Below are 115,343 nucleotides of genomic sequence, written 5' to 3' on the forward strand. Positions count from 1 at the left end.
CAAACCTGCTGTCGATAACACGGGTGAAATGGTCAATTACAAAGATCAAATTACCGACAAAATCAAGATGGCGGCAGGCGCCAATGTTTTCTTGGACCGCTCTGCACATACCCCTGCACAGAAAGTGGCCCATACTAGTTTAAAAACCAAAGTTGAGCTGATTGCTATTGGCGCATCTACGGGAGGGACCGAAGCGGTAAGAAATGTGCTGTCAGCCCTTCCTTCTGGTTTACCCCCGATTGTTATTACCCAACATATCACGGCGATGTTTAGTGCGTCTTTTGCTCAGCGCCTCAACGATCACAGCGACATTCAGGTACAAGAACTGTCGGCCAACACCGCGCCTTTAGTCAATGGATGTGCGTATGTTGCTCCGGGCGACAAGCATCTGGTGGTGGTAAAGCGTGGGGCGCACTTGTATTGCCAGCTTGATGATCGGCCCGCGGTTAATCGTCACAAACCGTCAGTGGATGTGATGTTTGATACGGTGGCAGAAACGGTTGGACAAAACGCGCTTGGCATTATTTTAACTGGTATGGGACAAGATGGTGCTCGCGGTATGCTCAAAATGCGTCAAGTGGGTGCAATGACCATTGCTCAGGATAAGGCCTCTTCCGTTGTCTGGGGGATGCCAAGAGTGGCGGTAGAGATGAACGCGGCTCAAAAGGTATTGAGCCTGAAACAGATACCTCAACAGATATGTGATTGCTTAAAAAATGAGACCTAGAAAGGGCATGACGTCAGGGATGTACTATGAATAAGAAAACTATGACCGCAAAAACTCGCTATAGCTTAGCAATAGGAACGCAGATTGTGTTGTTATCCATAGGCATGACTTTGTCTTCATCTATAGCCCATGTCGCCGTGATGGTGTTAGCCGCAGCGGTTCCTTGGCTTGTTTTTCCACGTACGGCTTCAGTGTCTAAATCGCTTGAGAAAGAAAAACAAACATTGACCCAACACAAAAAGGTTGCGACGCATGGTGTCGGTGAAATACTACACAAGATTTCTTCACAGCTCAATGAACCGCTAGATCATCAACATGGTGTGGTGAGTGAATCTGCCGAAACGTTGAATGAGAGTTTTTTTGAATTGCAGAGTCTAGCAGAAAGCCAAAATGCGATTGCTGAACAATTAGTGACAAGCATGATGGGAAATAAAGACAGTGCATACGATATCACTCAGGTTTTACCAAAGACCGAAGGCATTATTCGCCAGTTTGTCGATACATTGATTAACGTGTCGGAAAGGAGTATCTCTGCGGTCCATAGCATTCATGATATGTCGGACAAATTGGATACGGTATTTAAATTACTCGCTCAGGTTCGTGGCTTGTCTGAGCAGACCAACCTCTTGGCGCTGAATGCGGCCATTGAAGCCGCTCGGGCTGGTGAAGCGGGGAGAGGGTTTGCGGTCGTGGCGCAAGAGGTGAGAAACCTGTCAGTAAAGGCCGAGGAGCTGAATAGCGAAATCGAGAAAGAAATTAATATTGCACAAAATACGGTCAAAGAGGCCAACAAAACGGTTGGTGAAATGGCCTCGATTGATATGACTGAAGCGATTGAGTCAAAAGAAAAAGTGGATGATATGCTTCAGGGAGTCCAACAAGCTAACGTCGCGGTTGAACAAGAAGTTCAAAAAATTAAATCGATTGGCGCCACGCTACATGCGCGTGTCGGGGACGGTATTCGAGCATTGCAATTCACAGACATCATTGTCCAGCAAGGGGATTATGCCAAACACAGTGTGGTGTTTTTAGAGCAGATAACAGACTACCTGACGGCTTATGAAAATGGCACCATTGACGAGAAAACATTTAGTCAAGCAGTCGCAGAGTTGAAATCCAGTATCGAGCATCGAGGCGCTCCAGCCGCTTCTCAGGAAAATATTGAAGAAGGAGAAGTGGAGCTGTTTTGATGCCCAAACATAACCCATTGGTCGTGGAGGCGTGCTCGCCTTCGTTGTTGAAAAGGAGACATCATGTCGATAGAAACCCAAATTGATTCGCAATCTAAGCAAGTGACCATCTCAATTGAAGGGGCTTTTGGCTTCAATTTAGTTCAAGAATTTCGTCGTTGTTACTCTGACAAGAAGGACTTTCGCTTTACGATAGATTTGCGCAAAGTCGATTATATTGACAGTGCTGGGTTGGGAATGTTGCTCAATATGCACAACTACCTAGAGCAGGAGGATGGAATGATCCGTATAACTAATACGTTGCCACAGGTGCGTAAAATACTGACCATTTCTCGTTTTGATAAGAAGTTTCTGATCGAATAGCGGTCAAGGAGGGTCGTATGCATGTCATGATAGTTGACGACCACGCTACGAATCGAGAGCTTTGTCGTTTTATGCTTGGGGAGATGGCGGAGGAAATCACGGCATTTGAAAATGGTGAAGGCGTGGTTGACGCCATGTCCCAAATGTCCTCTTTACCAGATGTGATCTTACTTGATGTAATGATGCCTGTTAAAGACGGGTTTACTACGGCGAAGGAGATCCGTGAGGCATTTCCTAAATTGCACATCCCAATCATCTTCCTGACCGTTTTAGATGATCACGATTCTTTTGAGCGATGCCTGACTTTGGGTGAAGACTTTATACCTAAACCTGTCGAGAGAAGTGTCCTTGTTGCAAAGGTACAAGCGCATTATCGAACTTTGAAAATGCACAATGAGGTAAAAATTCAACGAGATGAGTTGAGTAAATTTCACGAACAAGTTCGCTATGATTATGCAATTGCTGAGTCAATTTTCTCCAATCTGATGGATGAAATGAGTTCTCAAGTAAAAAGCATTTATGGCATCAACTATATTTCTACCCCATCTACCGTTTTCAACGGCGATTTAATCGTTGTGGCAAATCGGCCGCACGGGGGAGTATACGTGATGATCGCTGATGCGACAGGGCATGGACTACCGGCTGCAATTTCAGCTATTCCTGCGACCCGAGCGTTTTTCTCTATGGCGTCGAAAGGTCTGTCTCTAGGAGAGATTGTCCGTGAACTCAATGATGTGCTGGTGCGCTTCCTTCCAATGGGCATGATGCTGGCTGCCAGTGTCTTTGAAATCCGAGCAAATGGTTTCGAAGTTTCTTGGTGGGGCGGTGGCCTACCAGATGGTTATCTGCTCGACAGAGATGGCTCAATTAACAGAAAGCTCGTCTCTACACATATGCCTCTAGGCGTGCTAAAGGCACATGAATTTGAAGCTGATCTGGTTCACTTCAAGATGGAGCCCGACCAAAAGATAGTCTGTTATACCGATGGGGTTATTGAAGCGGAAAATAGCCTCGGAGAACAATACGGCCAAGAACGTCTTGAACAAGCCTTAACGACTGGTCGTGCACTGATTCCAACCTTATTTGAATCAGTGCGGAAGTTTGCGAGTCGCAATGTTGGCGATGACTTATCAATCTTGGCGATGGAGTTTCCCATCTCTAACAGCAATGACAAAGTTGTCCAGCAAAGCAGTTACTATATGAGCAAAACGCCCGCTCAATCGAAAATGCACTTTCCAGCTGGTGTGCTTAAATCGGTCACGATCATGAATGAAGTTAGGCAGTTTCTGACAGGGGTGATAACGGGGCCGCATTTAGATCTGGTTTGTTCCGTTCTGTCTGAGCTTTTTGCCAATGCGATTGAACATGGACTATTGCACTTAGACTCGACAATCAAGGAAGAACCTGATGGCTTCTTTACCTTTTATCAATTGCGTGAAGAGAAACTGAAAGAACTTTCTGAGGAGTTTTGGGTGACTCTGCTGATTGATTTCAAACCAGAACAAAAACAGCTTGTCTTGGAGCTAGAACATAATGGTGTAGGGTTCGACTACCGTAAGTTGCAGCACAATATTGATAAGTCTTTAACGCATGGACGGGGGATTGTATTGGCTTCAGAACTCTGTGATTCGTTAAATTATTCGAAACAAGGAAAGCGTGTTAAGGCAGTGTACAGTTTAGATGCGAAACACCATTTCCCAAGCTCAGCTTAGGTCTATTTACAGTGTAAAAGCGCCTGAGAAGTGACCTACGCCGTACTTTGTCACAAATTTAATACTGTATTTTGCGAGGATTATATAAACTAAAGTTATAGAGACGGGATTAAGTAGGCTGTAAATGTGGGACAAGTTAGTCAGCTTATCTGATGATAATCAACAGGTTATTGCTAAACTACGACCAGATATGAATATCGATGGTCGTTTTGATAGTAAAGGTGTTGAAGAAGCGATAGCAGGCTTAGGTGCGACCGGTTTTTGCGTATTGAGCGATGAAATCACTCGATTCATTAACTGTGCCAAAGAAGGAAAAAGCGAAGCTTTGGTGGGTTTCGCTATCGCTGAAATTAGAGATGCTGTGGTTGAAGTGGTATTATCGGAGCATGATATGCTAGCCAGTATGGTGGTCACTGGGGCTTATCGTGGCTCGCCGCTTAAAGGCCCGCAAATTGTACATGCATTAGCTCAAGCACACGTAACCAAGGGCATAAATAAACTCGCACTGAAAAAAGTGTTGATGATGAGCCATCAATTAAAGCCAGGGGATACCTTTACCCAGCCTGTCGCTAAAGGCAAAAACCCTATTCAAGGACAAGACGCCAAATTCATTCCCTTAGTTAAAGATATCACCAAACAAGTGCTTGCTCCGTCTCAAGATGAAGATGGTAAAGTGGATATGCTCGATCTTGGCGAGACGGTCACTGTCGAAGCAAATTCACGCCTCATGAAGCGTATTCCTGCGACGAAAGGATCACCAGGAATGACGGTTCAGGGTAAGCCTATCCCACCAAAGCCCGGCAATGATGCCATGCTTAAAGCGTCTAAAGGCTCAGAAATATCACCCGATGATCCGAACTTGCTTATTGCTGCGGTTTCAGGGATGCCAATGATTAAAGAACGTACTGTAGAAGTTGAAGATGCTCTATGCCTACCAACTATTGGGGTCGCGACAGGGCATGTCAAATTTAAAGGCAACGTGATAGTTACTGGTAATATCGAGTCCGACATGATGGTTCGTGCTACTGGGAATTTGACGGTTGGTGGCTTTATTGAATCTGCAGATGTTCAGGCTCAAGGGGATATTGACGTAGCTAAAGGTATCATCGGTCACAATGTGTCAGAAGACGAAGAAAAAAGCTGCCACGTAAAAGCGGGAGGGTCAATAACCGCGAATTATGCTCAGTTTTCAGAACTTCAAGCCGCAGAGAATATCAACTTGGCTGTACATTGTATGAATAATGAGATTCGTTGTGGTAAAGATCTAACCGTATCTGACGCTGCTGAAAAGCAAGGTACTTTAAGCGGTGGTAGCGCTAAAGTTGGTGGCAAAGTGACCTGTGTAAACCTTGGTGTTGAGGGGGATACAGCAACTTATATCAATCCATTTGCCCGCTATCAAAACTTCAAAGATCGTCAGCAGAAATACAAAGAGCAATATAAGCTCGCTCAAGAGGCGACGATGGACGTTGTTCGTAAGGAACTGGAGTATAAGAAAACCCCTAAATCTGAGCGGAGTGAAGAGGAGGGGGCCAGTATCGAGCAACTTAAAGTGGAATCCAACGCACGTCTAGAGAAAGTGAAAATGGCACGAGACAGGCACGAGCTAGAGCTTGAACAAGCTTTGGCAGAAAGTGTTGTTGAAGTGAAAAACAAGGTTTATACACACGTGACGGTTCAATACGGGGACGAAAAAGTCATTACTAAACGAGTGCATGGCACCAGTACGTTTTCTTTTAACCAGTATGAAATTCGATGTGCCTCGGCAATGGATGAGGAAGCGCTTGAGCAAGAGTAATCTAACCGCCTACTGAATATAGATAAAAGCAGCCAATATTTTGCGGCTGCTTTTTTTACCTAATGGCTGGTCCAATGGTACTGGTTGTACGATTTTACGGTGTAGGATACTAAAGCTATCATAGAGCAGCCTAACAAAACTGTACCCAGCTGCTGAACCTGTCCCGCGACAACCAGACCTATGCCGATCTGCATATAATAGATCAGGCCTAATATGGCTCCGCTAGAGCCTGTGGAATGCTTGTAATCTTTAAGCGCTGCACTGATGACATTTGGAATAGCAATGCCAAATGCCATCACCACCAGCATCATCATGATGACAAAGTAAATACTGTTCTGGGTGAGATAAACCCCTAGGCTTCCAAGGCCAAGAAGTGTAACTGCTAGCCCAACCAGTGTTGACGATGGAGTATGTTTGCTCAACAAATACTTGTTTAAATAGCTACCAATTAAGGTACCGACCCCTAGAACAATACCACTATAACCAAACTGGGCAGAGTTGAAGCCAAGCTTAGTAAAGATGAAAGCCCCCAGTTGATAGTAGGAAAACAAGGCGATATTGAAGACGGCAATCATGATCGTTGAGTACCAGATATGACCGTCCTTAAGCATCGATGTACCCAACTGGCAAAGGTTAAGCGGTTTTTTTTCGCGCTGAGTTTCTGGGAGCTTCCACAAGTTGTAAACGACCAGAATGACAGCCATGGCCAGTAAGGTTGAAAAAACATAATTATGTCCTCCTGCTTGTACCAGCTGACCACCTATAGACATACCAATAACGGGGCTGATAGCGATCCCCATACTCATTAAACTGAACACTTTCCCCAGAGCTTCTCCATCAAAGACATCTCTTAACATGGTTTGACTCACCACTGAGCCAACTGCAATTCCAAATGCGCTGGCAGCACGAGCAGTGATCAACCACTCAAATTGTGTGCTGAGCAAAGCAATCAATGTTGATAGGCCGTAAACCGTTATTCCTCCTATCATGGCAGGCCGTCTACCCCATTGATCAGCAGCAACCCCCCAAAACACGACGCCTAATGCAAAAGCGATAAAATAGACAGATAAGGTCTGTGAAGCTTGAGCGTTGGTGACGGAAAAAGAGTGAGCGATAGAGTGTAATGCCGGACTATAGATGGTTTCGACAACCTGCGGAAACATCAACATAGTGAACATCAGCCAGAGTGAAGGTTTAGGCTGCATAGTTAATCCTCAATAAAATTGAATTGGCATCAAGTATAAAGAGCGCTAAAATTTTCCATTAACGACAATAACACCAAAAACATCAAAATTAGGACAGGCGGGCGTGCTGATCGAAGAACATACTATGTTTGATCCCGATAAAATTGATTCGAAAGTGGTAGGAATTGCGGCTGATCTTGGCAGACACGATTCTGGTATGCACAAGCACCAAAAAGGTCAATTGTTGTACGCGCCAAGAGGGTGCATGAACTTCGCGCTGTCGAACTCTGTGTGTATCCTTCCACCGACTAAAGCGGTTTGGATTCCGCCAGATACTGTGCATCGTGCTTTTATGACCAATGTAGTGGCGTACCGTTCGCTGTATTTTGATTGTAATGCTTTTCGTTGCCCAGACAGCATCACCATTATTGAAGTCAGCGAGTTGCTGAAAGCGCTGATCAACAAAATGGCTTTCTGGCCAGTAGACAAACCCGAAATAGAAATGAACAACTACACTGCTCTGTTCTGGGAAGAGTTTGATCATAGCAAGACCTACTCTTACGAGTTGCCATTGCCAACCGACCGAAGGTTGAATAGCTTTCGTCTTCGGGTATCAGATGAGGCATTTTTGGCTCCAGATTTGGTGACGTTAGCCAATTCAGCTGGAGCTAGCACTAAAACGGTCACTCGAATTTTTAAAGCCGAAACGGGCATGTCTTATCAGGAATGGAGGCAGCAATGGAGAACGCTTAAGGCGATAGAGCTATTGTGCCGAGAAAGGCAAGTGAGCGACGTTGCGCATTGGCTAGAGTTTTCCTCAGACAGTGCATTTATCGCATTCTTCAAGAAGCAAATGGGCCAAACACCGCTGAGTTTTATGAAACATAACGCGTCTTATTAGGTTAGCTCCATTTTTAGTACCGCAACCGTTTGTTTTGAAACTAAGTTTAATCAGATATAGGCTGTTTTACTGAAAGCAAAGTCAATGGTTATGACGACTTACACCTGCGGTCAACCCACCTCTTGGTTAGCGAGGCGGCATAAAACCAACCATTTGAAGACGCTGGCCTAGTAATCTAGCGTACCACGGATAGGGTAGTGGTTATCGGGATTGCGAATCCAAGCTAAACCGCGTGTCAGTGCCCCTAACTCTGGTCGTACAAATGGGTTATTGGATAGGTCAACCACGTGTAAATGGCCGTGTTCATTCACGACAAATAGCCCGGGCTCGGCAAAGTTATGGTCGGTTTCGGCTTCAGAGCGTGGTAGGGAAATATAAAGCCCTAGCGTCTTCATTTGTTGATCACTTAAACCATAGGCGATTGGGAAACTGACATCGAGCTTATCCAAGTGTTGCTCTAATTGTTGTTTTGAATCAGCGGAGACAGCTAGAACATCGACGTTTGCATCACTAAAGGCCTGTCTATAGGTCTCTATTTCATTGAGATATTTGGTACAAAGTGGGCAATGTTTACCACGATAGACAAATATGGCTTGCCACGATGCGTTTCCTTGAGGGTGTCCTAGCCTGACTTTGGTCCCATCTAACGTTGTTGCCTCTATTGTAGGGAAAATGTCACCTGCTTTTAGTCTCTGTGAATATGTCATCTCGGCTCCTTGAATTGAACGCACAACTGAGTAGAAAAAGATAAGACACAAAAAAACAAGTTGCAACTCATGGACGTGTTGTCTCCTAGTGCTGAAATTAACCACTCGATAGCGAGGTGGTGGAAACTTGTGTTATCGCATGTTGACTCTACTCTGAATCGTTTAACAGCGGCATTACGAAACACATGATGGGGTTGGTTTCGACTCAAACTACACATCATTCAGCCAATGCTACCGGGATAATCAATCTACCGAGTACCTCAACAATGTCATTATCTACCTGAATTAACAAAATTAATGTTCTCGTCACTTTCGTCAAAATATGATTTTTTCGATTTAAATTCTCGTTAAAAATAAAAATAACACCTAAATATAGGTATATCATCATAACATATCAGTTAATTTAACTGTCACTTCTATCATCAAAAAGTCATTAAATTTCGGCTGACAACAAATATCTATATCTATTTTTATAAATAGAATTGAAGTTATCATAACAAATCTAAAAAACGGCTATTAAGTGTTCGGTTATTCTTAAGTTTGCTAAAAGTATCATTTTCAAGTTGCTGATTTTAAATGGAATAAAAATTCAATCATGGTTTAAATGCCATTCTAATCCCCTTTTTGCAAACCCGATAAAACCTCCGTTAATCTGAGCTGAAGATTTAATGGTAAGGAGGTTAATAGTCTCTAATTAATTTAGAGATAAAATCTAAAGCAAAAATAATAATTAAATTAATAGATAGAAATTAGCAATGATTACACTTATAAATCATAAGGGATTAATAATGAGCAAGTTAAAAAAGAATATATTCGTCATACTACCGTTAACTTTACTTTCTGCATCAACGTTTGCCGCCATTAATGGTAGTTATGAGGTTTCATCGATCATGCTAAGTGCGGATCATAATGAAAGCCTTGGCGCTCCGATGCCTTTCTACGCCAATGGTAAAATGCAATCTAAGCTCAATGTCACGGTGGCCTTTTCTGATCGTTACGGTTCACCTGTGACGGTAAGCAATGATGAAGTAAAGAATGCAATTTCGTTTTATCTGAAAAGCAATGACGTCCAATTAGGCCAGGACAAAGACTGTAGCTATGGGCGAGATTGTTGGGGTTATACCTACAACGAGAATGACTACGCCCACCAAATCAGTGGCGCTTATCAGAGTATTAAAAGTCTTCCTAACTCACGCATTCTCTCAACAGCATCAAACAAGCTAACGGTTTGGGTATATGGCAACGAAACGGCTCAATATCGCCAAGTTTGTGCGCAAATCAAGTTTGATAACGGCAGCGTCTACGATAGCTGCGCTTACCCATATGATGAAAGTGCTCTGTACCAAGGTGTGCAACCTAAAGAATACAGCGCTTCTGAGTTTGCTGACATTGGCACAGGCGAAACCGTTTGGAAAGATGAAGGTGACGGTTTCTATTTCGACAAAGCTGAAGTCCGTAATTTCTACATCACACCGACGGACACCTCTATCACTATGACCAAAGTTGCCATGGATAATTGGGAAGAATCGAACAGCGACAAAGTATTCCTGAGAGACGAATGGCTTGGCTGCTACAGCGATTGTCCAAACGGATTCCGCTCGGTGAAAGGCTATATCTTTGAACCCGGTCGAGAGCGCACGGTTTCAGATGAATACGTTTGGAATAGTGCTGCGGGTGAGGGCCGTACAGCTACATGGCGTGTTAACCAAAAACTACGCTCGGTGACATTGAGTCAGCTTCTTTTTTCAGGCAACACATCAATCAACGATTCTCAGAAAGAGTATCGTTTCACCGCTTATGACCAGTACGGAAACAAAGCACGTCTAAAACTGACTTACCCTGAGAGCCAGTTTAGCGGTGGCGGTCAGGAATGGGACTACACCCAATGGAACCTAGTTAACCAATAATATCTCGCCTGAGAAAACCGTTAGCCCACATACGTTGGGCTAACTTTCGCCTTAAAGGAGGCACTATGTCTAATTGGACTTCAAATGCATTTAATTTTGATAGTTATTGTTCAGGGGGCGTAGACCAAAGAACAAGAAGCTACTCCTATCAAATTCTTTTAGGATCCTTAGTCGGCAATTGGCTAAAAGGCCCTAACCTTGATATCGCTCTGCAGTTTTCACCCTACTCGCGGGATAACCTAGGTTTCGGTATAGGTTGGCAGTTAAACATTCCAAGATACGATCTTAAAAATAAACAACTGCATCTTGCGAATGGACAGTCTTACCGAGCTGAATTGGGCGCGAACTACAAACTTGATCTTCGCTATAAGAAATTGCTCGACTTCTCAGTGAAAGGTGACGCTAGTGGCTATGAGATTACCTATCGAAATGGTCGCAAAGACATCTTAGATGATCACGGTAATCTGATTAAAGTCATCCAAAGTGATGGCCATGCTCTGCATTTTTCCTGGTTAAACATCGGTCAAGAAAAACGTCTGAATAAAGTCTGGGATGATCGCACATCAGAAAGCCAACCACTTTTGCTTATCGTTCACGTTGATCCGAGCAGAGTGAATGTTTTTACGAATATCGGCAGTGCTCACGAAGCATATTTCAGACTTGTCCTAAACAATAACAATCTCGTTCAATGCCAATTATCTGAAGATGCGGGTAGTTATGACTTTGGTTACAAAACGTTAGGGTCCTATAACCTAATTCAGAGTGTTACCCACCCTTGTGGAATGCTTGAGCAACTGGCTTATGACGCCAATGGAATAAGAGTAAACACCAACACTTACCTCCCAGCGGTCACTTCTCATCGTGTTTTAACGAGAAACTCCCCCATTATTGAGACTCACTATGGCAGCGTGAATTCCGATAGCCGAAACTTTATGGGCTACAACGTGCCTGGCGGTAGTTTAGGTGAAGGGGTTGATAACTTACTTGAACGTGGAATCGAATACTCATACCGAGTACAAAAAGTGGAAAGCGGTACGATCAAGACCATTCAAACGTATAACCAATTCCACTTGTTGGTTGAAGAAGCTCGCCTGATAAACGACAAAATTGTCCACCTCAAGAAGCTTGGCTATCCAGCTCGTGACAACGAGGATTTTGCCAATCAGCCTGCTCAATACGCGCTAATCAATCAAGAAGAGCAAACTTGGTCATCGGGTGAAGATAGTCATCTACAAACTCGCCATTGGCAATACGATCAGTACGGTAACATGCTGTCTTTTATCGATGAAAACAACATTGCTGAGTATTATGAGTACTATTCATCACAAGGTGAGCCAGGCTGTCCAGCCTCTCCTTCTGGCATGGTGAACTTTGTCAAATCTCGTACTCTGAGCAATGGTTCTGAACAACGTAAGATTTCTTATGAGTACGGAGAGGTTGCAGGTCTCAACAATCAAAAGGATGTCGTGCTGCGCTTGGAAAATGCTCATGATCGCTACCAAAGCCATTACCGCTACCACGAGAATAACAGTGAGACATTTTCTTTGGGTCGACTAGCTTCCATCCAAAACGATTTCATTCATGCAGATGGTACCTATGCCAAGACTTCAAGCTATCACTATGTTTTGGAGGGTGACACGGTTGAAGAACATGAGGAACTGGTATGTCACGACAATACAAAAATTAATGTGGTTGTTAGCCACTATCTCGATATCGGCGAAATTGCTCATCATGTAGACGCGGATGGTGTTCGTTGTAGTTTTGAATATGACTCGTTACGTCGGACAAAAAGCGAACGCATTGATGGTAGTGCTGCACGTTCATACCAATATCTAGTGGATACCACCCAAGCTAGGCAAACCATGGTGCTCACAGACTGCAAGGGCAATTTGTGCGAACAGAGTTGGGATGGGCAAGGCAGAGAGTTAGAAGCGAAGCTCGGCACTACAACCACTTGGAAAAAAGAGTATGACGAATTCGGACGCTTAGCCAGCAAGAGCACTTTTGACGATCTGCCCGATAAAAAGGCGCGTACGATTTCTGTCACTCAGACAGAAACATATGAATACGATGATTGGGGGCAGATTAAAGCAACCACGCTTCCGAATGGTAATCGTCATATCGCGTTTAACAATCTAGCTAGCCGCCAAAAAACACAAGGTATTGAGGGGTTAGCGCTAACAGTCAGTGATCTGAACAACTGGGGGTTAGAAGATAGAAAGCAACAAGGTGATCGCGTTTGGCATTATGAATACGATGCTTGGGGCCGACTTAAGAAAGAAACTGATCCTGCTAGTCAATCGAAAAGCTATCAATACGACAAGTTTGATCGTGCTGTTCATATTACTCAAGCTAACCATGTGACTCAGCAAATTACCTACGCGGTACATACCGATCAAACGCAAGTCACTCAGTTAAAAATAGGTTCACAGATAGTTGGGCAGCGTGATCTTGATGGTTTGGGGCGACCTCTTGAACTTCGTCGGGGTGCCAGTAGCCAAGCCTCTTTAGCTTGGACCTATACCGATAGCAGTAATATTCCGCAGACAGAAACCAGCTTATCCGCTCCAACAAGACGTTTTAGTCGCGATGCACAGTTAGGTGTTCTCAACGAGAAACAGTCTGGAGACCAGTCAACAACATACCAATATGATCCCGTCTCCGGCCTACCAACAGGCAGTGAAGATAGCAACGGGAGTCGAAGCTCGATTACATATTCTGTGACGGGTTTACCAGAGTTTGAGCAGCATGACGGCAACATCCGCCAGTACATTTACTCAAAAGGTGGTGTGCTTACCTCGATTCAAAGCACGCGAGACAGACGTCAGTTTGGTTATGATGAGCTTGGCCGATTAGTCAAATTAAGTACAGATAACGCTACTGTTGAATACGAATATGATCAATTTGATCGTATCACTTTAGAGCAATTGACATCGGGTAGTCACACTCAAATTACCGAGATTGAATGGGACGAATACAGTCGAGAAGTGAACCGTGCTGTCGCACTCAACGACGTTTACATCTTTGAGCAGTCTCAAGACTACAACGAACTTGGTTTACTTCGTTGCCGAGAAAAAGAGTGTGCGACCTTGGGCAATGTAACAGAGACGTACACCTATGATTCACTCTCACAACTTAAGCGCGTTGAGTTTTTAGGTACTGGCCCACTCAGCGATTGGGGTGAACCAATCTTATTCCTTGAATGGGATTACGATGACCTCGGTAATATGCTGACTCAGCGTTGTGTCACCAACGATTCTCAAGACCTCGCAGATTACTACTACGAAGCAGATGATCCAACACAGTTAACACGCATCACCCACACGCACCCTCAGCTTCCGAGCCAAACCGTACTCAAGTATGACCAGAATGGCAACATGATTGAGGATGCAGAAGGGCGAGCGCTAAGTTACGACCACTTCGACAAACTTACCAGCGTGCTGTCTGATAACACGGAATGGATGTACACCTACGACAGCAATGATCGTCTAATTGGGCAGTACTCTGATACCGAGAGTCGCCAGTTTGAGTATTTGTGGAGTGACATCGCGTCTATTGAAGACAATGGCCGCGTAACCCACTACATCTACGATGATGGTGTGCCGAAATGGTCAGAACAAGACTCTGTTGTCTCTATGATAGCCACCGATCAAAACGGTTCTGTCATTGCTTCTAACACCGCGGGTCAAACGGATGCAATGTACCGCTACTCTCCATATGGTCAACGCGAACAGGTGGTAAATAACAATGAGCAATAAAGATTCAGTATTCATTACTCCGCTTAATCGTCGTGAGTTTCTGATTAAAATTGGCCAAACCAGTGCGGTGGCTGGTGGCATTTCACTACTGCCAACCTCTGTGCGTCTTGCAATGGCGCAATCTATGACGGTCTCGCCATCGCACTTAGGCTTTAACGGCGAATGGCTGGACCCGGTACTCGAAGGTTACCACTTAGGCCAAGGCTATCGAGTCTACCAACCTAAGTTAATGCGTTTTAACGCCCCGGACAGTTTAGCGCCATTTAGTGAGGGCGTTCACAATGCTTATGTCTACTGTCATAACGATCCACTCAACTTTACGGACCCAAGTGGTCATTTGAATATCAGTAAGATTTTGTTTGGTGCGTTCGGCGTTATAGCGGGTATTGTGGGGATTGCACTGGCTGCTCCGACCGGAGGCTCAAGTTTGGTTCTTGCTGCTGGCATCATTGGCGGTATTGCGGGAATGACCAGTGGTGCGCTCCAGATTGCATCAGGCATCATTGATGATGGCGACATCTCTCGTAAACTTGATATCGCTACTATTCCATTTGACATTATTGGCGTGGTCAGTGGTGGCTACTCAGCTTTCAAGTCAGTACAAAACTTACGTTGGGTAAGAGCTGGCGGTGCTTTGGAAGATGTCACTCAGCCAGGGCTAGGCTCTCGGCTGTGGAACAAGATTAGCCCGTCAGCTGAGTACAACCTTGACTGGGCGCGTAAAACCAATCCTGCGATGAGAATTGGCAGTTCAGAAGGTCAAGTTATTGTCACCAAAATGGTACAAGGCGGCAAAACCATGACTTATACGCCCCCCCCGATTCACGGTGGTTTTACTAAGATTCTGCTCGGTCAAGTCAAAGTAGGCGCTCGTGGTTACACCATTTATCAAGGCATTATGACAGCTCGCTCTATTGGCAGTATTGGCTGGTCGACGGTCAAAACTATCCCCGGAAGACTAGACAGCGAGAAATCATCGAACGAGAGTATGGTGACAGAGGGCAGAAGTTCAAACCCTGAAGCGAGAAAGACTCAGCTATATTCTCTGGAAGAAACCCGCCAGCGCATAAAATATGGCAGTGATGTGCAAAGAATGATACGCCAATTGCCTCTATCCTAATCGACAAGATGCAAAAGGCAATGTCGTTCACTAAATCAACAAGCGTTAGTTTAGCTGTAACATAAAATGACGAAGCCATCCGCAAGGATGGCTTTTTTGATTTTTTACTCGCTGTATTAGTTTGGAATTGGCACAACCAGAATGTCGACAGGAGATTTGTTGATCAGGTGTCTCGAATAAGAAATGATCTTACTCCAGAAGTCCTGATGGTGGCCACATATCAGCAAGTCGACACGGTTTTCCTCAATGGTGTCATTGAGCTTATCGCCCAGATCGCCAGTCCCGACTAAAAAATGCTTCACAGGAAAATCTAGCTTGGCTTGGAATGCGCGCAACCATTCCATCGAGTGTTCGTTGAGTGGTCTGACGCTGGTGTCAGCCTGAATGTCGACCAGCTCCGGATAGATTTCTCCATGGGTGCCATCAATGTGGATGAGCGATATCTCCGCGTCATGCTGCTTAGCCATAAATACCGCTCTTTCAAGCAACACATTGCTCTCTTCCGACAGCTCCAGCGCGACCAGAATATGTCGATATTTCATTACCATGTCCTCTTATTGAACTGACTCATTTCATCATAGAGCGAATCGCTGAAAAATTTTGTCTAAGAGATCGCGGAAATGCTACAAATTGCATTGGTTGAACATAAGGATATTGTTCTAATTAGTTAGAGGCGGGTTTCTTGACCGCTAAAACAGAAAAGGTATGCCAATGCTTGATTCGTCCCAGTGCTGTCTTTCCTGATTCATCGCGCTCTTGGAACTGGATAATATCGAAATCTTTGAACAAAGCTTCCACCTGTGGTTTCGTCAGTGGTGTAGTTGCTATACGGAATCCATGAGCCCAAGAGTCTTTTTCACCCATGAAATCACCGCTAAATACGCCGCCAATTTTTAGGCTGTTACTGATGGATTGCCACGTGTCAGGAAACGCCTCCGGTTCAGCAAAGAACAGGCTGTTGTGTGCCAGAACCACTCCAGCTTGTGGGTAACGGAACGTTTCAAATGTGGAGAGTGAGATATTAATCGAAGGCTGGTCTGCGAATCGATCGCGGCAGAGGCCAATAGCGTCTTCATTATTATCAAAACCATACACCTGATAGCCTTGCTGCGCTAGGTAGGCGATGTCGCTGCCCGTACCACAGCCACAGTCAATCGCAACTTTACAGCCAGAACGGTTGATTTGGTGTGCGTTCTCAGTTTTTGATGAGTGCTTTTTGGTCAGTACCTTTTGGTAGTATTGGTGCCAAGTTTCGCTGTTCTTATCCATTGTTCACTGCTATCGGAGGGAAGGGTTGTAGTGTGCGTGAACGGAAAAAACTAGGAAATAACTATCTCACACCTCAGCCTCATTTTGTTCCTAAAATGTGAGTTACACTCAGTTCAGACTCGAAGTGAGAGAGAATATGATGACAACTTTTCCTAAGCATTTTCTGTGGGGTGGCGCGATTGCGGCCAATCAGGTGGAAGGCAGTTTTGATCTTGATGGTAAAGGGCTGTCGACGTCCGACATGTTGCCCAATGGGATTCTCAGTCCGCACCAGACGCGCCAACAACGCACCGAAGGTATTAAAGATCTGGCGATAGATTTTTACCAGCGTTATCCAGAAGATATTGCTCTATTCAATGAAATGGGGTTCAACTGTCTGAGGTTGTCCATTGCTTGGACGCGTATATTCCCGAATGGCGATGAATCTGAACCCAATGAAGAAGGCTTGGCGTATTATGATCGTATCTTCGACGAATTAGCGAAACATGATATTACGCCTTTTGTCACCTTGTCTCATTATGAGATGCCTTACGCGTTGGTAGAAAACTATGGCGGTTGGGCAAGCCGTGAACTGATTAGCTTCTTTGAGCGCTATGCTCGTACCGTGTTTGAACGCTATCAGAACAAGGTCAAACTGTGGCTGACGTTCAATGAAATCAACATGTCTCTTCACGCGCCGTTTACCGGTGTGGGCTTGGCTGAAGAGGCTAGTGAGCAGGCCATTTATCAGGCAATCCATCATCAGCTTGTCGCTAATGCAAAAGCGGTGAAACTATGTCATGAGATTATTCCAGATGCCAAGATAGGTAACATGTTGCTTGGTGCGCTTAATTATCCGTATACCTGTAATCCCGATGATGTCATCGCGGCGATGCAGGAAAATAACAAATGGCTGTTTTTTGGTGATGTCCAGACTCGCGGTCGTTACCCAGGTTACATGCTTCGTTATTTCCGTGAAAAAGGGATTGATATTGACATGCAGCCGGGTGATATAGAGGAATTGGCGAGCGCCAGCGTTGACTTCATTTCATTCAGTTATTATGCGAGTGGCTGTGCCAGTGCGGATCCCAAGCAGAAAGAGGTCGGTAACATTGTCGACAGCGTGCCCAATCCGTATTTAGAGAAAAGTCAGTGGGGTTGGTTGATTGATCCGAAAGGGCTACGCATCTTGCTTAACTTTCTTTATGACCGCTATCAGAAGCCGCTATTCATAGTTGAAAATGGACTTGGGGCGCGCGATGAAATCAACGCTGATGGTGAGATAGAAGATGATTATCGCATTGCCTATCTCAATGACCACTTGGTTCAGGCCAGAGAAGCCATATTGGATGGAGTGGAGCTGATGGGTTTCACCAGTTGGGGCCCTATCGATCTGGTTGCCAATTCCACTGCGGAAATGAGTAAGCGCTACGGCTACATTTATGTTGATCGTCATGATGATGGCAGTGGCACATTAGAGCGTAAGCGCAAGAAAAGCTTTTTCTGGTATCAGGATGTTATCCGCACTCATGGAGCATCGCTAAAATCTTGAAGTCAACGAGCCATCTGGCTCCTTGATTGCTGGCGTCTTGCGATAGGCTCATACTCGGCGCAAGTCGCTTTATGTGAATTAGTCTGAATACAATCTATCGGTTTCGTTTCCTTGAGGTGATTAGAATTGCTGGTTGGCCTAGATCGGCTCTGTTCCATTCAGAACCAGAGATGGCCATCCCTTGAAGTCTTCTTGGTGTGTGTCCTGAATTTCTATGAATTTCTAGTTTCTATTTCTCAAATAGTCAAAATTTGAGACCGACCTTGCCTCATATTGATGCTTCTTATGCATTTAAAAAGCCCCTTACGTCGATTGACATAAAGGGCCAAAGCGTAAACAGGGATACCCGTTAGAAAATGAACTTATAGCCTAATGAGATCATCAACAGGCTCAGAGAGATGGATATCGTTCGTTGAATGAGTTTTGGACCATACTTCATTGCCGAAGCGCTACCAACGTGGTTACCAAACAAGTTCATGACCACTAATGGGACGGCCAATGCGTACATAACACTCCCCGCTAACATGAAGGCGATCAGTGCGCCTATATTCGAAGCAAAATTAAATAACTTTGACGTCGCTGAAGCGGAAACCAAATCGAACTTGAGCAAGTAATGCAGTGCAAGGATCAGAAAGCTTCCAGTTCCCGGCCCGAAGAAACCATCGTAAAATCCAATCACAAATACGGCAGCAGGGACACCAAACAAGATGACGTATCGATTGATGGGCGCACTCGTATCGTGTTCTTTGCTCTTTTTGGGAATGAAAGATAACACAATACCAAACGGAAGCATGGCGAGTATGATCTTGCCGATCGTATCAGGATCGAAATAAAGTATTGCTTCCGCACCCGCATAGGCCCCCACTAAACCCGCAGGTATACCCGTTGCTACCGCTGTCCAGATCACGCATTTATTTCTGACGAAATTACGGATCGCCGCAATGGTACCAATGGTGCTGACAATCTTCTCTTGTCCCAGCGCAATGTGTGGCGGTAGGCCGGCAAGAATGAAAGAAGGAACCAAAATCAGACCGCCTCCACCGGCAACCGAATCAATAAACCCTGCAGCAAATGCAGACACCATCAGTGCAACCAGAATCCAAAATGTAATATCGCTTCCTAGAAATTCCACGCTGTGTTGCTCCTTTTATGATGACTCTTGATAGGTTTTGATGAGTACAGAGGTGTCCATACGACCGTATCCGTGGTTCTGTAGCTCACGATATTCACTATCTACTTTGATCGTGAGTGGCAAATCTATCCCTAACCTTTGGCTTTCGTCGATACAAATGCCTAAATCTTTGCGCATCCAATCAATCGCGAACCCAAAATCAAATTCATCTCTAGACATCGTTGAGGAACGATTCTCCATCTGCCAAGAACCTGCCGCCCCATGCTTCAAGACATCCACAAGGTCATCGATATCTAAGCCAGCATGTTTTGCCAACGTCAGCCCTTCACTCAAGCCTTTCAAAACGCCAGCAATACAGATCTGATTGACCATTTTTGAACGTTGACCTTGGCCGTTTCCTCCCATCAACTTGGATTGTTTTCCATAAACGCTCATCACAGGCGCTGCCTGCTCATACATTTCATTTTGACCACCACACATGATAGTCAGAGCACCATTTTCAGCCCCCGCTTGCCCACCAGACACAGGGGCATCAATGAATGCGATCCCTTTTTGTTTGCAGGCCACACCGAGTTCAATCGCCAATTCGGCGGATGTGGTGGTATGGTCGACCAAGATACTTCCAGGTTTCATATTGTCGATAAGACCCGTCTCACCGTAAACCACGCTGCGAACGTCATCATCATTTCCTACACAAACAAATACCAAATCACAATCTTGAGCCGCGGCCCCAGGCGATGAACAAACCTCACCGTGATAGTCTTTCGCCCAGTCATGAGCCTTTTTCGTTGTGCGATTGTAAACTTTGGTTGGGTAGCCATGACTAGAAAGGTGTCCTGCCATTGGGTAGCCCATGACACCTAATCCAATAAAGGCAACATTGTTTTTCATAGCGTTCTCCTTAGTCCTTTGCTATTTGCTTTCAATTTCCGTACGGCAATATTTGAACAAGCGAACTTATTACAAATTCACTCACCAACGATCAGTGCTATTTTGATGTGGATACCCCCTCTCTCTGCTGTAGCCCACGCGTTAATAGACCAAATGGCGTTTAAGGTCTCCACGGTTCTCACTTTGATCAGATAATATTTCAATGCCCTTAGATTGAAATATGTCAATTTTGTATCATTGACTAATGGCGATTTCTGCAATCATCCCGTGGGCACGAGGTGTTTAACCGTACTTATCTACCAACCTTTCATATTCAATTATGAAAAGTCTTCATCTAAGGTTCATTGATGGTATTTTATGGTCAGATTCATAGGGCATAGGCCTCTTCGTTACACGGGGTAATGAGTGAATCTGAGCTTCCTCATTGAGCATTGTTTTTAGTGTTATGTAATCTTCTTATCACTTTGATGCATGTTATTTGTTGGATTGACATATGTCAATTTAAAAATGACATCATTAACTGCTCAATTCCATAGCGAATAGACATAGTTATGCTTTATAATCGAAGAGGATAATTAAGGAGAAGTCGATTGAATAACAACAAATTCGTACGTATTGCTGACGCTATTGAAGAAAAGATTAATAGTGGCGAATACACGGCCAACACTAAGCTACCGACCCATCGACAGTTAGCTGATGAGCTTAAAACGACTCCAGCGACGGTCGCTAAAGCCTATAAGTTGCTTAGTGACAAAGGTCGGCTTGAATCGTTTGTTGGTAAAGGTACGTTTGTTGCTGCTCACTCTGATCTGAATGAAGCTATTCAAGTGGTCCATGAAGACACCAATTACAATTTCTCTCTGCTACAGCCGTGCTTACACAAGAACATTCCTGCGATTAAGAGCGCCTATCGACAAGCGTCTGATCATCTCACTGAAACTTTGATTGGATATTGTGAGGATTCGGGACATGAAAAACACCGACAAGCGGCCGTCAAGTGGGCTCAACAGTATGGTCTGGAAGGCGGTAGTATCGATAACACTGTATTGACCAATGGGGCTCAACATGCTCTCTCTTTATTAGTAGAAACGCTAACTGAGCCTGGTGACACCATTTTGGTTGAATCCCTCACTTATCCAGGAATATTGGCCATTGCCAATTTATCTAACCGCAACGTTGTCGGCGTTGACTTAGACGAACATGGCCTATCTCCATCATCACTGGATAGTGCGATTCAACAATATTCACCCTCTCTCGTGATTGTCATTCCATGCCATCAGAACCCCACAGGTGTGTCGATGCCTGAAGTGAGAAAAAAAGAAATCGCTCAGATCATCAATGAGCATCAAGTTTGGTTGGTAGAAGATGACATCTATTGCTTCTTAGATGAACACCCCATCCCCCCTATTGCCAACTTTGCACCAGATTACACATTTCATGTCACCGCTTTGTCTAAAGCGATTAGCCCTGCAATGCGGTGCGGGTTTATTAAAGCACCGGCTAGTCAGATCGCACGGCTCAATGCCCACATACGAGCCAATATCTGGTTGTCATCGCCTATCAACTACATTGCCGCGACACTGCTTATCGAGTCGGGTGAAGCTTTCACTCTCGCCTCGAACCAAAGAGACATGGCGTCGAGCCGACAAAAAATCGCTCGTGAGATTTTTTCATTGAATGGCGTGCAATCTACTGGCTACCATATGTGGTTATCTTTACCCGAGCATTGGCAGCAAGATAGGTTTACCATGGAAGCCAAGAATCGCGGATTAATTGTCACCAGTGGCAGCTATTTCAGTGTGGATGGCTCAAGCACTCAACATATCAGGCTTTCACTTACCTCAATCAGTCAAGAGAGAAAATTGATTGAAGGGCTCAAACAAATTCGTGATCTTCTGAATGCCAGTCCAAATGCCTTTATGCCTTTCTGATCAGTTGTAGTCCATCAGAATCCACGCTTTCTAGGTTACGGAGTGTGAGAGGCGTAGCGATCACCTCACAAAAGCGCCTGTAGCTCTTTTGGTGTGTTCTAACTTACTGTAAGCCATTTGGCCATAAAAGGAGATTGATGTTCGGATTGTTCAAGAAAAAGGGCAGCAGGCCAGAACCTGAGCCCGAATATATCGTGGCCACGATAAATGCTCGAATACAACCAATGCACAGAGCTGAAATATACGAAGATCCTCTTGATGAAATTTTGTCGAAAAACTCAATCGGTGAAGTTTCTGGCGGTGGCACACTTCAATCTCAGTCTGGGGAAATCGAGCATTGTGATGTAGTAATTCAGGTTAACAACTCAAGTAGAGAAACGGTTGAAGTCATCAGGTCTTCGCTCGAAAATATAGGAATACCCAAAGGCTCTAAATTAAAGATTGAAACCACTAACTCGGAGCGTGAGTTCGGTACTTTAGAAGGTTTAGCAATTTACTTAAATGGTACAGACCTAGATCCCGAAGTATATGCAAACAGCGACTCTAACTACGTCTACAGCGAGTTGGATCGTTTAACTTATGGTCATGGTAAAGTCTATAGTTACTGGCAAGGGCCAAAGGAAACTGCTTTCTACTTGTATGGTACTTCCTTTGCTCAAATGAAATTGCAGATTTCAGAATTGGTTACTAGTTACCCTCTGTGCCAAAAGTGCAGAATTGAGCAGATTGCATAAAGGTGGCTAATCGGGGGCGTGTAATAGTCAACAAATCCCCAAAATACACCCGTAAAGAGAAAGATTATCGATTTACCGAGTGTGATTAATTTGTTGTCTAAGAACTATGTTTCTGTTGGAAAATCACTGTTGACTTGCTCCTTTAACCAATCAATAAACAATGTCACTTTGGGTCTTTTCAAGTTCTTTTCAGGTAAACATATAAAATATGAGAAAGATAGCTCGGTAAAACTCTCTCCAATTCTAACTAAAGTTTTATTTTTGATATATCTATTAACTAGGCTGTGTTTTATTAATCCTATTCCTTGCATTGCTAGGGCACTTTCTACCACAAATTGAGAACCATCAAATAAAATCGAAGGATTAATGGGTTTTTTGTCATTTAATTCCAGCCAAGTCTTCCAACTCATATCTGTATAAATATCTTCTATTAGCACACCATTATTCAAATCATCGATGCTGTATATGCCATACTTTTCTTGATAATAAGGGTGGCATACAGGATATATAATGTCTTTCATCAACCATTCACAATGCATTCCAGTATATTGACCAGAACCGAAACGTACGCATAAATCGATACTATTGTCAGTGGGTTGAGAGAGACGGTTGGTTGGTTCAACTAGAATATTGATATCAGGGTGCCGCTCTCTGAATCCTTGTAATCTTGGAATTAGCCAATGATGAGCAAAAGAGCTAGGTGTTGATATCGCGAGCTTGTTTGGGTATGGGTCATCAACCAGTTCATCCAGACCAGATTCTAGGTGGTTAAATCCTTTCTTGACCTGTTTGTAAAGACTTTCCCCATAAGGGGTGAGTTCAATTTTCCTGTGATGACGGTGGAACAGGCAAGTGTCTACGCTAGCTTCGAGTTGTCTTATTTGCTGACTTACTGCAGCTGGAGAAACGAAGAGTTCTTTTGCTGCTAATTTGAAGCTCCCTAAAGCTGCCGCTCGATAAAAATAATGTAAACCTTGGAGAGGAAGATTCTGTCTTTTCAATTAAGAAGGCCTTAACTAACGGCAATAAAGAATTGCTTGTCAGGTTAACATAAATTTACAAATATATAAAAGTATCATTGAAATATGTTTTTTTTATCAATTAGGCTCGCATAACAAGGAATAGTTTTGAATAAGTATACAAATATAAAAAAATCAATAGATATAAGCGAAGGTTTTTGGGATACAACCAGCAATAATGGCCTTGCTAATATTATCAGTAAGAATATGGGAAATGGTGAGCACTTGACAGTTCCCGGAGGCGAGCAGTTTGTAAATATGTCCTCGTACTCTTATCTTGGTTTGGATAGCCATCCTGCAATTATACAAGGTGCAATTGACGGTATTCAGTCGACAGGGGCATTAAATTCTTCGACTTCACGCATTCGTGTTCAATACGAAATACTTAACCAAGCAGAGTGCCAATTAGGTGAACTAACAAGTAGTGACGTGTTCACACTGCCTTCTTGCGCAGCGGCCGCCGCCGCAGTATTACCATTACTCTCATCTGGTGCCCTTACCAATAATACCCCCCCGGTCATGGTTTTTGATAAGCATGCGCACTTTTGTCTGAATTACATGAAACCCATTTGTGCTGATGAAACAAAAGTCATCACGATTGAGCATAACGACATGTGTGCATTGGAGGATATTTGTAAGCAGCACCAACAAGTCGCGTTTGTCGCTGATTCTATATACAGCACAGGTGGAGCGGCACCGATAAAGAGGTTACTAGAACTGCAAAGTCAATACGGGCTATTTCTGCTGATTGACGAAGCTCACGGCCTTTCTACCACTGGTCATAATGGAGTAGGCATGGTTTTGAGTGAAGTCGATGAACTTAATGATCAGACGTTGCTCATCGCATCTCTAAATAAAGGCTTTGGTGCATCGGGTGGTGCCGTGTTCTTTCGTCAACACAAGGACAATAAAGTCAGGAACCTTTTAGCCAGATATGGTGGGCCGATCACTTGGTCACAGCGAATTAATACGGCGGGCCTTGGCGCTATTATTGCTTCGACTGAGTTGCATCAGGATGGAACAATTAATCGATTACAAACGACGCTAATGCGTAAAGTTGAATTGTTTGACGAGTTGGTAACGACCCGAGCCAAAGGTGATGGATTGCCTATCCGATTTGTTTCTTTGGGAGACGAGCAAGCGACCATCAATATAGCCAGAGAGCTATTTAGTTCGGGCTTTTACACTTCAGCGATATTCTTCCCAGTCATCGCGAGAGGTAAGGCGGGTCTAAGAATCATGTTGCGCTCAAATATGCAAGATAAAGATATTCAAGAGTTCGCCATTAGATTGAATCAACTCAAGCAAAAGCATGGAGTGCATGATGCGTAGAGCAGGTAATCGTCTCGTACTGGTTTTAGCTTGTACGTTAGTGCTGATGGCACAGATGTCGACCACTTTGTATTTGCCAGCTTTGCCTGAGGTCGCAAGCGAACTTTCCATAAGTCGCCATTATGCTGAATTATCCATTTCACTTTTTGTGATTGGAGCGGCTTTACCCGTTATTTACTGGGGGCATGCTGCAGAAAAATATGGGCGAGATAGATCCTTGGTGATGGCTTTAAGTGTGTTTATTGGAGCGAGTTTATATCTCTATTTTGCACAAACAATCGAGAGCTTACTGGTCGCGAGAGTAATCCAAGGGATGGGAGCGGGTGGTGCTGCAATCATTGCCAGGATCTTGGTAAGAGATAACTGGAGCGGAGATGAGTTGACGCAGAAACTCTCGCTGCTTTCGATGGCCTTCATTGCTGCGTTAGGTATCGGGCAGTTTATCGGTTCGATATTAACTGAGTATAGCGATTGGCGGTTTGGCTTCATATTATTGTCGGTGATAGCTGTCGGAGCATTGGTCGTGATTATGTTCATTCCTTTTCAATCGACTGAACAAAAGCCTCAAGCTTCACCAACATCGCGAGCAAGTTATATTCAAATTGCAAATGACCGAAGTTTTCTGATCCCTTGCGTTCAAGGAGGGCTTGGGTTTGCCACGATAGTGACGCTGCAAGAAGTGAGTCCATTTGTATTTTCACATGACTTACAGCTATCTAGCCAAATGTTTGGTTTCTTTGGCCTTAGTATTGGTGTTGCGTATTTCTTAGGTTCTCTTTGTGTCAAACATTTTGTAACCAAGGTTGGCAGTCAGAAGTTAATGAACCTGGGGGCCTATCTGATGATGTTAGGCTCAATAATCATGCTGGGGGTTTGGTTGTTCAGCAGTGCAATTCCAATGCAAATCCTTATTGCTGCTTATCTTAGTTTGTATCTACTCATTATTTTTGGACAAGCTATCGTTTTTCCAAACAGCATGTCCATTGCTGCAAGCCAATCTTCGCACAATGGCGCGCATAGCATTGCTTTGTGTGGATTCCTACAGCAATCAATGGCCGGAATAGCAGCGGCATTAGCGGTTGGTGCGGGACAAAGTCATAGCTGGGTGTACTGGGTTGCTATTATGGGAGTAGTGATTCTTGGTCTTAGTTTTACGAATAAAGAGCAAAAAGCATGTCTGAATTAGTTTCAATATTAGATCCGAAAACTGAAGAGGCCAAAGTTAACTTTGATGGTTATCAAGCTATTCTAGAAAAGTTTAATCAAGCCCAATCTGAGTCACTCGCTTTAGAGTTGCCAAGTCGTGAAAAGCAAAGCTCTAGAGGTAAGCTTTCTCCCCGGGAACGGATATCAAAAGTAATTGATGTTGGAACCTCCTTCTTTGAAATCGGGCAAATAGCAGGATACAAAGTCTATGAGCAACCTCTCCCGAGCGCAGCAATAGTGACAGGTGTTGGTGTAATAAACGGCCGTAAATGTGCCATTTTTGCCAACGATTCTGCTGTAAAAGGCGGAACCTATTATCCAGTTACCTTGAAGAAACACCTTAGAATGCAAAGTATTGCGCGCAAACACAAATTGCCCTGTATTTACTTGGTCGATTCTGGTGGTGTATTTCTTCCACTTCAAGATGATTTATTCCCGAGTGAGCATCACTTTGGCAAAATATTCAAGAACATCGCGGAAATGTCCAGTTTAGGTATCGCCCAAATTTCAGCGGTTCTTGGGTCTTGTACTGCGGGTGGCGCCTATATTCCAGCAATGTGTGATGAAACCATTATTACCAAAGGGAATGGCACCATTTTCCTCGGGGGCCCACAACTGGTGAAAGCAGCAACGGGAGTTGAAGTTGACGCTCAATCTCTCGGTGGTGCCACACTACACACTGAGGTGAGTGGAGTCGCTGACCACTATGCAGAAAATGAAGATCATGCGCTCCAGATAGTGAGAGATCTTGTCAGTCGTTCTCATCAAGATGAGCCAGAATGCGCCCCTGATATCGCTCCTAGGGACAGCCTCTACTCGTTAGAAGAGATACCGTACCTGTTAAGTAAGGACCCCAAAAAGCCCATCATCGCGAGAGAAATACTGGCTAGGTTGTTGGATGACAGCAAATTAGTTGAATACAAAGCTAACTATGGAAAAAGCATCGTGTGTGGGACAGGCCACATAGGAGGCTATGCGGCTGGAATCATTATTAATGACGGAGTGCTCTTTTCAGAAAGTGCGATAAAGGCGACGAATTTTATGGCTATTTGTGCCAAACGCAAACTGCCGATTGTTTTTATTCACAACATCAATGGTTTTATGGTTGGCAAAGAGTACGAAGCTGAGGGCATTGCTAAGCATGGCGCTAAAATGGTCAACGCTATCTCTTGCTTAAGGGTGCCAACGATCAGCCTCATTGTTGGTGGAAGCTACGGAGCTGGGAACCTGGCTATGTGCGGCAGAACCATGGAACCGGATTTTATGGCGATGTGGCCAAACGCTAAAACTTCGGTCGTTGGGGGAGTGCAAGCCGCTAAGGTAATGTTGATGATGGAGCAAGAAAAGCGTCAGCGGAATGGTGAGAGCATGACCGAACTCGAACAAGAGCAATTCATGCAGCCGATCATCGATACATATGAAAAACAAGGTTCTGCAATGTATGTTGGGGCTCGAATGAACGCAGATGCCATTATCCCTCCGGTCCAGACTCGTGACTGGCTTGCCACCTGTTTGTCTCTCTGTAGACATCAGGATATGGAAGAGACCAACTTTGGAATATTCAGGATGTAAACATGCTTAAAAGAATTTTAATTGCAAATAGAGGTGAGATTGCACAGAGAGTTGCGAGAACTTGCCTTGACTTAGGTATTGAATACGTCGGAATACATTCTGATGAGGATGGCGATAGTGAGTATCTGCTCGACGCCATTCAGTGTGTTCATCTTGAGGGAAGCTCGGCGCTAGAAACCTACTTAAACATAGACAAAGTGGTGCAAGCAGCGCTCGATAGCGATTGCGACGCTGTGCACCCAGGATATGGTTTTCTATCTGAGAATGCAGACTTTGCTTTAGCACTTGAAAGTAAAGGCATTAAACTGATTGGACCTACTTCAGAAATGATTGGTTTAATGGGAAATAAGTCCACGGCGAAAGAGGTGATGGCTCGTGCTGGATTGCCCGTTTTACCTGGTTCTGTTACAGGGACATCAGACAAAGCTCAGTTGATTTCTGATGCTGAGACTATTGGCTATCCGTTAATTCTGAAGCCCGTACTTGGCGGTGGCGGTAAAGGTATGGCCATCGTCTATGACCGCCACACATTAGAGCCTGCCATTGAAGAGGCTTGTCGGGTGGCGAAAGCGGCTTTTGGTGATGAGCGTTTACTTATCGAAAGGTACATAGAGTCACCGAGGCATATCGAGGTCCAAGTGGCATGTGACCATTTTGGAAATGTTATTCATTTATTTGATAGAGAGTGTTCTATTCAGAGGCGTCATCAAAAGATCATTGAAGAGGCCCCTGTTTCTTACCTTAGCGAGGAGGTTCGTCAGGAATACCTTTCCGCCGCAGTAGAAGCAATGGAAAACATCAGGTATACCAGTATAGGCACGATTGAGTTTATCTTTGATGGCAAACAATTCTATTTCATGGAGATGAACACTCGCTTACAGGTTGAGCATACGGTAACAGAAGAGGTTACTGGAATTGATTTAGTCGAGTTGCAAATTCGTATCGCAGCGAATCAGCCGCTGTCTTACCACCAAGCTCAAATACGCACCGATGGGCACTCCATACAGGCGAGGTTGTATGCAGAGAATCCATATAAAGAGTTTCAGCCAGAACCGGGGACGGTTAAGTATGTTCGTTGGCCATCCAAAGTGAGAGTTGAACGGGCATTTTCTCAATCAGGGAATATCTCTGGTTATTATGACCCCATGTTTGGCAAAGTAATCAGTCATGCTGCTACGAGAGACAAAGCAAGGAAAGAGCTTATCACTGCGCTCGAAGAAACGAGTATTATTGGTGTGACCACCAACATTGTGTTTCTTAAACACCTATTAGAGGCCTCAAGTTTTGTGAGCAATGATGTCAGCACAGACCTTGTCGATCAGCATGTGATCCCCGTCTTTTTGAAACAAGGGTGTAAAAGGGACAGGCTTGATGCAGCGCTTGCTATCGCCGCTAACCTTTATCTCAGTGAATCGTTGAAGGATATTAGAAACACGCCTTGGGTAAAGAGCGCTGGTTCTACTCTTTCGCGTGGTTTGGGAGAGCAGCATATTGGCCGCGTAGAGTTAGAAACCGACGATGGACAGTTTGAAGTACTTATTCAATCGATAGATCTTCGTTCAACACGTGTCGCGGTCGAGGGGCAAGTCTTTAACGTATCTCTGTCAGGTACATCTGCACAAGAGGTCAAAACGGGTAATATTGGCGCGTTGAAATGGCATGCTATAGAGAGTCAAAGTCGATACTTTGTTGAGGTTGGAGGAGAGTCATACTCTATTCAGCGCAAACAACATGAATTCGGTGCTCAGAAAAACCAGTCTGACATCACTAAGTCAGAGATATCAGGCGTGATTGTCTCCGTGTTAGTTGAAGAAGGTCAGCATGTGGAAGCTGGCAAACCTCTCATCATCGTAGAAGCCATGAAAATGGAAACGACGATTTTTGCTCAAAAACAGGGCGTCGTATCTAACATGCACTGTTGTGTAGGAGATATAGTAAACAAAGGTGACACCATTCTTAAAATCGCGGATGGTTTGCAGGAATCGATGTAAAGTCAGTTAAGAGCATCGCCACTTTCAAATCAACATTCGGAATCTTCGCCTAGTATGCAGCTAGGCGATTTTTTCTACCTAAATCCCTTCTCTGCCTTAAATAATCGAACCCGTTTTTGTGACGGCCTTTTTTAACCCCCATTCTTTACTCGACACATCAATGATAGGTGTGTGTCCTGAATTTACTCGTGAATTTAAATGATAGGTGTGTGTCCTGAATTTATGTCTGAATTTATGTGAATTTACGACCTGAACTTACTAACTTCTTTATGTCGTAAATTGCTAGCGAGCTAATGAGAATGGGGTGATAAATAATGTTAAATCATAATAATAATGGTTGTGTAGCCTGAAACCGAATTGAACGATATTTATACAATTTAGCTCCATTTCTTATGTGAGCGAACTTATAAATGCGTTATAAATCTTTTCCAGATGAGCCAGAAGAAAGGCAAGAAACCACCCGAGAAAGAGCACAACGTCACCGTAAAGAGCGTAGAGCAGAATTAACCTATACCGCGAAAGATCGGCAGCGGTGGGCTGAAAATAGAGAGCGCGTTCTTGCCGAGCGCGAGGCAAATGGTACGAAAGACAGTTTAGATAAGCTTCATTTGCAGTTTTTCGCCAAGAACAGACAAACAACACAAACAATGATGTTGAAATCTTCAATATTGAAAGAGTCAAAACCTCTTAATCAGTTGGCGGAAGGCAATTTTCATGCTGTTAAACAAGGCGTTAGTGATACCGAAGAAATAAAGAAAATCCAACAGGCCTTGATGGCATTGGGTTTTGACTTGGGGAAATCTGGCGCTGATGGCGATTTTGGCCGCGCGACAGAAGGTGCAGTTAAACAGTTTCAAACCCACTATAAACCGACTCATACCACGCATAAAAGCTACCTATTCGGCGGCGTTGATGGGATTGTCGACAAAAATACCATTCTTGCTTTAGATGAGGCCGTTGTTGAAGAGTGGAAGTATTCGTTTAGGTTTACACTTGAGATGCTACAAGCAGTGTACCCAAGGGTAATCAGTAGCAAGCAAAATCTGTTGCAAGGTATCGTGGATGAGCTCAATGACCATATTGAGTTTTATAAGCTTGATACCCCTTTGCGTAGGACTCATTTCTTTGCGCAGATAATGCAAGAAACTGGGCCCACGTTGAATATGGCAGAATATACCAATTACCGGACTACTGTATTAGACACCTCTCAGTTCAAGACAGCTAGAAAGAAATACTATCCAGCAGATCATAAACTTCATCCCGGCAAACGATATATTGATGTTCTAGGTATTGATAGAAAGGAAAATGGAGTTTTTGTAAAAAAAGATGGCACAAGACCATCTGAAGATGATAAACGCATGCTGTTTAACGTTATGTACGGAAGTAGGGGAGATTTAAAGAATGGTGATTACTTAACAACGGATGACGGTTGGAACTTTAGAGGTCGAGGGTTAAAGCAGTTAACTGGTCGTGGCAATTATACCGCTTTTAATGAATGGCATGCCGCTAACCAAGCGCGCTGGCCTGATGATATTATCGATGCGGTTAATCATCCGGAGATATTGTTGGAGGTTAAGTATGCCACACGCTCGGCAGCGAATTTTTGGTTGGTCAACAAAGTCTATTTGAAAGCCGATGCTGGAGCAGAGGATTCCGCTATTAACTCGGTGACGGAAATTGTTAATCGTGGTACTGATAGTTATGGTTTGCGTAGGAATAATTTTAACAAGCTATGGGAAGCTAAGGTGTTTGAATGAAGTTGAGAAGGTTATTATTGGCTCTAATTGTTAACGTTGTATTTGTATCCACAGTTTATGCTCATCCATTGATCATTAAAGAAGATGACCGTTTGAATCGGACACTCTGTCAAGATGATGAAGATATCTATTTTAATGCTCAACTAGAAAATGGAAAAGTAGCGTCTTTGTGCGCTTATCAACATTACAGCCCTGATATTGGCTACGTTAAATACCGCTATGGAGATGTGGGGAGTGTCGAGTTAGAGTTCCCAAGTGATAAAAAGCCACCAAGAGGGCGTTTTTTGACCTACCACGTCCGTTTAGGGCCTAACGTGCAAGGGCATTGGGTCTACTTTTATATCAATGATTATCAATATTTACTCTCTTCGGTTAATAACGGATGTCTTGTTAGTGTGTATGATATGTCTTCAATCAAAGGCGAGAAATTATTTCTAGGGTACTGTGAAAAACAATCTGAATTGAAAGGAAAGGTGCTTACTTCTGGGTTGCTTCTTGATAAAGCTGAAGTTTATGAGAAGTTCCCAGAACAATCTCAAGACCCTACAGAGCCAGAGTTTCATCGCCCTGAATTTAATCGTATTTATGGTGAACGGCAACGCCCATAAATGCCATATTTTATTTAACTTCAATGCTTTAGTGCGCAGTGGATTGTTTCGGTAGAACAATGATTCACTAAACGTCGCGATAGTGGCCATTTCTGCACCTGATAGTCAGAAAAATGAGTGGGAATAGACGATGAAAATGGGAAATAGAGACGCTATCAATAATTCTGGCTAACTTTGGGTTTACATATATTTAGTGAGTCAGTCTTCGAGCATAAGAAAGAGTCGAACCCAATAAATTTGAAGCGTGGGATTAGTTGTCTGCGTCAAAATATTTGGATACACACCAGTAAAAAGAAAGATAGGTTAGGTTTACCAAATAACCTTGAGGTTTTTTCTTGTGAATCGCTATAACTATGGGTTTGCGTAGGAATAATTTTAACAAGCTATGGGACGCTGAGGTGTTTGAATGAAGTTGAGAAGGTTATTATCGGCTCTAATTGTTAACGTTGTATTTGTATCCACAGTTTATGCTCATCCATTGATCATTAAAGAAGATGACACTTTGAATCGGACACTCTGTCAAGATGATGAAGATATCTATTTTAATGCCCAACTAGAAAATGGAAAACTAGCGTCTTTGTGCGCTTATCAGCATTACAGCCCTGATACTGGCTACGTTAAATACCGTTATGGAGATGTGGGGAATGTAGAGTTAGAGTTCCCAAGTGATAAAAAACCACCAAGAGGGCGTTTTTTAACTTATCACTCCCGTTTGTCGCCTAGCTTGCAAGGGCATTGGGTCTATTTTTATATCAATGATTACCGATATTTGCTCTCTTCATTTAATCGTGGATGTAGCGTTAGTGTGGATGATGTCTCTTCAATTAAAAGCGTGAGATTATTTCTAGAGCGCTGTGAAAAACAATCTGAATTGAAAGTAGATAGACGCAGAACGGGGCTGCTTCTTGATGAAGCTGAAGTGTATGAAAAATTCCCAGAACAATCTCAAGACCCTACAGAGCCACAGTTTCATCGCCCTGAATTTAATCGTATTTATGGTGAAAGGCAACGCCCATAAATGCCATATTTTATTTAACTTCAATGGTTTAGTGCGCAGTGGATTGTTTCGGTAGAACAATGATTCACTAAAGCTCGTGATAGCGGCCATTTCTGCACCTGATAGTAAGAAAAATGAGTGGGAATAGACGATGAAAATGGGAAATAGAGACGCTATCAATAATTCTGGCTAACTTTGGGGTTACATATATTTAGTGAGTCAGTCTTCGAGCATCATTATTGGTGTATGCCCTGAATTTACGCTCTCAGCAGGAATAAGCCATACATCCTAGCGGACGGGAGTATGGCTTTATTAAACGACTTTTTATGAAAGATCGTGGAGATCTTTACCAAGCGGTTGGCTTAGGCGGAACTGACTGAATGCAACTTGCAGCCCTTCACGTTCCGGTGTACAACACATGGCGCCGACAAAACGCTTTTGAGCCAGAGGAATAGTACAGAGGCGGAGCAGGGGCCAGGTAATACCATCTCCTGAGTATTGCAGCCTTAGTACGTCCCCCTCGACGGTTGCTCGCATCCAGAACTTTTTGGTATCGCCATGGAAGGGGCCTGTCGCCCAGTCGGACTTGCCATTAGTCAGTACACTACTCATCAGAGCCTGCTCATCAGCAAACTCGATTCCTGCTTTACACCAGACTTCCTCGCCCTGCTCGATCATCAGCCCTGCCTGATCGTACAGTTCGCTGAACTCGCCCTCAATACATAGCTCAAAGGTGAAATCACCTTCCACCTCACAGCCAAATATATGTCCGTTATGACGGATAAAACCGTAATGTGTTTCGCGCCAGAAATCGGTCTTAAGGTCCGTTTTTACGATGATTTTATCATTATTTTGAGTCCAGGATGCTGGTGGGTTTATCCAGTTAAAATGAGAGATGTCCATGTTTATCCTTGTTGGTAATTCTAGTCATTAGCTGAAAAAATGAAGCGGGCGCAAATCAGCAGGCTTAGCGAAAGAACGGCAACGACACCGAAGGCAAAGCCCAGAGTGGTGGCGTTGGCGACAAACCCAATCAATGCCGGACCAAGTAAGATCCCTGAGTAACCGATTGTAGAGACTGACGCGACTGCTAGGGTGCTGGGCATCACTTTTTGCTGCCCAGACGCAGTGAACAGGATGGGGACAATGTTTGACAGGCCTGCGCCTATCAGGAAGAAGCCGAAGTTCATGGTTTCTAGGCTGTTCCCAAGAACGATGACACCGAATCCTAGCGACGCGATGAGCGCACTGATCACAAAAACGCGCAGACGGCCAAAAGCAGCGATTATTCGGTCACCCAGCAGGCGTCCGGCGGTCATTGCGCACGCAAATACCGTGTAACCCAGACCGGCATGGTCAACGGTGATCAGATTATTGCTGGTGAGAAGAATACCACTCCAGTCCAGCATAGAGCCTTCCATGATATAGGCCACGAAGCAGAGGACGCCCAGCAGGATCACGATACCTTTGGGAACCACAAACAGCGGAGATTCGTCTGACTCGCTGTAGGTGAGCATGCCTGAATAGGCGAATAGCAGCATGATCACAACCGCCGCTATAATCAGCGCAATGACGGTTAGGGGAGCCAGCCCCTGCATCAGCAACAGGCTTACCAGCCCAGCTCCAGCGATACCACCGATGCTGAATAGGGCATGGAATCCTGACATCACAGGCTTGTCTACCTGTTTTTCAACCAATACGGCGTGAATATTAACCACCACATCCATCGCGCCGATCCCTGCACCGAACAAAAACAGGGCTATAGCAAGGGTCAGGGGAGTATTCATTGTGACCAGAGCCGGCATCATAGCAAGCGTCAGTATTGTCGCGGTGAAGAACACAACTCGGCAGCCGAAGCGCGATGCAAGAATGCCGGACAGCGGCATCATCAGAAATGATCCGATACCAAATGACAGCAGTACCATCCCCATGGTGCCGTGATCGGCCATCAGCCTCTCTTTGGCAAGGGGGATAAGTGGTGCCCAAGCAGCCAGGCTCAACCCGGCAACAAAAAAGGCAATGCGGGTGGCATTGACGGAGCGGGGAATCGCTGGTGAAGGTGTGGAATCCAGTAGTTCCATGTTTTTTCCTGTAAATTCGATGTGGCCCCTGAGTTATATGGGAGCCACTATGATTTTTTATTTCAGTGTCAGCAGGGCTTAGAGTGATGAAAAACAAGCCCTGATAAGACGTTCGATCTGTTTAAATACTCTCGGTTAACTCAATCGCATACCAGCAATTGCCTGAACTCTTCCACCTCACTCAGAGTCCCGATAACCTTTGAAGCCTGATGGTAGGTTTCGTTGCTGGACAGGGCGTGGGGCCAGCCGTATACCCTAGGGATCCCCGCCTGAACGGCAGCCTGGATACCTAGATCTGTGTCCTCGATAACGATAGCCTGACTCGCTTTGGCGTTAAGGATCTCCAGCATGGCCAGATACGGATCTGGATGGGGCTTGGTCTTCGCCACTTCATCTCCTGAAATCAGAGGAACAGAAGACTCAGCCGGTAATCCAAGCGCTGAGAGGTTGGCAAGGCATACATCACGAGGTGCGGTTGAAACAAAACCCACCGGGATGCGGTTCTCAAGCAGTGCATGAATGATAGGCTTTGCCTCCTTGCGCAGGTAGGCAGGGCCTATTTCCATCTTGTAGGTCTGGACAATGGTCTTTATCAGGGTGGGCTGCTGCTCGCGCCCGACGCCTAGTTGTTCCAGTGTTTCAGTCAGGCTCAGGCCAATAAGGTCCTCCGCTTTCACGCCTTCTGTTTGATGGGGTAAAAGATTTTTTAGCAAATCAAAGTGCAACTGCTCGCTGTCGACGATCACACCATCAATATCGAATATTATTACGGAGTGATTCATGCGCGGACTTCCTCTTTACGGGAAGGGATGCGCAGCAGTACCTTACAGTTTGGTTCCTGAATAGGTTCAAGCTGCTTCTTGCCGATATTGCAGCCCACCATGGCAAATGCCTGCTCAAATTCCTCGAACTCGAAGCGGTGGCTGATGAGCTGTTCTGCCGGGATCAAGCCGTCACGAATGATTTGGTAGGCCCGCTCAAAACTGTTGTTGAGTGAATCGATGGAGCCGATGACTGATAGGCTTTTATCGGCGATTTTCAGAACATCGAGCTGGGCACTGGATTCCTTGAGCGCCACATTCATGATTTTGCCGCCAGGAGCAAGGCGAGAGAAGACGGTTTCAGTAAGGTAACCGGTAGTATCAACACAAAGATCCAGTGTCTCTTGGTCATTTCCATACTCTTCACGCATGGCCTGTGTAAAGTCTTGGTATATCCGCACAGACGGCGGCAGTACGTCGAGCGCAAACTGATAACGATGTTCATTTTTTTCAACGAGGAACGGGCTTACGCCGCGCAAGTGCAGAGACCACAGATAGAGCATTCCCATGGTGCCTGCACCAATGACACAGGCGCGAATGTTCGGATGGGTAATATTCAGTTTGTCGACACCAGTCAGTGTGCAGCTTAGAGGCTCAGTCAGTGCGCCGGCCTCGAAGCTGACATGGTCGTCGAGATGCAGAAGAGAACTGGCTTTGGCCAAGTACTGTTCGGCAAAAGTTCCGTCATAGGATACCCCTGCTTCCGTACCAGCTTTACGCTCACAGTGGTTCTCATTTCCGGTCTGGCACATACGACATTTGCCACAGGAATAGGTTGGGTTGATCACTACACGATCACCAGGCTTGAATGCTGAAACCTCTTCACCGACACGGAGCACCGTTCCTGTTGATTCGTGGCCAAGGGTTGTACCCGGAACCGCAACAGGGTAATCACCGGAGATGATACCGACATCTGTGCCACACAGGCCGCAGACCTCAACAGCGACAACCACGTCATCCCCTTCTTTACACTGTAAAGGCTCTACCTGAGTGTTGATGACATCCCACACGGTATTGAATTTTAATGCTTTCATGCGGTCACCTCGTCCATCATTTCGAGTTCACAGGCCACCTGGGCGAAAGTTACATCCAGTTTGCGGATAACTTCAGTTAGGTGCTCCCGGGTGCAAATCAATGGAGGCCTGACCTTAATCGCCCGTCCTTTGCCATAGCGCGAACCGCGGATAACCAGCCCATTCGAATAAGCGATATCGATGACCATCCGTGCGATCTCTGGCGAAGGTACATCGAACCCAAACATGTACCCCACGCCCCGGACCCCGCTGATTGAGGCATATTTTTTCTGCAAGCCGAGTAACCCTTCTTTCAGGTAGTGTTCGTTTTGCTGAACCTGCAGCAGCAGGTGCTCGTCTTCAATGATCTCAATGGTCTCGTGCAAAGCAACCAGAGACAGAGGATTGGCGCCTGAGGTGCTTGAGTGCTCGTAGGGTTCTAGCACATCCAAAGCCTGCTTCATCAGAATGCCACCAATTGGAATACCTATGCCGCCTGCTCCTTTGGCAAATACGATAATGTCTGGATCTAACTCTTTGGCGTAGCCTGTACTTGCAAAGAAACTTCCTGTGCGGCCAAAGCCTGTCTGAACCTCATCGGCGATAACAACAATGCCGTATTGGTTACATATTTTTCTAACCTGTCTGTAAAATTCGGCAGGTAAGACAATATTTCCGCCATTGCCCAGAATAGGTTCTATGATCATGCAGGCAATATTTCCACTGGAGCCAAAATTAATGAAGTCCTCCAGTTGACTGAAATAGTTAATTTCTGCGCTTTGTGTTTTCGACTCCTCCACCAGATCGCTCTGAGGAACGGGAATTTTGAAAGAACCATCAATGTTGGCGGTAAATTCCTCCAAGCGGAACGCATTACCGGATATTCTGGCCGTAGCCAGAGATTGTCCATGATGCGATTTAAATAGCGAAATAACCCCAGAACGTTTTGTTTTTTTCTGGGCCATACGAATAGCCCCTTCAACCGCACCGGAACCAGAAACATCACGCAGCCACATACGATCAACGCCAGCAGGCAAGTGTTTGCGTAACTTTAATAATATTTGCTCAGAGAGAGGTTTGGTAAATGCAGAGCTTAAATGTGTACAACGGTCGATTTGTTGTTTTAGTTTTTCAGCTAAACGTTTATTAGTGTAGCCTAGAGGAAGATTAAATGTTCCTGAGGCTGCATCAATAAGGGTTTTATCATTAATGTGTAAATATGGCCCATTACCTCTGAATCTGGCAATGTCTTCGTTAAATCCAGTCATTTTAAATTTCCAGCAAGAGAATATAAACGGATATCCCTATCTTTTGTTGTCCTTTTAGCCGGGTCTAAGAAAGTGAATCTTTCACTATTTTATACTCAGGCAATATCATGAATGTTTTAAGAGTTATCCGGGTTGAATAAGGCTCAAGTAATGATGAAAAATCACCCATCATAAAAACATTTAGATAGTAATAATTAGGTAATAGACTTCATGTTAAACGTGCACCTAATTATGCATTTGATTTTATAATGTGAAACCATATGCACATCATCCTAACTTATACTGTGGTGAGGATGAGGAGCAAAATATTGAGGGGGATGGCTGGGGCGTAGGTGGTGTTTGAATGAGGTGATTCGCCGTCTGAAAAATATGGGATGGAACACACGCCAGTGAAGAGAAAGATAGGTTGTCTCAATCACATTGAGGGTAAGTCCTTTCGGTGTGTGTCCTGAATGCTTCTCTGAATGCTTGCTCTGAATGCTCTGTTTTAAACAATAGCAGCCGTTTTCTGTGACGGCCTTGTCTAAACCTCATCCTTTACTCGACACACGGTTAACACACCTCTTTACAAGGTATTGATTTTTGAACAGTTAATCGGCCTACGCGCTGAAAGCGTTGACTCTTCTATACCCCAGCGATATCCTGCAAAAGCACTGGCAAAATCCAGTGCCGGGATTGGAACCCCGCACCTTACACATGGCGCATAGATGCCGGCTGAACCTTAGCCTTCATCATGTGCGGCCTAGGCACATCTGTAGAAATCTAAATCGCATGACTTAATGCGCATTTTGATTCGGTATTACGGTGGGCTGGGCGAGGCAGCTCAGGCTGGCCGTTTCCATGTGTGCGGTAGTTCCAACCTTGTTCAGTTCACCACCCTTTGTTATGGGGTCTCTGTGTGGTGATGGAAATGTTTTCCTGTTGGAGGTTACCATGCCAAAGCTCACAGATGATCACGTTCTGAAGGTTCTCAACTCTATTTGCTATCGCATTCACACCGAGCCTGAATCGATTCGCTCCCATATGGGTGATTTATCGACGCTGCTCAATGGGCCCGACCCTAAACAAACGTCCAAATACAGCTGGCTCGAAGCGATTATTAGACAAGCGCAGCTCAATCGCTTTACTGAGCATTGCTCCCCATCTCGTGACACTACCGATCTTTGTTTAGTTAAGATGCGGAATCAAAATGCCTATAACTTGTGTTTGCCCAAGACGTTGACCAATGTATTTGTCGTTTGCAGTCTTTGTGCGCACAGCCGATTGAGTTGGTGGCATACGGGAAGGCGAAACTCAGCCCAGATGCATTGCTTGAGGTCCTATCTGAACCGCAGATCCAGAACAACCGTTGGTTTCCGCTGAGCGATAGTCAGCGAGATGGCATCGTTAAAACGCTTAAAGCAGAGCAAACTCTCACCTCGCGTTGATTGGTTATCAACGAGCCAGTGTGGCCTCAACGAGGTTTGGAGTGGTTTAAGTGTCTCAGCAAGTGGCTATTCCCCCACTTGCTGTTGCCAGAGTTTCGCGTATAAGCCTTGCTGGGCAATCAATTCATCGTGTGTGCCGCTTTCGGTCACTTGGCCTTTATCGAGCACAAGAATGTTATCGGCATGGCGAATGGTGTTTAGTCGATGGGCAATGCTGATCACGGTTCGCCCGCGGCAAATGTCATCCATATTGCTCATGATGGCGGCTTCAGAGTGATAGTCGAGTGCAGACGTCGCTTCGTCGAGCAATAAGATCCTCGGGTCCACCAATAGGGCTCTTGCTAAAGCAATGCGCTGCCGTTGGCCACCAGACAGGGAGGCACCTTTCTCGCCCACAGGCTGGTTAAAACCGTGAGGCAGCCCTTCAATAAACTCTAACGCCCCCGCTAGTTGTGCGGCATGGCGAACCTCTTCGTCGCTGGCTTGCGGTTGACACAAACGAATGTTGTCCGCCACGCTGCCGGAAAAGAGGATGCTTTCTTGCAATACTACGCTCATGTTGCGGCGCAGAGAAACCGGGTCGGCAATCGCTAGATCCATCCCATCGACCAATACTTGTCCATGTTGAGGAACGTATAAGCGCTGCAGCAAACGCGTAAGCGTGCTTTTTCCTGAACCTGAAGGGCCTGTAACGCCAATAAATTGCCCAGGCTTAATCTTGAGGGACAAATTGGCTAGCACTTCTGGTGCATCCTCGTGATAACGAAAACGAATGTTACTAAATTCAATGCCGCCCTCAAGCTCGGGCACTGAGGCTAAACCTTGTTTACTGTTCTCTCTGGGTTCATCGAGAATATCGCCCACGCGTCTTAACGCGATGAGCGTATGCTGAAAATCTTGCCAAATTTGCGCCAGTCTCAAGACCGGCTGCGTGACATGGCCAGCGAGCATGTTGAATGCCACTAATTGACCGGGTGTAATTTCCCCCTTGAGCACTGCGTTCACGCCCCACCAAAGCAGTAGTGCCGAGGTTAGCTTCTGCACCAGAGCGATCGCTTGCCCTGCAACCAGTCCGGATTTTTGCGCGTCAAAGCTTCGGTTTAATTGTTGGCTAAGAATACGTTTCCACTGGTCGAGAAAGCGGTGTTCTGTCGCTGTGGTCTTGATGGTTTCAATGCCAGAGATGGCCTCGGTCAAAAATGTGGTGGTATTGGCGTCGGACTCATATTCAGATTCGACTTTTTTGCGGATCAGCGGCCCCGCGATTAGCCACAGCACAAAGTAAACCACCAATGAGCCAATCACCAACCAAGTGAGCGTGCTGGCGTAGTGAAACATCACGGCGAGGAATACGGTGACAAAAATCAGATCGAGTAACAGCATCAATGTCGACCCTGTCAGAAACTGGCGGATTTGTGCCATTTCACGTACTCGAGCAATGATCTGTCCGGTTTGACGTTGCTTGAAATAGGTCAATGGCAAACCGACTAAGTGACGATACAGCCGGCCTGAAAGCTCCGCGTTGACTTGGCTAGCAAGGTGGCCAAACACTGTATTTCGTAAATAACTGTATACTGGTTCGGCAATGGCCAAGGCCAACATGGCAAGGGCCAGCACGTGCAAGCTGGATAAGCTGCGTCCAACCAGCACTTTGTCAATGACATTCTCAAACAACATTGGGCTAACGAGGGCAAACACCTGTAATGCGATGGCGTAAAAAAACACATCACGCAGTTGGCTCTTTTGCCGAAGAATCGATGGGGCAAACCAGTTTAAGCCAAACTTTACCTCTTTGCTGCTTAACTGCTCATCGGCGAGCAGCATGACTTTATGTTCACCCTGAGAGGGGGTTGTCGCAATAGGTTGCGTTTGCAACTGTTGTGTTTGAGGGTCATAAAGCGTGCATGCCCCCTCGCTGATCTGAGTCATGACCCTCCAGCCATGGTCATCTTCGATAAGCGCAGGAAGAGGGAGTGTGTCGAGCGCGGGTGGGCGCAGTGTTGTGATTTGGCTTTTTAGGCCCAGATAGTCGGCAGCTTCTCTCATCTCCATGTCACTGAGGTGGGCATGATTTAAGCCTAACGCATGCTTAAGCTGTGAGCTGGAGTATTGCTTGTGGAATTGCTGGCCTGCATAAACTACCGCCTCAACACCCCAGTTATTAGCTGGGTTTGCTTGCGGTCGATCGTGCTCTGTGGCGATGCTATTGTCGTGGGCAGATAAAGTGACGGTCATCGCTATCGCTCCCTCAGCGCTTCAGCTTGATATTCTCTAATGGGGCTGAGTAGGTAGTCGATCACACGTCGCTTATCGGTTTTTATCTCAGCAACCACAGACATGCCTGGGGTGAGCTCAACGGTTTGCCCATCAACAACAATATTGTTTTTCTTGAGTTGTACTTGAGCCGGAAAAACCAGCCCCTGTTGTTCGTCGGTAGTGGAATCTCGAGAGATGCTCAGTAGTTCCGCCTCTATGGTGCCGTAGCGGGTATAGGGAAAGGCGTCCACTTTGACGGTGACGGATTGACCTGGATAGACAAACCCCACGTCTTTGTTGAGAATCTGTACTTCTGCAATCTGCACGCTGTTTTCCGGCACTATAATCATCAAATTTTGCGCAGGTTGTAGCACTGCCCCAAGGGTATAGACGCTGAGTTGTTGCACTGTGCCATCGACGGGAGAGCGAATGAGTTCCAACTGCTCGCGCTCACGCACTTTAGACAGTTCTTGATTTAACGAAGCCAGTTGCAATTTAGCTTGGCGGCGTTTTTCAAGCCACTCACGTTGTTTCTGCGCTTTGAAGCTGGTTTGGCGCTCTTCTAGGCTCTCATACTGAGATTGTAGTATTTGCAGTTGTGCTTGTTGCTGAGCGACTTGACGCTGTACTTCCAGCAGCTCTTTTTCTTGCTCCAGATACTCGACATGGCCAATCACTTTGACTTGATTGAGTCTTTTACGCGCCTCAAGACGCTGACTGATGTTGTCGGTAAGCTGAATGAGCGCATTGATATCGCTTTGTCGCGCGGCTTGAGAGGTACGGTTGACCTTCATTTCTGCGTGAATGCTGGCCAAAGTGGCCTCAAATTCTCGTTTCTCGCTGAGATAGTTTTCTCTGATCAGTGCTTGTTGTTGTGCTGGCAAGGCTCTGAACGTCGGAGCCTCAATGAGAGGTTGCTCGTTGATCAAAGTGCGGTAACGAATCAGTTCATTGGTTTGAAATTCCGATTGAGTGAGCAAACGCATGATGTCTTGATTCACCCCAAGCGTATCTAAGGTCAAGAGTGGCGACCCTTTTTCAACGCGCTGACCATCTCTGACATGGATGTTCATGACGCGGCTTTGTTCATAAGCTTGGATAACCTGAGAGCGCCCCGAGACAACAAACCGACCTGTGGCGGTGGCTTGTACATCCAATTTACCCCAATAGGCCCAAAGCAAGGTAGCGAGTACACCGAGGCTTAATGTGATGGCCGTTAGCCGTGCAAAGGGTGACGGTGGCTTTTGCGCTAAAGCCAGATGCGCAGGCAAAAACTCATAATGGTGTCCGAGAATTTGACGAGGCTGACCTATTGCCAAGAAACGCTTGATGATATGGGTCATGCCGTGGTGTCCTCTTGTTTGAGTTCTTGCTGAAGCTGCCATAACTGTTTGTATTGTTTGCCGTGGGTTAGCAGTTGTTGATGCGAGCCTTGCTCTACAATCGCGCCTTGGTGAAGCACAATGATGCGATCACAATCCCGAACGGTCGATAAGCGATGAGCGATGGTGATAACGGTGCGTCCTTGGGCGATGTTGGCCATGTTGGACTGAATTAACGCCTGTGATTCATCGTCTAAAGCGCTGGTGGCTTCATCCAGAATCAAGACCGTTGGATCTGACAACAGTGTTCGTGCAATGGCAAGTCGTTGTCTTTGGCCTCCAGATAGCGATTGTCCGCCTTCGGCTAGAATGGTGTCGTAGCCCAAGGGTAATCTGAGGATAAATTCATGTGCGCCAGAGAGCTTTGCCGCTTCAATAATGTCTTCTAAACGGGCATCGGGTTTAGATTGGGCTATGTTGTCACTCACGCTTTTGTTGAATAAGAAATTGTCCTGCAGTACCACCCCCACTTGCTGTCTCAAGTGTTGAATGTGGAGGTGATTGAGTGGGATGCCATCAATCGTGATGGTGCCTTGTTCTGGGCTATAAAGTCGCAACAATAAGCGCGCTAAAGTACTTTTCCCTGAACCAGAGGTGCCGACGACGCCTAAGGTTTCCCCTGCTCGAATGTCCAGCGACAAGTTGTTGATGGTGGGGGGAATATCTGGCTGGTAGCGAAAGGTGATATTGTTAAAAGAGACCGCGCCTTGCAGTGTAACCTGGTCACTGCCAGTGTGTTGTTCTACTGGCAGGTTGAGCATATCCGCCAGTTTTTCTACGGCGACACGAGTTTGAATAAATTGCCCCCACAAGTCGACCAGGCGCGCTAGAGGTTGTGCGATGTGATTGGTCATCATATTGAAAGCGATCAATTGACCAATCGTCATTTCAAGAGAGAGAACTTCGGTCGCTCCCAGCCATAAAATGGCGACACTCGTGACTTTTTGCAGTAACTGAACAGCGTGATTGGAGCGGTTATTGAGTTGTTTAACATCGTAACCCGTTGAAACCATTTTTTCGGTTTGTTCATCCCAGCGGCGTATAAATCGCGGTTCAACCGCCAAACTTTTCAACGTTTCACTACCGGCGACGGTTTCGGTCAGAAAGGATGTATTAGCGGCGGCATGTGAAAACTGTTTTTCAACCGCGGCCTGCATTCGCGGTGTTAGCCACCAAGCAAGAAGGGCGTAACAGGGTATGGTGGCGATGAAAAGCCAAGTGAGGGGCCCGGAAAGTACGCTCATGACAAATAGGAAGACGAACATAAACAGCACTTCGACCGTAAGTGTAAACATGGAGCCAGTCAAAAACTCCCGTACGGTGTCGAGCTCCCGTACGCGTGTCACAATGGCGCCAACTTGGCGAGATTTGAAAAACATCAATGGTAGGCCAAACAGATGCTTCACCAACTTTAGCCCGAGCTGTATATCAATCCGATTGGCGGTGTGGGCATATTGATATTCACGTAAACCGCGAAGGACCACTTCGAGCACCCCGGTAACGACGAGGCCAAATACCAGCACATCTAGCGTTGACCATGCTTGGTGAACCAATACTTTGTCCATCACCACTTGGAAAAAAAGAGGGGAAATCAGGGCGAGGATCTGCAGGACAAAAGAGAACAACAGGATCTCACTCAAGACTCGTTTATGCTGCAGAAATTCGGGAATGAACCAAGTGATGTCAAATCGTGATTGCGCTTGTTTTATTTCGAGAGACTTTTTGTTCCAAGCTGCATTCAGTTCTTGATATGAAACTATATCTGGATTTTCTTTATTAGGCCTTTGTATTAAACATTTATCTTTATTAGATTTTGCTAAAATAAATGGTGTGTCTTGTGAATCAAATAAAATAGCAGGGGTTTTAATTTTGTCTATGCTTTTAAATGGTGAATGTTTTTTAGTTATTCTTACGTCGTTTTCTTTTTGTATTTTTTTTAGTTCTTCTTTGTAATTTTTAGCATTTATTAAATTAGAATTTTCTTTTAATCGTTCTCTATTGCCGCTGATGATACTTAAATAAAATTGGATGCATATCAGCGTCAACCCTTCATTATTTGACATAATTAAATTACTTAGCCGATGTTATTTTCAGCGCCTAGAAATGAGCTGAATCCTATCACTGCTTGTTAACACGATCAATCACCATTTGTGGGTGCTTTACCCGACAATAGGCTGATTTTGGTTATTTATTGTACTAATTCAATTTGTAATGATGATGGGTGTCTCATTATTGAGTAACTGGTGTGATTGTTACATTGATATGGTATTGAGTGAGTAATAGACAAAAAATAAAAGATTTTTTACTCTAATTTAGTTTATTTAAGTCTATTGATGGTCCATGTTTTCCGATGTAATATTTCGGCACAAAATAACATTACAATAATTATCTATGGCTGAATTTTTATATTTTGCCTTTTAATTTATCTTTCAGACTGAAAGCCATTTCATTTAAGGATGAGGGGCTTTTACTGTGTCTATTAAAATAAATCGGGGAAATTTATGACTGAGAAGTTTGTTCAAACAGTATCTAGTGTTAACTACAATAAAGGTGTTTTTTCTCTTTATTTCGTAGGTCAGGATCAAAACAATATGGCGAATGGCGTAATGGCTGAAAGCGATAATGATCTTGAACTTAAGCAAGTTGTCCATATGCCTGCCTCTGGATTTATGTACATGGTCTCGATGATTAAGAACATGTTAGAAGATCCAAGAATGGAAGCTGAATTTGACAAGCTAGTGGCAGCCGGTTTTCTGCCAGCAGGTGATGCTGAGGTAAACCAGGCGGAAGAATCACCAGCGGAACCTCTCGTGGAAGAGAAAGCCGCTCCGAAAAAACGCACTTCCCGAGCAAAGAAATAACAGCATATCGGTTGATATAGGGCAGATGTCTATTAAACATCAACCAGCAAATCTCACATTAGCTCAAATCCAACAGATGATAGGTGGTGTCATGCTGCTGAGTCAGCACTCGCCCCTTCATCGACGATATGTGGTTGCAGAGTGGCAACAGCGTATTATGCCTGCATTTGAGCTAAACCAGTTTTGCTACTACGAAGATGAGCATCGACGCCCAATTGCATTTTGTAATTGGGCGTTTGTCTCTGAGCAGATCCGAGATGAGCTGTTATCTGGAGTGCGCGAAATATCTCCATCCGACTGGCGTTCTGGCCAGCATATCTACATTCCAGAGATGATTGCTCCATTCGGGCATGGTCGTGAAGTCGTCAACGATCTTCGTCGCCGTGTATTTTTACCGTGGAAGGGGCAGAAAGTCTGCACTGTCCGCGGCAAAGTGGATGCTCAAAATGACCGCTGTATCAGAAATGTACAGTGGTTTTCTATTTAACTCCTAAACAAGAGTTTGGCTTATGGGAAAACCATTTTGGAGAAGTGTTGAATACTTCTTCACAGGGAACTATTCCGCCGATAATGGTAACAACGATATTGTTGCTATTGGGTTTGGTGGAGAAATCCATGCCTACGGTGGTGATGATCACGTCACCGTCGGATCGATTGGTGCAACGGTTCATACCGGCAGCGGCAACGATACAGTCGTAGGCGGTTCGGCATATCTAAGAGTGGAGGACTCCACTGGGCACCTTTCTGTAAAAGGCGCTGCAGGATATGCAGATATTAACAAAAGTGGCGATGGTAATGTTTCATTCGCTGGAGCTGCTGGCGGTGTATCGATTGACCATTTGGGTCATCACGGTGATGTCAGTTATGGCGGTGCCGCGGCTTATAATGGCATTAAACGTAAAGGCCTGAGCGGCAACGTCACCTTTAAAGGCGCTGGTGGCTACAATAGCCTTTGGCATGAAACCAACCAAGGTAACCTCTCTTTTGCTGGTGCAGGGGCGGGCAATAAATTGGACCGTACTTGGTTTAACCAATATCAGGGTTCTCGAGGGGATGTGTCCTTTGATGGCGCTGGCGCTGCAAACAGCATTAGTTCTCGCGTTGAAACCGGAAACATCACTTTCCGTGGTGCAGGGGCTGATAACCATTTAGTCCGTAAAGGCAAAGTAGGTGACATTACTTTGCAAGGTGCGGGCGCATCAAACCGCATTGAGCGTACACGCCAAGCGGAAGATGTCTATCAACAAACACACGGTAACATTCGCTTTGAAGGTGTCGGTGGCTACAACAGTCTTTATTCCGATGTTGCCCATGGTGATATCCGTTTCTCCGGTGGCGGCGCTTACAACACCATTACACGTAAAGGCAGTAGCAGTAGCTTTGATGCTCAAGGTATGGAATTTGCCAAAGCGGAAGACATCGTTCTTACTACGGCGCAAATGCATGGTTTATCGATTGATAATGGCAACAAGTTCCATGCGGTGACCGCTGTAAAATCAGAGCGAGAGCCAAATACTTATCTTTTTGCTATCGCAGATGGTGTCTACACCAAAATTAACAAAGTTCGTCTCTACAACGATTCAGAAACGGGTCAACTCAAATACTACTCTGAAGCTTGGTTTAAGCGTGGCAATCATTTAGCAGAGTTGGCTCGTGCCGATGTTTCTTCTGCTGGTGATTTTGAAGTTAATCCAATCAACGGTGGTTACACGCTTTCCAATATAGAACTTCAACACCAACAATCGGTGACGGTTCATGCGGTTGAGCAAGACATTACTGAGTATGAGTGGATAACCTACGCCAATGGTGCACTGATTGATGCGCAAAACGTGGTCTTATCAGATGCGAAAATGGGCGGTCACGCCATTTCGACCGATGGCACTACCGTCGATGTTCAAGCCGTGAAGTCAAATCGACAACCCAATACTTACGTTTATGCGAAAGTCCTTGGGCCTTATACCAAAATTGTGGTGGTTGAACTGGCCAACGACGCCGAGACAGGTGTGCTTAAGTATCAAGCCCGCTCTTGGTACAAAGAAGGTGATCATACCGCAAACTTAGCGAACGAAGATATTTCGTCTGCAAACGGATACCACTCAATGGGTAAAGGCGGTTATTCACTCAGTGCTCTGAATTACAGCGTTAACGCGATAAGAAGCATGAGTGAAACTGTTGCAGATATCGACGAATACACCGATCAAACCTTGTTTAGGCCAGCGACCGACAGCGGTGAAAGCTCTGGTGATGTGCATTTCAATGGTGCGGGTGGCGGTAACGTCATCAAGTCCAATGTGACGCGCGGCAATGTTTACTTTAATGGTGGTGGTATTGCTAACGTCATCTTACACAGTTCGCAGTTCGGCAATACCGAATTCAACGGTGGTGGTGCGGCAAACGTGATCGTCAAAAGTGGCGAGGAAGGGGATCTCACCTTCCGAGGTGCGGGATTGGCGAACGTATTGGTGCATCAAAGCAAGCAAGGCAAGATGGATGTTTATGCAGGTGGTGCGGTCAACGTATTGGTTCGTATCGGCGATGGTCAATACCTTGCGCATTTGCTGGCGTACGGCAATATCTCTGTGCACAAAGGCAATGGCAACAGTCGAGTCGCGATGCTGGGTGGTTACAATACCCATACCCAAATCGGTTCTGGCCACGGTTTGTGGTTAGCGGCGGGCGGCTTCAATGTAATGACGCAAGTCGGTAACGGTGAGGTAACATCCGTGCTTGCGGGTGGGGCGAACGTACTAACCAAAGTGGGTGACGGTGAACTCACCGCAGGCATGTTGGGCGGTGCGAACGTGATGACTCACATTAGTGGGGATGAACAAGCCTCAAACACCACCGCGGTAGCCCTAGGCGGTGCCAACATTCTGACCAAAAAAGGTAAAGGGGATGCCCTTGCTGTGATGGGTGGTGGCGCAAACGTGCTGACTCATGTCGGTGATGGTTCAACAACCGGTGTGATGGTGGGTGGTGCGAACATCCTCACCAAGGTGGGTAATGGCGACACGACAGGTATTATGCTTGGGGTTGGCAACGTTCTGACCCACGTTGGTGATGGTCAAACTCTTGGTGTGATGGGGGCGGCAGGCAACATTTTCACCAAAGTGGGCGATGGAACGTCTATTGCGGCTATGATTGGTGCGGGCAATATTTTCACCCATGTGGGCGAGGGGAATGCTTGGGCACTGATGGGTGGCCTAGGTAACGTCTTTACCAAAGTAGGCAACGGTGATGCGTTGGCCTTAATGGTGGCAGAAGCTAACGTCTTCACGCACATTGGTGATGGCATGTCAGTGGCGCTGATGCTTGCCAAAGGCAACGTTGCGACCAAAGTGGGCAACGGCACCACACTCGCTGCAATGGTTGGGAACGCCAATATCTTTACTCACATTGGCAATGGCAGCACGTTTGCTGCGATGATTGGTCAAGCCAACGTCATGACCAAAGTCGGTAATGATCTGACAGCGGCGCTGATGGTCGGTAAAGCGAACATCTACACGCATGTCGGCGATGGAACCAGTTTAGGATTGTTCGCCGGTGAAATGAACGTGATGACGAAAGTCGGTAACGGTACAACCTTGGCGGCGATGTTTGGCAAAGCCAACATCATGACGCATGTTGGCGATGGTCTCACGGGCGTGTTAGCACTGGGCGAAGCCAATATTGTCACCAAAGTGGGTGATGATTTCATGGGCGTGGTGGCAGCAGCAAAAGCGAACGTCGTGACTCATGTTGGTGATGCAACAACCGCAGCGGTATTGGCTGGCAAAGGTAATATCCTCACCAAAGTGGGCGAAGGCACCACAGTGGGTTTGTTGATATCTGATATCGGCAACGTGATGACCCATGTCGGAGATGGCACGACCATAGGTATTGCCAAAGGCAAGGCCAATATCGTGACCAAGGTCGGCGATGGTTTGGGCATCAATGTCGCTTGGGGGCAAGCTAACGTGTTTACCCAAGTGGGCGACGGTGATCGCTACAACTTTGCCAAAGGTGAAGCCAACATCATCACCAAAGTGGGAGATGGCCAAGAAGTCTCCGTGGTGCAAGGTAAAGCCAACATCATTACTCATGTGGGTAATGGCGACGACTACACCGGAGCTTGGGGTAAAGCAAACGTCATTACTAAAGTGGGCGATGGCCGCAACGTGGTACTGGCAAAAGGTGAGGCCAACATTGTTACCCAAGTGGGCGATGGTGATAGCTTCAACGCCCTTTGGAGCAAAGGCAACGTCGTGACCAAAGTGGGTGATGGTATGCAGGTGACTGCTGCGAAAGGCAAAGCCAATATCACCACCACGGTCGGTGATGGTTTGAGTGTGACGGCTGCCTACGGTGACGCCAACATCAACACCAAGGTGGGCAATGGTGTTTCTGTTAACGTGGCTTGGGGCAAATACAATATCAACACGAAAGTGGGGGATGGCCTCAATGTCGCAGTCATGAAAGGCAAAGCCAACGCTAATATTCACATCGGTGACGGTCTCAACATCAATGCCTCTTACGCAAGAAATAACGTGGCAATTAAAGTCGGTAACGGCGACTTTTACAGCTTAGCGGTTGCATCGAGTAACACCAGCAGCAACAAGCTCTCGGCATTGTTTGATAACATCAAACAAACACTATTGGGTGTCGGTGGCAGCCAGGCTATTAACTACTTGGTTCAAGGTGATGAAGCTTCGACATCCGGCACGCAAAAAGGTCGTGGTGCGATTGCAACACCTGAAATCACCAAGCTGGATGGTTTCCAAATGGATGCCATTGAAGAAGTGAGCTCGGACTTGGGTGATAGCCTAACAGGCAGTGTCACTGAGGTGGATACCCCAGACCTCAACGAGATGGACAATGATCTCAACATTGACGGCGCTCCTGATAACGCTCCGAATCTGATTGTGAATGGTGATTTTGAACAAGGTGATCGTGGTTGGCAATCGACACACGGTGTTGAAGCGTCTTACTCGGGTAGCGTGTATGGCGTGAATGGAGAAGGCCATGGCACACGCGTCACTGAGCTGGATACCCACACCAATACCAGTCTTTATCAAGATTTGACCGATCTTACAGAAGGTGAAGTTATTGCAGTGAGCTTTGATTTTGCAAAACGTGCAGGTCTATCGAATAACGAAGGCATTGAATTGCTTTGGAACGGTGAAGTCGTCTTCTCATCGTCTGGTGATGCCTCTGCTTGGCAGCAAAAAACCTTAAAACTGACCGCACATGCTGGCAGTAACCGAATCGAATTCAAAGGCACAGGCCACAATGATGGGCTGGGCTATATCTTAGATAATGTCGTGGCGAAATCGGAATCTTCGCCACAAGCCAACGCAGTGAGTGGGCACGCGACACAAAATCAAGCGTCGCAGAATGCCCTATCAGACAAAGAGCGCGCAGAAGCGGATCGTCAGCGCCTTGAACAAGAAAAGCAGAAACAGCTTGATGCTGTCGCGGGTTCACAAAGTCAATTGGAGTCGACCGACCAACAAGCCATAGAAAATAACGGTCAGGCTCAACGTGATGCAGTAAAAGAAGAATCGGAAGCTGTGACCGCTGAGTTGACAACATTGGCGCAAGGTCTCGATGTGCTTGATGGCCAAGCCACGCATACTGGCAAGTCAGGCGAACAATGGCGCAACGATTTTGCCGGCGGTTTGCTCGATGGCGTTCAAAGCCAGATCGACGATGCCAAGCAGCTAGCTAGTGACAAGATGGCGGCGGCGAAGCAGACGCTATCTGACAATAACAGCAAAGTTAAAGATTCTATTGCCAAGTCTGAAGCGGGTGTCGCCAAAGGTGAGCAAAATCGAGCAGGTGCAGAGCAAGACATCGCAGAAGCTAAAGCCGATGCAGAAACACGCAAAGCCGATGCTGTGGCGAAAAGCCACGACGCGAAACAGGCCGAATCTGACGCACACAGCGCTGCAAACGACGCACAATCGCGTGGTGATCGCGATGCAATGAATGCCGAAAATAAAGCCAACCAAGCACAGAATGATGCGCAAGGGGCGAAGCAAAACGAAGACGATCGTCCAGACCGGCAAGGCGTGGCTGGCAGCGGCCTTTCGGGTAACGCTCATCGCGTGGAAGGGGCTGGTGAAACGGGCAGTCATGTTAACACCGATAGTCAAACAAACGCTGATGGTCGATTCAGTGATGGCTTGACCGAGCAAGAGCTGGAAGCGCTAGAAGGGGCGACAAACGCCGTGAATCGTCTGCAAATTAACGCAGGTATTCGCAGTAAGAACAGTGGTAGCACCATCACTTCCATGTTCACTGAATCGAACGCTGACAGCATTGTGGTAGACACTACTGTGTCTCAGGATGTGGTTCGAAAAGAGGTTCGCATTTCTGGGGTGAATTTAGTAGGGCTTGGTGAAGCTTCGCATGATGGATCTGAGGTCGGAACGGCAGTCAATACTATGTTGCGTGAATCTCTGCCCTTTTACTCACTTCGTACCGAGCGTAATCTCTTGGTGCAAGAAGGCGATGAAGGTTTCGAAGTCCGCTCATGGCCGGGTTCCGATGATAAGAGCAAGACCATCCTTCTGGATAATCCTGAAGATGCCGCTCAACAAAAAGCCATTGAGCGCTTCATTCTAGCAAACTTCGACGATTTCGAGCAGATGCCAGATGAGCTCTTCTTAGTGGACAACAAGGTGCTCTCGCATCACGATGGCCGCACGCGAATTTTGGCTCAGAAAGAAGACGGTGCTTGGACGTACAACACCAACTCAGAGTTGATGTCGGTAACTGAACTACTTGATGCTGCTCATGTAAGCGGTAAAGTGCGTGGTGAAAGCTACCAACAAGTGATCGATGCTTTGGCTGAGTATCATGCGAGTACAGCTGAACACGCAGACTATGAACTTGAGTCAGTGGAGCAGCTGGTCAACTTACGTAAAAAGATTGAAGGTTATGCTCTGGGCCATCCAGATTCTGGTCGTCTTGAAGCGATGAACTCACTGTTAAATCAGGTTAATTCACGTTTAGAAGAAGTCTCTGTTCTGGCGGTCTCTGAACAAAGCATCAAAGCGCACGATAGTTTTAGCCGTCTATATGATCAGCTTGACAATGCCAACTTAAAACAGAGTAAACATCTGTATCTGGATGGAAATGGCGATTTCGTCACTAAGGGTAAAGGCAATCTTGCCAAGATCGATCAGCTAGGTGGTAGCGATGCTGTACTTGAAAAAGTAAAAGCATCCGTAAGTTATGAATATGGTCAAGCCATCGCTGATACGATCTTCGCTGGGCTTTCTGCCAATGAACTTGCCAAAGATGGCAAAGGCATTGATATCACTGGGTTAAACAGAGTACACCAAGCGCTTGAACAGCATATGTCACCAGTGAGCGCAACCATGTACATTTGGAAGCCGAGTGATCACAGCGCGTTAGGTCACGCCGCATTGCAAATTGGCCAAGGGCGCACGCAGATCGACGCTCAAGCCGCGGCCGACTTCAACAAACAAAATTACGTCAGTTGGTGGCCACTCGGTAGCAAGTCATCCAATATCCGCAATATCTTCAACGTGGCGACAGAATATCAGCCAGATCTCAAACTACGCTGGAGCGACTTCAGTCAACCGGCGCATCAAAATGATACACTTGAGCATGATATGGCATCGGAAGAAAACGATGGCTTTGGCTTGAACGATGGCGAAACTAAGCTGAAACGCTTTATCGAAAAGCTCAACGCCGCGAAAGGTATTGACGCAGCCTACAAAGATGCCTCTGAAGGTTATGCGAGTGTGCTACTGGGCAATCCGGATATGCTTGTATCGACAGGCATTCCAGCGCATGTTTTCCAGCCATTCGTCGATCAATGGAATGACACCAGCTACGACATGATGGACGTAGCAAACCGTTTTGCTCAAGAGCTACAGAAACAAGCTCAAGCTAGTGGTGATCCAGCCCTTGTGGCAAAACGCATCGACAACGTGGTTCGTCTGTTTGCTGAGAGAGCGCTGGAAGAAATCGAAGCCTTTAAAGCTAGCCAAGCTGATGAAGGTCGAGTGTTCCGCATCAACCTAGAAGGCTTGGATGTGGCGGCGATGCAAACAGAGTGGAATCGTTTAAGTCACGATCCAGATGCTCGCTATCAGTTGTTGACCAAAAACTGCTCAAGTACAGTCGCAAAAGTGTTAAAAGCGGGTGGGGCTGACAAACTTATCGGTCACACATGGCGACCTAAGTTTGGTGTTTGGACGCCGACAGAGCTTTTCAACTTTGGTCAGGCATTGCAGGAAGCTCAGCTTGAGATTGCCGTGAAGAAGCAAAGTCATCAAGTGAATGATGACCTTGATGCCTTGTCAGGCAGTGAGAAGCACAAAGACAAGGTGGCGATTGAAAATGATGGTACGCCGCCGCGCGATAAAGTATCTCTTAGCCCGCTGACTCGATTCCTCAACAATGAGTTATACGGTGAGAGAGATGCGCGTCGCAAGATTGGCGACATCACGCAAACCCTACTTGATCATGCGGTAGAAAAGGGTGAATCGCAGAAAGTCACCCTGAAAGGGGAAGCGGGCCGTCTAACGGGGTATTACCATCAGGGAACGGCCTCAAGCGACGGTGAAACGAGCACGACAAGCGGTAAAGTTGCGCTGTTCCTGCATGGTTCTGGCTCGTCTGCTGAAGAGCAAGCGAGTGCGATTCGCAGCCACTACCAGAAACAAGGTATCGACATGCTCGCAGTCAACCTGCGTGGCTATGGTGAAAGCGATGGCGGACCAAGCGAAAAAGGTTTGTACCAAGACGCTCGCACCATGTTCAACTACCTAGTGAATGACAAGGGTATTGACCCAAGTAACATCATACTGCACGGCTACTCAATGGGCGGTCCAATTGCCGCTGATTTAGCACGTTATGCTGCGAAAAATGGCCAAGCGGTGTCGGGCTTATTGCTTGATCGACCTATGCCAAGTATGACCAAAGCCATCACCGCTCATGAAGTGGCGAACCCTGCTGGTATTGTGGGTACGATTGCGAAAGCAGTTAACGGCCAATTCTCGGTGGAGAAGAACCTAAAAGGTTTGCCTCAAGAGACACCAATTCTGCTACTCACGGATAACGAAGGCTTGGGTGAAGAAGGCGAGAAACTGCGTACCAAACTGGCCGTTTCTGGCTACCAGGTGTCGGGCGAACAAACCTTCTATGGCCATGAAGCAAGCAATCGTTTAATGAGCCAATATACGGGAAAAATTGTGTCTGATTTGTTTGATACACAACACATCAAACACAATGAAGCAAAGTTAAACCAAGAATCACACGGCAAGAACTACGAGTCCCGAGATCTTATCCTAAAACCAATTTCGCAGCCTGAAAAGGTTGAGCTTGGCATGCCAGAGGCGGATCAAACAGTACTAGCAGATATTGCAGAGCGTGAAAATGTGATTATTGGTGTGCGTCCCGTTGATGAGAAATCTAAATCTCTGATTGCCTCTAAGATGTACAGCAGCAAAGGTCTCTTCGTTAAAGCCAAAAGTTCTGATTGGGGACCAATGTCAGGTTTTATCCCAGTAGATCAATCATTTGCAAAAGCATCAGCAAGAAGAGATCTTGAAACGTTTAACCGTCATGCAGAGCAATCTATTCAATCTGGTAATGCGGTAAGTGCCGACTTGTACCTCAATCAAGTTAGGGTAGAAGAGCTGGTCTCCAAATATCACTCACTCACCCCTCTGGAGCTGGATGACCAGAGCGGTATGTATAAAACAACGGCGACCAATGGTGACCAAAGCGTTCCTTTCTTCCTAAATAAGGTGACGGTAGACGGCAATGAGCTATGGCAGGTTCATTACATCACAAATGGGGAATTGGCGCCGTTTAAAGTCATTGGTGATCCGGTCTCAAAGCAGCCGATGACGGCAGATTATGATTTGCTTACTGTGATGTATTCCTATGGAGACCTCGGTCCACAGGATAAGATAAAACAGCCATTAACATGGCAGCAGTGGAAAGACTCTGTTACGTATGAAGACTTAACGCCTAAATACAAAGAGCTCTATAGCAATGAAGATCTCTACAACAAGAAAGATGGAGCAAGCCTTGGTAATTTGAGCGGCCGCTTAAAAGAGCTTAAGGATCGGATTAATGTTGATTTAGGTCGAACTAATGGTCTCGAGATGGTTCATCACGGTGCAGATGACGCAAATCCTTATGCCGTTATGGCGGATAACTTCCCTGCTACTTTCTTCGTTCCGAAAAGCTTTTTCGCCGAAGATGGCTTAGGGAAAGGCAAGGGCTCGATCCAAACCTATTTCAATGTCAATGAACAGGGTGCAGTGGTAATCCGAAATCCACAGGAGTTTTCTGATTTCCAGCAGGTGACGATCAATGCAAGTTTTCGCGCTTCATTTAATGATAAGTGGAATCATGGCTTAGATGAGCCCTTATTTACGCCCAAGCGTAAACTGTCTCATGAATTTCTAAACAAGAGAGATCAATTACTTAAAAAGTTATCGGGCGGTCGTCTCGACGAACAGGATGAGACACTGGTGGCGCTTGGTAATCCAGATGATGTGTCAGGTAACAAGGCCAAAGTAGCGGTCGATGTATCGCAGATCTTTACTAGGCAAGAACTCAAAGAGAGAGCAAACGTCTTCGCTAAGCCGATTGGTGCATCCTATCAAGGTATTCTCGATCAACTTGATCTTGTTCATCAGACGGTAAGCCGTGATCAAATCGTCGCGAGCTTTGAGCTGAATAAGAAGGTCAATGCCTACATAGCTGAACACCCAACGTCGGGGCGTAATCAAGCGCTAACGCAGTTGAAAGAGCAGGTCACCAGTGCCTTGTTTATCGGTAAGATGCAAGTTGCCCAAGCGGGTATTGACGCAATCGCACAAACAAGACCGGAGCTTGCAGCGCGTATCTTTATGGTCGCGATTGAAGAGGCCAACGGTGAACATCTAGGTTTGACGGATATGATGGTTCGTTGGGCCAATGAAGACCCATACTTGGCACCGAAGCAAGGCTACAAAGGCGAAACACCAAATGACCTCGGCTTTGATGCCAAATACCACGTAGATCTCGGTGATCATTACACTGACTTCAAACAGTGGCTAGAAACGTCTCAGTCTAACGGGTTGTTGAGTAAAGCTGTGTTGGATGAATCCACTAAAACGGTTCATCTTGGCTATAGCTATCAAGAACTTCAGGATTTGACGGGTGTAGAATCGGTGCAAATGGCATTCTACTTCTTGAAAGAAGCGGCAAAGAAAGCGGATCCGATTTCTGGTGATTCAGCTGAAATGATATTGCTGAAGAAGTTCGCTGATAATAGCTACCTAGCGCAACTTGATTCTGACCGTATGGATCAAATTGAAGGGATCTACCGTAGTAGCCATGAGACGGACGTTGATGCTTGGGATCGTCATTACTCTGGTGCAGCTTATGATCAGTTGACGACTAAACTTGCTGGTGCCGCGGGTGTTGACGAGCAGCTTTCGGTTCTTCTCGATGACCGTAAAGGGCTCTTGATTGGTGAAGTGCATGGCAGTGATGTCAATGGCTTGCGCTTTGTTAATCAACAGATGGATGCGCTGAAAAAGCAGGGTGTCACCGTGATTGGCCTTGAGCATTTGCGCTCAGACCTCGCGCAGCCACTAATTGATCGCTACTTAGCTACAGGTGTAATGTCGAGTGAATTAAGTGCAATGCTTAAAACCAAGCATCTCGATGCTACTTTGTTTGAAAACGCACGTGCGAAAGGTATGCGTATTGTGGCGCTGGATGCCAATAGCACCGCGCGTCCAAACGTTCAGGGAACTGAACATGGTCTAATGTACCGTGCTGGTGCAGCAAACAACATTGCGGTGGAAGTACTACAAAGCCTGCCTGATGACGAAAAGTTTGTTGCCATCTATGGCAAAGCGCACTTGCAGTCGCACAAAGGGATTGAAGGGTTCGTTCCAGGTATCACGCACCGCCTTGACCTTCCTGCGCTAAGAGTCAGTGACTCGAACCAGTTCAGGGTTGAACAAGACGATATGACTTTACGTGTTGTCTACGATGATGTTGCCAACAAACCGGAGATCACGTTTAAGGACAGCCTGAGTGGCGCAAATACAGCTATTCACAACCAAAATGTCAATGACTGGGAACGTGTTGCTGTGACACCAACAGCGGACGGTGGTGAAACCCGTTTTGACGGTCAAATCATCGTCCAAATGGAGAACGACTCTGTTGTTGCAAATGCCGCCGCTAACCTCGCGGGTAAGCACCCTGAAAGCAGTGTAGTAGTGCAGCTGGATTCAGACGGCAACTACCGTATTGTGTATGGCGACCCGGTAACACTGGATGGAAAGCTACGTTGGCAGTTGGTGGGTCATGGTCGTGATGATTCAGGCAGCAACAACACACATTTGAGTGGTTACAGCGCCGAAGATCTGGCAGAGAAATTAGCCAATTTCCAGCAGTCGTTTAGCCAAGCGGAAAACATCAACAACACGCCTGATCATATTAGTATTGTTGGTTGTTCATTGGTGAGTGATGACAAACAAAAAGGCTTTGGTCATCAGTTTATCAATGCGATGGATGTCAATGGTCTTCGCGTCGATGTGTCTGCACGCAGTTCAGAATTGGCAGTTGATGCGACGGGTCGCAAGCATACTAAGGACGAAAATGGCGATTGGATTCAAAAAGCCGAAACCAATAAAGTGTCGCTAAGCTGGAATGAGCAAGGCGAAGTGATTGCCAAGGAAGAACGTATTCGCAATGGCATTGCCGAAGGCGATATCGACCTATCTCGTGTTGGTGTCAGCGACGTTGGTGAGATTGCACGTGGTGCGATTGGTGACAACAATGATGTGTTTGATGCGCCAGAAAAACGCAAAGTGGCAACGGAAACATCATCTTCCGCTGCAAACAATAAACTCAGCTACTCCGGCAACATTCAAGTCAACGTGGGTGATGGTGAGTTTACAGCTGTAAACTGGGGCACATCCAATGTGGGCATTAAAGTCGGCAGCGGTGGCTTTAAGTCGCTGGCCTTTGGTGACAATAACGTCATGGTTCACATTGGTAATGGTGAGAGCAAACACAGCGTCGATATGGGTGGCTATCAGGCACTAGAAGGTGCACAAATGTTCATCGGTAATCGCAATGTGAGCTTCAACTTAGGTCAGAGTAATGATCTGCTTGTGATGATGGACAAGTCTATTCCTACTCCACCATTGGTGAATCCGTTCGACGGTGCCGCTCGTATTTCGGGTGTGCTACAGAGCATTGCTACCTCGGGTGAGGGCCAAGATTGGCTTGCGGCTCAAGAGCAGCAATGGACATTGTCGGGGGCGAAGAAGTTCGTCAAAGATATGTCTGGCTTGGATCAGAGTAGCAGCGTTGATTACACCAGTTTGGTTGAACTGGATTCGCACCATGAGCGCAGGAGTCGTGGCCTGAAACACGATACGGAAGCGGCGTTAAACAAGCAGTATAACCAATGGTTAAGTGGCAATAGCGACTCTAGTGCCGGCAAACTCAGCCGTGCAGATAAGCTTCGTCAAGCCAATGAAAAGCTGGCGTTTAACTTCGCCGTGGGTGGTCAGGGTGCGGATATCCAAGTAACGACAGGCAACTGGAACTTTATGTTTGGTGACAACATCCAGTCAATTTTGGATACCAACCTAGGTTCACTGTTTGGCCTCATGACACAGCAGTTCTCTGCCACAGGTCAGGCAAAAACCACCTTCACCTATACGCCAGAAGACTTGCCTCGTCAGCTAAAGAATAAGCTGCTAGGTCAAATAGCTGGAGTCGGTGCTGAGACCACGCTGGCGGATATTTTTGGTGTGGATTACACCACTTCGGGCCAAATTGTGTCGCGCAATGGTGAGGCCGTCGATGGTGTGGCGATCCTCACAGAGATGTTGGAGGTCATTGGTGAGTTCAGTGGTGATCAAATGCAGTCCTTTGTTGACCCTGCTAAGTTGTTGGATGGCTTGAAGTCGGGTATCGACATGGGGGCAGATGGCATTCAGTCTTTTGCTGAAACTCATGGACTGAAAGACAAGGCACCAGAAGAGGAAGAAAATAAGTCTTCGGTTTCTATTAATGGTACGAGTGTGAATAGTAGTCAAGGAGCGACTGATTCTGATGGCAATACCGAAACAGCAGAAACGCAAGATCGTGCTTTTGGCTTTAACTCGCTTAACCTGCCTAATTTGTTCGCGACTATCTTCAGTCAAGACAAGCAGAAAGAGATGAAATCGCTGGTGGAAAATCTCAAAGAGAACCTCACCGCTGATCTACTGAACATGAAGGAAAAAACGTTTGATTTCCTTCGCAACAGTGGTCACCTCCAAGGTGATGGCGATATCAACCTCTCCCTAGGAAACTACAACTTCAATTGGGGTGGTGATGGTAAAGATCTTGGTGCGTATCTAGGAGACAATAACAACTTCTGGGGAGGACGAGGCGATGACGTATTCTACGCCACAGGCACGTCAAACATCTTCACTGGTGGCGAAGGCAGCGATATGGGCGTTCTGATGGGACGTGAAAACATGATGTTTGGTGGTGATGGTAACGACACTGCAGTTGTTGCTGGACGCATTAACCATGTCTTCCTTGGCGCCGGTGATGACCAGTCGTTTGTCTTTGGTGAGGGCGGTGAAATTGACACTGGCTTAGGCCGAGACTATGTGGTGACGTCTGGCAACTTCAACCGTGTGGATACGGGAGACGGTCAAGACTACTCGGTAACGATTGGTAACAACAACCAAGTAGAACTAGGCGCGGGCAATGACTTTGCTAATGTCTTCGGTAACTATAACCGTATCAATGCAAGCGCGGGTAACGATGTGGTGAAGCTAATAGGCTACCATGCCGTGCTGAATGGTGGTGAGGGCGAGGATCACCTCATCGCTGCTGCCATCTCTAAGTTCAGTCAGTTCAATGGTGGAGAAGGCCGTGACCTGATGGTGTTGGGTGGTTATCAAAACACCTTCAAAGGTGGCACGGATGTGGACAGCTTTGTGGTGAGCGGTGATGTCATCGACAACCTTGTTGAAGATATTAGCAGCGAAGATAACATTGTCTTCAATGGCATTGATTGGCAGAAACTGTGGTTCGAACGTAGCGGGTACGATCTGAAATTGTCTATCCTGCGTGATCCAGCAAGCGAGACTAACCAAGCGAAGTTTGAGCATATTGGTTCGGTGACGTTCAATGATTACTTCGACGGCAAGCGTGCGCAGATGATTATCGCAATGGGCGAGAAAGACGCAAACGGTGAACGTGAGTACACAACGTTATCTGAAAGTTCGATTGATGCACTAGTACAAGCAATGAGTGGCTTTGACCCTCAGGCTGGTGACAATGGATTCATCGATAACCTAGACAGCAAATCTCGCGTGGCGATTAGCACGGCGTGGGCGGACGTTGTCCATAAAAAAGGTATAACGGTGTAATAATCACCTTCCATTAACATCAAAGCCGCCTCAATATAGGCGGCTTTTTTCTAGCATCAACATAGGCAGGCGGAGAATAATAGAGGTTGGGAATTTAAACCTTTTGTGCGCCACCATTAAGCCAGAGATTGTTTGGGTTGAACTTTAAGAAGCGCTATCAGAGACCACAGAGTTAACAGGTAACCCCTGTATTGCTCTTAGTGCATTCTCAGCAGCATTTTTTCGCTGCTCAAGTTGGGACTCGATGGAATGATAAGCGGCATGTGGATTAATGAGTAATCTGCCAGCCAACCATGCTTCATTCCCTTTCCATGCATCGATCAACTTGCCACTCTTTGGTGGTTCTTGTGGCAATACATCTAATGAGACAGAACTCAGGTTTTCAGCCTTTAAAGCCGAGTAAAAGATATCGATATCTGATATCAACCCGCCTCTTGCCGTGTTAACAAGAGAAGACCCTTTTTTCATCCTACCTATAAAGTTCGAGTCTACCAACCCTTGAGTGGATTTATCCAAAGGACAATGCAGGCTTACAATATCACTAGTTTCTAATAATTCTTCAAGAGATACGCATTTAGAGGTACCAAAAACTTTCTCTGTGCCTTCTGTGATATACGGGTCATAAAACTGAGTTTGATAACCTAGCGCTTTGCATTTGCTTAATGTGAGGCTTCCTATTCGCCCCATCCCAATGATACCAACAGTTTGCGAGGATGTTCGCTTTATTTCAGGAATAACATTCTCTTGCCACCCTGATGAATACAAGGGTGCAACTGCATTATATCTAGTTACCATACGAGTGGAGTTGATAATCATCGCCACGGCTGTATCTGCTACCTCTTCAGTACAGTAGTCTGGATTATTACATACTATAATGCCTCTGGATTTACATGCATTTAAGTCAATTTTATCGAAACCTACACCGTAACGAATAATAACCTTAACGTTTGGAAAGTCATTTAGAAAACTTTCATCAACTATCTGGTGCCACACCAGCAATACTTCCACATCTTGTTCTATAGACAAGGTAAGGTGATCACCTAAAATCTTTCTTTCAATCGTGGGATCCGTGATCCTATCAGTGATAAATACCTTATTCATTTGTTATTTCCTTCGGTTGCTTATTATTTTGTTGCCATGTTTTGTATAACCACACGCTTAGTACCGCTGCTAAAGCTATAAACATTCGAATTGCCAAAATCACAGTGACATCGGAACCAAACATTAAAAATATTAATGTTTCCTCTATCAGGCCGTGTGCGAGCATCAAAAATGTTAGTAAGTACACTTTGTGCTCATTCTTCACCGAATTTATGTCTTTTAATAGAATGCCTGCTCCGTAAGTTACTCCAAGTAATCCACCTACGAAGAGACTCGACATATAGGTATGTTTTTTTAGATATGCATTATAGGTTTTCGATTTCTTGATTAGTTCGAACATGCATATAAGAGCGGAAACAAGAACGCATATCTTAATACATAGAATCGCGGCATTAATGCCTGCATTTTTAAGTAGATCAATAAAGCCGTTGTATTGCACGGACTTTATTTCTTGATGAAACACTCCACTAGAAAGTGTCTCTGGCGTAATTATAGAAGCAAACCAAGCTCCTACTATCCCAAGTAATAAACGCGATATCCAATGCACATTAATTGGGAAACCTACCTTTTTTAACACAGCAGATTCTAGTGGTATAGAATGACATATTGCTATAAATGTTCCTACGATAGTCCATTCGTAAGGAGTGAGTGAAAGTCCAGCTGCAACGGCAATGCCAGCATATATATTCAAGAAAAAGCTGGCCGCAAAGGCGATAGCGACTTCTTGTCTGAGATTAAGTAACTGTGTTATCGGCTCAAATATGAAGCTCGTATATTCAGTGACTCCATAGAACTGTAATATTTCACTGAGTATAGAAAATGGAATAACAAGCTTTGCAATCACTAAAGATACTTGAAGCGATTGTTTAAAAATTTCATTCATAACTAGCCTCTTACACAAAGTTGTAGTCAATTATCAACATGTCTCTGATGCCGCGCTCGTTTGGCGATGAGCAGGAGATAGGTGAGACGTCATGTTTCACGCGGTTGTCATCGACAATAATGGTATCGAATGAGTCATTAAGTAGCTTATGGATCAGTGGTTTTTCTTCTTTAGGAGTATAAATTCCTGAAATACCGCCATTAATATTCTTTCGCTGTATCAGATGTTGAGATACAAAATGATGGCCATCTCTATGAATCCCTTCTGGAGTAGGTAGACCCAGTTGATTTCCGTCAGCTATAACTCTAAAGAGGTGTGTATTGATAACTAAATTTTTACCTTCATATTTGTTTAAAGGGATAAAATCTAAACAATAGTCGACTAGTCCTTTTAAGAATCCACTAGACGAAAACTCGTCACAGACCGTCTCAAATTTTCTATCATTGCCACCGTTTAATGGGTTTATTTCTTTGGACTGATAGAAATAGTTCTGCGTGCTTTTCTTTAGAACTTTAGAGTCTAAACAATATTCAAAACAGCCAAATCTTCTTTGTCTATATGTACCACCATCACCCATGTAAGCATCCATGGGTAAATCATCCCAATACTTTTCTATCGGAATATCTTTTATTTCTTCGGGAATATGATTACTTTCTATGACCATATATCCATATGATACTAAATCATTTTTTTTAGTTTTCTGTTGCATGAATCTAAACCTAGCCTTGGGTTGTTTCTAAATGGTGATTTCTTTTGAAATTAATATATTTTGGTCTTTGTGCAGAGTAGCAATAAGGTGGTCTCCTTTGTTTAGGCGACCAACACCTGATGGTGTGCCTGTCATAAGAATGTCACCAGAATCAATACCAAATTCTCGGTGAGAGTCTTCAACTATTTTTGCTACAGGGAATATCATTTGGTTGATATGCCCTACTTGCCTGATTTCGTTATTAATAGTTAAGGTAAATTCAATGTTAAGCTGGTCAAAAGAACTGACCGCACATTGGTAGTCGACAAAGTTTGTTAGTGGGCAAGAACCGCGAAATGACTTTGAGCGTTCCCAAGGGTGGCCTTTGGATTTTAGTTTGCTTTGTAGTCCTCGTCTCGTTAAGTCTAGCCCTAGCCCAATACCTGATATCGATAGTGACTTTTCACTTTTTATGTCGTCAATTTGAATTGCTAGCTCAAGTTCATAGCTTATTTCTTCATAGCGAGAAAGAGTTTCTCCTATATTTTCAAAGCTGGATATGCATGATGCGGGTTTAATGAACAATATGGGGCTTTCTGGTATTGGGTTATTAAGCTCTTTAGCATGTTCTCGATAGTTCCTTCCAACACAAATTACTTTATTCATTATTCCCTCTGAATCATAAAAGTAGGCAAAAGTTCGATGTGTCTCGCATGAAATTTTCAGACTAACCAACATCTAACCAATTGACTTTATTAGTATCTCTAAGTAATTTAGCGAGAAAAAGATAAATAATCGCAAAGGATTTATGTGTTATGGACACAAATCGGCTGTTACCATTACTTTCAGAAATGGCAATATTCGTGAACGTTGTCGAATTGGGCAGTTTTTCTAAGACTGCTATTAAGCTTGGAGTATCACCTTCCTCTATCAGTCGATCTGTCGCCAGACTAGAAGAAGCACTTGAAATTAAGTTATTGAATCGTTCTACACGTCGAATGAAATTGAGTACAGATGGTGAAGAAGTGTTTCGTATGTGCTCCCAAATGCTAGACAATGCTACAAAGGCAGTTTCAGCTGCTCAAGCGCGAACTTCTGAGTATAGCGGTAATTTAAAGATAGCGGCTCCTAAAGCATTTTCTAAGCAAGTTTTGACTCCAATCATTCTCGCATTTATAAAAAAATATCCAAAAATTAAACTGCAATTAACTATCGCTGAAGAATATATAGACCCTATAAATGAAGAGATTGATATTGTAATTCATATCACTAGTGCACCGGTTGAAGGCCTGGTAGCAACGACACTTGGAAGCCGACATAATGTCCTATGTGCTAGCCCTGACTATATAGATAAGCATGGCGCACCGCAGTCACCGCAAGATATACCCAATCACAACTGTATATGTTTAAGTGAGAAACACTTCGATAGAGTATGGCATTTTTCTAATGACTCATGTTCAGAATCTATTCAGGTTGCCGGTAGCTTTTCAGTCAATCACAGTGAGATTCGGCGTGAGGCTGTATTAGAAGGCATGGGAATTTCCATTTTCCCTGATTTTTCGGTGCAAGAGTATATTGATTCTGGTGACATTGTTCCAATTTTAGGTGATTGGCGAGTTGGGGCTAGTAAACAACAATTTGTTGTGGCGCAATATATTCAATCAAAGTTTGTCCCCAAACAGCTAAAAGTGTTTGTAAACTTTCTAAAAGAGCAAATGGCATCATGAAGTCATTGCTGATTTGAAGTTGTTGACACTCTTCGTACACAAGGTTTACCCGATGTTGTTAAAGTAGGCCTCAATGTAGCCAAGTGTAAATAAATTGACAGGGTTTGGACGATAAAACCACCGTCAATTTGTCCCTTTATTATGAAGTTCAATCAACAACGTACCCCCATGCGCAATCATGAGTGGGAAGTGAAGCTGTTCCAGCGCCGTGCGGTCGTTGCTTTTATTGCGATGATCACCTTATTGGGGGTGCTGGTGGCAAATCTTTACCATCTTGAGGTCAAAGATTTTAGCTACTACCAAACTCGGGCCAATGATAACCGAATTCAGGTTCTGCCTATTTCGCCTGCTCGGGGCCTGATTTACGAACGTAATGGTCATCTGATTGCCAAAAACATTCCTGTCTATGTGCTGGATGTGTTTCCCGATAAAGCGGTCAACCTCGAACAATCGATTGTTAATCTGCAAAAATATGTCGATTTATCACCGGAGCAGTTGCACAAGCTAAAGCATCTCTATCGCGGACGCTTTAAGGCGGTGACGATAAAAGGGCAGTTATCCGAACGAGAAGTGGCGCGTTTTTCTGCTCATCAACATGAATTTCCGGGCTTTATGATCAATGCGGAAATGAAGCGTTTCTATCCTTACGGTGAGTCACTCACACACGTTGTTGGTTATGTTTCTCACATCAATGATCGTGATATTGAACGTCTCAAGCGTCGAGACGAGCTATCTAACTATCGGGCGACAAAGAACATTGGCAAGCTAGGTATCGAACGCTACTACGAAAAAATGCTCCATGGCAAGCAAGGTTACGAAGAAGTCGAAGTCAACAGCCGCGGGCGAGTGATTCGCACCATCAAATATGTTCCTCCTGTCGCGGGGAAAGACATTGTGCTGAATATCGATGCTGATTTACAGAACTATGTCTATGAGTTACTAGGAGACAGGCAGGGCAGTGCGGTCGTACTCGACCCGAAAGACAACAGTATATTGGCGATGGCGTCCAGCCCAAGCTATGATCCTAACCCGTTTGTCGATGGAATTTCAGGCCCTGCCTATCGTCAATTGCTTGAGGATGCCCATCACCCATTGGTTAACCGTGCCACTCTTGGTGTTTATCCGCCCGCTTCTACGGTGAAGCCCTTCATGGCTATTGCTGGGCTGAGCGAGCACGTCATTAGCCCAACGACGATCCGCAACGATCATGGTCGTTGGCAGATTCCAGGTTCCAGTCGCCATTCTAAAGCTTGGCGTGATTGGCGTCGCTGGGGGCATGGTGATGTCGACGTCACGTTAGCAATAGAAGAATCGGTAGACTCATTCTTCTATCAGATGGCTTATGATTTGGGGATTGATCGCATCTCAGACTGGATGGGGCTGTTTGGGTTTGGTCAACTGACAGGCATCGATATTCTTGAAGAAACCGCAGCCAATATGCCAACTCGAGAATGGAAACAGCGACGTCATCATCAGCCTTGGTACAAAGGCGATACGGTGCCAATCGGTATTGGTCAGGGATACTGGACGGCGACACCATTGCAGATAGCAAAAGCCACATCGGTATTGGTCAATCATGGTAACGTAACCCCCCCTCACTTGCTCAAAGCAGTGATCGAGCATGGCCAGAGTTTTGAGTCCGCAACTGCGGTGGATCAGCCAGTATTCAACGACATGAAGCGAGTAGATGACAAATCATGGGACATTGCTCTCAATGCGATGCGATTAGTCAATGAGGGAGCAAGAGGATCAGGCCGCAGAGCGTTCAGAGGGACTGAGTATTGCAGTGGTGGGAAATCTGGTACAGCGCAAGTATTTGGTCTCAAGAAAGACGAAGTTTATAACTCCAAAGCGCTGAGACACAACCTCCTCGATCACGCATTGTTTACCGGTTTTGCACCTTGCCAGCACCCAGAATATGTCACCACTGTGGTCATCGAACATGGTAACGGTGGGTCAAAAGTTGGGGCACCTTTTGTCAGGCATGTTTTTGACCATTTACTCACTGAAAAGGATAAACAGACCTCCAATAAGCAGACCTAAACCTGTATCCCTGCATTGTTCTATCGTCTTACGATGAATTTTTGATGATCGGTAGCGGAATCCTATATGGTCAACTAAATTCATATGGTTAGTTGGAAGCTATGAGTAGAGTAGGGATACGAACATGAAGCGACTTTTGTCTCAGTGGTCTGTGACCAATCGTTTGATCGCTATATTCGTTGTATTTGTCGTCACTATCGTTTTGATTGCGACCGATATTATTGTTACTTTAGAAAAGAATAAGCAAGACGGTACGGTCATTAATGTCGCAGGTCGACAGCGAATGTTGACCAAGAAGTTTGCCAGTGAGGTCATGCTCTCCATCTATGAGGGGCATAAGTCTTCTCATCCTCAGCTCAACTACGACAATACTATTAAACTTTATGAGACTTCACTTAGGGCATTGAAAGGAGGAGGCCAGACCTTCTCTGACTTAACGATGAAAACCCCAATTAATCTGGTTGAAAGTACCGCGCAAGATTTTAAAAGTAGGCTTAGTAATGTAGAGCAGTTGTGGAATACGCAAAAAGCCATGGCTTTCTCTTTGCTGCAACAAACGGGCAAGCCGACCGAAGAGCAGGTTGATCAGTTTATGCTAGCCAACCACAAAACACTGGGGGCGATGCACCAAGCGGTACTGAGTTATACTCGCTATGCAGACGGCAATGCTCAAGGCTTAAAGCAAGATATCTTAGTCATAGCGGGTTTCGGTATACTCGTTGTTATTGTACTCTCATACTTTATCGGCCACAGCCTAACCCAGCCAATTCATCAATTGGTGGCAGTGAGCCGAGACACCAGAAAAGGTGACCTAGAAGATAAAGACCATATCGACGCGCTGATCAACAAGAGTGAACTTGGTCTGTTGGCGAAGAATATTCAGTCGATGAGGCATGCATTGTCTTCGGTGATTAAAGGCCTCAAAACCAGTGCGGACAATATCTCCAGCTTATCGGGCCGGGTAGAGTTGCTATCGCAAGAGGTCAATGAAAGCTACGATGATGAAAAATGCAAGTACGAAGAGATTGCGCAAATTTCTGATGGCTTGGTCGATTCCTTTAGCCGTGTTTCAGGGATGGTGGGTCAAACGTTAGAATCGGCTGCGCAAAGTCAAACCAGCGCAAAGCGTGGTTTAGATTCTGTTCACGCCAACATGAAAGCCGTCGAGCTAGCTTCTTCGGAATCGCATAAAGTGTCTGAAAATATTCAGGAACTCAGCTCTGTTGCTGAGCAAGTGTATAGCATTATTGATGTTATCCAGACCATTGCCGAACAAACCAACTTACTAGCGCTCAATGCGGCGATTGAAGCGGCACGGGCAGGTGAGCAAGGCAGAGGCTTTGCCGTTGTGGCTGACGAAGTGAGAATGCTGGCGAGTAAAACCAATGACTCAACGGGAGAAATTAGTAGCTTGCTCAATGACTTGACCGACCGAGTGAAAGTCTCTGTTGATTCTGTCGCTCAGTTACAGAAAGAAGTGGAAAACAGTAAGCAATGCAGCAGTGAAACAGCGGATAACATCGATAAAATTTCCAGCTCGATTACGTTAACCGTCGAACAACAAAATGAAATTGCCGTACTGATTGACGAGCAGTCTCGTAGCATCAACGAACTCAAACAAGCACAAGACTACCTATCTAATCTTCTTCAGAATACCAACAAGAAGATCATCGACAGCTCTCATATTGCGGTAGATATGAGTGACATGGCGAAGGGGATCTCGTCCACCTTAAATGACTTCTCTACGTCGGTTCATAAGTAACAATTGGATCAATAACGAACAACTCTGAATCTACTTGGGGTTGCTCGTTTGTCGTGTGGTCAAGGTTTCATCAAATCATCACTTAGCGCCTATCCTTTGCCTCACCGCATCAATTTGAACTCATCATATCGTTGTGCCATCGCCTGCTCAAACTTGCCCGCACGGTTATCGAATTCATCCAAATTGCAGTACAGAATCATAGCCTATTCTTATCGAGCTCTTGGCATAATAGGCCCCAATGTATTGGGTTATTGGGCCTTGGAAGTTGCCAAGGTTACCTTGTTGTTTGATTTGCATGATAACAGTTACAACCATTTGCCCAACGACAGGGGAATGGCAATCTAACCTGACTTCGGACGTTATCTCTCTCAAACAAGGAGGAAACAATGCCCGAGCCGATACAAGATGATAATGACACCGCTTATTTTTGGGTATTACAGACGTATTGAATCCCCCAATCTTATATTTTAACCTGTGGATGACGTGTTGACGTCATGTATTTATTTAGCCCTTATTTGAAATAGTGAGGTGGGTATAGTCATCGGGTCTTGTTATGTAAAGCCTATTACTCAATGTGGGGTAAGCTGTATTTTTATATTTAAATGTCTGCCTACAAAGTGTGATAGAACGGATTTTTACAGCAAATATTGAATACTCGTCTTGATGCATTAGTTAACATGATATAACATACTGTTTTTCATTGAATAATTGGTTGGGAAAATGACAAAGTTTACAGAATATAAAGTGGTTCACGTTGTAGAAGGCGGCTGTGGTACGGTACTACTAGGTGCAAGTGGATTGCCTGTACAAAAAATGGAAGCCGATCTAAATAAATATGTACAAGACGGTTGGCAGGTTGTATTTCAGGTCATTGAACAGAAGCGCTTTATGTTGTTTTGGAAGCGTGAGGCTGTAATTATTACTCTTGGCCGCTAAGCTTGCTTAAGTATATTTCTTTGACATTGATCCATCGCTATCAAGCGAGCGGTGGATCAAAGAAGTTGTTGAATATCGAATGTAATTTTGAGCCGACATGCTCTGAATACACAAAACAATGCATTGCAAAGTATGGGGCGATAAAAGGTTGGAAACTAGGTTTAGAAAGGATTAAACGATGCAACCAACCTGACCTCATTGAAAAAATACGTGATGAGGTGCCGTAATGCGCTTATTTGAGCCAATTGAACAGTTAGAAAAAAATGAAGAACTGCTAAGAAAGCAGGTGAATTCATTACCTGAAAACCAAAAAAAAGAATTCTTTGAGCGACAATCTAAGAAGCTTAAAGACCCAGACACTTATGCGACGTTGAACTGGTTTTTTCTAGGTGGTTTTCACCACTGCTACTTAGGTAAATATGCCTTGTTTGCACTTGAATTGATCTTGCTAACGGTCAGTGTCATAGGTCTTTTTCTCGGCCACACAAGCGCGCTTTTTATCCTCGCATTACTCACAATCTATGAGCTTCCTCAACTCTTTTTCTCGCAGAAAATCGCGAGACAACACAATTATAAACTCTCATGTGACATCTTTAATGATGTACGGAGGGATTAGCGGGCAATTACCCAAAGCATGCCTCACCTAGGACTCTGATCTCAGATATGTCAACGTGTAAGCGTAAGCAGCGTTAGCAGCCAGACTTTGACGCTCTATATTGTGTAAGGATAAGGTTTGTGTGTCTAGTGCACAAAAGCTGGCAAAAAATTGCCAGCTTAGACGTTGATAGCCTGCTTTAACAGGCTAAAAGGATGCGTGTTACTTCTTACTTGTGTCTTTATTGGCGTCTTTCCAATATTGAATTCGGACACGATGAAGTTGCGCTCTTCTCATTTTCTTCATGATATTCCCTCACTTTTTATTGGCTTGCTCGTCTCTGAGCCTATGTGAATCAAGTTCCTCATGAACAAGATTTAATGTAGCGACCAAATTAGAACGTCGCTAGGTTTTAGATCACATTTTCTTGTATGTACGTCATACCTTATTTATTAAAAGTGAACGCAAGCTCACTTTAATGGGATTGCAATGCAATTAAAATAAAATTGCAATACCGTCTTTATCTAATAGAAACAATACTTTAACGCGAATGTCATTTTAACTCTCTATCATCTGCTCGCTATTAATAAAAAACATACTCGAGCAAGGAGTCAGCAATGTGGAATCGCGATGAGCAAGATTCTCAATTCAGCCAAATGATCGAGGCGAGATTGTCTCGTCGTCGTTTTCTGGCTGGTACCGCAGCAGTGGGTGCAGGTGCATTTCTGTCGCTTAACCCAATTACCAAGGCATTTGCCGCAGGCAAGCGAAGCGCACTACTGAATTTTGACGCGGTTCCTGCCTCTACATCAGATGCGATTATTGTGCCAAAAGGCTATAAAGCCACACCTTTATTATCATGGGGCGATCCGATCTTTGCCGATGCGCCAGAGTTTGATCCGAGTGGTAAGCAAGACTCAAAAGCCCAACAGCGCCAGTTTGGTGATAATACGGATGGCATGAGCCTATTCCCAATCACGAAAGACCGTGCTGTCATTGCGGTCAACAATGAATACACCAACTACGAGTACCTATTTGATCATGGCGGTAAAGCGATGACCGCTGATGATGTGATGAAATCGCAGGCTGCTCACGGTGTGACTGTGTTTGAAATCGTCAAGTCTGGTGGTGAGTGGAAGCTGGACAAAAATGGCAAACGTAACCGCAGAATTACGGCGGCGACCGAAATGAAGCTCACAGGTCCAGCGGCTGGTCACGATTTAATGAAAACCAAGCTAGATCCAACGGGTATGAAACCTTTAGGTACATTCAACAATTGTGCGAATGGTCAAACACCATGGGGTACCTACCTAACATGTGAAGAGAACTTCAATGGCTACTTTGGTACCAGCGGTCGCACAAAGGTCTCTGACGATCACGCACGTTATGGCGTTGCGCCCAAGCCTAGCAAATATCAGTGGCATGATACTGATGAACGTTTCGATGTGGCTAAACACCCTAATGAACCACACCGCTTTGGTTGGGTGGTTGAGATCGACCCGAATGACCCGACCTCAACACCGCTTAAACGTACCGCGTTAGGCCGCTTCAAACACGAGAATGCTGCGCTGCTGATCAATAAAGACGGCCATGTCGTGGTTTACTTGGGTGATGATGAGCGTGGCGAGCACCTGTACAAATTTGTATCTAAGAACAAATATCAGCCAGGCAACAACACGGCAAATCGCGATCTACTGGAACAAGGGACACTGTATGTCGCCAAATTTGAGATGGATGACGCCGAACTGAAAGGTAAGGGCCAGTGGTTGGATCTGACACATGGTAAAAATGGGTTAACCAAAGAAAATGGCTTCCATGATCAAGCCGAAGTGGTGACCTTTGCACGCCGAGCGGCAACTCAGGTTGGCGCAACCACAATGGACCGTCCAGAATGGGTTGCTGTCCATCCTGACAACCAGCATGTTTTCTGTACCTTGACCAACAACAAAAACCGTGGTGTCAAAGAAGGTCAGCCAGTGGGTGGACCTAACCCACGTAAAGAAAACCATTATGGTCAGATTGTTCGCTGGATACCACAAGGTGGCGATCATACCAGCGAAGGGTTTGAATGGGATTTGTACCTGATTGCGGGCAACCCAAGTGTACATAAAGGCAACCTTTATGCAGGTAGCGACAACATCCATGCAGACAACATGTTCAATAGCCCTGATGGTATTGGATTTGATAAAGCAGGACGTCTGTGGATTCAAACCGATGGGAACTACTCAAACAAAGGCGATTTTGCCGGTCAGGGCAACAACCAGATGTTGTGTGGTGACCCCATGACAGGTGAGGTTCGTCGCTTCTTAACGGGCCCAGTAGCATGTGAAATCACAGGCCTGACGTTCTCAGAGGATTACAAAACCATGTTTGTCGGTGTTCAGCATCCAGGTGAGAAAGGCGCGCCTTCACATTTCCCGGCTGGTGGAAACAGCAAACCGCGCTCGACAATCATGGCAATCACTCGCGAAGATGGCGGTGTGATTGGCGCATAGATAAACCTATTCCACTCAGGAATATTGCACTACTCAAGGGGCTATTTGCCCCTTTTTTTGCACTTGCAACCGACGTGTAAGAATAAATATGCGTAAATAGGCATAAAAACTGTGATCTTGTGGCCGCTAACCACTTAATGTTGTTGTTCGGTTTGTACGGTATAACTATAGTGGAAACGTACCCATATAATTGAAAGGTGTTGAGCCCCGAGTAAACTCACAGAGCTGATACGAAAAATTGTCCGTAAACAGTATGCATGTCTCAGTGATGTTATTACTGAAAATCAATCGAAAGCGTCGAAGAATAAAGTATTTACAAAGGCCCTTTAGCTCATCGCTCCGGCGACGCCACACCTTAAGTTATCGGTACGTATGTTGATAACCAAGGAGGAGGTTTGGCTATGATTGTTCTCGGTTTTGTTACTCTGGGTATCCTTGTTTTCTTTGCTTGTTGGGTCTGCCAACATGGCCTGCCTTTTTTTGGTATGCATTTGGATGAAACAGATCAGCTTCTTCTTGCAGAAGCCACTGGAAAAGGCGTATTAGAAGCATAACTGCCACCCATTGATAGATATCGTATAAAAAAGGAGCCTACGGCTCCTTTTTTGATGTCAGAAATGGACAATAGAGTTAGTCTGAGCGACCACGCCCCGCTATCTTCCATTTATTGACAATCTCACCTTGTTTCACTACGTACAAATAGTCGAAGTTGTTCAGCGTTGTATCGCAGTGACTTGGAGTTAACACGAGCGTTTCACCGATGTTCAGTGGATTGCCGTCACTAAGATGAACAATACCATGTTCATCTCCACCACATTGATAGGTGAGATCGGGACGAGAATCGACAATTGGCATTCCGAGATCAATGGAAAGTGATTTCATACCCGCATCGATGACAGCGCGTTGCGGTGTTGGTTGACTAATCACAGTGCTTAACACTTTGAGTGCCGAGTTGAACTGTTGATTGAGATGGGCATCTTGTTCATCGCCAATATTGCGATAAGCGTTATCCATAAACAGGTAAGAGCCCGCTTGGATTTCAGTGTACGCTAGCCCTTGATAAGCTTGATAGGTGCCAGTCCCCCCGCCACTGATGATTGCGGGGACAAGATCACGAGGTTTTAATTGGTTGTCGATAAAATCAAACAGCTCAGAGACAGCAGAACGCGCTTGCTGTTGGCGCTGTTCAAAGCCTTTCATGAGCTGTAAGTGGCCGCTGTACGCTTGAATACCCGCATAATGGACACCTTGAGTTTGGACGACTTTCTCTATCATGGCGAGTAACTGCGGTCCTACTGCCACTCCGCATCGTTGTTGGCCACTCTCTACTTCAATCAGAAGATTGACGCTGATACCAGCCTGTTGCGCAAGTTCTGCGATCGATTCTATATGCTGTGGGTGGTCGATTACTTGATAGAGGATCGCTTGGGGGTATTGGATATGAAGATCAATCAGGCGTTGATACTTAGTCTGACCTGCAATAGGCGTTGTGATAAGGATGTCGCTGATACCACCTTGAAGCATGACCTCTGCCTCACCCAGTTTTGAGGTACAGATGCCTTGTGCCCCATATTCAATTTGTTTGTGGGCCAGTTGTGGGATTTTATGTGCCTTTGTATGGGGGCGTAGGGTTAAGCCGAGCTGATTTATTCTGCGTTGCATCTCCGCTAAGTTATGTTCGACCGTGTCGAGGTCGATAAACAAAGCAGGTGTATCGATGTGTTCTAGTTTCATTGTTTCACACTTGTTGTTTTGTTGAACGGCTTCAGGGTAACACTCAGGCAATTAGATTGATTAAAAAAATTGTTAAATATGGCGAGGTTAGGGCGATTAGCAAAATGAAAATGAGTGACCGACATTTGTTGTGTTTTGCATTTCATATTGAGAATCAGATTGTGCTCTGATTTTGCCAGTTTCTATCATAATGAATTTTATGCACTTTTATGCTTATATCTATTTCCTATTTTTTGGCACGTGGTTTGCGTTATTCAATGACCAGGCTTGATTCAAACTGCGTTCTAATTTGACAAGCGTAATCAAAGAAAATAGGAGAAGGTTATGGCTCACTCAACTCACACACATCGTTCTAGAGGCGCTGTCAACCATACAGATTCTTATACTTTGACTACCGACGTCAATCTGTCTCGTGCCCAAAGAACAGCAGCAATTCACCTCGGCTCACAGCCACTGTTGTCGATTCTTCCTCAAGAGGTAAGAGATAGGCTCAGTCAAATGCTCAGTCTTCGATCGGAAGAAGTAGTGTCTGAGTATTCGGAGGAGGACCAATCGCTTTCAGCCAAGGCTCTCTCTCCGTTATTGATGGATTCTGGGCGGCTTCTGATCTCAAGCGGATACCGTCGTCAGACTCAGTTCGATCCAAACAGTGTGAGCGCAGGTAAGGATACGCTCGGTTCTCTCAGTATTGATAAGTCTGGCTACTGGGACTATTCAGTCTACAACATTAAGACGCAATTTCTACTGCAGGGCGAACGTAAGCTTGAGCGCTTCTCCCTATACTCTGATGCGGGCGACCCTATCACTATTACACTCACTTTGATTGGCGTCGAGGGTGGTGCTGTGATTGATGAATTAGCCACAGAAATCACGGTTGGTTAGTCGGGGTGAAAGTGACTCGCAATCTCTTTCATAATGGTGGTGAAGCGTTGCGGTAACTGACGATGTCTTTTCGTTAGGAAGTATAAGGTTTCTACCACTTCATGACTCGCATGATAGATGGCAATATCGTCCCTGTCTGGAAATGAATCGAGAGCACTCTTTGGCAAGACGGTAAAGCCGAGCCCTTTGGCGACAGGCAACAGTATCTGGCTTAACTGATTGACGTACCCTGTGACTGGCAGCTCGTCTATGTTGATCTTCTCTAGCAAAGGTTCCCCGCATTGGGCAAAGTAAAGAGAGAGATAGTGGAAAGCATCAGGATGCTTAATCAACCCCATCGCTTTCAAATCCTCTGGGGTGGCATTTTTTATTGAACGGCTGGCAGGTAGCATCAGGCAAAGAGGTTCAATACCTAGTGTTTCTGATTCAAAGCGAGAGTCGGAAGGAATATGAGTGACAATCCCTATATCACACTCGCCAGAGAGTACATCAGCCAAAATTTTATGGTGTGGAGCGGCCTCGAGTTTCGCAACCAGTGTTGGGTGTTTACATTGTAAATTAAGCAGAGGCGGGTAGAGCAGCAATGCCAAAGCGCCTGAACAGGAAAGCGAAACACTACCAGAGTAAGGGTCTTCAATATTCAGTGAATTAATCAGCTCAGCCTGCTGGTGCTCGATTTGTCGAGCATAGTGATAGACAGATTGCCCAGCTTCTGTGATTTCAAAAGTCTTGTGATGCCGGGCGATAAGCGTATGGCCGCATGCTCGCTCAAGCTTTTTAATATGCTGACTCACCCCTGGCTGTGTCATAAACAGCCTTTCAGCGGTTTTAGTGAAGTGACCAGTGTCGATGAGTGTTTGAAAGGTTTTCAGCCACAGCGGATTTAGCATCGTCATCTTTTAATAACAAAAAATTATTACTAGTAGTCTAAGTGATAACGTGAAATTTGGGTAGTGTGAGTAAAATAGCGAGGTACATTCCCTCGCTATTCGCGGGCTAAGCAGCATTGAGTTGAGTGGCGAGATCCCTACCGTTTCCACGAAACTTATCTATGGTTGGTGCAAAGGTGGCGGATACATGAAGTAAGCGAGAGTCTGGATGCTCTGCCAGATAGCGCGCTTTGGCGTCATCGCTGTCTAGTTGATCCCAATCGCGGTGTATCGAGCGGGCAAAGTGCAGTGTGGTTGCCATTTTGGGGGAGAGCTCTGCGTTCCTAGGATCGTGATAATTAGCAATCGCGTCTACCATTGGGTCTGGGAACTTCCAAGTCTTCGCTAATTTAGCGCCCAGTGTCGGGGCGCCAATATCCAAGATTTCTTCTTGCACCGAAATCGCGTCTTCTCCTGCCTCCGCACGTTGATGTATTTTGACCGCTGCATCTGGCACCAAGGTATGAATCATCAGCTCGCCTATATTATGAAGAATGCCGGTAGTGAACACTTCATTGGCATCCATCCCCGTTTCGTCAGCAATCTTGCTGGCAATAACGGAAACCTCGAAGGTGTCTTCCCAATACTGATCCATATCCAGTGTTTTGATTTTAGGGAAAGCACCAGAAAGTACCGATGCGACCACCAGAGTTCTTACTGGACCTGTACCGACACGAAGCAAGGCTTCGTTAACTGAAGAGACGGTTTTGTTGCCGCCGAAATGGGCAGAATTCGCCATACGGAGCAATCGAGCACTCAATACCTGATCGGTAGCGATTTTTCTCGATAGCTCGCCAAAATCAACCTCGTCCTGATTGACCATATCAAGCAGTTCTTGGAGTACTTTCTGGATCCTAGGTAACTCGTTAAGACGAGAAATTAGCGCCGCCTGACTCATGGCACTCTCCTTTTTTGTTGATGAGTTTAGATACTATAGAACAGTAAATTAGTTTCATACAAAGTTGGAAACCAAGAAGTTTGGAGAATATTTTAATAATAAAAAGTTATTAAAATGAAAATAATTGATAATTTTTTATTTATCTTGTTTTTGCCTAATATGGGTTTCAACAAAGCGGGAACGTCCGCGATCCGAAGAGCAAAAAAGAGGTCTACATGTCTACTCCCTATCCACGTAATTTTTCTCATATCGGCATTTCAGTGCCAGATCTAGAAGCCGCGGTTAAATTCTACACTGAAGTACTAGGTTGGTACCTGATTATGGAACCCACAGAAATTGTCGAAGACGATTCTGCCATTGGTGAAATGTGCACTGACGTGTTTGGTGCAGGGTGGGAACGTTTCCGTATTGCGCATCTTTCAACAGGCGATCGTATCGGGGTTGAACTGTTTGAATTCAAGAATCAGGAAAATCCAGAGGACAATTTTGAATACTGGAAAACAGGAATTTTTCACTTTTGTGTTCAGGACCCTAATGTCGAAGAGCTGGCAGAGAAAATCGTTGCCGCAGGCGGTAAGAAGCGTATGAAAGCTCCTCGTTACTATTACCCTGGTGAGAAGCCTTACCGTATGATCTACATGGAAGACCCGTTCGGCAACATTCTAGAAATCTACTCTCACAGTTACGAACTGCATTACTCAGCAGGCGCTTATCAGTAAGTGAATGAGTGACATGGGCTGAACCCGCAATAGACGATGGGTTCACTTTCATGGTTTATTGAGTACGGGGCGATTTCATCGTTGATGTGAGGTCGTCCTGATTTACCTATTTAGGCGAGAAATCAATAACAGCGATTGTCAGTACCACCTCCTACCACAAATGATGCATATCCCCCTGTATAACCTCTCGCAAAACTAGGCGCTCGTAACGTCATGAGGTTGCATGTCTGCGAACGCGTTGTCAGACAGCAAGCGTCAACCAGTTGCGAGTCGCAATAGGCAAGTTTCGTCAAACATTTTGTTTTGCGTTTAAAGTTCACCTTGCTTTGTTAGCAATACGATTAACTCCTTGGTTAATCATACAGGTGGCTGGTTACTTAGGACCGATTTTACCTATTGTACTCAAAATGCGTCTTCCGAATATCACTGATGGTTATGTCATTTATTTTTTGATAAAAAACTAGCGGTTCCCATCTTCTTCTGACTGAGTGATTTATTGTAAGAAATTGTTATTATAAATAATCAATAATCTTTACATTTCATTTTCAAAATTTAGGACCTAAATCATATTTTTAGGTGTTTTTAATGATTTGTATGTTTAATTTTAAAACAAACAGTAGTTGGGTGGTTATTATTATTTAACGGAATGAAAATGGTAAGATGTCTTATTTAAGTGTTTGATTTTAAATTTAATTTACAGTTCTTATAATGGCTTGCTGATCACGATAAGTTTTTTTTACTATTAAACCATGCTAGGTTATTACCTCATAGTCTAAAGTAACCCATAAACAATGGCTCGACTATCGATCTATTCTTATACAAATAGATGAATGTTGTTTATGAACGTTTGCATTTATTAGAGTCTTTATACTTTTGCTTATTAATAGCGCAATTTGCTATGTGCTAGATACAAGCATTAACCCAACATAGAAGTATCGATTAGATAAGGAATAAACAATGGAAATTGGTGGTTACGATGAATATCGTTATGAGCAATTAAGGTCTGTCGGAGTCGGGAATCTAGCCAAGAGACTCAAATACCTGAAAATCAACGAAGCTGCAGAGAAAGAGTGTATGGATGCTCTTTTGCAAATGGCGATGAATATAACCCAGGCTTCATACAGACAGCATTGCCGTAACAACAGTCCTACTGAGTGGATCAATATGTTGAGAGGTTTTGTCAACCAGTTTAAAGTTGCGCAAAGTATGCGTCATACTTGGTCTCTACCTCAGAGTATCCGCTCGAAAGTCAACCAACATGAAGCGCAGGCTTTGGTAAGACAAATGGAGATGGTGACAGCACTTTCTTTTTATACGTTCAACTCCAGTTCTCTTAATACAGGAATGACGGGTTACACTACGAAAGGAAAAAGGCTCGATGACAGTGCGGTTAATGTCTGGAACTCGTATAAAGAGTGGAGACAAAACTCAACATCACATGTAGACGTGCCCGTTTATCGTCAAATTACTGTACCAAATCCTCAAAATTCTGCTTGGTGGAAGTATGCCAATGATATTGTCAATGGTAGAAACCCTAAAGGGCCTGCGGGCACTATTAAAAGCAGTCGTTACTTATCATGCAGTTTTCACAAAGGCTTTATAGAGGGCGCTTGTTTCCCTGTTTACAAAAACACCGAGGGTATTCTGAACTTTATTATTCGTCGTGCTCAAGGTGTCAATATCAGTGCCTTTAGTGGCTACAATAGTACCAACCTCGCGAGTCGATTAGATAATACTGCCGTCAGGACGTTGAACATCACCGACACTTCGGTCAAAACGGTTTCTGACTATGAGAAAAAGTACGTTAATGAAGTGATCGAGCAAAGTAAAACCCTCATTTTTGAATACCGCCGTATCAATAAGATGAAGCAAGGGTATGAAAATTTGGCAAAACTAATGGGGCTCAAAAGCAATGATTCTGCGATTGCGGTTCAAGCAGAATTTTTATTGCCTCCTTCTGCACAGCTGTCCGTGGATAGGATAGTGAAAAAACCAGCCTATCCAGGTGCTGCCAATGTTCCAGTATTGGAAGTGCATTGTACGTATGTAAGAAGCACAGAAAAATCTAATGGTTTACCTCAAGTACTGGCACCAAGTGATCAGTCGATGTTCTTGGGACCAATCAATCTTTACCCTGCTCAGCAAGTTCACTAGAGTGTTGCGAGCGTCTTCAGCAGATTGAGGGCGTTTTTCGTCTCTTCGTGGTTCCGTTAATCCTCGCCCGAGCTGGGCGGGGATCCCATATCTAAGGTGTGACAGTAGTAGCGTCTAGCTTTCCACACCATCTCTCAACTTTTCCTCACTGCATTACCACCAATGCAGGAGCGTGCCATCAGCACTATAGACTCCGTAATTGGATTACCTTGCAAGATGAATAACATCAAACCTGTCATCGCCATTCAACAGTCAGATTCGAACAGGTAACAGAGGATCTAACTAGCCATGATAGCGCTTTTTGTAAATTAACGAGTGCATTCGCTTTTTAATTACTGTTATTATCATCGGGAAATAGTCGGGGAGCCTTAGGGCTGAGATCGCATTGCGAGACCCGTAGAACCTGATTCAGTTAGCACTGACGTAGGGAACTATTCGCACCAATGCTTGAGTATGCTCATTCTGGTGCACTCGCTTTTTATGATTCGATCTTCCCTTTATTGATCACTTCATGTTTGGCTGAGAGTTCCTGTACGTCTTGTAATAGGAGCACCCATGCCACAATCACAAGACACACCACCCATAGTATTAACCATCGCAGGATCTGATAGCGGTGGTGGCGCTGGTATTCAAGCGGACATTAAAGCCATATCTGCGACTGGCAGTTACGCGTGTTCTGTCATTACGGCCATTACCTCACAAAATACGCTTGGCGTAAGCGCAATTCACCCTATTCCTCTGGAGCATATTGAAAGTCAGCTTGACGCCGTGTTTACGGACCTCAATGTGGTTGCGGTTAAAGTCGGAATGTTGGCTGACGCGCGGATCATTAAGGTCGTTGCGGACAAAATTAGACAGTACAAGCCTGCTCATCTGGTGGTTGATCCTGTGATGGTCGCCACCAGTGGCGATCTTCTGCTGGAGCAGTCGGCGATTAGCACATTAAAAGAGCAACTGATCCCGATGGCGGATCTGATCACCCCCAACCTTCCGGAAGGGGCGGCTTTGATTGATGGTGTTGTGCCGGAAAATGAAGATCAGATGGGTAATATGATCGAAGCATTGCGCGCGCTCGGTGCCAAAGCGGTTTTGCTTAAAGGGGGGCATCTAGAAAAAGATGACAACAGCAATGATTTGCTGATCTTAGCGCAAACGAGTGAGCTTTTGAGTGCCAAACGATTCCCGACGAAAAACACTCATGGAACAGGCTGCACCTTATCTTCAGCGATTGCCTCTTATCTTGCGCAGGGCAATAGGCTGCACAAAGCCGTGTATCTAGGTAAACAATACATCTCCCAGGCCATCGCTCATGCTGATGAACTCAATGTTGGCAGGGGGCATGGGCCGGTCCATCACTTTTTCTGTGGCCACATCAATGTTCGCTGAGCCGATTGGGATCGAGATTCAACGTGCAAGCTTGCAGTACACGGATAATCTGGCTCCGACATTGGCGCACTTTTCTATGTCGATACCTGCTGGGCAGTGGACGTGTATTTTGGGACGCAGTGGCTGCGGGAAAACTACCTTGCTGCGTTATCTGTCAGGTCTGTTGAACGACAAAGCGCACTGGACCGGAGAACTGACTCTCAGTCATAGCCAAGCACTGCAAGGTCAAATCGCTTACATGGCACAACAAGACCTGCTGCTACCATGGTTCAATGTCCTGGATAATGTTTGCCTGAGTAGTAAGTTTGGCAGCGCTCAACCTGACAGGAATCGAGCGCTGCGGTTGCTGGAGCAAGTCGGGTTATCGGATCAAGCGGCGGCTATGCCCGTACAGTTGTCAGGTGGTATGCGTCAACGTGTGGCGTTGGCTCGTACGTTAATGCAAGACAAACCCGTGGTACTCATGGATGAGCCTTTTTCTGCGCTAGATGCAGTGACGAGACATAAATTGCAGACATTGGCCGCTGAGCTATTGCGTGGCAAAACGGTGGTGCTGATCACCCATGACCCGCAAGAAGCGATTCGACTGGCCGACGCTCTGTACATCCTCCGCGGTCAACCTGCTTATGCTGAATCACATGAGGTTCCAACCACTCAACCGCCTCGTGTCATAGATGCAGAATGTGCGCAATTGCAGCAGAACATTCTCAATTCGTTGGAGGATGATTATGAGTGATATGGCTCAGTTTGACGCCATTCAGCGCGATGTAGTGAAAAAGGAGCGTATAACGCACCCTGCACTCCGGTTGACGATCAGTGCTGCGATTATTGTCGGGCTTTGGCAGTTAGTGGTGGTGGTGTTTGATATGCCAAGCTTTATTTTCCCTGCGCCGCTTGACGTGTTTGAGCGCCTCATCAGCCGCTTTGATGTATTGATGAAACATACGCTAGTGACTGGTCAAGAAATTGTGTTGGGTCTGTTACTTGGCTTGTCGATGGGGCTGTTCTTTGCTTTACAGATGCTGTTGTTTAAACCGCTCAAGCGCTGGTTATTGCCGATTCTGATTGCCAGTCAGGCGATTCCTGTGTTCGCGATTGCACCTGTCCTGATGCTGTGGCTTGGCTACGGTATCGCATCAAAGGTCGTGATGGCGGCGATCATTATTTTCTTCCCCGTGACCACGTGTTGCTACGACGGTTTGAGAAACACGCCGACAGGCTATCTTGACCTAGCAAAAACCATGCGGGCGAGCAAATGGCAAATGCTGAAAAACATTCAACTCCCAGCGGCTCTACCCACTCTGGCTTCCGGTATACGTGTCGCTGTGGTCATTGCACCTATTGGCGCGGTTGTCGGAGAGTGGGTAGGTTCCAGTGAAGGTTTGGGTTACCTGATGCTGCAAGCTAATGCGCGCATGATCATTGATGAGATGTTTGCGGCGCTGTTTATTCTGGCTTTGTTGTCTGTCTCGCTCTTCTTCATCACCGATAAATTACTTAAGAAACTGATTCCTTGGGAAAATCAATAAAAGAAAGGACACTCCCGTGAAAACAAAAAAAATACTCAGTGCAGTGGCACTACTTTGCTCAACATTTTCTGCTCAATCGCTGGCGGAAGAGAAAAAACTCACTCTGATGCTGGATTGGTTTGTTAACCCGAACCATGGCCCAATCGTGATTGCGAAAGAGCGTGGATATTTCAAGCAGCAAGGCATTGACGTTGATATTCAAGAACCCGCTGACCCAAGCACGCCACCTAAGCTGGTGGCTGCTGGCAAAGTTGATCTGGCGATCACTTATCAACCAAGTCTGACTATCGATGTTGCTGCAGGTTTGCCGCTTATTCGTTCTGCAACGCTAATCGCGACGCCACTCAACACGCTGATGGTGTTAGATAACGGTAAGAACGACAATCTGGCCGACCTGAAAGGTAAGAAAATCGGTATTGCCATCGCAGGCAATGAAGAAGCCACTATTGGTACTATGCTGGCGCAAGACGGTGTGAAGTTCGCCGATGTGGATATCATCAATGTGGGCTGGGCGCTCTCTTCTTCTCTGGCATCAGGAAAAGTCGATGCGATCTGGGGTGGTCTACGCAACTTTGAAACCAACCAGCTCGCGCTCGAAGGCTACAAAGCGAAAGCCTTTTTCCCTGAAGAACACGGTGTTCCGGCTTACGACGAACTGGTGTTTGTGGCCAATGCCAAAACGTATGATGCAGAGGCTATCAAAGCTTTCAACAAAGCGCTTGAGCAAGCCACAACTTACATAGTCAATCACCCACAAGCGTCGTGGAAGGAGTTTGTTGCTTACGCGCCAGACACCCTCAACAATGAACTTAATCAACGAGCTTGGAACGATACGTTAACTCGTTTTGCACTGCGTCCTTCTGCGGTTGACCTCAAGCGCTACGACGATTACGCCCAATTTATGTATTCACAAAAGATCATTGACACTCTGCCTAAAGCCGCAGACTATGTGCCGGAGTTTAACTAATGAAATATCAGGATCTTATCCAAGCGTGCCAGTCGGACTGGCAGGAGTACACACAGCATGCTTTTGTGCAGCAGCTGGCACAAGGTACTTTAGATCAGCACAGTTTTCTTCACTATCTGAAGCAGGATTTTCTGTTTCTCAAACAGTATGCGCGTGCTTACGCGTTAGCCATCTATAAAGCGCGCACGCTGGAAGATATGCGTCGTGCCTTGCCGAGTGTGCATGCTCTACTAGACTCCGAAATTGGTCATCATGTGACGTATTGTGGTCAATGGGGACTGACGGAATCTGATTTAGAAAACGAACCTGAAGATTTTGGAACCGTTGCTTACACACGCTATGTGCTTGATGCAGGCATGACAGGTGATTTAGTGGACCTGTATGCTGCGCTGGCGCCGTGTTCGATTGGTTATGCGATGATTGGCAAAGCGTTGATTGAAAGTGATGACACCGTACGGGAAAGAAACCCTTACGCAAGTTGGATTGAACTCTATGGTGGTGAGGAATTCCAAAGCGGTGTCGCACAAGGTGCAGAGCATTTTAACCAACTCTTAGAAGAGATTGATCTTCACAGCCAGCGGGGACAAAACCTGATTGAAGTGTTCAGAACTGCGACTCGAATGGAAGTAGCGTTCTGGCAACAGGGACTGGATGTTAAAGTATAAACAAAGCTTAGAAGGCCGTGATGGCTAAACAATGGGCCATGATATTGGAGGTGGTTGGGTATGTTTTGGGCTGCCTTTGTCATGGCTGTTCGATTTAAGATGGCGCTCAAAAGAGTCTTGTTTATTTGTTTTGGAAATGTGTGAGATTAGGTTATTTTCGGGGTGAATGGCTGATTGTGAAGCTGGATCGATCTTTCATCAAATTGACATTGAGTTGATAAATTTTCCACCTTGGGTCGACTAATATTCTGCATCTTACAGATTCAGTGCGGGACAACACGGTGAAGAATTTTCTGATCGAGAAGCAGTATGGTATTGGTCTTTTGGTTGCATTTCTTGTGATTATTGCGCCAATGAGTTTACTGGTCAGCCATATTGATTTGCTGAGTAGCGTGTCTGATACAACGGGTTTGGCCTTTACTCTCCTGACGGATTCAGCAGGTTCGAAAGGTTTTCTTTTGACCTTGTTCGTTTTGGTGGCGATTAGTTGGAAAGTGTTACCGAACCGAATTGAATGGTTGAGCAAGATGGCTCAGCTCGGGCTCATTCTTCTGATAGGGTTTGTCAGCAAGACCGGCCTGAAACAAATGACGGAGAGTCCACGTCCATACACTGAACTGCTGACCCAACAACTTCTGATCCCACATCCCTCTCACTTCTATAACCTGAATACGGTTCAACAACAGCATGTAATTGACGATATTTCGCATCGTGTTAGTGTTTGGCGCACCCGTCACTGGCAAGGCGAAAAAGACTACTCCTTTCCTTCAGGCCACACTATTTTTGCGGCCATATGTCTTGCCTTTTTTGGCAATCTGTTTATTCAGAATCGACATTACGCCTTAGCGATGGTTTTGGGGGGATGGGCGCTGGGCTTGGCGTACAGTCGCCTTTGGCTCGGAATGCATCGACCGATTGATTTGGTCGGGTCGGTATTATTTGTTCTGATGCTGTATATGTTGGCACCGCAATTTGATCGCATTACAGAAAAGTTTTTTAATCGCTGGACCCAAATAACAACTTGATTCTAGTTTACCTAACTGCCCTTAGCCCTGTGAGTAACGTCCTTACTTGCGGGGCTTTTTTATATTCTCAGTCATATGTCGCAGCTAACCACCCGATTATTGTGTTTTTTGAAGCTAATCCAGCAAGACAGACCACATAATTGATAAATCTCGTTATTATTCGTCTTGTTTATGTAATTGTCATTATTGGCGCAAAAAAAATTATGTGTCGTTATTGTATGGGCAGAGGTTTACATGCAGATAAAACTATTAAAACGTCTGATTAAAGACAAAATGTTTGGTAAGACAAAAAATACAGCACTGGGCGTGCAGGTTGCACAGATGGCCGATGCCCGCATGGGAGCAATGTACATGCTGGCCAGTACCGAAATTACCAAAGTGGCGAAGATTTCTAATGCGCATTTTTTTGAAGCTTTTGTGGTCGGAACTGAGCCCTTTGTAGACTTTAAAGATGCTGCTATGGGCTTGCTGAATAAGACTGAGACCATGAGCAAGATAAAAAGCAGTAAAATTGTGCTCAAAGCGTCTAGGGCTAAAGCCAAAGTCGATGAGATGACATCTGCGATAACAACAAAGCTTAAGAAGCTGTTTTGTGATTTCTTCCGTGGTTTGTTGAACAAGGTAAAAAACGTTTATGGCGACCTGCTGCATGGTATTGAGTGGCTTGCGGAAGTCGGCACGTGGCTAGCCAGCGAATTTGCTGGGACCTTCTCTAATCTTATTCCCGGCTGGGGGTATGTGCAAAGTGCATCGGGGCTTTATTCTGCGGCGAAAAAGTCGGTAATGAAATCCAAAGATCTGATTTCACAAATATACCGTGGTCGTGGGGTGGAGCTGTTAGGTGGTCATCCTAGTATTATCGCCAATGCGTTGGCTCTGCATTCTGCTAAAGGTGCGTTAGGAGGGATCAAATCTTTCACTATGGGGGTGGCAGGCATAGGTTTGCAAGCCGCAGGTGATGTTGCAGCCGGAGTGGGCTCATTGGTCAGCATGATCACCAATATTCTGGAGCGTATCATCAAGTTAGTCGATTTCTTTGTACAACGTAGCCTGCTTGATAAAGTAACCAAACGTGCCAAGAAAGAATGGCACAACCGAACTGCTCCAGCCAGTCTAGTCAATGATCACAAGATGTTTTCTGAGTGGTTTCAGAATGTGGTGATCACAACACCAATTGTCGCAGCGCTTGTGATGGGCAGTGGTTTTGTCGGTCACCCCTATAAATTTGCCCAGCTTCTAACGCCTAAACTTGAAGTGGTATCGCAAGGAGACTTTGACAAAGCCGTTGTCTATATCGATAAGCTGAAGTCACTGTCGAGCAAGTACGTTCAAGAGTACGTTGGCAGTTATAAGATAGACTTTACTAGCAGAGATGGTGTGGTCAACGCGCGCCTGAATGAATTGAAGAGAGGCAAAGGGCTGTTGGATGGCCATGAGATTGCCGTCAAATCCGCCGTGCCAACGCGCATTACAGTGTAATCTATTCATACTAAGAATCGGGCCGAAAACGGCCCTTTTTTGTCTGATAATAGGGTGCTTAAGCGGTCTATCATTTTGATGATATGTTGAAGCGTTAACCATGAATTACCTGTTGTAAGTATTCGTTTTTTTGCGTTACGGTCGCGCGCCCTAGCATTGATATCTAGTTAAATTTCACACTTTTATACTCAACTACTCATCAATAGCTTTCAAACTAAGCAAGATGACGGCTGAGTGCTAAGCTGATAGTTAACCATCTTTAAAGAGCTACACTGGATGAAAGAGCCTGATTTTCCTAACGACGAAGTACAACGAATAAAAGACCTTCATTCTCTTGATATTCTCGACACCGAACCGGAAGAACGTTTTGATCGGATCACTCGTGTTGCTCAGCATCTTTTTGATGTCCCGATTGCAGTGGTGAGTTTAGTCGATGTGCAGCGACAGTGGTTTAAGTCCTGTATTGGTCTCCCTGTTCGCGAAACCGCAAGAAATGTCTCCTTTTGTGGACACGCGATCAATGGTGAAGAGCCTTTTATCATCAATGATGCAACTAAGGATCCTCGTTTTCTTGATAATCCGTTGGTTATAGGGGAGCCACATATTCGATTCTATGCAGGCATACCTTTGGTTTATCACAACAAAAGTAAGTTCGGTACATTGTGTATCATAGACACAAAACCGCGTGAGTTGACTATGCAGCAAATGGCCGATCTGGTTGATTTGGCAAAGATGGCGGAACAAGAGTTGGAGTCAACTATTCAAGCTACGCTTGATCCGCTAACGCAGATTTCTAACCGCCGCGGTTTCTTCGAACTCACAGAGAAGTCGATGCAGTACTGCCGAATGGGCGGGTTTTGTGTCGCGCTGGCGTATTTTGACCTGAATGACTTTAAGGCCATCAATGATGAGTTAGGCCACAAAGTGGGTGATGCTGTTCTGCAGCAGTTTGCTGACTTAATGGCAACTTCATTTAGCGATTCGGATGTGTTTGCCAGAATAGGTGGTGATGAGTTTGTTGTCTTTATGTCTGGTCTAACCGAAAAAGTAGCCACCGTCGCCATTGAGCGTTTTAGAAAATCGGTCGAACGCTTTAACCAGGAAGAAGATCGAGGGTATGAGATCACATTCAGCGTCGGTATTGCGGTTGCCAAGCCTTCGCAAGAGGTATCAATTGATACTTTATTAGAGATGGCCGATGAGAAAATGTATCAGGAAAAGTGTGCGAAAAAGTAAACACTTCTCCTGATAAGCTTATTTCATAAATCACGCATTAAGATCTCGTATTCTTCGTTCGCTTCTGAGATTAGGTGGTGCAGCTCTGTTGCATCTTTGTCGTCGAGATCTAATTGCCACTGATGCTGTTCTTCTTTACCTTTAATGCGCGTTTTACCATTCAGCTTTTCAAAACTGATATCACACAACTCTGTTTGGTGGTGCTCATTTTTTTCAATAATATCAACATCTAATAACCCAGATGGGTTGACTTCTATATGAGCGTGGAAGTGGTTTTTATCTTGTAATTCGTAATCCCTGAATGTTGAGATCATGTTGTTCTCCTTAGTAGTTAACCGACGCGTTTTTCAAGTGTAGGACACACTTTTTGAACAGTGGGTGAAATTATCATGAAGCTTGATCTTGGTTCTACATCTGTTCAAAAAACCGTCACGGATTTCAGTCTTTGTTCGATTACTGCTATCGCTCTGGTGACTGAAATTGGGGGAGATTTAGAGTACGGGTGCAGAGCATACACATTGTTGGATAGTAACTGCTGGTGTTTAAAACAAGGTTCTAAATCTGAGAACTGGTTCAGCATAAACTCCGGAAGTAAGCCAATGCCCATATCATGACGAATGAGGCTCGCGACCTGACTGACGGTATTGACTCTATGGTGGGCCGTGTAAATTAGCGTCTTTGATTGCGCCCCGTCGGCAGCGAAAAGATGGTGTGTGATGGTTTTAGGTTGCCAGTGATTAGCGATGTATTTAGCGGTTTCAGGGGCGTGGCGAGTCGTGGCTGACTGACACAACACGTCACGAAACTGACCAATGCGCTTTTGTTTTACATTACTGTCTGGCGACTCACCGACTCGAATGGCTAAATCAATATCGTGTTGCATTAAGTCTAGCTGCTTATCTTCAGCGACTACATTGAGTGATACATCGGGAAAAGGAGCAAAAGCATCACTCAGCGCAGGGACGACAATACTCTCCATTAAAGCAATGGGCGCGGTGATAGACAGTTTGCCGCTGGGCTGTTTTTGCAATTGACGAATGTCATCCCAGGCTGTCGACATAACGTCGTTCATTGTGATGCAGTGTTGATAGAATCTTTCGCCCGCAGGAGTGAGTGATTGCTTACGTGTGGTGCGTTTTATGAGAGTGGTGGCGAGCTCACTCTCCAGCTGTTTAAGGTGAGTACTCAGGACTGATTTCGACAACTCCAATTTGTCAGCAGCCTTCGAAATCGAGCCTGCCTCGACAATTGCTTTGAAGATCATCATTTGTTTGTGCTTGTTCATTATTGTTCTCTTTATCAAAACAGTGATTTCTAATTTATCTGTTTTTCTTAGTTAATCCTAGACCTAAACTCCCCTCCATCAGACAAGAAGGAGAAACACAATGAGTCAGTCAGTATTAGAAGCGTGTCAGGCAGGTATCGAAGCGTGGAAAGCAGCATTTAACCGTCGGGATGCAAAAGGATGTGCAGAGCAATATGCCGAAGGCACAACCATGATCGCCAAGCCATTTGGTACGTTTGAAGGTCGCGAGCAAATTCAGGCGTTTTGGCAAAACATCATTGACCAAGGCTTTAGCGATGTATCTTACACAGAGACAAAGTGGGAAAAAGTCGATGACAATAACTATATCTTGTCGTCAAAGTGGACGATGAACAAAGCATTCGGTGTGGTACATAAAGAAGTGTGGACACTGCAGGAAGACGGTAAAGCGCGCCTAACTTACGATGAGTTCGAAGTGCTGGGCGAACGATAACAAAAAGGGGATACGCCTAGCGTGTCCCCCTTTTTGATTTCTCTTTGTCACATTAAGCAAACAGGTAGCTGTATAGGAAGCCAGCGCCGATCGCCATGCTCAGGATGACAGTCAGGAATGCGGCAATCATCTGATTTTTAAAGATAGATTTAAGCAAAATCACTTCAGTTAAGCTTGCCCCCGCGCTGCCGATGATCAGTGCCATCACAGAACCCAGTGCCATCCCTTTTTGTACCAGTGCAGCACTGAGAGGAATCACCGCTTCAGCACGAATGTACAGTGGGATACCGATGATGGCGGCGACTGGAATCGCATACCACTTCCCCGCGCCTGCGTATTCTGCAATCAAGTCTGTTGGAATAAATCCGTAGATAAATGAGCCGATCGCAATGCCCAGCATTAGGTACGGGAATACTTGTTTAAAGTCTTTCCATGTTGAGTGCCAGATTTTCACCCAGCGATTTGGCTTACGTTCTTCAACTAAAGTCGCGGTTGCACTGCCGTCTGCTGAGCAACTTGCAACACCGACTGGTGGTTCTGCACTTGCGCCACAGCTGGACTCTTTTGTCATTGCTGGCGCTGGCTCACCACAGCTGGATGTCCCACACGTGCTCTCTTTCTTCGGTTGAGGTTTGCTTTCACCACAGCTTGTTCCACAACTGCTGGCTTCTGCCGCCTGATACGCCTCCGGTTTTACGTAACGTTCAAAACCGAGTTTTTCTAGTGTGTAACCAGCAACAACAGACACAACCATAGCGATCATGAAGTAGAACAATGCAACTTTCCAACCAAAGGTCACGACAAACAAGCCAATGATCACTGGGTTAAGCAGCGGGCTACCAAACAGGAAGACCATCATAGGGCCGAATCCTGCACGCGCTCGAAGCAGACCTTTAAGGAAAGGAATGGTTGAGCAAGAACAGAAAGGCGTGATGGCGCCCAGTAGTGCTGCTACGACATAGCCTTTGCCATTACGCGAGCTCAGGATCGATTGGATCTTTTCTGGTGTCAGAAACGCTTGCAATACACCAACGATATAGCTGATGGCAAGAAACAGGATAATCAGCTCAGTTGCGAGAAAGGCAAACATATTGAACGCTTCACTGGCCATAGATATAAATTCATTGTTCATAAGGTGACTCCAAATTCGAGTGTTATGAATCTGAATATTTTCAAATTCATTTCTATTTTTCTCGAATTATAGAAATAAAGAGCAAATGATCAAGGAAAATATTTCGATAAAAATCGAAATACTTGGCATATCTAATAATATCAATTGCTTAACAGGAGTGTTTTTTCGCTAACCAATAACTTTGTTGGCAAACACATGTGCCTCTGTTGAAACGATCGCTCCGACTTCATTAATCAGCCATTTCAGTGCTCGGTTATGCTGATTTCGTCGGTGCCAAGCGATGGAAATCGTGGGGGGTGGGACAGTAATGGGCATTGGCTTTTGCATCAGTCTCCCTTTCTCTATTGATTTGCTGGCCACGGTAAAAGGCAGAACGCTGATAAGATTGGACTCTTCCAATAAGTCCATAGCCCCTGAAAAACTATTGACGGTCATGGCGACGCGTCGCTGGAGTCCTTTTAGAGCCAGTGTTGAGTCCACAGCGCCACTTGGATCACCAGAAAGTGAGACCAGCAAATGGTCTGCGCCGCAAAAATCTTCCAGAGAAAGAAAACGGTCTGCGAGTGGGTGTTCAGGTCGCATTACGCAGGTAAAGTGATTCTCATACAAGTGTCGAACTGAAATTTGCTCATGTGTTGTTGGATAGTAATCCAGTACCAGATCGACTTCCGCTTCTAGTAAAAGCTGTTGCCCATTTCCTTTGAAGGGGACGGCATATAAATCCATAGCTCGAGCTCTTTCCTCGATGATCGCTCGCAATCTAGGCCAGAAAAGACAGCTGGTACCATCTGTTAACGCCACTCTAAGCTGTGTAGAGGAGGTCATAGGATCAAACTTAGGTGGAGAGACGGAATGGCTAATTTTATTGAGAGGTTCCGAGACTTCATGCCACAGCTGCTTTGCGTATGGAGTGGGAGTAATGCCTCTCCCATGTTTGATAAACAGAGGATCTTTCCATGCATAGCGCATTCGAGAGACGGCTTTCGATACCGAAGGCTGAGTCATCGCTAGTTGCTCTGCTGCGATGGTAATGGACTGCTCTCGCATGATTGCGTCAAAGATAACGATCAGATTTAAGTCAATTTTAGCCATACAATTCATTCCTGTGTGGAATAACGTTTATATCAACTATTAATTAGAAGAAATAGGTTATTGATTGAATACTAAAGCTGTTCTCATCACAGATAAGGAAGAAAATTATGAAAGCAGCATTTATAAAACATTATGGAAACGTGGCTCAACTCAATGTAGGTCAATTGGAAAAGCCAGCACCATCCGGCCATCAGGTACTGATAAAGGTCGTGGCATCAGGTGTAAACCCGGTCGATTTTCATATTCGCAATGGCATGATGGCCGATACTGATACCCATACATTGCCGCTTGTATTAGGTTGGGATTGTTCAGGGGTTATTGAGCAAGTTGGTGATGATGTGAATGGGTTTGAACCGGGTGACAAGGTACTCTCATTCACCCCCATTTCAGGACAGGGTACTAATGCCGAATACATTGCTGTCAATGCGGATCTGGTTGTGAAAAAGCCAGAAAAAATGAGTTTTATCGATGGAGCGGCTTTGCCACTGGCTTCTATTACTGCGTGGCAAGGTTTGCATACCCAAGGTCATATCAGGCAAGGGCAAACTGTTCTCATTCATAATGCTTCCGGCGGTGTTGGTTCATTTGCGGTGCAAATAGCCAAGGCTGCAGGAGCGTACGTCGTAGCGACGGCCTCTCAAGCTAAGCTAGATTACGTAAAAACATTGGGGGCAGATGAAGTGCACGATGAAAGCCAGACAGATTGGCATTCGACCATGAGATACGACTTGGCTTTTGTTGCGAAAGCGGGTGCTTATTTGCTTCATCGTACGGTCTCCTGTGTTAAATCAGGAGGCCAAATAGTGTCCACTTTTGATGAGCTTTCTGAAGGTGAGGTGGGTATCCACGGTATTTCGTTCACAAGAATGTGGGTCGAGAACAACGCTGAGGATCTTGATAAAGTGCTCGACCTATTCAATAAAAATCAGTTAATCATCCCAATAGATACGGTTTATCCACTTGAGGATATCCAGCGTGCTCACCAGCGTTCTGAGCAATATAAAGCGGTCGGAAAGATAGTGCTGACTATTGACCCGACACTGAAATACTAGAGACCACTTGCCGATCTTTTGAGCTGCTTTTGTTCTCAGGATAATGACCAGCCACCCCTCGGTGGCTGTTTTATTAACATCCTTAATCTGCAACAACTAGCTCAACCTGATTGACTTTACATAGTGATTGAAATTCTGCTGCCGCATCATCTACAAATAGTCGATCCATTTCCGAGAGTTGTGCGCTAACAACTGGGGCATATCTTCCTAGTTTAGTCTTGTCTGCAATCAGCCAGCATTGATGGCTTTGTTCAATAACGGCTCTCGTCAAATTAGCCTCTTCCGGAGTAAAGTCGAGAAGTTCCCCTCTCTCTCCTAAACCACCGATACCAAAGATGCCGATCTTAATATTAAACTGACGATAAAATAGCGTCGTTGCCTCGCCCACCGTATCTTCATCAGACATTCTCACCTTCCCACCTGCTAAGTAAGTAGAGATATTTGTGTTTCTACTTAACGTTAGAGCAGCGTTGATGTTGTTGGTCACTACAGTTAAACCAGGATGGTCCAATAGTGCAGTGGCGACGTGTTTTGGTGTCGTTCCAATACCTAAAAAAATACTGCACCCTTCGGGAATTTCGCTCGCTACTTTCTTTGCAATACGCTGCTTGGCGGAAACATTGAGTATATCTCGGTTGGTAAATGACAGATTGTCGTTAGCACTTGGTAAAGTAATGCCACCATGAACACGTTTGACGAGTCCTTTGTCGCTAAGATCATTCATATCCTTACGAATAGTTTGAACAGATATGTTAAACGTGTCTGACAACAGAGCACTGGATAGAACGCCATTGCTCCGTTGCAGATAACCAAGGATCTCTTTTTGTCTTGAAGATAGGCTCACCAGTCTGTCCTTATTTAGGTGTCTGTCCTTAAATGAGTGCATTTCTATCACTGTGTTTGGGTCGGCTCAATGCGTTTACCCTGAGTATCAAATAGATGAAGGTGACTATTTTCAACACAAAGGTTAAGAGGCTTATCGACGTCAAATTCAGTTTCAGGTGTCACAGCGATGAAGGCTTGTCCATTCACTTGGCCGTGTACCAATTGGTTTGGGCCAAGTGGCTCAATTACACTGATGTTCAAAGTAAGATTCAACATACTGTCTAGGGCCCGTGTATCGGCATGCTCTGGACGGATACCAAGAGTGACCACCTGATTGATACCCCCATACTCTGGCAGCGGTATAGTGTGGCCTGCAACAGTGAGAATGCCATCGGCAAGAGTCGCGGTCAGAAAGTTCATTGCTGGGCTGCCCATAAAACTCGCCACAAAATGGCTGGCAGGCCAATGGTACACTTCAGAGGGCGTTCCTACCTGTTCGATTTGCCCTTTATTGAGTACGACAATGCGGTCAGCAAGGGTCATGGCTTCTACTTGATCATGAGTAACGTAGACGCTTGTCACTCCCAGTTCGCGCTGGAGTTTCTTGATCTTCAAGCGCATATGAGTGCGAAGGGATGCATCCAGATTTGACAGTGGCTCATCAAACAAAAACAGCTGGGGGTCACGCACAATCGCACGGCCCATTGCTACACGCTGTCTTTGACCACCAGAAAGTTTGGCCGGCTTACGATCTAGATACTCTTCGATCTTGAGTGTCTTCGCGACGTTTTGGATCTTATCATCAATCTCAGATTTATCGACCCCCCGGTTTTTCAGACCGTAAGCAAGGTTGTTGTACACCGTCATATGTGGATAGAGCGCATAGTTTTGGAAAACCATTGCTATGTCTCGTGAGGCTGGCTTTTCTGTATCGATACGTCGCTTATTGAGATGAATTTCACCGCCAGAGATTGGCTCTAAACCAGCGATCGAGCGCAAAATGGAAGACTTACCACAACCCGAGGGACCGACAAGTACGATGAACTCACCGTTAGTGGTATCCAGATTGAGGCCTTTAACCGCCTGATGGCCGTTTTCGTAGGTTTTGACCAATTGTTTTATTTCTAACATTGTTTAATTCGCTCTAGATTCTATTTTTCACTCTCAACTAGTCCTTTCACGAACCAGCGTTGAAAGATAATCACCACTAAGACAGGTGGCAGCATGGCGAGGATCACCATAGCAAAGGCATAGTTATATCTTGGGTCGGGCGTTTCATTGATATTAGCCAGAATCTGTTTAATCCCCATCACTATGGTGTTGTAGCTTTCATCAGTAGTCATCATGATCGGCCACAAGTACTGGTTCCAACCGACGACGAACATAATGATAAAGATCGCTGCAATCATGGTTCGAGAAAGGGGCAGCAAGATATCGACGACAAAGCGCAGTGGCCCTGCATTGTCCAGCTGCGCCGCTTCGAGTAGTTCATCGGGTATGGTTTTAAAGAATTGACGGAAGAAAAAGGTCGCTGTAGCTGAAGCAATCAGTGGCACAATCAGGCCTAAGTAGCTGTTCAACATGCCTAGTTTAGAAACCACTTCATAGGAAGGCATGATACGTACCTCTAAAGGAAGCAACAGGGTGACAAAGATCAGCCAGAACCAAGCACTGGCATAAGGTAATCTGAAATAGACCAACGCATAGGCAGCGCAAAGCGAGATAACGATCTTACCGATGGCAAATCCCAAGCCCATAATCATAGAATTAACGAGCATCGTCTTTGCTGTGACGTCTGTCGTGAAGCCTTGATCCGTCTTCCATGCCTTCTCATAGACCTCCATAAAATGGTCTCCGGGAACCCACTGTAAACCTTGCGTCAGAATGGTGGCTGAATCATGAGTGGAGCTGGCGAAGATAAGCCAGATTGGGGAAAGCATAAAAACAGCCCCCAATATAAGGATGATATGATCGCTAATCCTATTGCTTTTCATCATCTTAACTCCCTTAGTAGTGGACGCGTTTTTCAATAAAACGGAACTGTAGATAACTGAGACCGAGTACCATGAGCAACAACACCACAGACTGAGCAGAACTGCCGCCAATGTCTGCACCCACAAACCCATCCGTGAACACCTTGTAAACCAGAGTCGTTGTTGAGCCGCCGGGTCCTCCGCCTGTCATCATGTCGATAACGCCGAAGGTATCGAAAAAGGCGTAGGTTAGGTTTATCACCAACAAGAAAAATCCCGTCGGGGCTAAAAGTGGGAAAGTGATGGTCCAGAATCGTCGCGTATCGCTGACACAATCGAGCACCGACGCTTCTTTTACTGAAGTCGGAATCGACTGAAGGCCCGCTAAAAAGTAGACAAAATTAACTGAGATCTGCTTCCACACTGATACGACAACCAAAGCAATGATTGCATCGGAAGAATCCGTTTGAAAACTAAAATCAATCTCTACAACTTTAAACAGATCGACGAAGATGCCCAAATGAGGGCTGAAGAGAAAAGTTCCCATCATACCCGCCACAGCAGGGGCAACCGCGTAAACCCATGTGAGCGTTACTCGGTAAGCACTCTGCCCGTGAATAACATTATTTGCTTTTACGGCTAACAGCAGCGCCAACGCCAATGAACAGAAAGAGACGAGTAATGAGTAGTAAAGGGTAAACCCGACAGACTTTAAATATTCTTCTGATTCAAACAGAATTGTATAATTTTCAAACCAGACAAAGGTAGATGACAATCCCCATGGGTCTTCCAACATAAAGGAAAGATAGACTGCTTGAGCTGCCGGGTAGATAAAAAATATCGCAATAATTAGAATCTGCGGAGCCAGAAATATATAGGGTAAAGGAGAGTGCCGGAATTGTTGACGACGTTCCACGTGGACTCCAAAAAAGTAAAAATATCAGTTACAAAAAAGCCTCACCTTGATACTCAAATTACATCAAGATGCTTAGTTCAGAGTTAAATAACTTGGTAAGAACCACGTCATTTGCTTGAAATTGATCCCGTGACACCGCTGTGAACCCAGCACCTTGAATTCAATTGGGTATACATGGAGAGGCTGAATTTTGCCGAGTTACTTAACTGTGCGAGCAAAGCGTTTTAGAAGCTGCTGAGCTTCAATATCGATTTTGTTAAGGCTCGACTCAACTTGTGATTCGCCAGCGAAAATCTTATCGGTTTCACGGTACATAACTTCACGAATCTGCGGGTAGAAGCCAAGACGATAACCTTTAGTCCATTCACCGCCAGGTAGGCTCAACTGCTGAACGCCTACTTCTGCATCTGGGCTATCTTTGTAGTAACCGGATTGCTTAGTAAGCTCATAAGCCGCGTTAGTAACCGGAACGTAGCCCGTCGTTTTATGCCACTGCATCTGTACTTTTGGGCTAGTTAGGTAGTGAAAGAATGCCGCAACACCTTTGTCTTCCACTTTGTCATGACCTGACAGAGCAAATAGCGCGGCACCGCCGATAAAAGTGACGCCAGCATTTTTGTCGACTGACTCCCAGTATGGAAGGAATGTAGTACCTAGCTCAAAGTCAACACGGTCACGTAGACCACCGAACGAACCTGAAGAACCAATCCACATAGCCACTTCTTTGCGCTCAAATGGTGTTTGGTTTGCAGCCCAGTCTTTACCGTAATACTTGTAGTAACCCTTATCCGCCCACTCTTTCATCTTAGTGAAGTGCATCTGTAGGTTCTTAGTGCTGTACATCACTTTGGTGGCTGGCGCATCGTAGCCGTTGTTCTTGTCAGCTAACTGTTGGTTGTGACGAGATTTGAAGTTCTCAAAGAAAATCCAAGGAGTATGAGACTGAGAAAATGCCGCATGTCCTTTTGCCTTAAGTTTCTTAGCGACGACTTCCATCTCTTCGTAAGTCTTAGGTGCTTCAACACCCGCTTCAGCCAGCATATCGCGGTTGAAGTAAAGTACAGGTGTCGAACTGTTAAATGGCATGCCAACCATTGTACCTTGGTTATCCGCATAGAAGTTGCGCACACCCGCAAGGTAGTCAGAAGAGTGGAAGCTGTAACCTGATTCGACCATGATGTCCTGCACCGGTTTAGCGACACCTTTGGCATTCATAATCGTCGCAGCACCTGCATCAAACACCTGAAGAATGTTCGGCGCTTCATTGGCACGGTAGGCAGCGATACCTGCTGTTAGAGTCTCAGTGTAAGACCCCTTATATACAGGTATCAGTTTGTAGTTATTCTGAGATGCGTTGAACTCAGTCGCGATTTTATTCACGGTTTCACCAAGTTGACCACCCATTGCATGCCACCATGTTACTTCCGTTGCTGCAAGTGCTGAACCAGAGACGGTTGCTGAAAAAAGTAATCCGGTAATCCATAAGTGTTTCATCATTCCTTTCCTTAGTGCTAAGGTTTCGTTTAGTGTTTTACGGGGTTCGTTTGTTTCGTTTTTCAGTCATTTTTCACAGATTAGGTGACATCTTCGTTTCGTTTACGTTTATCTTTAGTGAACGATTTATGTACATATCAAATCGTGCTCACCAACATACTGAGCATTACAAAGCGATCGGAAAGATAGCGCAGACCATTGTTCTGACACTGAAATACCAGAGAACACTTGCCGCTCTTTTGCGCTGCTTTTTTAGTAACGGCGTTTTAACTGCCTAGTTGGTATTGGCTAGTCATTTTGACTTAAGGCAAACAGGTTGCATATTTTTGATGGTTTTATAAAATCTGCGCTTTGATCAAATGGTAGGCATCAGTCTTGCGAATATATGGAAATTTCGAGAGTCAAGGAGTTGGCTTATTAAACAAGGGCGCTTCGTTGCCCAAGAGTGACAATTGGTTTTACCTTCAACGGATAGAAAAACCGTGGACGAAGCGAGCAGAGGTAAAGTACTGATGGCAACGTTACTCCCTTTTATCTATTTGCTTGTTGGATTCCTTGTTGGCAAAGGGCAGCTAAACGTTAAAAGGTTTTCATCCCTTGTACTTACTAAGCTGGTGATCCCTGTCATTATCATCTGGAATATCTCCCTTCATTCAGAGGAAATGATAGGAGTTATCGTATTGACGATGATGTCTATGTTAGCGATATTTTCCTGCCGACACTGGATGAGAAAAGATGCGATTCGAAGTTTATGTTTTTGTTATCTCAATATAGGTTGGTTGGGTTTGCCCGTTGCTCACGCTTTGCTGGGCGATGAAGCGTCTAGATTTATGTTAGCAGCGTACATAGGGAGCTCTATTGTTGGTAATTCAATTGGCGCAAACTATTTAAAGAAAGAGGCATTCTCAATTCTGAAGATTCTGGCTTCGCCGCCAGTGATTGCGTTACTGATTGGTGGTTTGTTGATTCCAGTTGGACGAGGCATTGAAGTCTACGGACACACTCTATATGTCGTGTCTAAATTCTTAATGAGCTTTCTGGGTATGATGATACTTGGAATCTGGCTTGCTGAAACAAGTTTAAAGAAAAGCGATGTATTGCTTTACACTCGAACTTATGTCCTAAGAATTGTGACGTTGAGTGCAATGGTTCTAGTCGTTTTTGGTATTAGCCAGATAGCAAACTCAGAGATGTTGTATCATCAACTGCCGTGGTTGCTTTTAATTTGCCTGCTTCCGCCTGCTGCAAATATCATCGTACTGGAAACTTCCTACCTGGGTACAGGAACAAGTGCAGCAAGAATTTCCGTAGAAACCATGGCAAGTATTGTGGTGATTGCGGTTTACGCCATTGTGCTACGCTCGCTGAGCTGGTAACGCCTTGCCTAGCTATGCCAGAGTCTGAAGTGCCAAATGGCAGTCGTGCGGGGTAAAGCCCGCGAGGGACATGTAAAAGCAGCGAACATCGCGCTGCTTTTGATTTGGTCGAATCGTGGTTAAAAAAGTGGGTGAAATTGAACTCTAGACAAGCGCATGAACTTACATGAAGCAGACCTACCGTTATTACCTCCTATACCCAGGTTCAAAGATGACTGTTGTTGGAAGATGTTTCTAACGCAGGGTGAACAACATTGAATCGAGTTCGCCATTCAAAAACATGTTTGATGAAGGCGTCGACCCTTGCTGGGCGTTTGTCTCGGTCGCGATACATGATGTAGACTTCACGATCTGCTGACTTCCATTCAGGTAACACTTCCTCAAGGTACTGCTCTTCAGCAAAATAATAGGGCGGGATCCAAGCGATGCCTAACCCTCGAATTGCTGCATCTCTTATAAGAAGCACATCATTTGATGAGAAATCAAATGTGTCGTTGTACGAGAACGTCTCCCCAGTGTTTTGATTGTGCATTTTCCAGTGGCGATCAGTGTGGACAGTCAGTAGGCGATGCTTTGCGAGATCCGACGGATGCAATATTGGCTCGCTCTTATCTAAGTAAGATCGTGAGGCGCATAGTGAAAATGGCAATTGCCATAGCTTTCTCGCGATCCAGTCCATTTCAATTAAATCGCCAATTCGAAAGGTCACATCAACTTGGTGAGAGACCAAATCAATTTTTTCGTTTTGAATCTCTAGTTCAATACGGATATCGGGGTGTTTTTCTGCGAACTCATAGATGCAGTGCTTCAACCACACTTGAGTCATATTAATTGGAGCAGATATCTTCATGTTTCCCGACAGCGATTGCCTATCCATCGATAAGCGCTCAGTGACCCTATCTAAACCTACTATCAGTGGTTCACACAACTGCTGGTACTTTTTACCATCAGGCGTAAGAGAAAATTTATGGGTACCGCGATCGAGCAATCGACAATTTAGCTGGTTTTCAAGTTTGGTCAGACGTCGACTAAGGGTGGCAAGTGGCACATCAAGTTGTTCAGATGCCTGTGTGAGGCTGCGATACTTTGACGACAAGACAAACAGTTGCAAGTCATCCAATGAATGTTCTTTCATTTTTGAAATACTGCCTATTAAAAAAGACGATTAAATTTCATTACTGGAATATATACCCTTTCGTCTCGTAAGTTAACTCATCGAGATCAATATGAACAAACACAATTCCGTACTACTAGGCGTTGTCGTAGCCATCTTTTTTTGGGCTAGTAATTTTAACGCAGTACAAGCTATGAATCCTGAACTATCCCCATTTCTGGCTGCCGGTTTAAGGTTTGCTGTGGCTGCGATCCTTCTTCTCATCCTGAGAGCAACTCGTGAACAAAAGCATCGTGTTACCTTAAGCCGTAGGGACTTGGTGTATTTATTTATCATCGCGAGTGTCGGTGTTACGGTCCAGAATTTTTCAATCTTTGCTGCAATGAGGTATACCTCACCGACTAATGCTTCAATCATTATGGCCAATGTTCCACTGACTGGCGTGTTGCTGTCTGCAATGATTTTAAAGTCGAACATTACCAGGTTAAACATTGTCGGTTCTTTGATCAGTGTAGTGGGTGTGATACTCGTGATTACTCATGGTGAGCTCTCTTCAGTATCGTTCAATCTAGGAGATATACTCATGGTTCTAGCTCTTCTGAGTGGGTGTTTGTACACGATACTCTTGAAGCTCTGGTCGCAACATATACCCGTAGAACAACAATTACGTTGGGTAATGTGCCTGGGGGCGGTTCAATTGTTTGTTATTGCTGCTGTCGAAGGTGATTTAATATTGGATATGACTCGACTCACCTTCCAAGATGCATTACTCGTGCTATACATGGGGCTGTTTGGAACGCTTTTGTCGTACTATTTTTGGATGAAAGGAGCGATAGTACTAGGACCTAAAAAAACAACCAGTTTATTTAACGCGTTACCAGTGTTTAGTTTACTGATTTCTCTGTTTATGGGCGCCACTATCTTTTGGATTCAGCTTGTTGGTGTAGCCGTAGTGGCATTGGGCTTTTTTGTTGGCAATATCTCGCCTGCTGGCCAACGACAAATAGCAATAAAGCGAGCTTGAATAATCTATGTTTTACAGCCGGCTTAACTTAGTCGGCTTGTTTATAACGGTCACTCTTATCTTGGCAGTGTCCTTTCCCGTCACAAACAGTGACCTCGCGGCAGCGTATTCTACCCAGCGTCTAGATTTCCATGAGCTAACCAGCTTAAGCGACTCGTTTTTGTCGCTCGAACCCAAACAAAAATATAAGGTGAGATAAAACATAAGTTAAGCGTATAGTAGAGGTTATCAAAAATAGTAACAAAGCTTAAAGAGGTGGAAATGGATTTCAAAAGCCTGGCTGGTGTCTTTCTCGTTGTTTTGATATGGGGGCTAAACTTCTCTGTTATTAAGTTTGGTCTTGAAGAGATCCCCCCCATTTTGTTCTCTGGCCTGAGATTTCTTGTGGTTGCGATACCCGCAGTGTTTTTTGTTCCGTTCCCTAAAACCTCTGTATGGAATGTCATTGGTGTTGGCGTGTTTTTAGGAGTTCTTAAGTTTAGCTTCCTATTTGTGGCGATGGAGTCTGATGTTTCAGCGGGGCTCTCCTCATTATTACTGCAAGCACAAGTGGTATTTACTATTTTGCTCAGCGTCGTGTTGTGGAAAGAATCAATGAACCGATACCAACTGGTTGGCATGGGACTCGCCTGCATTGGATTCAGTCTCTTTTTCTATACCGCGGGAGGCAATGCAACCGCTTTAGGAATAACGCTTATTTTATGTGCTGCGGCCTTTTGGGCAGTCTCAAATCTGATTATGAAAAAAATAGGTGATGTGAATTTATTGCATTTCATGATTTGGGTTAGCCTGATCCCTCCTCTTCCATTATTCTTGGTGTCTTGGCACTTCGAAACCAATCAGCCTTTGACTTTGTTATTGGCAACAACAGAAAAATCTTGGCTGTCTCTACTGTATGTCAGCTACATCTCTACTTTGGCAGCTTTCGCTTTGTGGGGTTGGTTGCTTAAAAATCATCCAGCTGCTGTTGTTACGCCTTTTGCTCTGTTGATACCTGTAGTGGGTATTGTCGGCTCCAATCTGCTTTTAAATGAGCAGTTAACCCATTTAGAGATGCTTGGCGGGGGATTGATTTTATTTGGATTATCCGTGTCCGTTTTAGGTCTACGCCTTTATCACTTCATATCTCAGCGCCAGCGTTTGAATAGCGCCATATAGTGATTGTCATCTTCTTGGTAAACGGATTTTTATTGTTGTTATAGCCAGCGTTTTTAGGCTCTGGCTATAACGAAACACGTTATTTACTCTTCAGCGGTAGCTTCATGAATGGCTTGTTTGGTGTCGTCCCATACTTTTGAAGAGTCATCTTTAACGCCTTGCCATGTGTTAGAACAGCCACCAATCAGCAGAGCAATCGCCGTCGCAATCAATGAAAGTCTCATGTTTTACTCCTTAATTCGCACGTTATCTGGTGACTATATCAGAAGTGTAAAGGGCTAATGTGAAATTCCCTTCAGAATTTCACTTTGAACATAAAACGCAATCACCAAGGGTTACCTTGTTATATTGAGTCAGTCAAAGCGCTATGCCCTTCTTAAGAAGTCCTGCTGTGCAAGTTGCAAAATATAAATACTTCGATTATCTTGGAAATGTTTTTTTGAGTTAGGAGTGATTGATGGAACTTGAAGTTGTCGCGAAAGCGTTGAAAGAATTGGGCCACCCAACGCGTCTTTCCATCTATAAAAGTGTTGTCAAGGCAGGGTTTCAGGGGATCGCCGTAGGCGCGATTCAGGACCAGTTGGATATTCCCGGCTCAACGTTGTCTCATCATATCTCCAGTTTGGCTTCGGCCAATCTAATCAGCCAGCGCCGCGAAGGCCGCACGCTTTATTGCGTTGCCGAATATCAGTGTCTTGAAGCTGTGATTGGTTTCTTACAAGATGAGTGTTGTGCGGATGAACGCTGCTAATCCAACTTTAAAGCTTGAAGAAGTATGGGCACAATATCAGCAAGCGGTTAAATCGTTTCTTCACTCTAAAGTTAGTAACCCCGATGATGTTGATGACCTTCAGCAGGAAATACTGATGAAAACTTATCACAACCTGAATACGGTTATAGAGGCTGAGAGCGTCAAATCTTGGCTGTTTCAGCTTGCCAACCGAACCATCATTGATTTTTACCGTAAGCGCGCTCGTCAGCAGCGTGACGGTGAACTGAAAGCCAATGATTTGTGGTTTGAACCGCAAGAGAAGTCCATCGAGCAGGACATGATTAAATGCATCAAACCTTTTATTCAGGCGCTGCCCACGGAACAATCGGAACTATTAGACGCGGTGGAGCTGCAAGGTGCAAGTCAGAAAGAGCTCGCTGAAAAAGCTGGTGTGAGCTATTCCACTCTGAAATCTCGCGTACAGAAAGGTCGTACAGAACTACGTAAGTTGTTTGAAGATTGCTGTTCTCTTTCTTTAGATGAATACGGCAACGTGATCGATTGTGAAGAAAAATCAGAAAGTTGTGGTCGTTGTTAAACCCGTTGGCGTTTTTTCTAAAATAATTTCGCCTTTTTATCGTCTTCCTTTTCTAAGTCTCGTCTTAAGAGTGTAAGTGATGCAAGCGCATCTATCCTTAAGATATAAGAGAGTGTGTAAGATGATTAAAGTCGTTAGTTTCAAAATTTGTCCGTTTGTTCAACGTGTGACTGCTGCGCTGGAAGCGAAAAAGATTCCGTACGAAATTGAGTACATCGATCTGGAAAACAAGCCGCAATGGTTCCTTGATATCTCACCTAATAGTCAGGTTCCGGTCATGATCGCGGAAAACGGTACGGCACTGTTCGAATCGGATGCGATTATTGAGTACATCGAAGATGAGTTTGGTTCGCTTGAGCAAGGGGTATCAAATGAGCAGCGCGCATTGGATCGTGCATGGAGCTATCTAGCGTCAAAACATTATTTAGTTCAATGCAGTACAATGCGTAGTGCAGATGAAGTGACCTTAACGCAACGTGTTGAGCAGTTAACCAAAGCATTTGCAAAGGCAGAGAAGCAGTTAGCTGGGCCATTCTTTAAAGGTGAGGCTATAAGTAATGTCGATATAGCTTGGTTGCCGTTGTTGCATCGTGCGCACATTATCAAGTCTCTTACCTGCTTTGACATGTTGGAAGGTTTGCCAAAAGTTCAGGCATGGCAGCACCACATTCTAGCGTCTGGTTTGGTGGAAAAAACAGTCGCACAAGATTTTGAAGAAGCATTTATCCGTTACTATTTGTCTGATCAGACGTTCCTAGGCAAAGGGCAAGATTGCACTGCTCACTCAGCTTGTGGCACTCATTGCTGTTAATAATTATGACTTGAGTTTGTTTGTCCCACTCATAAGTGGGGCGTTGTCATGGATTTTCTCCATAACTTCTGAAATTATTCTCTACAATAATCAGAGTAACAAGGAGAAATACATATGATTACAGCGCTTTACGCGTCGGTGTTAGCCATGTTGATGATATGGTTGTCGATAGAGGTTATTAAACAGCGTCGCAGTGCCAAGGTTGCTTATGCTGATGGTGGAGTTAATGCCCTTCAGGTTGCCCGCAGTGCGCAAGGCAATGCCATGGACTATATTCCAATCACTTTGTTCTTGATGGCGATGTTTGAATATAACGGAGCTAGCCCTTGGATGATCCATATAGCCGGTGCGGTATTTGTAATTGGCCGACTTCTGCACGCTAAGGCGGTATTAGCTGAGAAGCTAAAAGGCCGTATTACTGGTATGAAATTAACCTTTCTGACGATGGTGGCACTTATTGTTCTTAACCTCGTTTATCTACCGTTTGGAAAGCTATGGTAATGCCTTTCAAAGTTCCGCCTGCTTGGTCTCTGGTATTGGTTGGTCTAGTTCTCAACATTCTTGCGATTGTAATGTCGAGTGTGGTGTTAGACAGGTTAAGTGCGGAACTCTCGACCCTGGCAGAACAGAAAGACGAAAATATCTATTCGATTCAGCTCGCATGGAGCAGTGTCGAAACCTTGGAGCGTAAACGCGAGGCTATGTTGTTACACCTTAGTCAAGCGGATGATGATGAGATTGATGACGCGCTGCAAACTGTGCTTCAAGGTCAACTCAGTGCTTGGTTAGGCGGAAGTATTCCGCAGATCAGCCGTGAAAATTTGAGCCCATTAATGATGCAGATTAATCAAGCTCAGCAGGGTTATCGTAATCAGATTGATGACTACTACCTGAACAACCTTACCATTACCGAAGTAATGGCGGCTTTGAATGAAAGAATCGCCTGGTACAAAAATATTGGTCTATTTTTGCAAGTCTTTGGCCTGGCTTTGATTCTCGCGCGTGATTTGGCTAGAAAGCCTTAAATGCGAACAGAATATCGGGACACACACCAGTAAATCGCCTCAGTAAATCGCCAGTAAGACTCACCAAATCATCTCAGGGTTATGTTGATAAACGGCCAACTTTGAGGAGTATTGTCGCCGACTTGGACTAGAGGAAGGTATTCTATTGAATATCGGTACGTTTATCTCAACACCATGTCAGCTATCAAGCTGTGGGGGAATTTCTAAAAGCTTTCGAGTGACGCCTACTCAAAGGTGAGTAAATGAAGCTTTTTCTTATTCAGAGCGGTTTTGGCGATGATAGCCTTGGCTTGACTGCCTACCGCCGTGACGTGAAATTTCTCCAATTGAGTACACACCTTGAGCCAGTTATTTCTGTCTCCTCCAAGCCTATCTAATATGGGTGGCAGGTTGGTATTCATCGATGCTTTGTTGGGCCGAATTTGACGGGCTGTCCAGTCGACTAATTCAAGATAATCCATCAATCGAAAAGGAATGCCGTCTCCTTTTACGTGGCTCTCGTGACCGATAAATGGATGAAGGCAAGGGGCTGTAGATTGCTGTTGGTTTAAGGCGTCGATTCGAGCTTTGATGGAAGTGAATTCTGAGTCTTCGGGTTTAGTGGCAATGCCTGCTCGAATAGGATTGAGGTCTACGTACGCCATCGCAGCGGCTAGGGCTTTTTCATCAAGCAAAGCTTGGCTTTTAAATCGGCTTTCCCAGAAATGCCCAGTGCAGCTATCTTCTTTGTTCGCTTTGCAAGCAATATCGTAGTTAAGCTCCTTCATATACCAGCTTAAATCCCACAGACGTTCTCGCCAACGCTCAATGATCTCGATACATTTCTCCTGTTCCATCGGATGAGTAAGCTGGCCATCAAGCCAACGCTGAACAATAGGGGGTAACTTATGCGCCATCCCCCAGCGTTCAACAACCTGATGATGTGATAAGCCCAAGGCTCTCTCTCGGTTGATATTGACGACTAAGTGGTAGTGATTACTCATGATGGCGTAAGCACAAATATCGATGCAGTAGAGCTCAGCAAGTGAGTGCATTTTGTTGACAATCCACTCCCGGCGGTGCTCATAACTCACTAGGGTTTGCGGGTCTTCACCACATAAAAAGCTGCGCCTCACACAACGAGAAACGCAGTGATAATAGGATGTGGCTTCAATAGAGATAAGTTGCTTGCGCGCAGTTGTCATCAATGTGTCTCCTTGTCGAATAATGAGAAGGTAGCAATCATTCAAACAAGAGTTTGTAGTCAGCCCCTCGAAAAGGGGGAAATCATACTTATTTAGTCCTTTTGGTGTGTGTCCTTAATTTACTTGAGTTTACTTTGGAATTTACTGTTCTAAAGAATTTTCTGGCGTGTGTCCTGAATTTATGAATTGATAGCTATTTATCGATTGCAAAAAAGTACGAACGTGCTAAAAATAATAAGAATAAATAAGTGAGAGTAAGATGAGCAAAGGTAAAGTAACCCGAGACAATATCTTGAGTAAGGCATTTGAACTGGCGAGTGAAAATGGGCTGGAAAGCCTGACGATCGGTGAATTAGCTAAGCAATGTGGGATGTCTAAAAGTGGTTTGTTTGCCCATTTTAACTCCAAAGATAACTTACAGATCGCGGTTTTGGAGCATGCGAACCTGATTTTTACCCAACGGGTGATTACGCCAGCGAGAGAGCAAAGTGCCCGTAGCCAAGAGGAGAAGATTCGGACCCTGTTGGATAACTGGCTGGGCTGGAATCATTCTTTTCAGGGCAGTTGCATGTTTTTGGATGCATGGAAAGAAACCAACTCAGAAACGAATCTAACGCAGAAAGCGCTGAAAAAAACCATCGCAACTTGGATCGAATACTTGCGAATTCAAGTGGCGAAAGGGGTCGAAAATGGTGAATTTCATCAGGATCTTGAACCCAAACAGGCCATTTTTGAGTTGTATGGCTTGTATTTAAGTGCTCACCTGTTTTATTCAATACACGGGGAGCAGGAGAGCTATCAACATTTCTGGCAAGGCGTTGAACGCATGATAACAAGCTGGAAATAAGCATTTGCAGGCTGAGTTTAGGCTCAGCCAATAATTTAACTAAAAATAGCACGGTCGTTCGCTTTTGTGAGGCGGACCCGAAAAGGATAACGACCATGAGTGAGAAGATTTATTTTAATACCTCGAACAAGTTCAGTGTTAAGAAGAGTTTGGTTAACCTGACGACACGCTTACACCACACATTGGCACCAAGTCATGCAAAGCAAACGGCGCGTAAACTGCTATTAACACCTGCGAGAACTAAGCCAAAAAATGCTCAACCTCAAGGTTTAGTTATAGGTGAAGTCCAATCTAAAGAAGGACCGCTTAAAACATATCAACTTGGTCAGGGCCCAGTTTGGGTACTGACTCACGGCTGGTCTGGTACGGCGAGCCAATTTTTTCCACTGATGGAACATATTGCGTCGCAGGGATACACCGCACTGGCGTACGATCATCCGGGACATGGTGAAAGTGGTGGCTTGTACGGGCATATTCCGGCGTTTGTTCATGGCTTGGAGGCAATTCTTGATAGCGTGGATGAAGTGGCGGGTTTAGCGGGGCACAGTATGGGTACCGCTTCGGCGATTGAGTGTCACCATCAGAAACTGGTCGACAAGCCATTACTGCTTATTGCTCCGGTATTGGACTACCTAGATAACCTGTTTGGCAGTGTCGCCCGTTCTGGCTACTCGGTGCGTTTGTTCAGTGCGGTGGTGTCGGAAGTGGAAGAGCAATACCGCTATCCAATTCAGTCGATTGACCCTTACAACAAGCTCAAGTTACGTCAATCGAAAACCATCATAGTGCATGATGAAGGAGACAAATTTACCAAGTTCTCCGTATCGCAGAAAGCGGCGCAGGAGATGGATAATGTCACCTTGGTGGCGACTCAGGGGCAAGGGCATGGGAGAGTAATGAAATGCGCTCAAGTCATGCAAAGTTTTGATGAGTTGATTGCGTAGTAGACAAATTGGTTATAAATAAAACTTCTTTTATTTCATTATGTTAAAAACCTTAACCATGTTTTTGATATGGTTAACAATTTAGAAATGAAAAGTATTTCCTCATGCATATCTGTGGGACCATTTGCATTGCCATCTGGCCCTCATGAGGAAATATAATAATGAATAGAAATGATAGTGTTCCATTGCCCACAAATACCCGGGAGTGGCTGTTAAACCGCAACAGTCTGATTGTTCTCGCCAATATTGTCTTATTTGCAACGCTTTACCTGACACTGCCCTTCGAACCTCAGGTCGTGCTTGGTCTTAGCATGCTAACGTTTGTTGCCATTCTTTGGCTGACTGAAGCGTTGCACGTTACCGTTACCGCTATTCTGGTGCCCGTTATGGCGGTTTTATTTGGTGTGTTTGATACTCAAACGGCCCTAAATAATTTTGCCAATTCCATCATCTTCTTGTTCCTTGGTGGTTTTGCATTAGCTGCGGCGATGCATCGTCAGGGGCTAGATAAAGTCATTGCTGATAAAGTGTTGATCATTGCTAAAGGCAAGATGAGCGTTGCCGTCTTTATGCTGTTTGGTGTGACGGCTGCGTTGTCCATGTGGATCAGTAATACGGCGACCACAGCGATGATGTTGCCACTAGTGCTCGGTGTCTTGAGTAAAGTCAATTCCGAAAGTGGTCACAAAACTTATGTGTTTGTCCTACTCGGAATCGCTTACAGCGCCAGTATCGGCGGTATCGCGACCATCGTTGGCAGCCCACCGAATGCTATTGCAGCGGCCGAAGTGGGGCTGAGTTTTACAGATTGGATGCGCTTTGGCCTGCCGACTGCCATCATCTTGCTGCCTATCGCTGTCGCAGTCTTGTTCTTGGTACTGAAGCCAGACCTGAACGGCCAGTTTGAACTTAACGATGCTCCAGTCAACTGGGATAAAGGTAAAATTGTCACCTTAGGTATTTTTGCCGTAACGGTTTGCCTGTGGATTTTCAGTAAGCCAATCAATGCGTTGATTGGTGGCTACGCTAAGTTCGACACGGTTGTCGCTTTGGGTGCGATTGTCGCGGTTAACTTTGCTCGAGTAGTGCATTGGAAAGATATCGAGAAGACGGCAGACTGGGGAGTACTGTTGTTGTTTGGTGGCGGTATCTGTCTTAGCAACGTACTGAAGGCAACCGGCACTAGCGTATTCTTAGCCAACGGTTTGAGTGAATTGATTTCACACCTAGGCATCTTCTTTATTGTTGCGGTGATTGCTGTATTTGTGGTCTTTCTGACAGAGTTTGCTAGCAACACCGCCAGTGCGGCGCTGCTAATCCCCGTATTCGCCAGCGTGGCAGAAGCGTTCGGATTGTCGCCTGTGGTGCTTTCGGTATTGATCGCCGTGGCGGCCTCTTGTGCCTTTATGCTGCCCGTTGCTACTCCGCCCAATGCTATTGTATTTGGCTCGGGTCACGTTAAGCAAAGCGAAATGATGCGTGTTGGCCTGATCCTCAATATCGCGTGTATTGTCGTACTGACCTTTATCGCCATGACATTCTGGGCATAAGTCAACGAAGTACCTCTCTTAAAGCCTTGAGCGTATCTTGGCTAGGCTTTTCCCTTAAAAATCACTGCCTCTCGATAATAAGAGGCAGCGATTTATCCCCTTGATTGTATAAAGTTAGTGAATGCTCTGACTTATGTGATTCATGTCTTAGCTCTGACCAGAATGGATTGAAGATTGTTCAGTAAAAAGTAGCATGCGGCGTTTTGTAAAATAAAACGCTTAGTTGGTTTTGCAACAGCTAAACGTGTGGCGAGCAAACTTTCCTTAATTATTTCATTTTGGTGTGTGTCCCGAATCTACCGTCCCGAATCTACCGAATCTAGAATCTATCAATTATTTCTTAATTATTTTGCCCTCTTCAACCTAACGTCCACTTTTAAGCCCTGTTGGCGGTAGAGAGTCGAGTTACAGAACTTAACGTCGCCAGACATTTTTGCTATGGCGCTGGTGACGAAACTTAGCCCTAATCCATTGCCTTCTGTTGAGCGACTCGCTTCCTGTCTGAAGAACTTTTGCCCGAGCTTAGTTAAGCTTTGTGCTTCCACACCGCCACCCTGATCAGCAATGGATAAGATGATGTGATCATTGTCGGCATACGTTGTGATTTCAATGCATCCTTCTACTGGTGAGAACTTGGCAGCGTTATCGATAAGATTGCAAATCACCTGAAACAGCAGCTCATCGTTTGCCATAACTTGTAAATCGGGCCCTAGGTTTAGCGTCAGGTCGAGTTGTTTTTCTTCCATAACCGGCTCATAAAGCTCTTGGACACTATTGATGACGGTGCTGATATGATTGGTCTGGATGTCGAGTGTTTCACTACCTCGTTCAAGGCGGTTGATTCGCAGCAGTGTATTAAAGGTGTGAACCAGCTTTCCGAGTGTGATTTCCAAATCAATCAACTGAGGGTTTTCAGCCGCTAACCTTTGTACTTTGTTGTACACCGCGGTGATCGGAGTACGTAAATCATGGGCAATGTTATTTGCTTGCTCGCGTGTGGTATTGACCTGCTCTTCTATGCTATCTAGCATCAAGTTAATCTGTTGGCTGGTTTCTGCGAGTGGGCCACTAAGTTGATCAATTTCAATCCGTTGTTTAAGGCTGTTGGTCTGTTGAATTTTTTGGCTGGTGGCATTGATGTCGGTCAAGCGTGCTTTGATATTACGTAGCATCAGCATGGTGACCAGATAACCCACCACCAGAACGGCCCCTATGCTCATCAATAGTAAGTTGATCGTGTTGGTAAAAGAGTCGAAGTAGTCCAAATTGAGTGAGATATACATCACTTGCCATTGTGACTGGCTAGGTAGCAGTAGCATGATGGTCGTGTCATTATTGATCGGATGAGCAAGTGCAGGCTGCTCAACATCGGGGTTACTTCGCAGCAGTTCGAGCATTTTATGTTCGGCTTCTGCATCGTCTAAGCCGCTGAAGGTGATTCCAAAACGTACCTCAGATAATGAAAGTGCGTCGGCGTCTTGATCATCATGTGCAATCATGCCGAGCTCATCAAGTAGAGAGGCTTCACCTGCAGCCAGCTCCCAATCTTGTGGAAAGAACTCTTCACCGAGCACGTCGCTGAGTTGTTTATTGCTGACGATAGGACCAAGTTGATAATAAAACAGGGGGTTACCCTCCTGTCGAATCAGCTCTTTCAGCACGATCGATTGCCCTTCGTCATACCAGAGGTCTTCGACCATTCGAGCTTCTGACTCCAGCAAAGGATAGGCACCCACATCGAGCACCCAGCTGCTGAGTTCTTTTTTGGCAAACAGAATGCTCAGAATTCCGGCCATCACCAGAACGCCATAAAAAGAGAGGAACTTTTTAAACGGATCAGTCAGGAACATCGTTTTTTACCTGAAGAATATAACCCGCGCCACGCACGGTATGGAGTAGGGGAGTGTGGCCATCAAGGTCGATTTTCTTTCTCAATCGACTGATATGAACATCGATGACATTGGTTTGCGGGTCAAAACTGAAGCTCCAGACTTTTTCCAGTAACATGGTTCGGGTGATGACTCTGCCTGCATTGCTCATCAAGTACTGGAGGATCTGAAATTCTCGATTGTTAAAGCTTATTTCTGTGTTGCCGCGTTTTGCCTGACGGGATAACAAATCCAGCTCCAAATCGTCGATCACTAACACCCTGCGATCGGATTTGTCAGTCGTCGCCCCTGCTCTTATCGCAAGTAGCTCAACTCTAGCCAGTAGCTCTGAAAAAGCGAACGGCTTCACCAGATAATCGTCGCAGCCATTGCGTAGCCCGTTAACTCGTTCTTCAACACTGTCCAAGGCGCTGAGAATGAGGATAGGTGTCTCTTTACCACTGGAACGAATCGCTTTCACCATTTGTAAGCCATCCACTTCCGGCATCATGCGGTCGGTGATGATGACATCGTAGTCAGACTGCATGACACTGATCAGGCCCAGCTTGCCATTTTCAACCACGTCGATCTGATGACCACTTTGGGTAAAGCTTTGACGCAAAAAATCGGCCTGTTCCTGATTGTCTTCAACGAGTAATAGTTTCATCTATGGGTTCACTCACTGCTTTGCCCTGACGGTGGTCAGGGCTTGAGATATCATCGACTTAATATACGCTGATGATCAAATAATCTTAAATTATAGTTCTGCCATGTTATGCATTTCGACATGCTCGTCATACATTTCCATGTCATCCCAAGACTCTGGGCTAATAGAAGTGACTTTGAGTGTGTTGGCGTCGATTTGGAGCATCGTTGCTTCCTCAGCGTAAGCTTTGTCCATGATCATCACTTGATAAACGACACCGACCGGCTGATATTCTTTAAACGCTTCGCCAATCTGTCCACGAAAGTTGTTCTCTACAAAGGTCAGAACGTCCAGCAGGTTGTATTTGGCGGAGCGGGTGTCGACCACCTGACTCGCACCGCCTTGGCCATCGAGTTTGACAAGCTTCGGCGGGTTGCTTTCCTCGACCTGAGCCACGTATTGGTCTTTGCCATTTTCATCGACCGCTAAAGCGATGTACTCATACTTAGCTGGGTGTTCACGTTTGATTTGCTGCAATGCTTCGACTGCG

The 115,343-nt window shown here is 45.2% G+C and carries 91 protein-coding genes, 3 pseudogenes and 1 riboswitch (2 of these 95 running past the window's edge); of the genes and pseudogenes, 57 read left to right on the forward strand and 37 right to left on the reverse strand.

Annotation, left to right across the window (positions count from 1 at the left end):
* From OH455_RS05340 to OH455_RS05360, 5 genes are all read left to right on the forward strand, one after another.
* On the forward strand, positions 1-727 hold the 3' portion of the coding sequence (locus OH455_RS05340) for a protein-glutamate methylesterase/protein-glutamine glutaminase (protein WP_269980613.1). 317 nt of this gene lie to the left of the window's left edge; the window shows 727 of its 1,044 coding nt (coding positions 318-1,044); its start codon lies off the left edge, out of view; its stop codon occupies positions 725-727.
* A gap of 26 nt (positions 728-753) precedes the next feature.
* On the forward strand, positions 754-1,917 hold the full coding sequence (locus OH455_RS05345; RefSeq protein ID WP_269980614.1) for a methyl-accepting chemotaxis protein: 1,164 nt from the start codon (positions 754-756) through the stop codon (positions 1,915-1,917).
* A 63-nt stretch (positions 1,918-1,980) separates the two neighbouring features.
* Positions 1,981-2,280, forward strand: coding sequence for an STAS domain-containing protein (locus OH455_RS05350; protein WP_045977152.1), 300 nt, complete (start codon positions 1,981-1,983; stop codon positions 2,278-2,280).
* A gap of 17 nt (positions 2,281-2,297) precedes the next feature.
* Entirely contained in the window at positions 2,298-3,992 is a 1,695-nt protein-coding gene (locus tag OH455_RS05355; protein WP_045977153.1) for an ATP-binding SpoIIE family protein phosphatase, read from the forward strand.
* 124 nt (positions 3,993-4,116) lie between these two features.
* Positions 4,117-5,790, forward strand: coding sequence for a DUF342 domain-containing protein (locus tag OH455_RS05360; RefSeq protein ID WP_045977154.1), 1,674 nt, complete (start codon positions 4,117-4,119; stop codon positions 5,788-5,790).
* 59 nt (positions 5,791-5,849) lie between these two features.
* Here the strand turns inward: OH455_RS05360 and OH455_RS05365 are convergent, their stop codons facing one another.
* Positions 5,850-6,995: a multidrug effflux MFS transporter gene (locus OH455_RS05365; protein WP_269980615.1), complete on the reverse strand. Its 1,146-nt coding sequence runs from the start codon at positions 6,993-6,995 to the stop codon at positions 5,850-5,852.
* A gap of 124 nt (positions 6,996-7,119) precedes the next feature.
* Between OH455_RS05365 and OH455_RS05370 the strand changes: the two genes are divergently transcribed.
* Entirely contained in the window at positions 7,120-7,875 is a 756-nt protein-coding gene (locus tag OH455_RS05370; RefSeq protein WP_269980616.1) for an AraC family transcriptional regulator, read from the forward strand.
* 167 nt (positions 7,876-8,042) lie between these two features.
* Here the strand turns inward: OH455_RS05370 and OH455_RS05375 are convergent, their stop codons facing one another.
* Positions 8,043-8,582, reverse strand: a complete 540-nt coding sequence (locus OH455_RS05375; RefSeq protein WP_269980617.1) for a redoxin domain-containing protein — start codon at positions 8,580-8,582, stop codon at positions 8,043-8,045.
* Between the two features lie 788 nt (positions 8,583-9,370).
* Between OH455_RS05375 and OH455_RS05380 the strand changes: the two genes are divergently transcribed.
* The 3 genes from OH455_RS05380 (at position 9,371) to OH455_RS05390 (ending at position 15,367) form a co-directional block, all read left to right on the forward strand.
* Complete coding sequence (locus OH455_RS05380; protein ID WP_206369585.1) at positions 9,371-10,489, forward strand: hypothetical protein; 1,119 nt, start codon at positions 9,371-9,373, stop codon at positions 10,487-10,489.
* A 65-nt stretch (positions 10,490-10,554) separates the two neighbouring features.
* Entirely contained in the window at positions 10,555-14,247 is a 3,693-nt protein-coding gene (locus OH455_RS05385) for an RHS repeat domain-containing protein (protein WP_269980618.1), read from the forward strand.
* Positions 14,237-15,367 (forward strand): RHS repeat-associated core domain-containing protein, encoded by a 1,131-nt coding sequence (locus tag OH455_RS05390; RefSeq protein ID WP_045977159.1) that lies wholly within the window; start codon positions 14,237-14,239, stop codon positions 15,365-15,367. The genes OH455_RS05385 and OH455_RS05390 overlap by 11 nt, the downstream gene beginning before the upstream one ends.
* A gap of 116 nt (positions 15,368-15,483) precedes the next feature.
* On the opposite strand, the gene OH455_RS05395 is transcribed toward OH455_RS05390, so the two are convergent.
* Together OH455_RS05395 and OH455_RS05400 are read right to left on the reverse strand one after the other, a co-directional pair.
* Positions 15,484-15,909, reverse strand: a complete 426-nt coding sequence (locus OH455_RS05395; RefSeq protein WP_269980619.1) for a universal stress protein — start codon at positions 15,907-15,909, stop codon at positions 15,484-15,486.
* 121 nt (positions 15,910-16,030) lie between these two features.
* Entirely contained in the window at positions 16,031-16,636 is a 606-nt protein-coding gene (locus OH455_RS05400) for a class I SAM-dependent methyltransferase (RefSeq protein ID WP_269980620.1), read from the reverse strand.
* Positions 16,637-16,775: 139 nt separating this feature from the next.
* On the opposite strand from OH455_RS05400, the gene OH455_RS05405 reads away from it, so the two are divergent.
* Positions 16,776-18,167 (forward strand): glycoside hydrolase family 1 protein, encoded by a 1,392-nt coding sequence (locus OH455_RS05405; protein WP_269980694.1) that lies wholly within the window; start codon positions 16,776-16,778, stop codon positions 18,165-18,167.
* A 349-nt stretch (positions 18,168-18,516) separates the two neighbouring features.
* On the opposite strand, the gene OH455_RS05410 is transcribed toward OH455_RS05405, so the two are convergent.
* Positions 18,517-19,299 carry a TSUP family transporter gene (locus OH455_RS05410; RefSeq protein ID WP_269980621.1) on the reverse strand — a complete coding sequence of 261 codons (783 nt, stop codon included), beginning with the start codon at positions 19,297-19,299 and terminating at the stop codon, positions 18,517-18,519.
* A gap of 15 nt (positions 19,300-19,314) precedes the next feature.
* Complete coding sequence (locus tag OH455_RS05415) at positions 19,315-20,190, reverse strand: NAD(P)-dependent oxidoreductase (protein ID WP_269980622.1); 876 nt, start codon at positions 20,188-20,190, stop codon at positions 19,315-19,317.
* Between the two features lie 590 nt (positions 20,191-20,780).
* Here OH455_RS05415 and OH455_RS05420 point away from each other — a divergent pair.
* Together OH455_RS05420 and OH455_RS05425 are read left to right on the forward strand one after the other, a co-directional pair.
* On the forward strand, positions 20,781-22,121 hold the full coding sequence (locus OH455_RS05420; RefSeq protein WP_206369591.1) for an aminotransferase-like domain-containing protein: 1,341 nt from the start codon (positions 20,781-20,783) through the stop codon (positions 22,119-22,121).
* 137 nt (positions 22,122-22,258) lie between these two features.
* On the forward strand, positions 22,259-22,855 hold the full coding sequence (locus OH455_RS05425) for a hypothetical protein (protein ID WP_269980623.1): 597 nt from the start codon (positions 22,259-22,261) through the stop codon (positions 22,853-22,855).
* Positions 22,856-22,959: 104 nt separating this feature from the next.
* Here the strand turns inward: OH455_RS05425 and OH455_RS05430 are convergent, their stop codons facing one another.
* On the reverse strand, positions 22,960-23,856 hold the full coding sequence (locus OH455_RS05430; RefSeq protein WP_045977166.1) for a LysR substrate-binding domain-containing protein: 897 nt from the start codon (positions 23,854-23,856) through the stop codon (positions 22,960-22,962).
* A gap of 126 nt (positions 23,857-23,982) precedes the next feature.
* Between OH455_RS05430 and OH455_RS05435 the strand changes: the two genes are divergently transcribed.
* The 7 genes from OH455_RS05435 (at position 23,983) to OH455_RS05465 (ending at position 33,358) form a co-directional block, all read left to right on the forward strand.
* Entirely contained in the window at positions 23,983-25,206 is a 1,224-nt protein-coding gene (locus OH455_RS05435; RefSeq protein ID WP_269980624.1) for an aminotransferase class I/II-fold pyridoxal phosphate-dependent enzyme, read from the forward strand.
* Positions 25,199-26,392, forward strand: a complete 1,194-nt coding sequence (locus OH455_RS05440) for an MFS transporter (protein WP_206369607.1) — start codon at positions 25,199-25,201, stop codon at positions 26,390-26,392. Before OH455_RS05435 ends, OH455_RS05440 begins: the two co-directional genes overlap by 8 nt.
* A complete protein-coding gene (locus OH455_RS05445) occupies positions 26,380-27,984 on the forward strand; it encodes a carboxyl transferase domain-containing protein (RefSeq protein ID WP_045977169.1) in 1,605 nt (534 codons plus the stop codon). Before OH455_RS05440 ends, OH455_RS05445 begins: the two co-directional genes overlap by 13 nt.
* 2 nt (positions 27,985-27,986) lie before the next feature.
* Positions 27,987-29,975 carry an ATP-binding protein gene (locus OH455_RS05450; protein ID WP_269980625.1) on the forward strand — a complete coding sequence of 663 codons (1,989 nt, stop codon included), beginning with the start codon at positions 27,987-27,989 and terminating at the stop codon, positions 29,973-29,975.
* Positions 29,976-30,625: 650 nt separating this feature from the next.
* Entirely contained in the window at positions 30,626-31,732 is a 1,107-nt protein-coding gene (locus OH455_RS05455; protein WP_269980695.1) for a peptidoglycan-binding protein, read from the forward strand.
* Entirely contained in the window at positions 31,729-32,340 is a 612-nt protein-coding gene (locus OH455_RS05460) for a hypothetical protein (protein WP_269980626.1), read from the forward strand. Before OH455_RS05455 ends, OH455_RS05460 begins: the two co-directional genes overlap by 4 nt.
* 406 nt (positions 32,341-32,746) lie before the next feature.
* A complete protein-coding gene (locus OH455_RS05465; protein WP_269980627.1) occupies positions 32,747-33,358 on the forward strand; it encodes a hypothetical protein in 612 nt (203 codons plus the stop codon).
* Between the two features lie 303 nt (positions 33,359-33,661).
* Here OH455_RS05465 and OH455_RS05470 read toward each other — a convergent pair whose 3' ends face one another.
* The 5 genes from OH455_RS05470 to OH455_RS05490 form a co-directional block, all read right to left on the reverse strand.
* On the reverse strand, positions 33,662-34,240 hold the full coding sequence (locus OH455_RS05470) for a DUF1349 domain-containing protein (protein ID WP_045977672.1): 579 nt from the start codon (positions 34,238-34,240) through the stop codon (positions 33,662-33,664).
* Positions 34,241-34,260: 20 nt separating this feature from the next.
* The gene (locus OH455_RS05475; RefSeq protein ID WP_045977673.1) at positions 34,261-35,418 is read right to left on the reverse strand and encodes an MFS transporter; all 1,158 of its coding nucleotides are present in this window, start codon (positions 35,416-35,418) and stop codon (positions 34,261-34,263) included.
* Positions 35,419-35,558: 140 nt separating this feature from the next.
* Positions 35,559-36,200 carry an HAD family hydrolase gene (locus tag OH455_RS05480; protein WP_269980628.1) on the reverse strand — a complete coding sequence of 214 codons (642 nt, stop codon included), beginning with the start codon at positions 36,198-36,200 and terminating at the stop codon, positions 35,559-35,561.
* Positions 36,197-37,273 (reverse strand): zinc-dependent alcohol dehydrogenase, encoded by a 1,077-nt coding sequence (locus OH455_RS05485; protein ID WP_269980629.1) that lies wholly within the window; start codon positions 37,271-37,273, stop codon positions 36,197-36,199. Before OH455_RS05485 ends, OH455_RS05480 begins: the two co-directional genes overlap by 4 nt.
* Positions 37,270-38,520: a class-III pyridoxal-phosphate-dependent aminotransferase gene (locus OH455_RS05490; RefSeq protein WP_269980630.1), complete on the reverse strand. Its 1,251-nt coding sequence runs from the start codon at positions 38,518-38,520 to the stop codon at positions 37,270-37,272. Before OH455_RS05490 ends, OH455_RS05485 begins: the two co-directional genes overlap by 4 nt.
* A gap of 1,202 nt (positions 38,521-39,722) precedes the next feature.
* On the opposite strand from OH455_RS05490, the gene OH455_RS05495 reads away from it, so the two are divergent.
* Complete coding sequence (locus tag OH455_RS05495; RefSeq protein ID WP_269980631.1) at positions 39,723-39,947, forward strand: hypothetical protein; 225 nt, start codon at positions 39,723-39,725, stop codon at positions 39,945-39,947.
* Positions 39,948-40,013: 66 nt separating this feature from the next.
* Here the strand turns inward: OH455_RS05495 and OH455_RS05500 are convergent, their stop codons facing one another.
* From OH455_RS05500 to rtxB, 3 genes are read right to left on the reverse strand one after another with little or no spacing between them, the layout of a single operon-like run.
* On the reverse strand, positions 40,014-42,182 hold the full coding sequence (locus tag OH455_RS05500; RefSeq protein WP_269980632.1) for a type I secretion system permease/ATPase: 2,169 nt from the start codon (positions 42,180-42,182) through the stop codon (positions 40,014-40,016).
* A gap of 2 nt (positions 42,183-42,184) precedes the next feature.
* Entirely contained in the window at positions 42,185-43,546 is a 1,362-nt protein-coding gene (locus OH455_RS05505) for an HlyD family type I secretion periplasmic adaptor subunit (RefSeq protein WP_269980633.1), read from the reverse strand.
* A complete protein-coding gene (gene rtxB / locus OH455_RS05510) occupies positions 43,543-45,648 on the reverse strand; it encodes an RTX toxin T1SS ABC transporter subunit RtxB (RefSeq protein ID WP_269980634.1) in 2,106 nt (701 codons plus the stop codon). The genes OH455_RS05505 and rtxB overlap by 4 nt, the downstream gene beginning before the upstream one ends.
* A gap of 438 nt (positions 45,649-46,086) precedes the next feature.
* Here rtxB and rtxH point away from each other — a divergent pair, with 438 nt between their 5' ends.
* The 5 genes and pseudogenes from rtxH to OH455_RS23360 form a co-directional block, all read left to right on the forward strand.
* Complete coding sequence (gene rtxH / locus OH455_RS05515; protein WP_045977681.1) at positions 46,087-46,446, forward strand: protein RtxH; 360 nt, start codon at positions 46,087-46,089, stop codon at positions 46,444-46,446.
* 25 nt (positions 46,447-46,471) lie between these two features.
* The gene (rtxC, locus tag OH455_RS05520; protein ID WP_045977682.1) at positions 46,472-46,933 is read left to right on the forward strand and encodes an RTX toxin-activating lysine-acyltransferase RtxC; all 462 of its coding nucleotides are present in this window, start codon (positions 46,472-46,474) and stop codon (positions 46,931-46,933) included.
* A gap of 22 nt (positions 46,934-46,955) precedes the next feature.
* A pseudogene (rtxA, locus tag OH455_RS05525) lies at positions 46,956-55,670 on the forward strand (MARTX multifunctional-autoprocessing repeats-in-toxin holotoxin RtxA); the annotation flags it as partial.
* A 123-nt stretch (positions 55,671-55,793) separates the two neighbouring features.
* A pseudogene (locus OH455_RS23395) lies at positions 55,794-58,421 on the forward strand (anthrax toxin-like adenylyl cyclase domain-containing protein); the annotation flags it as partial.
* A 105-nt stretch (positions 58,422-58,526) separates the two neighbouring features.
* A pseudogene (locus OH455_RS23360) lies at positions 58,527-61,862 on the forward strand (C80 family cysteine peptidase); the annotation flags it as partial.
* Positions 61,863-62,006: 144 nt separating this feature from the next.
* Here the strand turns inward: OH455_RS23360 and OH455_RS05530 are convergent.
* Genes OH455_RS05530 through OH455_RS05545 form a run of 4 tightly spaced genes read right to left on the reverse strand, consistent with a single transcriptional unit; the run spans position 62,007 to position 65,200 of the window.
* On the reverse strand, positions 62,007-62,963 hold the full coding sequence (locus tag OH455_RS05530; protein ID WP_269980636.1) for a C-terminal binding protein: 957 nt from the start codon (positions 62,961-62,963) through the stop codon (positions 62,007-62,009).
* Positions 62,956-63,846, reverse strand: a complete 891-nt coding sequence (locus OH455_RS05535) for a hypothetical protein (RefSeq protein ID WP_269980637.1) — start codon at positions 63,844-63,846, stop codon at positions 62,956-62,958. The genes OH455_RS05530 and OH455_RS05535 overlap by 8 nt, the downstream gene beginning before the upstream one ends.
* Before the next feature lie 10 nt (positions 63,847-63,856).
* A complete protein-coding gene (locus tag OH455_RS05540; RefSeq protein WP_269980638.1) occupies positions 63,857-64,555 on the reverse strand; it encodes a 2OG-Fe dioxygenase family protein in 699 nt (232 codons plus the stop codon).
* Between the two features lie 27 nt (positions 64,556-64,582).
* Positions 64,583-65,200, reverse strand: coding sequence for a fumarylacetoacetate hydrolase family protein (locus OH455_RS05545; RefSeq protein ID WP_269980639.1), 618 nt, complete (start codon positions 65,198-65,200; stop codon positions 64,583-64,585).
* Between the two features lie 149 nt (positions 65,201-65,349).
* On the opposite strand from OH455_RS05545, the gene OH455_RS05550 reads away from it, so the two are divergent.
* From OH455_RS05550 to OH455_RS05585, 8 genes are all read left to right on the forward strand, one after another.
* Complete coding sequence (locus OH455_RS05550; protein WP_269980640.1) at positions 65,350-66,261, forward strand: LysR family transcriptional regulator; 912 nt, start codon at positions 65,350-65,352, stop codon at positions 66,259-66,261.
* 141 nt (positions 66,262-66,402) lie between these two features.
* Entirely contained in the window at positions 66,403-68,304 is a 1,902-nt protein-coding gene (gene mrdA, locus OH455_RS05555) for a penicillin-binding protein 2 (protein ID WP_443088585.1), read from the forward strand.
* Between the two features lie 124 nt (positions 68,305-68,428).
* Entirely contained in the window at positions 68,429-70,066 is a 1,638-nt protein-coding gene (locus OH455_RS05560; RefSeq protein WP_269980642.1) for a methyl-accepting chemotaxis protein, read from the forward strand.
* A gap of 720 nt (positions 70,067-70,786) precedes the next feature.
* Positions 70,787-71,002, forward strand: a complete 216-nt coding sequence (locus tag OH455_RS05565) for a DUF4177 domain-containing protein (protein WP_045974165.1) — start codon at positions 70,787-70,789, stop codon at positions 71,000-71,002.
* 20 nt (positions 71,003-71,022) lie between these two features.
* Complete coding sequence (gene yidD / locus OH455_RS05570; protein ID WP_257713400.1) at positions 71,023-71,229, forward strand: membrane protein insertion efficiency factor YidD; 207 nt, start codon at positions 71,023-71,025, stop codon at positions 71,227-71,229.
* The gene (locus tag OH455_RS05575; protein ID WP_269980643.1) at positions 71,229-71,618 is read left to right on the forward strand and encodes a hypothetical protein; all 390 of its coding nucleotides are present in this window, start codon (positions 71,229-71,231) and stop codon (positions 71,616-71,618) included. The genes yidD and OH455_RS05575 overlap by 1 nt, the downstream gene beginning before the upstream one ends.
* Before the next feature lie 596 nt (positions 71,619-72,214).
* Positions 72,215-74,092, forward strand: coding sequence for a PhoX family protein (locus OH455_RS05580; RefSeq protein ID WP_269980644.1), 1,878 nt, complete (start codon positions 72,215-72,217; stop codon positions 74,090-74,092).
* A 395-nt stretch (positions 74,093-74,487) separates the two neighbouring features.
* On the forward strand, positions 74,488-74,646 hold the full coding sequence (locus OH455_RS05585; RefSeq protein WP_269980700.1) for a hypothetical protein: 159 nt from the start codon (positions 74,488-74,490) through the stop codon (positions 74,644-74,646).
* Positions 74,647-74,722: 76 nt separating this feature from the next.
* On the opposite strand, the gene OH455_RS05590 is transcribed toward OH455_RS05585, so the two are convergent.
* Positions 74,723-75,826, reverse strand: coding sequence for a DSD1 family PLP-dependent enzyme (locus OH455_RS05590; protein WP_269980645.1), 1,104 nt, complete (start codon positions 75,824-75,826; stop codon positions 74,723-74,725).
* 324 nt (positions 75,827-76,150) lie between these two features.
* Between OH455_RS05590 and OH455_RS05595 the strand changes: the two genes are divergently transcribed.
* Complete coding sequence (locus OH455_RS05595; protein WP_269980646.1) at positions 76,151-76,708, forward strand: VCBS domain-containing protein; 558 nt, start codon at positions 76,151-76,153, stop codon at positions 76,706-76,708.
* Here the strand turns inward: OH455_RS05595 and OH455_RS05600 are convergent.
* Positions 76,705-77,598, reverse strand: coding sequence for a LysR family transcriptional regulator (locus OH455_RS05600; protein WP_269980647.1), 894 nt, complete (start codon positions 77,596-77,598; stop codon positions 76,705-76,707). The two genes, OH455_RS05595 and OH455_RS05600, sit on opposite strands and share 4 nt — an antisense overlap.
* 106 nt (positions 77,599-77,704) lie before the next feature.
* A complete protein-coding gene (locus tag OH455_RS05605; protein ID WP_045974160.1) occupies positions 77,705-78,535 on the reverse strand; it encodes an HDOD domain-containing protein in 831 nt (276 codons plus the stop codon).
* Positions 78,536-78,750: 215 nt separating this feature from the next.
* Here OH455_RS05605 and OH455_RS05610 point away from each other — a divergent pair, with 215 nt between their 5' ends.
* The 10 genes from OH455_RS05610 to OH455_RS05655 all read left to right on the forward strand — a co-directional run bounded on the left by OH455_RS05610 (position 78,751) and on the right by OH455_RS05655 (position 89,695).
* Positions 78,751-79,254: a lactoylglutathione lyase family protein gene (locus OH455_RS05610; RefSeq protein ID WP_045974159.1), complete on the forward strand. Its 504-nt coding sequence runs from the start codon at positions 78,751-78,753 to the stop codon at positions 79,252-79,254.
* 957 nt (positions 79,255-80,211) lie between these two features.
* Positions 80,212-81,408: a hypothetical protein gene (locus OH455_RS05615; RefSeq protein WP_045974158.1), complete on the forward strand. Its 1,197-nt coding sequence runs from the start codon at positions 80,212-80,214 to the stop codon at positions 81,406-81,408.
* 349 nt (positions 81,409-81,757) lie between these two features.
* A riboswitch (TPP riboswitch) is annotated at positions 81,758-81,855 on the forward strand.
* A 108-nt stretch (positions 81,856-81,963) separates the two neighbouring features.
* Entirely contained in the window at positions 81,964-82,794 is an 831-nt protein-coding gene (thiD, locus tag OH455_RS05620) for a bifunctional hydroxymethylpyrimidine kinase/phosphomethylpyrimidine kinase (RefSeq protein WP_045974157.1), read from the forward strand.
* Entirely contained in the window at positions 82,784-83,530 is a 747-nt protein-coding gene (locus OH455_RS05625; protein WP_269980648.1) for an ABC transporter ATP-binding protein, read from the forward strand. The genes thiD and OH455_RS05625 overlap by 11 nt, the downstream gene beginning before the upstream one ends.
* Entirely contained in the window at positions 83,523-84,323 is an 801-nt protein-coding gene (locus tag OH455_RS05630; protein WP_269980649.1) for an ABC transporter permease, read from the forward strand. The genes OH455_RS05625 and OH455_RS05630 overlap by 8 nt, the downstream gene beginning before the upstream one ends.
* Positions 84,324-84,339: 16 nt before the next feature.
* Positions 84,340-85,290: an ABC transporter substrate-binding protein gene (locus OH455_RS05635; RefSeq protein WP_269980650.1), complete on the forward strand. Its 951-nt coding sequence runs from the start codon at positions 84,340-84,342 to the stop codon at positions 85,288-85,290.
* Positions 85,290-85,955, forward strand: coding sequence for a thiaminase II (gene tenA / locus OH455_RS05640; protein ID WP_269980651.1), 666 nt, complete (start codon positions 85,290-85,292; stop codon positions 85,953-85,955). Before OH455_RS05635 ends, tenA begins: the two co-directional genes overlap by 1 nt.
* A 281-nt stretch (positions 85,956-86,236) precedes the next feature.
* Complete coding sequence (locus OH455_RS05645; RefSeq protein ID WP_269980652.1) at positions 86,237-86,980, forward strand: phosphatase PAP2 family protein; 744 nt, start codon at positions 86,237-86,239, stop codon at positions 86,978-86,980.
* A 234-nt stretch (positions 86,981-87,214) separates the two neighbouring features.
* The gene (locus tag OH455_RS05650) at positions 87,215-88,459 is read left to right on the forward strand and encodes a hypothetical protein (RefSeq protein WP_269980653.1); all 1,245 of its coding nucleotides are present in this window, start codon (positions 87,215-87,217) and stop codon (positions 88,457-88,459) included.
* Positions 88,460-88,735: 276 nt separating this feature from the next.
* A complete protein-coding gene (locus OH455_RS05655) occupies positions 88,736-89,695 on the forward strand; it encodes a sensor domain-containing diguanylate cyclase (RefSeq protein ID WP_269980654.1) in 960 nt (319 codons plus the stop codon).
* Positions 89,696-89,718: 23 nt separating this feature from the next.
* Here the strand turns inward: OH455_RS05655 and OH455_RS05660 are convergent, their stop codons facing one another.
* Both OH455_RS05660 and OH455_RS05665 read right to left on the reverse strand, forming a co-directional pair.
* Complete coding sequence (locus OH455_RS05660) at positions 89,719-90,009, reverse strand: hypothetical protein (protein WP_045974150.1); 291 nt, start codon at positions 90,007-90,009, stop codon at positions 89,719-89,721.
* Between the two features lie 104 nt (positions 90,010-90,113).
* Positions 90,114-90,980, reverse strand: coding sequence for a LysR family transcriptional regulator (locus OH455_RS05665; RefSeq protein ID WP_269980655.1), 867 nt, complete (start codon positions 90,978-90,980; stop codon positions 90,114-90,116).
* 100 nt (positions 90,981-91,080) lie between these two features.
* On the opposite strand from OH455_RS05665, the gene OH455_RS05670 reads away from it, so the two are divergent.
* Entirely contained in the window at positions 91,081-91,452 is a 372-nt protein-coding gene (locus OH455_RS05670; RefSeq protein ID WP_269980656.1) for a YybH family protein, read from the forward strand.
* A 52-nt stretch (positions 91,453-91,504) separates the two neighbouring features.
* Here the strand turns inward: OH455_RS05670 and OH455_RS05675 are convergent, their stop codons facing one another.
* The gene (locus OH455_RS05675) at positions 91,505-92,584 is read right to left on the reverse strand and encodes a permease (RefSeq protein ID WP_269980657.1); all 1,080 of its coding nucleotides are present in this window, start codon (positions 92,582-92,584) and stop codon (positions 91,505-91,507) included.
* Between the two features lie 168 nt (positions 92,585-92,752).
* The gene (locus OH455_RS05680; RefSeq protein WP_269980658.1) at positions 92,753-93,676 is read right to left on the reverse strand and encodes a LysR family transcriptional regulator; all 924 of its coding nucleotides are present in this window, start codon (positions 93,674-93,676) and stop codon (positions 92,753-92,755) included.
* 107 nt (positions 93,677-93,783) lie between these two features.
* Between OH455_RS05680 and OH455_RS05685 the strand changes: the two genes are divergently transcribed.
* Positions 93,784-94,728 carry an NADP-dependent oxidoreductase gene (locus OH455_RS05685; RefSeq protein ID WP_269980659.1) on the forward strand — a complete coding sequence of 315 codons (945 nt, stop codon included), beginning with the start codon at positions 93,784-93,786 and terminating at the stop codon, positions 94,726-94,728.
* A gap of 82 nt (positions 94,729-94,810) precedes the next feature.
* On the opposite strand, the gene OH455_RS05690 is transcribed toward OH455_RS05685, so the two are convergent.
* The 5 genes from OH455_RS05690 to OH455_RS05710 form a co-directional block, all read right to left on the reverse strand.
* Entirely contained in the window at positions 94,811-95,575 is a 765-nt protein-coding gene (locus OH455_RS05690) for a DeoR/GlpR family DNA-binding transcription regulator (RefSeq protein ID WP_269980696.1), read from the reverse strand.
* A 44-nt stretch (positions 95,576-95,619) separates the two neighbouring features.
* Positions 95,620-96,684 carry a sn-glycerol-3-phosphate ABC transporter ATP-binding protein UgpC gene (gene ugpC / locus OH455_RS05695; protein ID WP_269980660.1) on the reverse strand — a complete coding sequence of 355 codons (1,065 nt, stop codon included), beginning with the start codon at positions 96,682-96,684 and terminating at the stop codon, positions 95,620-95,622.
* Positions 96,685-96,704: 20 nt separating this feature from the next.
* Positions 96,705-97,547: a sn-glycerol-3-phosphate ABC transporter permease UgpE gene (gene ugpE, locus OH455_RS05700; protein WP_269980697.1), complete on the reverse strand. Its 843-nt coding sequence runs from the start codon at positions 97,545-97,547 to the stop codon at positions 96,705-96,707.
* A gap of 13 nt (positions 97,548-97,560) precedes the next feature.
* Positions 97,561-98,442 carry an ABC transporter permease subunit gene (locus OH455_RS05705; protein ID WP_269980661.1) on the reverse strand — a complete coding sequence of 294 codons (882 nt, stop codon included), beginning with the start codon at positions 98,440-98,442 and terminating at the stop codon, positions 97,561-97,563.
* 198 nt (positions 98,443-98,640) lie between these two features.
* Complete coding sequence (locus OH455_RS05710; protein ID WP_269980698.1) at positions 98,641-99,936, reverse strand: extracellular solute-binding protein; 1,296 nt, start codon at positions 99,934-99,936, stop codon at positions 98,641-98,643.
* Positions 99,937-100,418: 482 nt separating this feature from the next.
* On the opposite strand from OH455_RS05710, the gene OH455_RS05715 reads away from it, so the two are divergent.
* Positions 100,419-101,312, forward strand: coding sequence for a permease (locus OH455_RS05715; RefSeq protein ID WP_269980662.1), 894 nt, complete (start codon positions 100,419-100,421; stop codon positions 101,310-101,312).
* Between the two features lie 205 nt (positions 101,313-101,517).
* On the opposite strand, the gene OH455_RS05720 is transcribed toward OH455_RS05715, so the two are convergent.
* Positions 101,518-102,447: a LysR family transcriptional regulator gene (locus OH455_RS05720; protein ID WP_269980663.1), complete on the reverse strand. Its 930-nt coding sequence runs from the start codon at positions 102,445-102,447 to the stop codon at positions 101,518-101,520.
* Between the two features lie 91 nt (positions 102,448-102,538).
* On the opposite strand from OH455_RS05720, the gene OH455_RS05725 reads away from it, so the two are divergent.
* Complete coding sequence (locus tag OH455_RS05725; RefSeq protein WP_269980664.1) at positions 102,539-103,450, forward strand: DMT family transporter; 912 nt, start codon at positions 102,539-102,541, stop codon at positions 103,448-103,450.
* Positions 103,451-103,711: 261 nt separating this feature from the next.
* Positions 103,712-104,608, forward strand: coding sequence for an EamA family transporter (locus tag OH455_RS05730; RefSeq protein WP_269980699.1), 897 nt, complete (start codon positions 103,712-103,714; stop codon positions 104,606-104,608).
* 83 nt (positions 104,609-104,691) lie between these two features.
* Here OH455_RS05730 and OH455_RS05735 read toward each other — a convergent pair whose 3' ends face one another.
* A complete protein-coding gene (locus OH455_RS05735) occupies positions 104,692-104,832 on the reverse strand; it encodes a hypothetical protein (RefSeq protein ID WP_045974138.1) in 141 nt (46 codons plus the stop codon).
* Positions 104,833-105,065: 233 nt separating this feature from the next.
* Between OH455_RS05735 and OH455_RS05740 the strand changes: the two genes are divergently transcribed.
* The 5 genes from OH455_RS05740 to OH455_RS05760 all read left to right on the forward strand — a co-directional run bounded on the left by OH455_RS05740 (position 105,066) and on the right by OH455_RS05760 (position 107,754).
* Positions 105,066-105,359 carry an ArsR/SmtB family transcription factor gene (locus OH455_RS05740; RefSeq protein ID WP_206371580.1) on the forward strand — a complete coding sequence of 98 codons (294 nt, stop codon included), beginning with the start codon at positions 105,066-105,068 and terminating at the stop codon, positions 105,357-105,359.
* Positions 105,346-105,918, forward strand: a complete 573-nt coding sequence (gene sigZ, locus OH455_RS05745) for an RNA polymerase sigma factor SigZ (protein ID WP_269980665.1) — start codon at positions 105,346-105,348, stop codon at positions 105,916-105,918. Before OH455_RS05740 ends, sigZ begins: the two co-directional genes overlap by 14 nt.
* A gap of 121 nt (positions 105,919-106,039) precedes the next feature.
* The gene (locus OH455_RS05750; protein WP_269980666.1) at positions 106,040-106,729 is read left to right on the forward strand and encodes a glutathione S-transferase family protein; all 690 of its coding nucleotides are present in this window, start codon (positions 106,040-106,042) and stop codon (positions 106,727-106,729) included.
* A 114-nt stretch (positions 106,730-106,843) separates the two neighbouring features.
* Entirely contained in the window at positions 106,844-107,230 is a 387-nt protein-coding gene (locus tag OH455_RS05755) for an MAPEG family protein (protein WP_269980667.1), read from the forward strand.
* The gene (locus tag OH455_RS05760; RefSeq protein ID WP_269980668.1) at positions 107,230-107,754 is read left to right on the forward strand and encodes a DNA mismatch repair protein; all 525 of its coding nucleotides are present in this window, start codon (positions 107,230-107,232) and stop codon (positions 107,752-107,754) included. The genes OH455_RS05755 and OH455_RS05760 overlap by 1 nt, the downstream gene beginning before the upstream one ends.
* 224 nt (positions 107,755-107,978) lie before the next feature.
* Here OH455_RS05760 and OH455_RS05765 read toward each other — a convergent pair whose 3' ends face one another.
* A complete protein-coding gene (locus tag OH455_RS05765; protein WP_269980669.1) occupies positions 107,979-108,938 on the reverse strand; it encodes a transposase in 960 nt (319 codons plus the stop codon).
* A gap of 259 nt (positions 108,939-109,197) precedes the next feature.
* Between OH455_RS05765 and OH455_RS05770 the strand changes: the two genes are divergently transcribed.
* The 3 genes from OH455_RS05770 to OH455_RS05780 all read left to right on the forward strand — a co-directional run bounded on the left by OH455_RS05770 (position 109,198) and on the right by OH455_RS05780 (position 112,279).
* A complete protein-coding gene (locus OH455_RS05770) occupies positions 109,198-109,785 on the forward strand; it encodes a TetR/AcrR family transcriptional regulator (protein WP_269980670.1) in 588 nt (195 codons plus the stop codon).
* Between the two features lie 95 nt (positions 109,786-109,880).
* Positions 109,881-110,729, forward strand: coding sequence for an alpha/beta fold hydrolase (locus OH455_RS05775; RefSeq protein ID WP_269980671.1), 849 nt, complete (start codon positions 109,881-109,883; stop codon positions 110,727-110,729).
* A gap of 161 nt (positions 110,730-110,890) precedes the next feature.
* Entirely contained in the window at positions 110,891-112,279 is a 1,389-nt protein-coding gene (locus OH455_RS05780) for an SLC13 family permease (protein ID WP_045974293.1), read from the forward strand.
* 344 nt (positions 112,280-112,623) lie between these two features.
* Here OH455_RS05780 and OH455_RS05785 read toward each other — a convergent pair whose 3' ends face one another.
* The 3 genes from OH455_RS05785 to OH455_RS05795 form a co-directional block, all read right to left on the reverse strand.
* Complete coding sequence (locus tag OH455_RS05785) at positions 112,624-114,129, reverse strand: sensor histidine kinase (RefSeq protein ID WP_269980672.1); 1,506 nt, start codon at positions 114,127-114,129, stop codon at positions 112,624-112,626.
* Positions 114,116-114,814, reverse strand: a complete 699-nt coding sequence (locus OH455_RS05790; RefSeq protein ID WP_045974295.1) for a winged helix-turn-helix domain-containing protein — start codon at positions 114,812-114,814, stop codon at positions 114,116-114,118. The genes OH455_RS05785 and OH455_RS05790 overlap by 14 nt, the downstream gene beginning before the upstream one ends.
* A 90-nt stretch (positions 114,815-114,904) precedes the next feature.
* On the reverse strand, positions 114,905-115,343 hold the 3' portion of the coding sequence (locus OH455_RS05795; RefSeq protein ID WP_269980673.1) for a hypothetical protein. 92 nt of this gene lie beyond the right edge of the window; only the last 439 of its 531 coding nucleotides appear in the window; its start codon lies beyond the right edge, outside the window; its stop codon occupies positions 114,905-114,907.

This window comes from Vibrio sp. T11.5, assembly GCF_027587155.1.
Classification (GTDB): domain Bacteria; phylum Pseudomonadota; class Gammaproteobacteria; order Enterobacterales; family Vibrionaceae; genus Vibrio; species Vibrio neptunius.

Excerpts from the sequence above, each read along its gene's own strand:
- OH455_RS05345 (WP_269980614.1), top strand. The coding sequence starts at position 754 with ATGAATAAGAAAACTATGACCGCAAAAACTCGCTATAGCTTAGCAATA.
- OH455_RS05350 (WP_045977152.1), top strand. The coding sequence starts at position 1,981 with ATGTCGATAGAAACCCAAATTGATTCGCAATCTAAGCAAGTGACCATC.
- OH455_RS05355 (WP_045977153.1), top strand. The coding sequence starts at position 2,298 with ATGCATGTCATGATAGTTGACGACCACGCTACGAATCGAGAGCTTTGT.
- OH455_RS05360 (WP_045977154.1), top strand. The coding sequence starts at position 4,117 with ATGTGGGACAAGTTAGTCAGCTTATCTGATGATAATCAACAGGTTATT.
- OH455_RS05365 (WP_269980615.1), bottom strand. The coding sequence starts at position 6,995 with ATGCAGCCTAAACCTTCACTCTGGCTGATGTTCACTATGTTGATGTTT.
- OH455_RS05370 (WP_269980616.1), top strand. The coding sequence starts at position 7,120 with ATGTTTGATCCCGATAAAATTGATTCGAAAGTGGTAGGAATTGCGGCT.
- OH455_RS05375 (WP_269980617.1), bottom strand. The coding sequence starts at position 8,582 with ATGACATATTCACAGAGACTAAAAGCAGGTGACATTTTCCCTACAATA.
- OH455_RS05380 (WP_206369585.1), top strand. The coding sequence starts at position 9,371 with ATGAGCAAGTTAAAAAAGAATATATTCGTCATACTACCGTTAACTTTA.
- OH455_RS05385 (WP_269980618.1), top strand. The coding sequence starts at position 10,555 with ATGTCTAATTGGACTTCAAATGCATTTAATTTTGATAGTTATTGTTCA.
- OH455_RS05390 (WP_045977159.1), top strand. The coding sequence starts at position 14,237 with ATGAGCAATAAAGATTCAGTATTCATTACTCCGCTTAATCGTCGTGAG.
- OH455_RS05395 (WP_269980619.1), bottom strand. The coding sequence starts at position 15,909 with ATGAAATATCGACATATTCTGGTCGCGCTGGAGCTGTCGGAAGAGAGC.
- OH455_RS05400 (WP_269980620.1), bottom strand. The coding sequence starts at position 16,636 with ATGGATAAGAACAGCGAAACTTGGCACCAATACTACCAAAAGGTACTG.
- OH455_RS05405 (WP_269980694.1), top strand. The coding sequence starts at position 16,776 with ATGACAACTTTTCCTAAGCATTTTCTGTGGGGTGGCGCGATTGCGGCC.
- OH455_RS05415 (WP_269980622.1), bottom strand. The coding sequence starts at position 20,190 with ATGAAAAACAATGTTGCCTTTATTGGATTAGGTGTCATGGGCTACCCA.
- OH455_RS05425 (WP_269980623.1), top strand. The coding sequence starts at position 22,259 with ATGTTCGGATTGTTCAAGAAAAAGGGCAGCAGGCCAGAACCTGAGCCC.
- OH455_RS05440 (WP_206369607.1), top strand. The coding sequence starts at position 25,199 with ATGCGTAGAGCAGGTAATCGTCTCGTACTGGTTTTAGCTTGTACGTTA.
- OH455_RS05445 (WP_045977169.1), top strand. The coding sequence starts at position 26,380 with ATGTCTGAATTAGTTTCAATATTAGATCCGAAAACTGAAGAGGCCAAA.
- OH455_RS05450 (WP_269980625.1), top strand. The coding sequence starts at position 27,987 with ATGCTTAAAAGAATTTTAATTGCAAATAGAGGTGAGATTGCACAGAGA.
- OH455_RS05455 (WP_269980695.1), top strand. The coding sequence starts at position 30,626 with ATGTTGAAATCTTCAATATTGAAAGAGTCAAAACCTCTTAATCAGTTG.
- OH455_RS05460 (WP_269980626.1), top strand. The coding sequence starts at position 31,729 with ATGAAGTTGAGAAGGTTATTATTGGCTCTAATTGTTAACGTTGTATTT.
- OH455_RS05465 (WP_269980627.1), top strand. The coding sequence starts at position 32,747 with ATGAAGTTGAGAAGGTTATTATCGGCTCTAATTGTTAACGTTGTATTT.
- OH455_RS05470 (WP_045977672.1), bottom strand. The coding sequence starts at position 34,240 with ATGGACATCTCTCATTTTAACTGGATAAACCCACCAGCATCCTGGACT.
- OH455_RS05475 (WP_045977673.1), bottom strand. The coding sequence starts at position 35,418 with ATGGAACTACTGGATTCCACACCTTCACCAGCGATTCCCCGCTCCGTC.
- OH455_RS05480 (WP_269980628.1), bottom strand. The coding sequence starts at position 36,200 with ATGAATCACTCCGTAATAATATTCGATATTGATGGTGTGATCGTCGAC.
- OH455_RS05485 (WP_269980629.1), bottom strand. The coding sequence starts at position 37,273 with ATGAAAGCATTAAAATTCAATACCGTGTGGGATGTCATCAACACTCAG.
- OH455_RS05490 (WP_269980630.1), bottom strand. The coding sequence starts at position 38,520 with ATGACTGGATTTAACGAAGACATTGCCAGATTCAGAGGTAATGGGCCA.
- OH455_RS05500 (WP_269980632.1), bottom strand. The coding sequence starts at position 42,182 with ATGACCGTCACTTTATCTGCCCACGACAATAGCATCGCCACAGAGCAC.
- OH455_RS05505 (WP_269980633.1), bottom strand. The coding sequence starts at position 43,546 with ATGACCCATATCATCAAGCGTTTCTTGGCAATAGGTCAGCCTCGTCAA.
- rtxB (WP_269980634.1), bottom strand. The coding sequence starts at position 45,648 with ATGTCAAATAATGAAGGGTTGACGCTGATATGCATCCAATTTTATTTA.
- rtxH (WP_045977681.1), top strand. The coding sequence starts at position 46,087 with ATGACTGAGAAGTTTGTTCAAACAGTATCTAGTGTTAACTACAATAAA.
- rtxC (WP_045977682.1), top strand. The coding sequence starts at position 46,472 with ATGTCTATTAAACATCAACCAGCAAATCTCACATTAGCTCAAATCCAA.
- OH455_RS05530 (WP_269980636.1), bottom strand. The coding sequence starts at position 62,963 with ATGAATAAGGTATTTATCACTGATAGGATCACGGATCCCACGATTGAA.
- OH455_RS05535 (WP_269980637.1), bottom strand. The coding sequence starts at position 63,846 with ATGAATGAAATTTTTAAACAATCGCTTCAAGTATCTTTAGTGATTGCA.
- OH455_RS05540 (WP_269980638.1), bottom strand. The coding sequence starts at position 64,555 with ATGCAACAGAAAACTAAAAAAAATGATTTAGTATCATATGGATATATG.
- OH455_RS05545 (WP_269980639.1), bottom strand. The coding sequence starts at position 65,200 with ATGAATAAAGTAATTTGTGTTGGAAGGAACTATCGAGAACATGCTAAA.
- OH455_RS05550 (WP_269980640.1), top strand. The coding sequence starts at position 65,350 with ATGGACACAAATCGGCTGTTACCATTACTTTCAGAAATGGCAATATTC.
- mrdA (WP_443088585.1), top strand. The coding sequence starts at position 66,403 with ATGAAGTTCAATCAACAACGTACCCCCATGCGCAATCATGAGTGGGAA.
- OH455_RS05560 (WP_269980642.1), top strand. The coding sequence starts at position 68,429 with ATGAAGCGACTTTTGTCTCAGTGGTCTGTGACCAATCGTTTGATCGCT.
- OH455_RS05565 (WP_045974165.1), top strand. The coding sequence starts at position 70,787 with ATGACAAAGTTTACAGAATATAAAGTGGTTCACGTTGTAGAAGGCGGC.
- OH455_RS05575 (WP_269980643.1), top strand. The coding sequence starts at position 71,229 with ATGCGCTTATTTGAGCCAATTGAACAGTTAGAAAAAAATGAAGAACTG.
- OH455_RS05580 (WP_269980644.1), top strand. The coding sequence starts at position 72,215 with ATGTGGAATCGCGATGAGCAAGATTCTCAATTCAGCCAAATGATCGAG.
- OH455_RS05590 (WP_269980645.1), bottom strand. The coding sequence starts at position 75,826 with ATGAAACTAGAACACATCGATACACCTGCTTTGTTTATCGACCTCGAC.
- OH455_RS05595 (WP_269980646.1), top strand. The coding sequence starts at position 76,151 with ATGGCTCACTCAACTCACACACATCGTTCTAGAGGCGCTGTCAACCAT.
- OH455_RS05600 (WP_269980647.1), bottom strand. The coding sequence starts at position 77,598 with ATGCTAAATCCGCTGTGGCTGAAAACCTTTCAAACACTCATCGACACT.
- OH455_RS05605 (WP_045974160.1), bottom strand. The coding sequence starts at position 78,535 with ATGAGTCAGGCGGCGCTAATTTCTCGTCTTAACGAGTTACCTAGGATC.
- OH455_RS05610 (WP_045974159.1), top strand. The coding sequence starts at position 78,751 with ATGTCTACTCCCTATCCACGTAATTTTTCTCATATCGGCATTTCAGTG.
- OH455_RS05615 (WP_045974158.1), top strand. The coding sequence starts at position 80,212 with ATGGAAATTGGTGGTTACGATGAATATCGTTATGAGCAATTAAGGTCT.
- thiD (WP_045974157.1), top strand. The coding sequence starts at position 81,964 with ATGCCACAATCACAAGACACACCACCCATAGTATTAACCATCGCAGGA.
- OH455_RS05625 (WP_269980648.1), top strand. The coding sequence starts at position 82,784 with ATGTTCGCTGAGCCGATTGGGATCGAGATTCAACGTGCAAGCTTGCAG.
- OH455_RS05630 (WP_269980649.1), top strand. The coding sequence starts at position 83,523 with ATGAGTGATATGGCTCAGTTTGACGCCATTCAGCGCGATGTAGTGAAA.
- tenA (WP_269980651.1), top strand. The coding sequence starts at position 85,290 with ATGAAATATCAGGATCTTATCCAAGCGTGCCAGTCGGACTGGCAGGAG.
- OH455_RS05650 (WP_269980653.1), top strand. The coding sequence starts at position 87,215 with ATGCAGATAAAACTATTAAAACGTCTGATTAAAGACAAAATGTTTGGT.
- OH455_RS05655 (WP_269980654.1), top strand. The coding sequence starts at position 88,736 with ATGAAAGAGCCTGATTTTCCTAACGACGAAGTACAACGAATAAAAGAC.
- OH455_RS05660 (WP_045974150.1), bottom strand. The coding sequence starts at position 90,009 with ATGATCTCAACATTCAGGGATTACGAATTACAAGATAAAAACCACTTC.
- OH455_RS05665 (WP_269980655.1), bottom strand. The coding sequence starts at position 90,980 with ATGAACAAGCACAAACAAATGATGATCTTCAAAGCAATTGTCGAGGCA.
- OH455_RS05670 (WP_269980656.1), top strand. The coding sequence starts at position 91,081 with ATGAGTCAGTCAGTATTAGAAGCGTGTCAGGCAGGTATCGAAGCGTGG.
- OH455_RS05675 (WP_269980657.1), bottom strand. The coding sequence starts at position 92,584 with ATGAACAATGAATTTATATCTATGGCCAGTGAAGCGTTCAATATGTTT.
- OH455_RS05680 (WP_269980658.1), bottom strand. The coding sequence starts at position 93,676 with ATGGCTAAAATTGACTTAAATCTGATCGTTATCTTTGACGCAATCATG.
- OH455_RS05685 (WP_269980659.1), top strand. The coding sequence starts at position 93,784 with ATGAAAGCAGCATTTATAAAACATTATGGAAACGTGGCTCAACTCAAT.
- ugpC (WP_269980660.1), bottom strand. The coding sequence starts at position 96,684 with ATGTTAGAAATAAAACAATTGGTCAAAACCTACGAAAACGGCCATCAG.
- ugpE (WP_269980697.1), bottom strand. The coding sequence starts at position 97,547 with ATGAAAAGCAATAGGATTAGCGATCATATCATCCTTATATTGGGGGCT.
- OH455_RS05710 (WP_269980698.1), bottom strand. The coding sequence starts at position 99,936 with ATGAAACACTTATGGATTACCGGATTACTTTTTTCAGCAACCGTCTCT.
- OH455_RS05720 (WP_269980663.1), bottom strand. The coding sequence starts at position 102,447 with ATGAAAGAACATTCATTGGATGACTTGCAACTGTTTGTCTTGTCGTCA.
- OH455_RS05725 (WP_269980664.1), top strand. The coding sequence starts at position 102,539 with ATGAACAAACACAATTCCGTACTACTAGGCGTTGTCGTAGCCATCTTT.
- OH455_RS05730 (WP_269980699.1), top strand. The coding sequence starts at position 103,712 with ATGGATTTCAAAAGCCTGGCTGGTGTCTTTCTCGTTGTTTTGATATGG.
- OH455_RS05735 (WP_045974138.1), bottom strand. The coding sequence starts at position 104,832 with ATGAGACTTTCATTGATTGCGACGGCGATTGCTCTGCTGATTGGTGGC.
- OH455_RS05740 (WP_206371580.1), top strand. The coding sequence starts at position 105,066 with ATGGAACTTGAAGTTGTCGCGAAAGCGTTGAAAGAATTGGGCCACCCA.
- sigZ (WP_269980665.1), top strand. The coding sequence starts at position 105,346 with ATGAACGCTGCTAATCCAACTTTAAAGCTTGAAGAAGTATGGGCACAA.
- OH455_RS05750 (WP_269980666.1), top strand. The coding sequence starts at position 106,040 with ATGATTAAAGTCGTTAGTTTCAAAATTTGTCCGTTTGTTCAACGTGTG.
- OH455_RS05755 (WP_269980667.1), top strand. The coding sequence starts at position 106,844 with ATGATTACAGCGCTTTACGCGTCGGTGTTAGCCATGTTGATGATATGG.
- OH455_RS05760 (WP_269980668.1), top strand. The coding sequence starts at position 107,230 with ATGCCTTTCAAAGTTCCGCCTGCTTGGTCTCTGGTATTGGTTGGTCTA.
- OH455_RS05765 (WP_269980669.1), bottom strand. The coding sequence starts at position 108,938 with ATGACAACTGCGCGCAAGCAACTTATCTCTATTGAAGCCACATCCTAT.
- OH455_RS05770 (WP_269980670.1), top strand. The coding sequence starts at position 109,198 with ATGAGCAAAGGTAAAGTAACCCGAGACAATATCTTGAGTAAGGCATTT.
- OH455_RS05775 (WP_269980671.1), top strand. The coding sequence starts at position 109,881 with ATGAGTGAGAAGATTTATTTTAATACCTCGAACAAGTTCAGTGTTAAG.
- OH455_RS05780 (WP_045974293.1), top strand. The coding sequence starts at position 110,891 with ATGAATAGAAATGATAGTGTTCCATTGCCCACAAATACCCGGGAGTGG.
- OH455_RS05785 (WP_269980672.1), bottom strand. The coding sequence starts at position 114,129 with ATGTTCCTGACTGATCCGTTTAAAAAGTTCCTCTCTTTTTATGGCGTT.
- OH455_RS05790 (WP_045974295.1), bottom strand. The coding sequence starts at position 114,814 with ATGAAACTATTACTCGTTGAAGACAATCAGGAACAGGCCGATTTTTTG.